82 protein-coding genes, 1 tRNA gene and 2 pseudogenes (1 of these 85 only partly in view) are annotated in these 83,571 nt (G+C 67.4%); 33 read left to right on the top strand and 52 right to left on the bottom strand.

Annotated features, from left to right (window positions below; genetic code table 11):
- Positions 1–124: 124 nt before the first annotated feature.
- From ACLQ3J_RS15950 to ACLQ3J_RS15940, 3 genes and pseudogenes are all read right to left on the bottom strand, one after another.
- A pseudogene (locus ACLQ3J_RS15950) lies at positions 125–899 on the bottom strand (FAD:protein FMN transferase).
- Between the two features lie 72 nt (positions 900–971).
- Positions 972–2,594 carry an acyl-CoA dehydrogenase family protein gene (locus ACLQ3J_RS15945; protein WP_425903848.1) on the bottom strand — a complete coding sequence of 541 codons (1,623 nt, stop codon included), beginning with the start codon at positions 2,592–2,594 and terminating at the stop codon, positions 972–974.
- A complete protein-coding gene (locus tag ACLQ3J_RS15940) occupies positions 2,591–3,187 on the bottom strand; it encodes a TetR/AcrR family transcriptional regulator (protein WP_296550586.1) in 597 nt (198 codons plus the stop codon). The genes ACLQ3J_RS15945 and ACLQ3J_RS15940 overlap by 4 nt, the downstream gene beginning before the upstream one ends.
- Positions 3,188–3,261: 74 nt before the next feature.
- On the opposite strand from ACLQ3J_RS15940, the gene ACLQ3J_RS15935 reads away from it, so the two are divergent.
- Entirely contained in the window at positions 3,262–4,485 is a 1,224-nt protein-coding gene (locus ACLQ3J_RS15935; RefSeq protein WP_425903847.1) for a hypothetical protein, read from the top strand.
- 202 nt (positions 4,486–4,687) lie between these two features.
- A complete protein-coding gene (locus tag ACLQ3J_RS15930) occupies positions 4,688–6,223 on the top strand; it encodes a carboxylesterase/lipase family protein (RefSeq protein WP_296550583.1) in 1,536 nt (511 codons plus the stop codon).
- Here ACLQ3J_RS15930 and ACLQ3J_RS15925 read toward each other — a convergent pair.
- From ACLQ3J_RS15925 to ACLQ3J_RS15915, 3 genes are read right to left on the bottom strand one after another with little or no spacing between them, the layout of a single operon-like run.
- Positions 6,207–6,533 (bottom strand): cupin domain-containing protein, encoded by a 327-nt coding sequence (locus ACLQ3J_RS15925; RefSeq protein WP_169621098.1) that lies wholly within the window; start codon positions 6,531–6,533, stop codon positions 6,207–6,209. The two genes, ACLQ3J_RS15930 and ACLQ3J_RS15925, sit on opposite strands and share 17 nt — an antisense overlap.
- Before the next feature lie 34 nt (positions 6,534–6,567).
- Positions 6,568–7,056 carry a dihydrofolate reductase gene (locus ACLQ3J_RS15920; RefSeq protein WP_296550582.1) on the bottom strand — a complete coding sequence of 163 codons (489 nt, stop codon included), beginning with the start codon at positions 7,054–7,056 and terminating at the stop codon, positions 6,568–6,570.
- On the bottom strand, positions 7,056–7,856 hold the full coding sequence (locus tag ACLQ3J_RS15915; protein WP_169621100.1) for a thymidylate synthase: 801 nt from the start codon (positions 7,854–7,856) through the stop codon (positions 7,056–7,058). Before ACLQ3J_RS15915 ends, ACLQ3J_RS15920 begins: the two co-directional genes overlap by 1 nt.
- Before the next feature lie 81 nt (positions 7,857–7,937).
- Between ACLQ3J_RS15915 and ACLQ3J_RS15910 the strand changes: the two genes are divergently transcribed.
- Positions 7,938–8,804, top strand: coding sequence for an Fpg/Nei family DNA glycosylase (locus ACLQ3J_RS15910; protein ID WP_169621101.1), 867 nt, complete (start codon positions 7,938–7,940; stop codon positions 8,802–8,804).
- Here ACLQ3J_RS15910 and ACLQ3J_RS15905 read toward each other — a convergent pair.
- Positions 8,797–9,411: a TetR/AcrR family transcriptional regulator gene (locus ACLQ3J_RS15905; protein ID WP_422423853.1), complete on the bottom strand. Its 615-nt coding sequence runs from the start codon at positions 9,409–9,411 to the stop codon at positions 8,797–8,799. The two genes, ACLQ3J_RS15910 and ACLQ3J_RS15905, sit on opposite strands and share 8 nt — an antisense overlap.
- A 71-nt stretch (positions 9,412–9,482) precedes the next feature.
- Between ACLQ3J_RS15905 and ACLQ3J_RS15900 the strand changes: the two genes are divergently transcribed.
- From ACLQ3J_RS15900 to ACLQ3J_RS15890, 3 genes are read left to right on the top strand one after another with little or no spacing between them, the layout of a single operon-like run.
- Positions 9,483–9,893 carry a RidA family protein gene (locus ACLQ3J_RS15900; protein ID WP_169621103.1) on the top strand — a complete coding sequence of 137 codons (411 nt, stop codon included), beginning with the start codon at positions 9,483–9,485 and terminating at the stop codon, positions 9,891–9,893.
- A 55-nt stretch (positions 9,894–9,948) separates the two neighbouring features.
- The gene (locus ACLQ3J_RS15895) at positions 9,949–10,611 is read left to right on the top strand and encodes an alpha/beta family hydrolase (RefSeq protein WP_425903845.1); all 663 of its coding nucleotides are present in this window, start codon (positions 9,949–9,951) and stop codon (positions 10,609–10,611) included.
- Positions 10,608–12,263 (top strand): sensor histidine kinase, encoded by a 1,656-nt coding sequence (locus ACLQ3J_RS15890; protein ID WP_169621104.1) that lies wholly within the window; start codon positions 10,608–10,610, stop codon positions 12,261–12,263. The genes ACLQ3J_RS15895 and ACLQ3J_RS15890 overlap by 4 nt, the downstream gene beginning before the upstream one ends.
- Positions 12,264–12,278: 15 nt before the next feature.
- Here ACLQ3J_RS15890 and ACLQ3J_RS15885 read toward each other — a convergent pair whose 3' ends face one another.
- Positions 12,279–12,926: a response regulator gene (locus ACLQ3J_RS15885; protein ID WP_169621105.1), complete on the bottom strand. Its 648-nt coding sequence runs from the start codon at positions 12,924–12,926 to the stop codon at positions 12,279–12,281.
- A gap of 194 nt (positions 12,927–13,120) precedes the next feature.
- On the opposite strand from ACLQ3J_RS15885, the gene ACLQ3J_RS15880 reads away from it, so the two are divergent.
- Together ACLQ3J_RS15880 and ACLQ3J_RS15875 are read left to right on the top strand one after the other, a co-directional pair.
- Entirely contained in the window at positions 13,121–14,044 is a 924-nt protein-coding gene (locus ACLQ3J_RS15880) for a nitroreductase family protein (RefSeq protein ID WP_296550579.1), read from the top strand.
- A 78-nt stretch (positions 14,045–14,122) separates the two neighbouring features.
- Positions 14,123–14,386: a hypothetical protein gene (locus tag ACLQ3J_RS15875; RefSeq protein WP_072701578.1), complete on the top strand. Its 264-nt coding sequence runs from the start codon at positions 14,123–14,125 to the stop codon at positions 14,384–14,386.
- A gap of 37 nt (positions 14,387–14,423) precedes the next feature.
- Here the strand turns inward: ACLQ3J_RS15875 and ACLQ3J_RS15870 are convergent, their stop codons facing one another.
- The 3 genes from ACLQ3J_RS15870 to ACLQ3J_RS15860 form a co-directional block, all read right to left on the bottom strand.
- On the bottom strand, positions 14,424–15,326 hold the full coding sequence (locus ACLQ3J_RS15870; protein ID WP_422423849.1) for a universal stress protein: 903 nt from the start codon (positions 15,324–15,326) through the stop codon (positions 14,424–14,426).
- A gap of 28 nt (positions 15,327–15,354) precedes the next feature.
- The gene (locus ACLQ3J_RS15865) at positions 15,355–16,395 is read right to left on the bottom strand and encodes an LLM class F420-dependent oxidoreductase (protein WP_296550577.1); all 1,041 of its coding nucleotides are present in this window, start codon (positions 16,393–16,395) and stop codon (positions 15,355–15,357) included.
- Positions 16,396–16,465: 70 nt separating this feature from the next.
- Positions 16,466–17,392, bottom strand: coding sequence for a universal stress protein (locus ACLQ3J_RS15860; RefSeq protein WP_425903844.1), 927 nt, complete (start codon positions 17,390–17,392; stop codon positions 16,466–16,468).
- A gap of 145 nt (positions 17,393–17,537) precedes the next feature.
- Between ACLQ3J_RS15860 and ACLQ3J_RS15855 the strand changes: the two genes are divergently transcribed.
- The gene (locus tag ACLQ3J_RS15855; protein WP_425903843.1) at positions 17,538–17,996 is read left to right on the top strand and encodes an RrF2 family transcriptional regulator; all 459 of its coding nucleotides are present in this window, start codon (positions 17,538–17,540) and stop codon (positions 17,994–17,996) included.
- A gap of 11 nt (positions 17,997–18,007) precedes the next feature.
- Positions 18,008–19,231: a globin domain-containing protein gene (locus ACLQ3J_RS15850; protein ID WP_425903841.1), complete on the top strand. Its 1,224-nt coding sequence runs from the start codon at positions 18,008–18,010 to the stop codon at positions 19,229–19,231.
- 19 nt (positions 19,232–19,250) lie between these two features.
- On the opposite strand, the gene mgtA is transcribed toward ACLQ3J_RS15850, so the two are convergent.
- Positions 19,251–21,959 (bottom strand): magnesium-translocating P-type ATPase, encoded by a 2,709-nt coding sequence (mgtA, locus tag ACLQ3J_RS15845; RefSeq protein WP_425903839.1) that lies wholly within the window; start codon positions 21,957–21,959, stop codon positions 19,251–19,253.
- Between the two features lie 275 nt (positions 21,960–22,234).
- On the opposite strand from mgtA, the gene ACLQ3J_RS15840 reads away from it, so the two are divergent.
- Together ACLQ3J_RS15840 and ACLQ3J_RS15835 are read left to right on the top strand one after the other, a co-directional pair.
- On the top strand, positions 22,235–22,813 hold the full coding sequence (locus ACLQ3J_RS15840) for an SLC13 family permease (protein WP_346765108.1): 579 nt from the start codon (positions 22,235–22,237) through the stop codon (positions 22,811–22,813).
- A gap of 142 nt (positions 22,814–22,955) precedes the next feature.
- A complete protein-coding gene (locus ACLQ3J_RS15835; RefSeq protein ID WP_425903837.1) occupies positions 22,956–25,241 on the top strand; it encodes a M28 family peptidase in 2,286 nt (761 codons plus the stop codon).
- A 24-nt stretch (positions 25,242–25,265) separates the two neighbouring features.
- On the opposite strand, the gene ACLQ3J_RS15830 is transcribed toward ACLQ3J_RS15835, so the two are convergent.
- The gene (locus ACLQ3J_RS15830; protein ID WP_425903836.1) at positions 25,266–26,774 is read right to left on the bottom strand and encodes a glutamate-cysteine ligase family protein; all 1,509 of its coding nucleotides are present in this window, start codon (positions 26,772–26,774) and stop codon (positions 25,266–25,268) included.
- Between the two features lie 68 nt (positions 26,775–26,842).
- Entirely contained in the window at positions 26,843–27,652 is an 810-nt protein-coding gene (locus tag ACLQ3J_RS15825; protein WP_425903870.1) for a M23 family metallopeptidase, read from the bottom strand.
- A gap of 246 nt (positions 27,653–27,898) precedes the next feature.
- Here ACLQ3J_RS15825 and ACLQ3J_RS15820 point away from each other — a divergent pair.
- Positions 27,899–27,971 (top strand) — tRNA-Arg (locus ACLQ3J_RS15820).
- 86 nt (positions 27,972–28,057) lie between these two features.
- Here ACLQ3J_RS15820 and ACLQ3J_RS15815 read toward each other — a convergent pair.
- From ACLQ3J_RS15815 to ACLQ3J_RS15805, 3 genes are all read right to left on the bottom strand, one after another.
- A complete protein-coding gene (locus ACLQ3J_RS15815; RefSeq protein ID WP_425903834.1) occupies positions 28,058–28,897 on the bottom strand; it encodes a mycofactocin-coupled SDR family oxidoreductase in 840 nt (279 codons plus the stop codon).
- A gap of 81 nt (positions 28,898–28,978) precedes the next feature.
- Positions 28,979–30,259 carry a cytochrome P450 gene (locus tag ACLQ3J_RS15810; RefSeq protein WP_425903833.1) on the bottom strand — a complete coding sequence of 427 codons (1,281 nt, stop codon included), beginning with the start codon at positions 30,257–30,259 and terminating at the stop codon, positions 28,979–28,981.
- Between the two features lie 4 nt (positions 30,260–30,263).
- Entirely contained in the window at positions 30,264–30,506 is a 243-nt protein-coding gene (locus ACLQ3J_RS15805; RefSeq protein WP_169651863.1) for a ferredoxin, read from the bottom strand.
- Between the two features lie 141 nt (positions 30,507–30,647).
- Here ACLQ3J_RS15805 and ACLQ3J_RS15800 point away from each other — a divergent pair, with 141 nt between their 5' ends.
- Complete coding sequence (locus ACLQ3J_RS15800) at positions 30,648–31,235, top strand: TetR family transcriptional regulator (RefSeq protein ID WP_425903832.1); 588 nt, start codon at positions 30,648–30,650, stop codon at positions 31,233–31,235.
- 22 nt (positions 31,236–31,257) lie between these two features.
- Here ACLQ3J_RS15800 and ACLQ3J_RS15795 read toward each other — a convergent pair whose 3' ends face one another.
- From ACLQ3J_RS15795 to ACLQ3J_RS15755, 9 genes are all read right to left on the bottom strand, one after another.
- Positions 31,258–32,001, bottom strand: a complete 744-nt coding sequence (locus ACLQ3J_RS15795; RefSeq protein ID WP_425903830.1) for an MBL fold metallo-hydrolase — start codon at positions 31,999–32,001, stop codon at positions 31,258–31,260.
- 41 nt (positions 32,002–32,042) lie between these two features.
- Positions 32,043–33,812, bottom strand: coding sequence for a thiamine pyrophosphate-requiring protein (locus ACLQ3J_RS15790; protein ID WP_425903829.1), 1,770 nt, complete (start codon positions 33,810–33,812; stop codon positions 32,043–32,045).
- Positions 33,813–33,922: 110 nt separating this feature from the next.
- Positions 33,923–34,252 carry a YnfA family protein gene (locus tag ACLQ3J_RS15785; RefSeq protein WP_425903828.1) on the bottom strand — a complete coding sequence of 110 codons (330 nt, stop codon included), beginning with the start codon at positions 34,250–34,252 and terminating at the stop codon, positions 33,923–33,925.
- A gap of 66 nt (positions 34,253–34,318) precedes the next feature.
- Positions 34,319–34,579 carry a LuxR C-terminal-related transcriptional regulator gene (locus tag ACLQ3J_RS15780; RefSeq protein ID WP_169621123.1) on the bottom strand — a complete coding sequence of 87 codons (261 nt, stop codon included), beginning with the start codon at positions 34,577–34,579 and terminating at the stop codon, positions 34,319–34,321.
- Between the two features lie 134 nt (positions 34,580–34,713).
- On the bottom strand, positions 34,714–35,781 hold the full coding sequence (locus ACLQ3J_RS15775; protein ID WP_425903826.1) for a hypothetical protein: 1,068 nt from the start codon (positions 35,779–35,781) through the stop codon (positions 34,714–34,716).
- Positions 35,778–36,983 (bottom strand): sensor histidine kinase, encoded by a 1,206-nt coding sequence (locus ACLQ3J_RS15770; protein ID WP_425903825.1) that lies wholly within the window; start codon positions 36,981–36,983, stop codon positions 35,778–35,780. Before ACLQ3J_RS15770 ends, ACLQ3J_RS15775 begins: the two co-directional genes overlap by 4 nt.
- Positions 36,964–37,641: a response regulator transcription factor gene (locus ACLQ3J_RS15765; RefSeq protein ID WP_425903823.1), complete on the bottom strand. Its 678-nt coding sequence runs from the start codon at positions 37,639–37,641 to the stop codon at positions 36,964–36,966. The genes ACLQ3J_RS15770 and ACLQ3J_RS15765 overlap by 20 nt, the downstream gene beginning before the upstream one ends.
- A 45-nt stretch (positions 37,642–37,686) precedes the next feature.
- Complete coding sequence (locus tag ACLQ3J_RS15760; protein ID WP_425903821.1) at positions 37,687–39,966, bottom strand: ATP-dependent DNA ligase; 2,280 nt, start codon at positions 39,964–39,966, stop codon at positions 37,687–37,689.
- Positions 39,967–40,016: 50 nt separating this feature from the next.
- The gene (locus ACLQ3J_RS15755) at positions 40,017–41,372 is read right to left on the bottom strand and encodes a cytochrome P450 (RefSeq protein WP_425903820.1); all 1,356 of its coding nucleotides are present in this window, start codon (positions 41,370–41,372) and stop codon (positions 40,017–40,019) included.
- Between the two features lie 93 nt (positions 41,373–41,465).
- On the opposite strand from ACLQ3J_RS15755, the gene ACLQ3J_RS15750 reads away from it, so the two are divergent.
- Positions 41,466–42,086: a TetR/AcrR family transcriptional regulator gene (locus tag ACLQ3J_RS15750; protein ID WP_425903819.1), complete on the top strand. Its 621-nt coding sequence runs from the start codon at positions 41,466–41,468 to the stop codon at positions 42,084–42,086.
- A 98-nt stretch (positions 42,087–42,184) separates the two neighbouring features.
- Positions 42,185–44,362, top strand: coding sequence for a molybdopterin-dependent oxidoreductase (locus ACLQ3J_RS15745; protein WP_425903817.1), 2,178 nt, complete (start codon positions 42,185–42,187; stop codon positions 44,360–44,362).
- A gap of 27 nt (positions 44,363–44,389) precedes the next feature.
- Here ACLQ3J_RS15745 and ACLQ3J_RS15740 read toward each other — a convergent pair whose 3' ends face one another.
- The 16 genes from ACLQ3J_RS15740 to ACLQ3J_RS15665 all read right to left on the bottom strand — a co-directional run bounded on the left by ACLQ3J_RS15740 (position 44,390) and on the right by ACLQ3J_RS15665 (position 60,415).
- Entirely contained in the window at positions 44,390–45,247 is an 858-nt protein-coding gene (locus ACLQ3J_RS15740; RefSeq protein ID WP_425903816.1) for an aldo/keto reductase, read from the bottom strand.
- A 313-nt stretch (positions 45,248–45,560) separates the two neighbouring features.
- Positions 45,561–45,992, bottom strand: coding sequence for a type II toxin-antitoxin system Rv0910 family toxin (locus ACLQ3J_RS15735; protein WP_425903814.1), 432 nt, complete (start codon positions 45,990–45,992; stop codon positions 45,561–45,563).
- A gap of 103 nt (positions 45,993–46,095) precedes the next feature.
- Positions 46,096–47,730 carry a solute symporter family protein gene (locus ACLQ3J_RS15730; protein ID WP_425903812.1) on the bottom strand — a complete coding sequence of 545 codons (1,635 nt, stop codon included), beginning with the start codon at positions 47,728–47,730 and terminating at the stop codon, positions 46,096–46,098.
- Positions 47,727–48,089: a DUF485 domain-containing protein gene (locus ACLQ3J_RS15725; RefSeq protein ID WP_169621132.1), complete on the bottom strand. Its 363-nt coding sequence runs from the start codon at positions 48,087–48,089 to the stop codon at positions 47,727–47,729. Before ACLQ3J_RS15725 ends, ACLQ3J_RS15730 begins: the two co-directional genes overlap by 4 nt.
- 125 nt (positions 48,090–48,214) lie before the next feature.
- Complete coding sequence (locus ACLQ3J_RS15720; RefSeq protein WP_425903810.1) at positions 48,215–49,987, bottom strand: cation acetate symporter; 1,773 nt, start codon at positions 49,985–49,987, stop codon at positions 48,215–48,217.
- Between the two features lie 6 nt (positions 49,988–49,993).
- Positions 49,994–50,383, bottom strand: coding sequence for a hypothetical protein (locus tag ACLQ3J_RS15715; RefSeq protein WP_425903809.1), 390 nt, complete (start codon positions 50,381–50,383; stop codon positions 49,994–49,996).
- Positions 50,368–51,153, bottom strand: a complete 786-nt coding sequence (locus ACLQ3J_RS15710) for a LytR/AlgR family response regulator transcription factor (RefSeq protein WP_425903808.1) — start codon at positions 51,151–51,153, stop codon at positions 50,368–50,370. Before ACLQ3J_RS15710 ends, ACLQ3J_RS15715 begins: the two co-directional genes overlap by 16 nt.
- A gap of 31 nt (positions 51,154–51,184) precedes the next feature.
- Positions 51,185–52,408, bottom strand: a complete 1,224-nt coding sequence (locus ACLQ3J_RS15705; protein WP_169621136.1) for a sensor histidine kinase — start codon at positions 52,406–52,408, stop codon at positions 51,185–51,187.
- A gap of 90 nt (positions 52,409–52,498) precedes the next feature.
- Positions 52,499–54,154 (bottom strand): Na+/H+ antiporter, encoded by a 1,656-nt coding sequence (locus tag ACLQ3J_RS15700; protein WP_425903807.1) that lies wholly within the window; start codon positions 54,152–54,154, stop codon positions 52,499–52,501.
- 53 nt (positions 54,155–54,207) lie between these two features.
- The gene (locus tag ACLQ3J_RS15695; RefSeq protein WP_169621138.1) at positions 54,208–54,396 is read right to left on the bottom strand and encodes an antitoxin; all 189 of its coding nucleotides are present in this window, start codon (positions 54,394–54,396) and stop codon (positions 54,208–54,210) included.
- Positions 54,397–54,483: 87 nt separating this feature from the next.
- Entirely contained in the window at positions 54,484–54,834 is a 351-nt protein-coding gene (locus ACLQ3J_RS15690; RefSeq protein WP_296549416.1) for an antitoxin, read from the bottom strand.
- 40 nt (positions 54,835–54,874) lie between these two features.
- Entirely contained in the window at positions 54,875–57,358 is a 2,484-nt protein-coding gene (locus ACLQ3J_RS15685; RefSeq protein WP_296549417.1) for an HAD-IC family P-type ATPase, read from the bottom strand.
- Positions 57,359–57,410: 52 nt separating this feature from the next.
- A complete protein-coding gene (locus ACLQ3J_RS15680; protein WP_425903806.1) occupies positions 57,411–58,529 on the bottom strand; it encodes an MBL fold metallo-hydrolase in 1,119 nt (372 codons plus the stop codon).
- Positions 58,526–59,257 carry an enoyl-CoA hydratase gene (locus ACLQ3J_RS15675; RefSeq protein WP_169621142.1) on the bottom strand — a complete coding sequence of 244 codons (732 nt, stop codon included), beginning with the start codon at positions 59,255–59,257 and terminating at the stop codon, positions 58,526–58,528. Before ACLQ3J_RS15675 ends, ACLQ3J_RS15680 begins: the two co-directional genes overlap by 4 nt.
- Positions 59,258–59,289: 32 nt before the next feature.
- Positions 59,290–59,514 carry a hypothetical protein gene (locus ACLQ3J_RS15670; RefSeq protein WP_169621143.1) on the bottom strand — a complete coding sequence of 75 codons (225 nt, stop codon included), beginning with the start codon at positions 59,512–59,514 and terminating at the stop codon, positions 59,290–59,292.
- A gap of 10 nt (positions 59,515–59,524) precedes the next feature.
- Positions 59,525–60,415, bottom strand: a complete 891-nt coding sequence (locus ACLQ3J_RS15665) for an SPFH domain-containing protein (protein WP_169651875.1) — start codon at positions 60,413–60,415, stop codon at positions 59,525–59,527.
- A 134-nt stretch (positions 60,416–60,549) separates the two neighbouring features.
- Between ACLQ3J_RS15665 and ACLQ3J_RS15660 the strand changes: the two genes are divergently transcribed.
- From ACLQ3J_RS15660 to ACLQ3J_RS15650, 3 genes are read left to right on the top strand one after another with little or no spacing between them, the layout of a single operon-like run.
- Positions 60,550–61,659 (top strand): NAD(P)-binding domain-containing protein, encoded by a 1,110-nt coding sequence (locus ACLQ3J_RS15660; protein WP_169652031.1) that lies wholly within the window; start codon positions 60,550–60,552, stop codon positions 61,657–61,659.
- Positions 61,656–62,729 (top strand): S1C family serine protease, encoded by a 1,074-nt coding sequence (locus ACLQ3J_RS15655; protein WP_425903805.1) that lies wholly within the window; start codon positions 61,656–61,658, stop codon positions 62,727–62,729. The genes ACLQ3J_RS15660 and ACLQ3J_RS15655 overlap by 4 nt, the downstream gene beginning before the upstream one ends.
- 52 nt (positions 62,730–62,781) lie before the next feature.
- A complete protein-coding gene (locus ACLQ3J_RS15650; protein WP_425903803.1) occupies positions 62,782–63,426 on the top strand; it encodes an FMN-dependent NADH-azoreductase in 645 nt (214 codons plus the stop codon).
- Between the two features lie 56 nt (positions 63,427–63,482).
- Here ACLQ3J_RS15650 and ACLQ3J_RS15645 read toward each other — a convergent pair whose 3' ends face one another.
- Positions 63,483–64,895, bottom strand: coding sequence for a cytochrome P450 (locus ACLQ3J_RS15645; RefSeq protein WP_425903802.1), 1,413 nt, complete (start codon positions 64,893–64,895; stop codon positions 63,483–63,485).
- Positions 64,896–65,011: 116 nt separating this feature from the next.
- Between ACLQ3J_RS15645 and ACLQ3J_RS15640 the strand changes: the two genes are divergently transcribed.
- The 8 genes from ACLQ3J_RS15640 to ACLQ3J_RS15605 all read left to right on the top strand — a co-directional run bounded on the left by ACLQ3J_RS15640 (position 65,012) and on the right by ACLQ3J_RS15605 (position 72,154).
- Entirely contained in the window at positions 65,012–66,649 is a 1,638-nt protein-coding gene (locus ACLQ3J_RS15640) for an ATP-binding cassette domain-containing protein (RefSeq protein WP_169651878.1), read from the top strand.
- Positions 66,650–67,024 carry an RNA-binding S4 domain-containing protein gene (locus ACLQ3J_RS15635; protein WP_169621148.1) on the top strand — a complete coding sequence of 125 codons (375 nt, stop codon included), beginning with the start codon at positions 66,650–66,652 and terminating at the stop codon, positions 67,022–67,024.
- A 178-nt stretch (positions 67,025–67,202) separates the two neighbouring features.
- The gene (locus tag ACLQ3J_RS15630) at positions 67,203–67,580 is read left to right on the top strand and encodes a VOC family protein (protein ID WP_169651879.1); all 378 of its coding nucleotides are present in this window, start codon (positions 67,203–67,205) and stop codon (positions 67,578–67,580) included.
- A 92-nt stretch (positions 67,581–67,672) separates the two neighbouring features.
- Positions 67,673–67,948 carry a helix-turn-helix transcriptional regulator gene (locus tag ACLQ3J_RS15625; RefSeq protein WP_169651880.1) on the top strand — a complete coding sequence of 92 codons (276 nt, stop codon included), beginning with the start codon at positions 67,673–67,675 and terminating at the stop codon, positions 67,946–67,948.
- A 1-nt stretch (position 67,949) separates the two neighbouring features.
- Entirely contained in the window at positions 67,950–68,486 is a 537-nt protein-coding gene (locus ACLQ3J_RS15620) for a hypothetical protein (protein WP_169621151.1), read from the top strand.
- Positions 68,483–69,373, top strand: a complete 891-nt coding sequence (locus ACLQ3J_RS15615) for an ABC transporter ATP-binding protein (protein ID WP_169621152.1) — start codon at positions 68,483–68,485, stop codon at positions 69,371–69,373. The genes ACLQ3J_RS15620 and ACLQ3J_RS15615 overlap by 4 nt, the downstream gene beginning before the upstream one ends.
- Positions 69,370–70,563 carry an ABC transporter permease gene (locus tag ACLQ3J_RS15610; RefSeq protein ID WP_425903799.1) on the top strand — a complete coding sequence of 398 codons (1,194 nt, stop codon included), beginning with the start codon at positions 69,370–69,372 and terminating at the stop codon, positions 70,561–70,563. Before ACLQ3J_RS15615 ends, ACLQ3J_RS15610 begins: the two co-directional genes overlap by 4 nt.
- Before the next feature lie 82 nt (positions 70,564–70,645).
- Complete coding sequence (locus tag ACLQ3J_RS15605; protein ID WP_425903797.1) at positions 70,646–72,154, top strand: carboxyl transferase domain-containing protein; 1,509 nt, start codon at positions 70,646–70,648, stop codon at positions 72,152–72,154.
- Positions 72,155–72,170: 16 nt separating this feature from the next.
- On the opposite strand, the gene ACLQ3J_RS15600 is transcribed toward ACLQ3J_RS15605, so the two are convergent.
- The 4 genes from ACLQ3J_RS15600 to ACLQ3J_RS15585 form a co-directional block, all read right to left on the bottom strand.
- Complete coding sequence (locus tag ACLQ3J_RS15600) at positions 72,171–73,262, bottom strand: NAD-dependent epimerase/dehydratase family protein (RefSeq protein WP_425903795.1); 1,092 nt, start codon at positions 73,260–73,262, stop codon at positions 72,171–72,173.
- A 180-nt stretch (positions 73,263–73,442) separates the two neighbouring features.
- Positions 73,443–73,628 (bottom strand): hypothetical protein, encoded by a 186-nt coding sequence (locus tag ACLQ3J_RS15595; protein ID WP_240952262.1) that lies wholly within the window; start codon positions 73,626–73,628, stop codon positions 73,443–73,445.
- Between the two features lie 4 nt (positions 73,629–73,632).
- Positions 73,633–74,190, bottom strand: a complete 558-nt coding sequence (locus tag ACLQ3J_RS15590; protein ID WP_240952263.1) for an RES domain-containing protein — start codon at positions 74,188–74,190, stop codon at positions 73,633–73,635.
- Complete coding sequence (locus ACLQ3J_RS15585) at positions 74,187–74,579, bottom strand: hypothetical protein (RefSeq protein ID WP_378528857.1); 393 nt, start codon at positions 74,577–74,579, stop codon at positions 74,187–74,189. The genes ACLQ3J_RS15590 and ACLQ3J_RS15585 overlap by 4 nt, the downstream gene beginning before the upstream one ends.
- Before the next feature lie 856 nt (positions 74,580–75,435).
- Between ACLQ3J_RS15585 and ACLQ3J_RS15580 the strand changes: the two genes are divergently transcribed.
- Positions 75,436–75,795 (top strand): hypothetical protein, encoded by a 360-nt coding sequence (locus ACLQ3J_RS15580; RefSeq protein WP_425903869.1) that lies wholly within the window; start codon positions 75,436–75,438, stop codon positions 75,793–75,795.
- 72 nt (positions 75,796–75,867) lie between these two features.
- On the opposite strand, the gene ACLQ3J_RS15575 is transcribed toward ACLQ3J_RS15580, so the two are convergent.
- Positions 75,868–76,155: a hypothetical protein gene (locus ACLQ3J_RS15575; RefSeq protein ID WP_169621158.1), complete on the bottom strand. Its 288-nt coding sequence runs from the start codon at positions 76,153–76,155 to the stop codon at positions 75,868–75,870.
- 187 nt (positions 76,156–76,342) lie between these two features.
- Here ACLQ3J_RS15575 and ACLQ3J_RS15570 point away from each other — a divergent pair.
- Positions 76,343–78,238, top strand: a pseudogene (locus tag ACLQ3J_RS15570) (propionyl-CoA synthetase); the annotation flags it as partial.
- Positions 78,239–78,250: 12 nt separating this feature from the next.
- Here the strand turns inward: ACLQ3J_RS15570 and ACLQ3J_RS15565 are convergent.
- Genes ACLQ3J_RS15565 through ACLQ3J_RS15555 form a run of 3 tightly spaced genes read right to left on the bottom strand, consistent with a single transcriptional unit; the run spans position 78,251 to position 80,012 of the window.
- Positions 78,251–78,517: a DUF3618 domain-containing protein gene (locus ACLQ3J_RS15565; RefSeq protein ID WP_169621160.1), complete on the bottom strand. Its 267-nt coding sequence runs from the start codon at positions 78,515–78,517 to the stop codon at positions 78,251–78,253.
- Positions 78,514–78,942, bottom strand: a complete 429-nt coding sequence (locus tag ACLQ3J_RS15560) for a phage holin family protein (protein WP_169621161.1) — start codon at positions 78,940–78,942, stop codon at positions 78,514–78,516. Before ACLQ3J_RS15560 ends, ACLQ3J_RS15565 begins: the two co-directional genes overlap by 4 nt.
- Complete coding sequence (locus tag ACLQ3J_RS15555; protein WP_169621162.1) at positions 78,939–80,012, bottom strand: YihY/virulence factor BrkB family protein; 1,074 nt, start codon at positions 80,010–80,012, stop codon at positions 78,939–78,941. Before ACLQ3J_RS15555 ends, ACLQ3J_RS15560 begins: the two co-directional genes overlap by 4 nt.
- Positions 80,013–80,081: 69 nt before the next feature.
- Between ACLQ3J_RS15555 and ACLQ3J_RS15550 the strand changes: the two genes are divergently transcribed.
- The 4 genes from ACLQ3J_RS15550 to ACLQ3J_RS15535 are packed head-to-tail and all read left to right on the top strand — an operon-like array spanning position 80,082 to position 82,477.
- Positions 80,082–80,594, top strand: a complete 513-nt coding sequence (locus ACLQ3J_RS15550; RefSeq protein WP_425903791.1) for a flavin reductase family protein — start codon at positions 80,082–80,084, stop codon at positions 80,592–80,594.
- Positions 80,595–80,632: 38 nt separating this feature from the next.
- Positions 80,633–81,406 (top strand): pyrimidine reductase family protein, encoded by a 774-nt coding sequence (locus ACLQ3J_RS15545; RefSeq protein WP_422425315.1) that lies wholly within the window; start codon positions 80,633–80,635, stop codon positions 81,404–81,406.
- Positions 81,396–81,887: a CinA family protein gene (locus ACLQ3J_RS15540; RefSeq protein WP_425903790.1), complete on the top strand. Its 492-nt coding sequence runs from the start codon at positions 81,396–81,398 to the stop codon at positions 81,885–81,887. Before ACLQ3J_RS15545 ends, ACLQ3J_RS15540 begins: the two co-directional genes overlap by 11 nt.
- Before the next feature lie 20 nt (positions 81,888–81,907).
- Positions 81,908–82,477, top strand: a complete 570-nt coding sequence (locus tag ACLQ3J_RS15535) for a dihydrofolate reductase family protein (RefSeq protein WP_296551079.1) — start codon at positions 81,908–81,910, stop codon at positions 82,475–82,477.
- 49 nt (positions 82,478–82,526) lie between these two features.
- On the opposite strand, the gene ACLQ3J_RS15530 is transcribed toward ACLQ3J_RS15535, so the two are convergent.
- Positions 82,527–83,571, bottom strand: partial view of an acyl-CoA dehydrogenase gene (locus tag ACLQ3J_RS15530; RefSeq protein WP_296551078.1) — the 3' portion only. 755 nt of this gene lie beyond the right edge of the window; only the last 1,045 of its 1,800 coding nucleotides appear in the window; its start codon lies beyond the right edge, outside the window; the stop codon is at positions 82,527–82,529.

The raw sequence follows: 83,571 nt of genomic DNA, 5'->3' as shown, positions 1-83,571 counted from the left end.
TTGGCGCCGGTGTTGGGGGGTGTGGGTGAGCCGGAGTCGGGTGATGCGTCTACGGACAACCTGATCCGCATATACCGCCGAATGCGCGACTCGGACTGACATCTCTCCCCGACGCCCGAAACCGTTACGCAGCGCGAGAATCCGGCCACGCGGCCGTGGTGTGTACCCGCCCCCGGCGGTCGACGAGCCGCGCCGCGAGTTCGTACTGCTCGAGCCACGCGATCGCACCGACCTCGCAGTGCAGAGCCGTCTGCGCCGCAGCGTCGGCCCAGACCGCATCGGGCGCGACCACCGTGACGACGCGCCACCGGTCGTCGGCCCGGTCCCCTGCCCTACGCGAGGCGATCGCGGTGCCTGCGGGCAAGTCGATGTCGTTCCGGCCGGGCAACGCCACCTGCCATCCGCCGTCCGGGCGCGCGCCCGCGGTGGCCGCCGATACGCACCAGCACGCCGCAGTCGAGCCCCTCCGCGGCGAGTGCCGCCCCGTAGTCGGCGGTATCGGCGCGCGCCGTCTCCTCGAGGTCGAGACCCGCGCCCCACGGCGCGTGAACGGTGTCGCCCTCGATCCGGACGTCGAGGTAGCTGGGCACCGGGTGGACCGGGGGAATCGACTCGGTGTCGAGGCGGTTGTCGACCGGCGTGACGGCACCGTCGGTCATCCGGGCAGCCCGCAGGGCAGACTCGAGCAGCGTGGACAGGCGCGGGCTCACCCGCACGGGGACGCCTTGCCCGAGATTGACGGCGTGCAGTTCTGCATCACCGCGCCGGAGATCACACGCTGCCTCGGACACGTCGATCGTCGAGCGCACGATCTCCTCGGCCTGCCCCAGCGCACGGGGTTCGGTCACCGCGAGCACGACGTGCCGCCCGAACCCCCGCCACCGGCTCGTGTCGATCATGGCCGTCTCCCCTCGTGTGCGGGATTCACCGACCCTTTCCAGTATGCCCGGGGCTCTCCGCGGCAGCCCGTCTCAGATGCGGGTCAAGATCGCCTCGGTGTCCACCCCGGTGGGCAACGTACCCATGGCGATCCCCCAGTCGTCGTCGAGCCTGCTCGCGCAGAACGCGTCGGCAACGGCGTGGTGGCCGTGCCGCACGAGCTGGGCGCCCTGCAGAACGAGCGCCATCAGTTCCACGATCCGCCGGGCGCGGTATTCGATGTTCTCCAGGTCTGCGAGTTCCTTGCCCACGCGGGTGATGGCGTGGTCCAACCGCGAATCCGCGCCCTGCGCACGCTGCACCTCGGTGAAGAAGGCCTCGACGGTGTCGGGTTGCTTGACCATGGCGCGCAGCGCATCGAGAGCAGCGACGTTCCCGGAACCCTCCCAGATCGACATCAGCGGTGCTTCGCGGTAGAGCCTCGGCATCCCGGACTCTTCGGCGTAGCCGTTGCCACCGAGGCATTCGAGCGCTTCCGCGGCGTGGGCGGGCGCCCGCTTGCACACCCAGTATTTGGTGACCGCCAGTGCGATCCGCCGCAGCGCCGCTTCCTGCGGGTCGCCCTGCGCGCGGTCGGTCGCGCCGGCGAGCCGCATCATCATGGTGGTCGACGCCTCGGACTCGACGACGAGATCGGCGAGAACGTTGCGCATGAGTGGTTGGTCGACGAGGAGCGCACCGAATGCCGCGCGGTGCCGTGCGTGGTGGACCGCGCGGAGTGTTGCCATCCGCATCCCCGTCGCGGACCCGATCACGCAGTCGAGCCGAGTCATGTTGACCATGTCGATGATCGTGGAGACACCGCGTCCCTCGGGTCCGACGATCCATCCCACGGCGCCCTCGTACTCGATCTCCGACGACGCGTTGGATTTGTTCCCCAGTTTGTCCTTCAGCCGCTGGATCCGGATGGGGTTGCGGGCGCCGTCGGGCAGGACGCGCGGCAGGAGGAAACACGTGGGCCCGGCGCCGGTGTTCGCGAGGGTCAGGAACACGTCGGACATCGGCGCGGACGTGAACCATTTGTGCCCGACGATCGTGTACGTGCCGTCGGCGTTCTGTGTCGCGGTGGTGGTGTTGGCGCGGACGTCGGAGCCGCCCTGCTTCTCGGTCATCGACATCCCGGCGATGAGACCGCGTTTGCTCGCCGGTGTCCGCAGACCGAAGTCGTAGTGCGGCGCCGCCAATAGCGGTTCGTATTCCGCCGCGAGTGCCGGATTGTGGCGGAGCGCCGGAATCGCCGCGTACGTCATCGAAATGGGGCACATGTGGCCGGCGTCGGCCTGACCCCACACGTAGAACTTGGCGGCCCGGGCCACGTGCGCTCCTGGGCGCGGGTCGCGCCACGGCGCACCGTGCAGTCCGTGTTCGACCGCGACCGTCATCAGGTCGTGCCAATGCGGGTGGAACTCGACCTCGTCGATGCGGTTGCCGTACCGGTCGTGGGTGCGCAGGACGGGCGGATATTCGTTGGCGAGCCTGCCCCACTCCTGTGCCCGGGCCCCTCCCGCGAGCGCCCCGAGTTCGTGTACCTCGTCCTCTGCCCAGCTTCCGCCTTCGCGGTGCAGTCCTTCGATCAATGCGCGATCGTCCGCAGCGCTGTAGGGCACGAGGTCGGGCGCCTGGTTGGACACGATGTGCGTCGCGGGAAATGTCATGAGGGCGCTCCTAACGCGCGAAGGGACAATGCCACGAGGGCAGGCACCGTGTCTGCCGAAGCCGCACCGGCCCGCAAGGGTCCGGTGAGTACCTCCCCGACCGCTCCGACGAGAGCGGCGGCAGCGAGATCCGGGTCCTGGTCTGCGAATTCGCCCGTGGTGATGCCGTACCGGATCGCGCCGGCGAATGCGGCGGCGAACGCTCTGCGCAGCACCAGTCGCTCGGCGTCCACAGCCGCGTCGACGGGTTCCGCGAGCAGGGCGTAGGCCAGCACGGGATTGCGCAGCGCCCGGAACGCGAAGGTTTCCACGACGGCCGAGATCCGCTCGGCCGCCGATCCCGTCGCGGCCGCCGACACGACGGCCTCGACTTCTCGGCCGCACAGGTCCCGGAAGATCTGCACCATCAGATCCGACTTGTCGGCAAAATGCCGGTAGACGCTGCCGGTCGCGACTCCGGCGCGTTCGGCGACGGCCGCGATCGACATCTCCCGGTATCCACGTTCGGCGACGAGCGCCACCGCTGCGGCCGCAATCGCGTCGCGCTGGTCGTCGAGACGTTGTTGGACCGCGGGGGTCCGCCGGTACGGCATACCAAGAATTGAACCCCGGTTCAAACCTTTGGTCAACAGGCTTTCCGCCCGCGGTCCGGGCTACGGTCTAACGCATGAGTCGATTGAGCGTGGTGGACGAAATGTTCCTGCACCGACACCGCGGTTCCGGGCTTCCGTCGGTGATGCAGGGACTGTGGCGCACCGACGACACCGTGCACGCTCCCCTCCTCATCTCCCTGCACGACGCGTTGTCGCAAGGCCCCCTCGGCCGCCGGGTTGTTCGGCCCCGCATACCCGGCGCCCGCCCCCGATTCGTCGCGAGCACGCACTCGTACCCGCTGCGCTACCCCGCGGAGAAAGTGGCGGACGACGCGATCCTCGAATGGGCCGATGCCCAGACCGAAGTCGACCTCGATCCCGAACACGGACCCGGGTGGTCACTGGTCGCAGCACATCTCGCCGGCGGCGGCACTCTCGTCTCCCTCGTCTGCTCCCACGTACTGACCGACGCGCGGGGACTGATCGATGCTGTGGCCGAGGCTCTCGCCGGTCACGCCGAGCCACCCGACGAGTCCCACACCTCCGACGTCCGCGACGCGCTGCATGTCGTCCGTACGGTCGCGCGCGGTCTCCGGGGCGTGCGCCGTTCCGGTCCGCGTGAAAAACCGCCGGTCCCGCTGTCGGTGCGGTTGCGTCCCCGTACCGCCCTGATCGACGTGCCGAGCGACGAGTGGGACGCCGCTGCCGGCATCGGAGAGGGCACCGCGAATTCGCTGATGCTGGCGATCGCGACCGGGATCGCCCGCCGCGCAGGCATCCCCTTCCCGCTGAAGATCTCCATTCCTGTGGACGACCGCGGTTCCGGCACCACCTCCAACGGGGTATCGATGACGGGTATCACCGTCGACGCGGACGACACGGTGGCGACGATCAGGGCCAAGGCCACGCACGCGTACCGGCAGCCTCGCGAGGGCGCGCCGCACGGTATCCCCGCAGAGATCGTGCAACTCGTACCCGACCGTGTCGCGGCCCGCCTCGCCAGAGGCGCCGGCGAGCGAGACATGCTGTGCTCCAATATTGGTCGCGTCCCGGCCGTGCTCGATGCGTTCGGTCCGCACCGCACCGCCGGGGTGGCGATGCGCGCCATGCATCCCGGCCTCGGCACGAGGGACGCCACGACCTCGACACGCCTGTCGACCTACCTGTGCAGCCGGGACGATCGATACACGCTCGCGCTCGTCGCCCTCGACGAAGATCGATTCCCCGACACCCGGACGCTGCGCGCGTTCATCGACGCAGAACTCTCCGAGAGAGGTCTGCACGCCACCTACTGGTGACCCGGGTCCCGGTGACCTGGTGGACGCCGCTCCCCATTGACCATCTGAACGAGAGGAAACGCTCGCCGGACGGAGATTTGCGCGGCGAATATCGTGAGCGGATCTCCGTTCGACGCGCGAATCCAGCCCGCTGTGGCGGGACGGACGAAGCCCCTGCGCGCGACTCGCCGATCGTGGTGACTCGTCCCGTACAGTGCCAAGAATGACGTCCGAGACCCTCGTCACATATGCGGACGGCGCTGTTCGCGGTGTCCGAACCGGCGACCTGCTCACATGGCGCGGCATTCCCTATGCGGCACCACCTGTGGGCGCGCTGCGCCTGCGCGCTCCCCAGCCCGTCGAACCCTGGACGGGCGAGCGGGACGCCACGCAGTTCGGCAATGCGGCATCCCAGCACCCGCGAGGGGTCGCCACGGGACGCCGCGGCGTCCGGGTGCGGCCCGCCGAGGACTGTCTCACGCTCAACGTCCTTGCGCCCGCGGGCCGGGTGCACAGTCCGCGGCCGGTGATGGTGTTCATCCACGGCGGCGCATTCACTCTCGGCACCACTGCCCTCTCCCTGTACGGGGGTGAGTCGCTCGTACGGCGCGGCGATGTGGTGTACGTGTCGGTCAACTACCGGCTCGGCGCGCTCGGATATCTCGATTTCCGCGAGTTCTCCGACGGCACCACACAATTCGACTCCAATCTGGGTCTCCGGGACCAGGTCGCGGCCCTCGAGTGGGTGCAGCGCAATATCGCTGCTTTCGGCGGCGATCCGGGCAACGTGACGATCTTCGGTGAATCGGCCGGGGGTACCTCGGTCACGACGCTGCTCGCGACGCCCGCGGCGCGCGGGCTGTTCTCCGGGGCGATCGCGCAGAGTCCCGCCCCGAACCTGGTGAACACCGCCGACAACTCCGCCCGGTGGAGTCGCGTGTTCCTCGAACTGCTCGGCGCCGACTCGGAATCGGCTGTCGCGGCACTCACCGGCGGTTCTCCCGCGGACCTGGGACGCGCGGGTGCGCGTCTGGGCGCCCACACTCTGAGGGACACTCCCGGCCTCCACCCGTTCGGGCCGGTTGTCGACGGCGATGTCGTCCCGATCGCTCCGCTCGATGCCTTCGAGACCGGAGCGGCTCATCCGGTCCCCCTCGTCATCGGCACCAACGACCGGGAAGGCGCGCTGTTCCCGAAGTTCCTCGACGGCCTGCCTACCAGTCCCGACCGCATCGACCGCATGTTCGCTGCGACCGACCCGGACGCGAAGAGCCGGGTGACCGCGGCGTACCCCGGATATCCGGACGAGAAGGCCGCCATCGATCTCGGCGGCGACTTCACGTTCTGGTATCCCGCACTCCAGATCGCACAGGCGCACGCACGCTTCGCACCGACGTACATGTACCGGTTCGACTACGCGCCGCGTCTCCTCAAGTGGACCGGGTTCGACGCGACGCACGCGGTCGATCTGCTGGCAGTGTTCGATCAGGCCGACGAGCCGATCGGCCGGATCCTCACCACCGCGGGCGGACGGCGCGGGCTGCGCACCGTCGCGGCATCGGTACAGCGGCAGTGGACACATTTCGCGAGGCACGGCGAACCACTGCCTTCGTGGCCCGCTTATGACGAAATAGACCGCGCGACCATGATTTTCGATGTTCCCCAGCGAGTGGAGGACGATCCGCGCCGAGAGCGGCGGATCGCGTGGGAGGGCTATCGCGGCTACACGAGCGACGCGCCTGCTACTTCACGACCGTGAGGAGAAACGCGACGTCCTCGATCGCCCGGACGCTGTGCCGCGCCGGCGGAATGACGATCAGATCCCCCGCCGACCCTTTCCACAGGTCGTCGCCTGCGACCAGCTGGAGTTGCCCCTGAAGGATCTGCAGGGTCGCCTCGCCGGGACTGTCGTGCTCACCGAGTTCGTGCCCGGCCAGCAGCGCCACCATGGTCTGCCGCAGATGCTTGGCGTGCCCGCCGAAAACCGTCTGCGAACTACGGCCACTGCTCGACGTCGCCGCCAGTTTCAGCTGCTGCCGGGCCAGCGCGGTCAGGGAGAGCTTGTCCATGTAGCGCAGTATGGCGTACTCACCGACACGACACTCAGCTTCGCGAATACCGGACCCAGCGAAACCTGATCCCCTTCGCCGACGACCGCCACTCTCCGGTCTCGGTCGCCGACCATTCGGGCCCGATCTCCGGAGCCGTCGCGTCCCCGTCGATGTCGAGGTCCACCTCGGTGACCAGCAGACGGGTCGCTCGCGGCATCGCCTGCGCGTAGATCTGGCCGCCACCGATGACCACGACATCGCCGTCGCCCGCGAGCCGGAACGCCTCGTCGAGACCGGATGCGGCGTGAGCACCGTCGGCCGACCATTCCGGGTCGCGGGTGACGACCACGTTGCGGCGGCCCGGGAGCGGCCGGAACTTCGGCGGCAGCGAATCCCACGTGAGACGCCCCATGACCACCGGCTTGCCCATCGTGGCGTCCTTGAAGAACGCCAGGTCTTCCGGGATGTGCCAGGGAATCTTGTTGTCGCGGCCGATGACGCCGTTGCGGGCCTGTGCCCAGATCAGGCTGATCTCACCCATCAGACGGCCACGGGCGCCTTGATCGCCGGATGGTGCCGGTAGCCGACGATCTTCACGTCGTCGAAGGTGTAGTCGAAGAGCGAGTCCCGGCGCTGCAACTGCAAGGTCGGGTACGGGTACGGCGCGCGCGTGAGTTGCTCGGTGACCTGCTCGATGTGATTGGAGTAGATGTGGCAGTCGCCGCCGGTCCAGATGAACTCGCCGGGCTCGAGCCCGACCTGCTGCGCCACCATGTGGGTGAGCAGCGCGTAGCTGGCGATGTTGAACGGCACCCCGAGGAAGAGGTCGGCGCTGCGCTGGTACAGCTGGCAGCTGAGCTTGCCGTCGGCGACGTAGAACTGGAAGAACGCGTGGCACGGCATCAGCGCCATCTTGTCCAGGTCGGCGACGTTCCACGCGGAGACGATCATCCGGCGCGAGTCGGGATTGCTGCGCAGCGTCTCGAGCACCTGCGAGATCTGGTCGATGTGCCGTCCGTCGGGAGTCGGCCACGAACGCCACTGGACCCCGTAGACGGGACCGAGATCGCCGTCCGGCTGCGCCCACTCGTCCCAGATCGTCACGCCGTGGTCGCGGAGCCACTGGACGTTCGAGTCGCCGCGCAGGAACCACAGCAACTCGTAGACGATGGACTTCAGATGCACCTTCTTGGTGGTGACGAGCGGAAAGCCCTCGGAGAGATCGAAGCGCATCTGGTGACCGAACAGGCTCCGCGTGCCCGTCCCGGTACGGTCGTTCTTCTCGGCACCGGTCTCGAGGACGAGTCGCAAGAGATCTTCGTAGGGGGTCGGCACAGTCACGAGGGCAGTCTACGGCGTCGTCCCGACACCGGTTCGTCCGCCGAGCCCCGGTGATCGCGCCCGAGTCGTAGCCTGGGAGCCATGCCCGAGCTGCCCGAGGTGGAAGCACTCGCCGTATTCCTGCGTGAGCATGCTGTCGGATCCGTGGTGGGGCGGATCGACGTGGCCGCGTTGAGCGTGCTGCAGACGGCAGATCCGCCGATCACCGCATTGCAGGGGCGGGACATCACGGGCGCCGCCCGGTACGGCAAGTTCCTCGCCATCGAGTGTTCGGACCTGCAGATGGTCACACACCTCTCCCGCGCGGGGTGGCTGCGGTGGCTCGACGAACCGTCGCAGTCTCCGCCGAAGCTGGGGAAGGGACCGCTGGCTCTGCGGGTCCACCTGTTCGCGCCCGACGCGACGACGCCGGCGTTCGATCTCACGGAAGCGGGCACCAAGAAGCGGCTCGCGGTCTGGGTCGTCGACGACCCGAAGAAGATCCCCGGTGTCGCGCGCCTCGGACCGGACGCCCTCGAGCTCACCGCCGACGAGTTCGCCGCACTGGTCGCCGGGAGTACCTCCCGGCTGAAGACGTTCCTCACCGATCAGTCCGTGCTCGCAGGAATCGGGAATGCCTACTCGGACGAGATCCTCCACGTGGCGCGACTGTCACCGTTCGCCACGGCCGGACGGCTCGACGACGCCTCGGTCTCGGCACTGTACGGCGCGATGCGCTCCGTGCTCGAGGACGCCGTCGCGCGATCCGTCGGGCAGGACGCAGCCCGGCTCAAGGGCGAGAAGCGCTCCGGCATGCGGGTGCACGCCCGCACCGGTCAACCGTGCCCGGTGTGCGGAGACACCGTCCGCGAAGTCTCCTACGCGGAACGTTCCTTCCAGTACTGCCCGACGTGCCAGACGGGCGGGAAGGTGCTCGCCGACCGCCGGCTGTCCAGGCTGCTCAAGTAGCCGTAGGCCGACTCCAGCCGTGTGCCACCGACGCGCGGCACCGCGTGATGTCGTCGCCTGCTCCGACGAACAGCGCCGTGAGCATCGGTACACAGTGTTCGAGCGTGTCCTCGGGCAACGGCCCGTTCGCGACGAGCGACACCAACCCGTGGCCGATCGCCCAACTCTGGATCGCCAGGTCCAGGGGCTCGATTCCGGTGAAGCGGCCTTCGCCCTGGGCCCGGCGCACCGCCCGCACCAGATATTCGAGGGTGGCATCGGCAGCCGAGAGGTCTTCGAGGTCGACGCTCGCGTCGAACATCACCCGGTACAGGTCCGGCTGCTCGAGTGCGTTCCCGAGATACGCCGCGACGAGTGCGGTCAGGTCCCGGACCGGATCGTCCGTGAGCGCCACGGTCGCAAACCTGGCTTCCAGCCTGGTGAAGCCCTCCTGCCGGAGGGCCATCCACAACCCGTCCATGCCGCCGAAGTAGGTGTAGACGGCCATCGTGGAGACGCCGGTGCCCGCCACGAGTGCACGCAGAGTGATCGGTTCACGGGTACGGAGCATGTGGGCCGCCCGTTCGAGAAGCAGTGCGCGCACCGCCGGATCTTTGGACCTCACCATGCCTGAACAATACATAACATTGCGTTGCTATATTAAGCGCCTGCCAGTCCGATCAACCCAGAGGAGTACCGGTGCCCGTCACCTTGATGAACCCCGAAGCGTTGCCCGAGGTCGATCTCTACCGCCAGGTGTCGGTCGCGACCGGCTCGAAGCTCGTGTTCACGGCCGGTCAGGTCTCGGTCGATGCGCAGGGCACCCTGGTGGGCGCGGGCGATATCGCGGCCCAAGCCGAGCAGTGCTATCTCAACGTCGCCACCGCCCTGGCCGAGGCCGGCGCGACATTCGACGATGTCGCGAAATTGACCGTCTACGTCGTCGACTGGTCGCCCGACAAGATGGAACCGTTCGTCGAGGGCGTGGCCCGCGCCGCCGCGCGCCTCGGGATCGACAAGCCGCTCCCGCCCTTCACCGGCATCGGAGTGGCCGCCCTCGCGGGTGAGGGACTTCTTCTCGAAGTCGAGGCCACCGCGGTCGTCGACTGACGCCCCGGGCCGCATCTCCGAGGGCCACCTCGGAGCATGCGGTTACCGTATCGGTGTGACGCCCGCACCCGAAGACGCCGAACACGTGGACACCGAGGCCCTGTCCGGCTATCTGCACTCCGCTTCGGGCTCCCCGCGCGGCGTCGTCGCGCTCACACACGGAGCCGGAGGCAATTGCAACGCGAAGATCCTCCAGCTCATGTGCACCCGTTTCGCCGCGCACGGTTTCGTGGCGCTGCGGTACGACCTCCCGTTCCGCCGGCGCCGCCCCAAAGGGCCGCCGCAGCCGTCGCGTGCCGGCGAGGACCGCGAGGGGGTCGCCGCGGTCGCAGCCGCCACCAGGGAATATTCCGACGGGCCGCTCATTCTCGGCGGAGTGTCGTACGGCGGGCGCCAGGTGACCATGCTCGCCGCCGAACGACCCGGGATCGCGGACGGACTGTTGCTCATGTCGTACCCGCTGCACCCGCCGGGAAAGCCCGACAAGCCGCGGACCGAACATCTGCCTGCCCTCACCGCGCCGTCGGTGTTCGTGCACGGAGACCGGGACCCCTTCGGCACGCTCGACGAACTGCGGCACGCCCTCGCGCTCGTGCCGGCCCCGACGACGCTGGTCCCCGTGGAGGGGGCCGCACACGACCTGGGTCGCGCGAAAGCAGACCCGTCCGAGATCGCGGTCCGCGCGGTTCTGGCACTTGTGGACGGCCAGGCCCGATGAGCGAGCTCACCGACGGTGTCATCGACACGTTGCTGTCCGAAATGCGCGAGCGCCTGGACGAGACGGTCACCCCCGCGACGCTCCGTGGACTGCTCGAGGCCGTGCTCGTCGTAGGGTCCGGCCTCGAACTCGATTCGATGCTGCAGCGCATCGTCTCGGCAGCGACGTCGCTGCTCGGGGCCCGGTACGGCGCTCTCGGTGTGCGTGCCTCGGACGGCGGACTCTCGGAATTCGTCTACGTGGGCATCGACCCCACGCAGCGGGAGGTCATGGGACACCTCCCCGAGGGTCGCGGCCTTCTCGGCCTGCTCGTCAACGACCCCCGGCCGGTGCGTCTCGCCGACCTGTCCCAGCACCCCGGCTCGATCGGCTTCCCTGCCAACCATCCCCCGATGGGAAGTTTCCTCGGGACTCCGATCATGGTGCGCGGCAAGGTGTTCGGCAGCATCTATCTCACCGAGAAAATCGGCGCACCCGAGTTCACCGAGGAAGACGAGATCCTCCTGAAAGTCCTGGCGACCTCGGCCGGCATGGCCGTCGAGAACGCATGGCTGTTCGAGGGTTCCCTCACCCGCGAGCGGTGGCTCACCGCAATGGCATCGATCAACGCCCGGTTGCTCGTCGGCGGCTCGGTCGACGACACCCTCTCGCTGCTCGTCGGCCAGGTTCGGGAACTCGCCGTGTGTTCCGAGGTGTACGTCGTCCTGGCCGACGGCGTACAGGGCTCGGTCCGGGCGGCGGCCCCCGCGGAGCCCTCCTTGACTTCGACGCGGGTCGACCTCACCGGGTCACCGATCATGCGCGCCCTCAGAACCCGGAAGCCGGTACACACCCGTACGACATGGCTTCTCCCGTCGGCGGATTCGAGCGGACCGGGTCACGCGGTGGTACTCCCACTCTCCGCCACCTCCGCGATCACCGGTGCGCTCGTCGCGACACGGGCAGCGGGTAGCGAACCGTGGGGCGACGAAGACGTCCTCCGTCTCGAATCGATGGCGAATCTCGCGGCCGTCGCCCTCGAGTTCGCAGAGCAACAACGCAAGCAGCGACTGCTCGATGTGCTCGCCGACCGCGACCGCATCGCACAGGACCTGCACGACAACGTGATTCAGCGGTTGTTCGCGACCGGGATGAGCTTGCAGAGCACCATGGCCTCGGGCGTCGGCAACGACCGGATGGCGGAGGTGGTGCAGCACGCGGTCGAACAACTCGACCGGACCGTCCGCGAGATCCGCACGACCATCTTCGACCTGCACACCACCGGCGCCGCAGCGTCGACGAGTCTGCGGCGGCGACTGCTCGACGTGGTCGGGGATCTGAGCGTCCACTCGGCCGTGTCGCCGAACATCCAGTTCCGGGGCCCGATCGACACCCTCGTGCCCGCCCGCATCCATCCACAAGCGGAAGCGGTGTTGCGGGAAGGGCTGAGCAACGCACTCCGGCACTCCCAGTCCGAGAACATCTCCGTCTCGGTCTCGGCCCTCGAGGACTTCCGGATCGAGATCGTCGACGACGGAACCGGGTTGCCCGCCACCGTGCGGCGCAGCGGTCTGATCAACCTGGAACGCCGCGCCGAGCAGTGCGGCGGGTCGTTCCGCGTCGAATCCAACGAGAGCAGGGGCACGCGGCTGGTCTGGTGCGCCCCGCTCTGACTCCGCCGGACCCCGTCAGGTGTTGTCGTGCCCGCGTTCCTTGCGGAGTTCGGTGGCGAGCACAGCGGCCTGGGTGCGTCGCTGCATTCCGAGCTTCGACAGCAGCCGCGAGACGTAGTTCTTGACGGTCTTCTCTGCGAGGAACAGCCGCTCGGCGATCTCCCGGTTGGTCATGCCCTCACCGATCAGCTCGAAGACCGCGCGCTCCTGCTCGGACAGTTCGGCGAGCGGGTCTGCGTTGCGCGATGCCCGGATACGTTCCATCAGCGCCGCGGTCGCACGGCTGTCGAGCAGCGAACCGCCCTCTCCCACCGTGCGGATCGCGGAGACCAGGTCGGTGCCGAGGATCTGCTTGAGCACGAATCCGGACGCGCCCGCCATGATGGCGTCGAAGAGCGCTTCGTCGTCGGCGTACGACGTGAGCATCAGCGCCCGGAGTTCGGGCATGCGGTTGCGCAGTTCACGGCACAATTCCACCCCGTTCCCGTCGGGGAGTCGCACGTCGAGCACCACGACGTCGGCGTCGCTGCCGGGTACCCGGGCGAGCGCCTCCCCCACCGATGCGGCCTCTCCGACCACGGTGAAGTCGGCGACGCTGCTCAGCAGGTCGACCAGGCCGCGTCTGACGATCTCGTGGTCGTCGACGAGGAATACGCGGGGCATGTCACGCACCTTTCGTTGGGCATCGGTCCCCATTGTCCCAGCCGTCACCCTCGTGACCCGGCTCCGGGCCGTTCGACGGCAGGTCCGGGACCTTCGCCCCACGCGCGACAGGTGTCTCGTGAGCAACGCTACCTATGCGGGCGTGTGTGCCTACACCGCGTCCGGAAACGGTGACCCTGAGCGAGGAGGCGACCGTGTCAGTCGATTTCGAAACCTGGAACGCCGGGGGCACGGACATCATCGCACGGGCCGTGGTCGCGGCCCCGAGCGTTCACGACACCCAGCCGTGGAACCTGTACCTCCCCGGACAGTCGGCCGAACTCGAGGAACGCACCGAATTCGCCGAGCCCGGCGGCGATCCGCTCCGCCCCGACCGGACGATCTCGTGCGGCACAGCCGTCGCGAACCTGGAACTGGCCGTGCGCGTGCTGGGGTACCGGACCCGGACCGCTCTGTTCCCCGATCCCGATCGCTCTGCGCTGGTCGCACGGGTCGACGCGGTCGAGGCGGCCGCACCGTCGAACTGGGACCTTCGCCTCTACGCCGCAATATCCCACCGGCGCAGCCACCGCGAATCCTTCGCCGGCGTCCCGGTACCTGCCGAGACCATCGCCGACGTGATCTCCGCGGCTGCCGAAGTGCCCGGAATCCACGTCATGCTGCTGGCCCCCGACGAGGCGAGCGCCCTGGCCGGCACCCTCACCTATGCGGCCGAAGCCAAGCGCCGGCACCAGCACTACCAGCGCGAGATGTTCTCGTGGACCTCGCACTGGCAACCCGACGGGAACGCCGAGGTGGTCACGACGTGGAACACCGGTCTCGATGAGCGAGGTGCCGCGGGCGCAGCACTGATCACCACGGGCGTCCCCGACCCGGCTGCGCTCTCCGATTCCATCGCGCGAGAAACCGTTCTGCTGTTCGTGCCCGACTCCTCCGAACCGGAAGACCTGGTGCGTGTGGGAATGGCGGCCCAGCGAGCGTGGCTCGCAGCGGTCGACGCGCGACTGTCGGCATCGGTGCTCACGCATCCGCTGCGTATCGGGGACTCGGCGTCCCGGCTCGCCGAACTACTCGATCTGCCGGCGCCACCCCAGCTCATCATGCGGATCGGCTTTTGATGTGTGCGACAGGCGATTACAGTGCAATCTGTTAGACCGTGATTCCTTCCGGTACCACGACGCAGACAGGAGGAGGCAGTGAGCGCACCCACGGGCGACCCGGTTCAGGCCCCCACGACGGAACTTTTCCACGCGGCGCTGGACATGGCACAGGCAGCGAAGGCGGGGAACGTCTCCGGCTGGCTCGCGTCCCGGTACAGCTGTGGCAGGTTCGACGACGTCGCGTTCCTCATGTCTCAGATGCTCGGCGTCCTCATCGAGAACGGCGCCATCGCCCGCGGCGTCCATCCCGCCGACGCCTGGAACGAACTACGCGAGCAGGGCGTCGACGAATTCGGCTGACACCCTGCTCGCGTAATAGCTGTTCTGCGCCGCGCGCTCAGTCCTCGACTTCGGACCGGACGACCATGACCGGGCAGTCCGCGGTCTGGATCAGCGCGTTGCTCGTGGAACCGAGCAGCAGCCCCTTGAAGCCGCCCCGGCCACGAGTTCCCACCACGAGCAACTGTGCCTGTTCGGCGTACTCGCTGAGCACACGCACCGGCCGGTCGCGTGCGACGACCCGTTCCACCACGACGTCCGGATAGCGTTCCCGATATCCCGCGAGCCGTTCCGCCAGGACGATTTCCTCGCCGGTCTGGATGCGACTCCAGTGCGGGTCTTCGGGCACCGCGCCGAGCGACGGCTGCACGCTCACATCGCTCCACACGTTGACGGCCACGAGGGTCGCGCCACGTGAGGAAGCTTCGGCGAACGCCGCCTCGACTGCGGCCCGGCACGACTCCGATCCGTCGACGCCCACCACGACGGGACCTTCGGCCGGCGGGGCGCCGTCGAGGGTGCGGCCGCGGACCACGACCACCGGGGCCACGGCATGGGACGCCACCGCGGTGGACACCGAACCTGCGAGCAGCCCCTTGACCTCCCCGAGTCCGCGGGAGCCCACCACGAGGCGATCGGCCTTCGCCGACACCGCGACCAGGGTGGACGCCACCTTGCCCTCGAGTTGCTCGGTGGTGACCTCGACCCGTCCGGAGTCGTCGACGATCTGCCGGGCCATCATGGCGGCGCTGTCGAGCCGATCGCGCGCCGTCGCCTTCATCTCCTCGTGGAAGCTCTGCGCGAGGTACGGCTCCGAGTAGTAGAACGCGGGGATGTGGACGACGGTGACGATGTGCAACGGCAGCGCGCGCGCCGCCGCGGATCGTGCCGCCCAGATCATCGCGTGGGTGGATGCCTCGGATCCGTCGACGGCGACGACGATCGGCTTGGGTTCGCTCATCGGTGGCGGGAACCTTTCTCGGGTTGTGTCAGCCGCAGATGTGCCGCAGCTGTTCGATCAATCGCACGCGACCGGCGGTGTCGGGCGCGAACGGTGTGACGTTGAGGGTCGTGACGCCCGACTCGGCGAATGCGGCCACCCGTTCGCGCACGAAGCCCTCCGACCCGATCAGCGACACCGCGCGGATCAGTTCGACGGGTACCGCGGCCGCGGCTTCTTCCTTCTTGCCGGACAGGTACAGATCCTGGATGTTCTCCGCTTCCTTCTCGTACCCGTAGCGGACCGCGAGGTCGTTGTAGAAATTCTTGCCCTTGGCGCCCATGCCGCCGACGTAGAGAGCGACCATCGGCCGGACCCAGTCGAGCATGTGCTCCACGTCGTCGCCGATGGCGAGCGGAACCTGGGCGTAGATCTGCAGATCTCCGAGGGCCGGGTCGCGCTTGGCCTTGCCCTTGGCGATGGAGTCTCCCCACACTCCCGCGGCTTTCTCCGGGAAGTAGAAGAGCGGCTGCCAGCCCTCTGCGATCTCCGCCGTCATCTCGACGTTCTTGGGTCCGAGGGACGCGATGATGATCGGAATCCGTTCGCGCACAGGCTCGTTGATGAGCTTGAGCGGCTTACCGAGACCGGTGCCCTGATCCGCGGGCAGCGGAATCTGGTAGTACTTGCCCTGGTGCTCGACCTTCTCGCGGCGCCACACCTGGCGGCAGATGTCGACGATCTCGCGGGTGCGGCCGAGCGGCGCGTTGTAGGGGACGCCGTGGAAGCCCTCCATCACCTGCGGACCCGACGCGCCGATCCCGAGCACGAACCGGCCGTCGGAGACGTAGTCGAGGCCCGCCGCCGTCATCGCCGTGAGCGTGGGGGTACGGGTGAACAACTGCAGGATGCCGGACGCGAGTTCGACACGGCTGGTCTTGGCCGCCAGGTAACCGATCTGGCTCACCGCATCGAACGAATAGGCCTCGGGTACGAACACGATGTCGAGTCCGGCCTGTTCGAGGTCAGCGACCTCGGCGGCGGTCTCGGCGAATCCACCGCTGTAGTTCAGTCCCATTCCGATGCGCATGCGCCACCCTCACTCCTGCCGCGCACCCGCGCGGACGTGGTCGTCGATAGTGCAACGCACACTACCGCCGTCACGATGCTCCGGGTCGCACGACCATCACGGGGCAGGCCGCCTCCCGCAGGAGCGTGTTGCTCGTCGAGCCCATCAGGAGGCCGGCGAATCCTCCACGACCACGGCTACCGACCACCACGAGCTGGGCCTTCTCACTCCAGGCCGTCAGGTGAACCCGCGGACCGTCGACGTAGATCTTGCGGTGCACCGTGACGTCCGGGAACCGGTCGCCGAAACCGGCGAGACATTCGGACACGAGGGCGTGCTCGCTCTCCTCGAACGCCACCGGATCGAACCAGTGCGGCGACGCTGCGATCTCACCCGGCCGCATGTCGCTCCAGACGTGCACCGCGACCAGATCGACCCGGCGCCACGACGCCTCCTCGAAAGCCGCTTCGACGGCCACTTCGCTCAGTGCGCTGCCGTCGAGCCCGACCACGACCGGCCGGTTGTCCGGAACGGGTGGTGCGGCGCCGCGTGCGACGACGACCGGACATGCCGCGTGACCGACGACCGCGACGGGCGTCGATCCCAGGAGCAGCTCACCGAGCCGGGTACTGCCGGTCGCGCCGAGCACCACCATCGCAGACCGGTGCGAGAGCTCTACCAGCCATTTCGCGCTACCCGTCAGTGCGATCTCGGTCGTGACCCGGACGTCGGGCGCGGTTGCACGTGCGATCTCCTCGGCGTCCGACAGCAGAGCGGTGGCGTCCTCCTCGGCCCATTCGAACACCTGGGAGGGCCGGAAGAACGGAAGCTCCGCCGAGGGCGTCGGCGTGAGCAACGACGCCGGGGCGAAATCGACGGCGTGGACGAGATGGAGCGTGAGGCCGCGCCCCGCCGCAGTCGCGGCCGCCCAGCGAACGGCGCGTTCGGACGGAGGGGAACCGTCGACACCCACCGTCACGCGACGGCGGTCGTGGGGTTCTGCGCTCGGAGTCGTCACAGATCGAGGGTAGCCGCAATCGCATGTCACCGTCGGGGACTTTGGTCCCACCGATTCGAGAAATTAGTCAGGACAATGGATTCCGGCGGCGATGCGCATCACAATTTAATTGTCATTTTGGATACCTATTTATATCGTCCTGCACATGCAACTCACCCGTTTCACCGATCTCGGACTGCGAGTTGTCACGCATCTGGCCGCCGCCCCGGCGGCAGACCTGCCGAACACCGCCACGATCGCCGAACAACTCGGACTGTCGTACGCACACACCGTCAAGGCCGTTGCGCGACTCGGGGAACTCGGCGTCGTCATCACCCGGCGCGGACGCGGAGGTGGCCTCGCCATCACCGAACTCGGCCGAACCGCCACGATCGGGTGGCTCACCCGCCAGCTCGAAGGTGAAGGCGAGGTCGTGGACTGCGACGGACCGAAACCATGTCCCCTCCGCGGCAATTGCACTCTTCGCGTTGCCCTGCGCACAGCTCGGGAAGCTTTCTACTCCGCGCTCGACACACTCACCGTCGCCGATCTGGCGACCCGGGGCAACACTGCCGAGCTGCCTTTCCCCGTACCCCCGCGAATCTCGCCTGCCACCCACCCATGAGGAGAACCCCAATGCCGCTCTCACCCGGATCCAAAGACGTCATCGCAGCGACGCTGCCCGCAGTCGGTGCGGCCATCGGCGACATCACGCCGTTGTTCTACCGCAAGATGTTCGACGCTCACCCCGAACTCGAACGGGATCTGTTCAACCGCGGCAACCAGAAGCAGGGTGAGCAGCAGAAAGCGCTCGCCGGCTCCATCGCGGCGTTCGCAACCCTTCAGCTCGATCCGGACCCGGCGCGCGTCGAGTCGATCCTCTCCCGCATCGCGCACAAGCACGCATCGCTGGGGATCGAGCCCGACGAGTACTGGATCGTCCACAAGCACCTGTTCGAGGCCATCGTGGAAGTTCTCGGCGAGGCCGTCACTCCCGAGGTCGCGGCGGCGTGGGACGAACTGTACTGGCTGATGGCGAACACCCTGATCGCCCTCGAAGCCGACCTCTATGCCGCCGCAGGCGTCGAGACGGGCGACGTGTGGCGCACCGTGCGCGTCGTCGACAGGACGCACCAGTCCGCCGACACCGTGTCCTTCACACTGGCGTCGTCGGAGGGCTCGGTTCTCCCCACTTTCCGCCCGGGACAATACCTTTCGGTCGGGGTTCGACTCCCCGACGGCGCACGCCAGATTCGCCAGTACAGCTTGTCCAACGCTCCGTCGAAGGGCGACTGGCGCATCACCGTCAAGCGCGTCCTCCCGGTCACCGGCGCCGACGGGACGACCCACCCTGCAGGCGAGGTATCGAACTTCTTGTTCGACAACGTCTTCGAAGGCGATAACCTCGACGTCACGACTCCGTTCGGTGATCTGGCGCTCCCCGAGGACGACAAGCCGATCTTCCTCGCCTCGGCGGGGATCGGGTGCACACCGATGATCGGCATGCTCGACCACCTCGCGGAATCCGGTGATGCACGGCGCATTTCGATCCTCCACGCGGACCGCTCTCCCGCGAGCCACGCGCACCGGCGCGAACTCGAAACACTGGTGGAGCGGATCCCGTCGGCCGACGTGTACCGGTGGTACGAGGACCTCGGCGCACGGCAACCGCTGGAGACCATGCGCGTCGGCCGGGCCGACATTTCCGATCTCCCACTCGATCCGACCACGCGGGCATTCCTGTGCGGCCCGTTGCCGTTCATGCTCTCGCTGCGTGAGGCGCTCATCGCCCGGAACGTGCCGGCCGAGAACATCCGTTACGAGGTGTTCGGTCCGGACAGCTGGAGCCCCGCGTCCTGACGACAGGAGTCGTCGTCGCTCATCCTCCACCCTTGCTCGCCGCATGGCCCGACGCGGAATTCGCCACGCGCGCAACGACCACCGGAAGCCTCGCGCCGGTGCCGAAGTGCGCTGCGCGCCGATGCAGTCGACGCCGTCGTCCGCGTCGCGGTGAGGGTGGAGGATGGTGCAGCGGCTCGGCGTAGAACAACCGTTTGGCGAACTCGATCAGAACCAGGTATCCGACGATCAGCACGACGAGCATGGCGAAGAACCCGAGCGGCAGGCTCGTGAAACCGAGGTCGTCGGCGAACGGGGAGTAGGTCACGCCGATACCCACGGCGAGGACCACCGCGACCGTCACGATCAGGGTGCGGCTCGGCCGGCTGCGGATGAAAGGCGTACGGCGCGTGCGGATCGCGAAGACGATCAGAATCTGGGTGGCCAGCGACTCGACGAACCATCCCGTACGGAACAGTTCCGGTCCGGCATGGAACACCCCGAGCATGAGCCCGAACGTCACGAAGTCGAACAATGAACTCAGCGGGCCGAAGAACAGCATGAACCGGCGGATGAACCCGATGTCCCAATGCGACGGCGCACGCAGTTCCTCCGGGTCGACCCGGTCGCCCGGGAGCGCCAGCTGACTCGAGTCGTAGAGCAGGTTGTTGAGCAGGATCTGGCTGGGCAACATCGGCAGGAAGGTGAGCACAGCCGATGCGGCAGCGGCACTGAACATGTTGCCGAAATTGCTCGACGTGCTCATCAAGACGTATTTGATGGTGTTGGCGAAGGTCCGACGGCCCTCGGTGACGCCGTCGGCGAGCACACCGAGATCCTTTTCCAGAAGAACCACGTCCGCGGCGTCTTTCGCCACATCCGTGCCCGAATCGACGGAGATTCCGACGTCGGCGGCATGGAGCGCGAGCGCGTCGTTGACACCGTCCCCGAGAAACCCGACCGCGCGCCCATGCCCGCGTAGCGCCCGCACCAACCGCGCCTTCTGTTCCGGGGACACCCGTGCGAACACAGTTGCACGCTGGGCGATTTCAGCGAACTGATCGTCGTCGAGACGTCCGAGTTCGGCGCCTGTCACGCTGCCAGCCGAGCCGAGACCCAACTCGGCGCAGACCCGCTCCGCCACCTGGGCGTTGTCGCCGGTCGCGACCTTGACGGTGATGCCCAGTCGAGCAAGCCGGTCCAGCGAGTGTCGTGCCGACTCCTTCGGCTCGTCCGAGAACACGAGGAATCCCGTCAAGTGGAGGTCGTGCTCGTCGTCGGCTCCGACCCGGGTCCGCGACCCGTCGAGATTCTTCGTCGCCACCGCGACGACGCGGCGCCCCTCGTCGAACAGCTGTGCCAGCCGCTCGCGCGCGTCGGCACTCGCCTCCACACACCGCGCCAGCACCGATTCGGGTGCGCCCTTGACCACCAGAAATGTCGCGTCGCCGTCCGGACCAGCGGTCAGCGCCGAGGCCATGCGACGACTGTGGTCGAACGGTACGCCGTCGATACGCCGGTACCGGTCGGCCTGCCCGCCGACCTCCCCCGCCGACTCCCACAGTGCCGTGTCCATCGCGTTGGCCGCGATCCGCTGCCCGGGACCGGCGGTTTCCGTCTCGGTCGCGAGCAATCCGTGCAGCACTGTGTGTTCGGCGCTGTTGCCGTCGAGAGGTACGGCTTCGACGAATGCGATCCGCCCGGTGGTGAGGGTGCCGGTCTTGTCCGTGATCAGGAAGTCCACATCGCCGAGGTCTTCGATGCACACGAGTCGCTTGACCAGCACCTTCTGCGCTGCCAAACGGCGGGATCCGGACGCCAGAGCGGTGCTGACCACTGCGGGAAGCAACTGGGGCGTGATACCCACCGCGATCGCGAGCGCGAACAGCAGCGACTCGATGAGCGGGCGGTCGAGCAGCAGATTGATCAGGACGATCAGCGATGTCAGAACCAGTGCTACCTGCAGCAGCAGCACCGAAAAGCTTCGCAGTCCGCGCTGGAAGTCCGTTTCCGGTTCCCTGTCACCGAGTCCGCGAGCGATGCGCCCGAATTCCGCGTTCACTCCTGTCGAGACCACCACGCCCGTGCCGGTCCCCCCGTGGACGATCGTGCCCATGAAAGCGCAATCCGACAGGTCCGCCGTCGCCGCACCCTCCGGGACGGCATCGGTGGTCTTGACAGCGGGTTCGGATTCTCCGGTGAGCACGCTCTCGTCGCATTCGAGATCGACGACGTCCAGCAGTCGGATGTCGGCCGGCACGACGTCCCCGAGCACCAGGCGCACCACGTCGCCGGGTACGAGTTCGGTGACATCGACCCGCGCGGCCGCGCCGTCCCGCAGAACGACGGTCGTGTGCCGCACGTTCGAGTGCAGCGCAGCGGTCGCACGTTCGGCCCGGTACTCGTTGACGAATCCGAGGCCGACACTGGCGACGAGAATGATCCCGATGACGACGGCGTCGCTCCGATTCCCGAGAAAGAACGACGCGATTGCGGTGACGGCCAGCAGGAGCAGCAGTGCGCTCCGCAACTGTCGCGCGAGGACTGCCCACACCCGCACCCCGTAACTCCGGACGGCGTTCGGTCCGACACTCTCGAGTCGCTCCGCGGCCTCCGTGGCGCTCAGCCCGGACGACGAGGATCCGAGGCGTGACAGCACCTCGGCGACCGGGCTCGCGGCGGCGTCGCCGATCGCCAGGCCGGGAGAACCCGCCTTGTGCTGTGTCCGCTGCGCACCTCCGGCGATCATGTCGCCGGACGGATCGTCCCGGCGTCTGCCACCGTCTCGCCCTCGCAGGCGCATTCGGCCGCAATCGCTGTCGTCTTGTTCGGTGAGGTCGGCATTGATCTCGCTCGTCTCGAAGGCGTGACGTCAAGCGGGGTTCTTCCGCGTCGAGCGGGGTATTTCCGCGTCACCCGTGTGGTTTCGGCGGACAGGCGCACCCGTGATCATCGCAGCGTCCGCGCGGGAATGCTGTCGAATGCTCGTTCTCCGGTCCCCCCGTCAGGAGAGATGATGGCGCGGTGATCGTCGTCGTGGTTGCGCTGATCGTGCTGGTGCTCGTCGCCGCCGTCGTGCGACCGCACGGATTGCCCGAGGTGGCGGTGGCCGGACCCGCTGCGATTCTGTTGCCCGTGATCGGGGCGTTGACGCCCGAACAGGCGCTCGATCAGGTGCGGGCACTCCTTCCGACGGTCGGTTTCCTCGCCGCGATCCTGGTTCTGGCGCACGCGACGGACGCTCACGGAGTGTTCCGGTGGATGGCCTCGATGCTGCGGCACAGCGCACGGGGAAGTCCCGTCCGGTTGCTCGTGTGGGTCTTCGCCGCATGTGCCACCACGACCGCGGTACTGAGCGTCGATGCGACGGTAGTTCTGCTCACTCCCGCTGTGCTCGCCGCTGCCTCTCCATGGGCATTTCACGTCGTCCGGCGAGTTATGCGTCTGCGCATCCGGCAAACTCCGCCTCGACCCTCATGCCCGTCGATGCTGCTCGGGGTGAATCTCGGGCCGAACCTCACCTACACCGGCTCGCCGGCGACGATGCTGTGGCGGTGGGTCGTCACCCGCCGCCGACGCGGCACCGCCGGTAGCCGTCCCTGAATCCTTTGCCCCACACAGCACCAACCCTCCAGCCAGGATACGTGAGATCGGTCGTGTGGTCGGGAGTGTCCGGCGCGGCCGCACGGACCAAAGACCGCTGTCCGGCGCACAATGTGCCGTTTGCCCGGCTACGCTCGCGCCCATGGATACGGGCGTCGACCGAGCACCGAGCCTGCCCCGAGGCGGGAGCCTGCTCGCACTGCTGAGCATCCTGCTCATCGGCTTCGCCGTAGCAGTGTTCCCGTCTTTTCCCGAACCGCTCGATGCCGGTGCTCCGCCCGAGGTCTTCAGCGCCGGACGCGCCGCCACCCATATCGACGCGATCGCCACGACGCCCCGTGTTCCGGGCACGCCCGAGCACACCGCAGCGCGCGACTACCTCGTCGCCACCCTCCAGGAACTCGGATGGCGCACCACGGTTCAGTCCGGCGTCGGATGGACGACGAACGACGATCCACCCGAACAACGCGGCGCCCGGGTCGGGAACATCATCGCGATGGTCCCCGGTTCCGATCCCACCGGAACCGTAGTGCTCGCCGCTCATTACGACACGGTGGTCGGATCACCCGGCGCGGGCGACGACGGGATCGGGGTGAGCACCGCACTGGAAACGGCACGGGCCCTCGGTGTCGGTCCCGCGCCGCGCAACGACATCATGGTGCTGCTCACCGACGGTGAGGAGAACGGACTGCTCGGCTCCCAGGTGTTCACCCGGTCGCGTTCACCCGCACTCGGCCCGACGGTCGTCCTCAACCACGAGGCCCGCGGCAATGCGGGAATCCCGATGACTTTCCGGATGACCTTCCCCAACGGCGCTCTGCTCGACGCACTCACCCGATCGCCGTGGGCGGAGGCGGACTCCCTCACCCAGCTGGCATTCGAGGCGCTCCCCAACGACACCGATTTCAGCAACTTCGCCGACACCGGTTTCTCCGGATTCGACACGGCGATCGCGTCGGGTTCCGCGTACTACCACAGCCCGCTCGACACGACGGACCGACTGAGCCAGGAGTCGCTTCAGCAGATGGGCGAGACCTCCCTGGCCACGGCCCGGGCCCTCGCGGACACGGACCTGCTGACGCTCGACGACGCGGGACACGAAGTCGTCTCGCTCGTGCCCTGGGGGCTGATCCACTATCCCCGGTGGGTGGAAATTGCCGGCGCGGTGCTCCTCGCCGTCGGGGCCGCCGTTCTGGTAGTCGTACGGATCCGCCGCCGCGAAGCGACGATTCGTCAGATCCTCGCCACCGGCGCTGCCGCGCCCGTCGCAGGGATCGCGTCGGCGGGGATCGCCTGGCTCCCGTGGTGGCTCGCTCAGCAGGTGGCGCCCGGCATGGCATCACCTGTTACCGAGGAACCGTACCGTCCCGGACCGTTCCAGCTCGCGGCTGTCGTTGCCGCACTGTGTGTTCTCATTCTCGTCATTGCTGCGCTCCGGCGACGGGTGCCCGGTCCCGCCGTCACCTGCGGGATCTTCGTTGCCATCGCTGTCCTAGCCTTGGCGGGCACGCCCTTTCCCGGGGTCGCATCGGCGCTGGTGCTGCCCGTCCTGCCCACAGTGATCGCCGTGCTCGTCACACTGGCTCTGCCCGCCGAGGCGCTCTGGTGGCGTCTTGCCGTGCTGACGGTCGGCGCGCTCCCCGGAGCGGTGCTGGGCGCCGGTGCGGTTCTCGTGTCGTTCGACGCGGGGTTGGTTGCCGGTGCCTCCGCTGCCGGCGCGTTCGTTCTCATCACGTTCGCGGCGACCGCACCGCTCTGGGAACCGGTCCTGCGGCCGACGAAGGTCTGGTTGTCCGCGGTCACCGCGGTGGTCCTCGTCCTGGTGTGCACCGCGACAGCCGGCTTCGTCAACCGGGACGGGGCGACGGATCAGCGTCAGGAATTCCTCTGGTACGCCCTCGACACCGACAACGGCACAGCGACCTGGGCATCCCCGGACGCACCTCGCTCCGAGTGGAGCGAGGGCTTGCTCTCCGCGTCCGCTTCGCCGCTCCCGGACCTGTTCCCGTGGCGTGGCGACCAATCGCTGTCGCAGGGTCCGGCGCCGGTGTCCGATCTGGCACCGCCCGACGTCGAAGTTCTCGAGGACACGAGTTCGGGTGGGGCGCGAGAACTCCGTCTGCGCCTGTCGTCGCCCAGAGGGGCTCACGCCGTGGGTCTGTGGGTCGACAGCACGACGGCAACGGTGCACGGTGCGACCGTCGACGGTCAGCGAGCCGAGCCGTCCTCCGACTTCGGATTCATGTTCTGGGCGCCGGGTCCGGAAGGCATCGAGGTCACGCTCACCCTGGGTGTCCTCACCGACCGACTCGGTGTCCGAGTCAGCGATCTCTCCGGTGACCTGTCGGTGGTCCCCGGATACGAACCGCCGACGGATCGGGTGGTGACGCAACCCGATGTCGTGGTCACCCGCACGCTCGAGATCTGAGCGCCGGACGTTCTGCCTACCGGATCAATCCCACTGGTGAACGGGGTTGCCCTCGAGCATGTTCCCCACGTACTCGCCCATCATCCCTCTGAGCGCGGTACGCCGGTCTTCGCCCGACGCTTCCCGCTTGGCGACGTGCTCGCGCTGCCACGCCGCGCCGGTCCTCCGGTTGCTGCACCGGCCCTCGATGATCCCGAGGTACCGATCGCGGGCTTTCGACGAGAGGCCGAACGCCTCGAGTCCCTTGTCGGCCAAGGGCAACAGACACCGCAGGACGAGTTCGTCGGCACCCACCCAGCCGATCTTCGGCCAGTACAGTCTGGCGTCGAGACCGAACTTCGCACCGAGGACCAGATTCTTCTCGGCCGCATCGAAACTCATCTGACGCCACAGCGGTTCTTCGGCGTCGACGAGCGCGCGAAGGGCGCCGTAGTAGAACGCCGCGTTCGCCATCGTGTCGAGCACCGTCGGCCCGGCGGGCAGCACACGGTTTTCGACGCGGAGGTGCGCTTGCCCGTCGCTGATGTCGTACACCGGACGGTTCCAGCGATAGATCGTGCCGTTGTGCATCTGGAGTTCCCGCAGTTCGGGAATCCGGCCGGCATCGAGTTCGGTCATCGGATCCGAATCGCTCACCTCGGGCAGCAGCGCCGTGAAGTAGCGGGAGTTCTCCTCGAAGAGGTCGAGGGGAGATTCGATCCAGCGCTCACCGAACCACACTCGAGGCCGCACGCCCTGGTTCTTCAACTCGAACGGGCGAGTGTCGGTGGCCTGTGCGAACAACGGGATCCGGCTCTCGTGCCACAGCGACTTGCCTGCGAAGAACGGTGAGTTGGCTCCGAGCGCAACCTGGACCCCGGCGAGACACTGCGCCGCATTCCAGTGCGGTGCGAAGTCCTCGGGTGCGACCCGCAGGTGCAACTGCAACGAGGTGCACGCCGCCTCGGGGACGACCGAATTCATGTCCTCGCGAAGAGATTCCACTTCGTCGGTCCCCGGAAGCGGTACGCCGTCCAGGTCCAGTTCGAGGTCTTCTCCGCGGGCCGCGAAAATCTGCTCGTTGAGAGCCTCGTAGCGCGGATTGGCGGTGATGCGGTCCCGTCCGAGGTGGTCGAGTTCGAGAGTGGGGAGCATCCCGATCATCACGAGTTGGGCATTGTGCCGGTGCATCCGGTCGGCGGCGCGCCGCAACGAAGACCGGAGAGACTCTTCGAGCTCGAGGGTCGCGTCACCGGTCAGCGGACCCGGCTCGACGTTCATCTCGACGTTGAACTGGCCGAGTTCGGTCTGGAAGACGGCGTGATCGTCGATCGCCTGCAGCACCTCGATGTTCGACATCGCGGGAGCCATGTCGTCCTGGACGAGGTTGAACTCGATCTCCATGCCGAGCTGCGGTTCCGGCGACGAATGCACGTCGACGAACATGTCCTCGCGCAGCATCCGCTCGAGCGCGCCGATGCAGTCGCGCACCTTACGGCGAAATGCCCGCCGGTCCGCGCCGGTGAACGAACGTGCCGAAATCTCGGTGCCCATGGAACCCCCGGTAGCGCTGACTTCTGTCTCGAAACAAGCCTAACGCTCGGCCGGACACCCGCAGGTGATCAGACCGCGCGGGAATGGCCCCAGTCGGCGACGACACCGCGGTTGCTGAGCCACGCGTTGGGATCGGTCTTCGTGCCGTCCTGGTCCCAGACCTCGAAGTGGAGGTGCGGGCCGGTGGACCAGCCGAGGTTGCCCACGGTTGCGATCTGCTGCCCGGCAGAGACACGTTCGCCGGCTGCGACCTGGTAGGTGTCGACGTGGCCGTAGACCGCCGTGGTGCCGTCGTCGTTGAGCACGCGGACCCACTGTCCGTATCCGGATGCCGCACCCGCGTCGAGCACGGTGCCGTCGGAGGCGGACATGATCGGGGTGCCGATCGGGGCGGCGATATCGATACCGCCGTGGTGCGCGCCCCAGCGAGCACCGAAATCGGAGGTGAGCGTGCCGGACACAGGCTGCACGGTGCTCGGCTTGATCGGGTTCAGACTGTCCAGCCAGTTGTTTCCACCGGCGAACTGGTCGACGAACTGGGTGACCTCGGCCGGAAGCTGCGGCGCGTCCTGCGTGGTCACACCGGGGATCTCGACACCGGCGGGCAGCAGGCCTTCGGGAAGCTCGAACGGGAGGGTGCCGGTGGTCGGAGCCTCCGTGTGGGCCGGAGCCTCGTGACCGGGATGTGCGGCGGCGGTGCCCGCGGTGAACTGGGCGCCGACGGCAAAGAAGGCACCGGTGGCTGCGGCGACGGTCGCGGCCTTCACCGGCGCGGACGTACCGGTGGGCTCCACGCGGTGACGGCCCTTATTGGACGGGGAAAAGGAAAAATCGATATCGAAAGCATTTTCTTCGCGTGCGAGCTGGTGCCGTCCCACAGTCATTTTCCCGTTCGTCGTCCCGATTTCGAGCTGGGCCTCCGGTGGCCCGTCGTTCCTGGCGACCCAAGGTAACAAAACGGTATAGGGATGCGCCAGCGTGACCTTCTCTTAATCTCAGGGTGCGGGACAACGGCCGATTCGACCGCGCCGAAGAAAGCCCCACAGGCGTTCGCTTCGCCCTCGGTACCTGCCGCCCGCTACACTCACAGCGCGCCATGATCCGGTCCGCCGCCTCACGCGCGCGCCCTCGTAGCTCAGGGGATAGAGCACCGCTCTCCTAAAGCGGGTGTCGCAGGTTCGAATCCTGCCGGGGGCACAGAAGAACGATCCGCCACCGGGCCCGAACTCTGCTTCGCGCAGAATTCCGGCCGGCGACGGATCGCTTTCGTACGGTGTGGCCGCCTACTTGAGCGTGCTACCGGCGTCGACGGTCAACGTCAGGCCCGTGACATACCGGGATTCGTCCGACGCCAGGAACAGCACTGCGTTGCTGATGTCTTCGGGTTCCACCCAGCCGATCGGCAGCACGTGCATGAACTGTGCCGCTACCTTCAGGTCGTCCGGTCCCGGATTCTCGAGGTCGGGCCGGAACATCTTCATGGCGCCCTCGTTCATGAACATCGGGGTGTTCACATTGGTGGGGTGCACCGTATTGACGCGGATGAAGTGTTCACCCAGCTCGACTGCGAACGAGCGCATCAAACCGACGACACCGTGCTTGGCCGCGATGTACGGGCCGGTATTCGGATAGGCCTTCAGCCCGCCCACCGAACTCGTCAGGATGATCGAGCCACCCTGCCCGCCCTCGATGATGTGGGGTACGGCTGCCTTCACCGTCTTCCAGACCCCGGACAGGTTGATGTCCTGCATTTCCTGCCAGTCGAACTCGTCGGTCTGGTGAAGCGGGGTTCCGCCCGTTCCGATCCCGGCGTTGGCGACGATGATGTCGAGCCGCCCCAATTGCGCGACCCCGTCGTCGACGGCGGACTTGACCGCGTCGAAATCGCGGACGTCGGCTTGCACCGTCACGATCCGCCGGTTCAGGCCCTTGACCGCCTCGACGGTCTCGGCCATGTCCTCCGGCGTGGCCGGTTCGATCAGTGCGTTGTCCCTGATCGGGCCGCAGATGTCCAGGGCGATGATGTCCGCGCCCTCTTGCGCCAATCGCACCGCGTGACTACGTCCCTGACCGCGCGCGGCACCGGTGACGAACGCGACCTTGCCTTCAACTCTTCCCGCCATGAACTCCCTCTCTCATTGCGCCCCGGGCGATGACCCGACGCGGTAACCATGGGACTGCCTCAGTCGGATTGTGTTCCGCTATCAGGGATTTCTGGTGTACTCGATGTTCAGCTCGACGAGTCCGCGGAGCAGGAAGGTGGGCTCGTAGAGGAACTTCCGGTCGTCTTCCGGGCCGTGTGCGCGGTCGCTGATGCGGATGTCGCTCATGCGGTCGAGCAACTTGTTGAGCGTGACGTGGCCTTCGATGCGGGCGAGCGGCGCGCCTGCGCACGTGTGCAGGCCCCGCCCGAATGCGATGTGATCGTGCGCGTTCTTGCGGTCGAGCCGGAATTCGTTCGGGTTCTCGAACTTTCGCGGGTCGCGGTTGGCCGCCGCAAGGCTCAGCATGACCACGGTCCCCGCGGGGACCTCGACATCGCCGATGGTGGTGTTCTTCTTCGCCAGGCGGAAGTCGACCTTGGTCGGACTGTCGAAGCGCAGCGACTCTTCCATGAAGGGTTTTACGAGGCTGCGGTCCTCGCGCAAGATCTTCTGGTATTCCGGTCGTTCGCAGAGCACCCGCAGCGCCGAACTGAGTAGCTTCGTCACCGTTTCCTGACCGGCGGCGAACAGGAAGGTCGCCGGCCGGACGAGTTCGAGCAGTTCCGGCGTGCTCCCGTCCGGATACGTTGCCGCCGCCAGACCGCTGAGAATGTCCCCGCGGGGTTCACGTCGCCGCTCGGCGAGGTAACCGGAGAAGCGGTCGTCGAGGTACTCGAGCGGATTGACCGCGACCGTTCTGTGGTCGAGTGCCCCCACCGGGATACCGGATCGCTCGGCGGCACCGAGTGCGAAACGGAACTCCTCGCGGTCCTCCTCCGGAACTCCCAGAAGATCTGTGATCGCCAGAGTGGCAAACGGTTTGGCGTACTGTCCGAGGAACTCGCAGTGCTCGTCATCGAAGAATTCGTCGAGCACCTGGTCCGCGAGCGACCACAGGTACTCCTCGTTTTCCTTCAGCCGCTTCGGTGTGAGGAGCCGGCCCAGCAACGAGCGTGCACGCGTGTGGTCGGGAGGATCCATCACGACCATGTGTTCCGAGATCGGAAAGAGGTGACGGTGCGCCGCGATCTGGTCCGTGATGTCGTCGCCCTCGGGTTCGAACGGCAACGGCGGAAACGGCCCGCCGATGGCGTTGACCGCGGAGAGCGCCTCGGAGTTCTTGAAGCCCTCGACAACCTCCGGATATCCGGTGACCACCATGACGCCGTAGTTCGGTTCGCGGAACACGGGATTCCGGCTTCGGAGGTGGTCGAAATAGTCGAAGGGGCTTTGCGCCAGGTCGCCGTCGGAGAAGTAGTCGGCTGAGGCGAGATCGGTCATCGGTTCACTGACCTTTCGGTGAACGAGTGGAGGTGGTGGAGGAGTCCTCGCGGATACCGATGGCCTGGCGCGGGCATGCACTCACGGCCGAGTGCGCCTTGGGCCACAAAGCTTCCGGTGGTGTCTCGTTGCACGTCGCGATGTCGTCGTCGGCGAGTTCGAAAATCTCGGGGGCGATCTCGACACACAACGCGTGGGCCTCGCACATATCGCGATCGATGTGCAGGCGCTTCGGTGGTCCCGTCATCGGGCGCTCCAAAGGGTGAAGTCGGGCCCGGACGGCGAGAGCACGCATTCGGCGTGAATGCCGTCCGATGTACGGTGAGTAACGGTGTTACCGGCGTCACGGTAACTCTGTTATCCGCCAACGGCAAGGGAATTCGTAGAAATGGAGAACACCGTTTTGCGCGACGGGGAGGACAGACTCCTCGACAGCGTCGTGGAACTGCTCGACGAGGGAGGATTCGAGGCGGTCCAGCTACGCGAGGTGGCCCGCCGCGCACGCATATCGCTGTCGACCGTCTACAAGCACTACGCCACCCGCGACGTCCTCATTCTTGCCGCGATCGAGCGCTGGATGGAGAGCAACCACTCGGCCCTCGTTCCGCAGACCCGTCACGCGGACGAGCCGTTGCACCCGGCCATGATGAGAGTCCTGCGCGCCATCTTCGAGCCGTGGGAAAAGCACCCGCACATGCTTCTCGCCTACTTCCAGGTGAGAGCCTCACCCGGCGGCGAAGGACTGCACATGCGCGGCTTCGATCCCGTCGTCCCTGTCGGCATGGCGGTCCTGTCCGACGTGGACCCCGGCTTCGTCGCCGAACTGAAGTCCATCCTGTCGAGCGTGGTCTACGGTCTGGTCGGACGCTGCCGCGACGGTGACATCGCCATCCACGACATCGTGCCCACCATCGACCGGACGGTCTTCTGGCTCACCACCGGCTACGAAGCGACGCTCAGGGGCAGCGAGTCGTGAGCGCGGCGCGGTCTCTCGAACGTCAGGACGGGCCGGCCAGTAGTGCTTGCTCGACCGCCGAGTCCACTCCGTCGAACCAGGGTTCACCGTGGCCCGGCAGAACGGTGCCGGCAGCGGTCTCCGCGAGAGCCGACAGCGACGCCAGCGCCTGAGCGCTGTCGGTCGTCGCGGCGCCCGCGACCACGTGCGGTCCTGTCTTACAGGTGTACGGGTCGAAGGTGACGAGGGCATCGCCCGAGATCACGGTATTCCGGTCCGGGAGGTGGAGGGCACAATGCCCGAACGTGTGACCGGGCGTGAACACCGCTCGAGGCCCCCCGGGAACACCGAGCCGAGCGCCGGTCTCGAACGGGGTCGTATCCGGGAGCCCCCGAACACCCAATGCCCCCACTGCCGTCATCCGGCCGAGGATCAGGAGCGATTTCGGGTAGCGGAGGGGATAGAGCAGGCGCGCACGCTCAGGCTTGTACCGGTACGGATGTGCGGCGAGATACTGCTCCCGCCGATGTGCCCGCACCGGAACCTGCCACGCGCGGTGCGCACGACGCGCCGAACCGACGTGGTCGAAGTGCGCATGGGTCAGCACGATCGCCCGCACGTCCTGCGGGGCGCGACCGATTTCCCGCAGGGCAGATTCGATGTGGCGCAACGTCGCGGGAAAACCCGTGTCCACCAAGGTGACGCCGTCGTCGTCCTCGACGAGATACACGTTGACGTGAGCGTGCTCGATCCTGTGCACGCCGTCGGCCACATTACGTTCGAACATGGGTCCTCCTCGGTCGGACGGGTGTCGTGCACGTGCGGGCGTCAGCCCTCGGGATTCTCCTGCGCCCGTTGTCCACGCAGTTGCCGCGCGGCGCCGTCGGCACCCTCCTGGTCGAGCGCGCCGAACATCTTGTCCACCTTCGCGCCGGGGGCTCGCGGTGGCAGCAACGGCGTAGACGGATCGGTCACCGCCTGGATCACCACGGGACGATCGGCGGCCAGCGCTGTGCGCCAGACTTCGTCGATATCTTCGGGCCGCTCGATGCGGATGCCTTCGAGGCCGAGCAACCGGGCATAGTCGGCATACGGGAACACCGGGACGTCCTGCGAGGCCGGGATCCGAGCGTCGCCTTCCATTTCTCTTTGCTCCCACGACACCTCGGCAAGGTCTCCGTTGTCGAGTACCAGGACCACGAACCTCGGGTCGGCCCAGTTGCGCCAGTGGTGGGCCACCGTCACGAGTTCGGAGTTGCCGCTCATCTGCATCGCACCGTCGCCCGCGAGCGCGATCACGGGTCGATCCGGCCGGGCGAGCTTGGCAGCGAGCCCGTAGGGAAGCGCGGACCCCATCGACGCCAGTGTGCTGGACAGGTGCGCCGGCACGCCCCGAGGCAGACGCAGCATCCGCGCATACCAGTACACGACCGAACCGACGTCGACCGCGACCTGAGCGTCCGACGGCAGGTGGTCGGACAGCGCGGCGACGACCGCCTGCGGATTGAGCCGATCCGGCTTCTCGGCGCAGCGCGCCGCCGCGATCCGGCGCCAGTCCTGCACCATGTGCGCGACTTCGTCGCGCCACGGCCGCCGGCTCTGCTCGAGTCGCGGAAGCAATGCCCGCAACGTCTCGATCGCATCACCGGGAAGCGCCACCTCGATGGGGTATTTCGCACCGAGATTCCGGGACTCGATATCGATTTGTACGGCCCGTGCCTGCCCGGGCGCGGGGTAGAACTCGGTCCACGGGTCGTTGCTGCCCACGATGAGCAAGGTGTCGCACCCCGCCATCAGGTCGGCGGATGCGGTGGTACCGAGGTGACCCATCACCCCGCAGGCCCACGGCTCGGTTTCGTCCACCACCGGTTTACCGAGCAGCGACGTGGTGACGCCGGCACCGAGTCGCTCTGCCACCTCCGCAATTTCGGCTGCGGCACCGTAAGCGCCCTGACCGACGAGCAACGCCACCTTCTCACCGGCGTTGAGTACGTCCGCGGCCCTGTCGAGATCGGCCTCGGCGGGAATCATGCGTGGCGAAGCGAACGCGGCGGTGCTGGGCACGAACCCGTGCGCGTGTTCGCGTTCCGGTGCGTCCGCCTGCTGGATGTCGTGCGGCACGATGACACAGGTGGGACTGGAGGTGGCCCGGGCGGTGCGGAACGCATTGTCGAGCGCGGGCCCGAGTTGCTCGGCACTGTCGATGCTCTGCACGTACTGGGCGCAGACGTCCTTGAACAAGGTGGGCAGTTCCACCTCCTGCTGGTAGCCGCTCCCCTGTGCGGAGGTGACCACCTGGCCGACGATCGCGACCACCGGTTTGCTGTCGAGCTTCGCGTCGTAGAGACCGGTGAGGAGATGGATGGCACCGGGGCCTTGGGTCGCGAGGCACACCCCCACCTCACCGGTGTATTTGGCGTGGCCGGTGGCCATGAACGCCGCCATCTCCTCATGGCGTGCCGTCACCAACTCGATGTGGTCGGATGCCCGGTCGAGCGCGGCGAGGACGGGATCGATCCCGTCCCCGGTGTACCCGAACACCCGGCGCACTCCCCATTCCTTCAGCCGGTCAACGATTCCGTCGGCCACATTGGGCATACGCGTCTCCTGTTCTGCGGTCGGGCGAGCGGATCGCGGTTCGGGTTCCCGGTGCAACAGCACCGAAACCTCACCACCCGTCCTGTCCGAGAAGGCGGACGCGCCCGCGACTACCGCGGGCTGTACATGATCATCGCAACGCCCACGAGACACACGAGCGCGCCGGATACATCCCACCGGTCCGGCCGGAATCCGTCCACGACCATGCCCCAGGCCAGGGAACCGGTGACGAACACACCGCCGTACGCCGCGAGAATGCGTCCGAAGTTGGCGTCCGGTTGCAGGGTCGCCACGAAACCGTATGCACCCAGTGCGATCACACCCGCGCCGACCCAGATCCATCCCCGGTGCTCACGCACCCCTTGCCACACGAGCCAGGCGCCGCCGATTTCGAACAGCGCGGCGACAGCGAAAAGCAGGAGGGACTTCAGGATCGTCACGGCGACACCCTAATGCTCGCCGGTACCCGGCGAGCCTCCCCCGTGACCGGAATCAGGGTGCGTCGGTCACAGTTCGTCGATGGAGACCACGCCGTCCTGCAGCGCGCGGGCCAGGAGCGAGGTCTTCGTGGGCGCGGCGCGGCCCACGCGTGCGTACTTCTCGCGAATGCGCACGATGTGAGTGCTCACGGTGGCGGCAGTGACGTACAGGCGCGAGGCGGCCTCGGACTTGGATTCACACACCAGCCACTCGCGGAGGATCTCGATTTCACGGGCCGTCAGTGCCGGCTTCCGGTAGGTCGGGGTCTTGTCGAGCATGCTGGTCATGGCGTATCCCTCTGTAGGCAACGATCGACCGAGCACGATCCCCCGACGAATCCTTCTCGGTCGGGAGAACGCTACAGCGAGATGCCGGTCGTCCCCAGCCCCATGTTCTCCTGCCCATGAAACGAGGGGCATCGTCAACTTCGCGTAGTCGATGTTCCTCCGGTGGACACCAGAGCGCCGAGGGACACCGGGCGGCCCTCACGGTCGAGTTCGATCCGGCGTACCTCGGCGTCGTCTCGCAGGAGCACGGTCACCAGCGCAGTACGTCCCGGAGGAAGAACCCGGACGGTCGCCGATCCGGTCCACACGGCGTCCAGGCAATCCACCACGGCACGATGCACCCGATGACGCACCGAGGCGGGCGCGTCGTCCATTCCCTTGTCGTCGAGCATGACCACTTCCACTCCCCGCAGACGCGCCGCCTGTGCGGCTTCCACGATCGCGGGATCCTGCAGCGCGGGTGCCCGCAGCATGTCCCGCAGACGTGCTTCGAGGAGAGCGCACTTCGTTCGGTCCTCGTCCCCGAGCGGCTCACCGGACGCGAGGAGAGCGAGCATCGGCCGGGCCAGAGCATCGAGCCGGTCGAGTTGCGCGTCGCGTTCCTCGAGAAGAGCGGCGGTGGCGGATTCCCGTGCGACCCGGCGTGTGGACTGCTCTCGAAGGACGTAGATGGAGCGCGCCAGCGGCCGGATCGTGTACGCGAACACCGTGCCCATGAGCACCGGTCCGGCATTGATGACAGAAACGCCCAGGGCGTAGGCCGCCCCCGGTCCTTCCGTCGCTCCCCACACCGCCGCGGTGAGCAGCATCAGGATCAACCCGATCCACGCGAGGAGCATGCGTCCTCGTACACACATGAACACCAGGATCGCCGCGGACATCCCGAAGGTCCACAGTTGCACGGGCTGCTCTGTAGGGCCGGGCGGGACCACCGAGAAGAGAGCACCGCACGACACCGCTCCGGTACACATGAGCGCCAGCGCCGGGCGCAGCGGCAACGGATCCCCTTCGACCCTCACGAGCACGAAAGCCGCCGCCACGCACACCAGCACCGCAACGGCCATCGGCCAGACGGACTCGACGCGGTCGACGTTGTACGCGGCGAGCAGGACGCAGGTCACCGCATACAGTCCCGCGAGCGCGCGTGCTGGCGTGCTGTGCATGTGCAGAAGATCCGAGACGGTCGCATTCGCACCGGTCACGTCGTCTGCTCCCGCCACGACAGGGACACCATGGTTCCGGAACCGGGCACCGAGCGCACGTCCGCGGTTCCACCGGAAAGCTGGTTCATCCGCGCACGGATACTGACACTGACCCCGAGGCGGTTCTGCGCCACGACGTCCGGGTCGAACCCGCAGCCGTCATCGACGACACGGACGTCCAGCCTGCCCGGCCCAGCGTCGATCAGCACCGACCGTGTCGCGGCCGGTCCGGCGTGCCGCACGCTGTTGCGGACGGCTTCCCCGAGAGCCGCAGCGATGACGCGGACCGGTTGCGCCGGAAACAGCGCCTTCTCGTCGCCGGGCGAGATGCACGCGGAGACAGCGACCTCCTCGTCCGATTCGACGGCAGCGGTGCGCAGTCGGGATACGGCCACATGCGCGGCCAGCATCTCGTCGTCGTCGCCACGGCGTCGGAGATTGTCGAGTTCGGCCAGCGCGCGTTCCGCCTGCGGAACGACGGATTCGTCGGGTGCACGACGGGCCGCCGCGAGCAGCGTGGACATCACCCGATCGTGGACGAGCGCAGCGAACCTTTCACGTTCACGGTTCCGGGCCTCCAGCGCGGCGGTTGCTGCCACTTCGGCGTGGGTCGCGGCAACGGTCTCGTCGAGCGTGCGCCCGGTGCGGAGGCCCACCACGGCCGCCGCGAGAAAGACGGTGCAGAAAACGAGTCCGAACGCGACGTCCGGGAGCAGGTTCTGGCCGAACGGAGCATCACGGACGGTGTGGTCGGCGCTCTGTGCGAGCAGGATCGCACACACCATGTGCAGGAACGCCCAGGGAGGCCGCCACGCCACCACGGCCGCGAACGAGGCAAGGCCGGGGAAAGAACTGAACCACAGGGTGTGGTCCTGTGGGACGACCGATCCGTTCCAGGCGGGGAACCACAGAGCCAACGCCACGAGGTAGAGGATCGCGTTCGCCGCCGCGAACTGCTTCATCCTATGGGCACCGCTCCACGACGCGGAGAAACCGAACGCTGCGCTCGACCCGAAAATCAACGTCACGGCCAGCGGCGTCCACCACGCGGCGGTCAGATCCGCCTGCCCGATCAGCTCGCCGAAGACCAGCAAGAGGTAGCAGACGTATCCGATTGCGATGAACCGCGCGAACATTCGCAGGAGGCGATCGGCGGCCGCGGTCCCCCCGACGGAGATCCGGTCAGCCACGACGACGGGCATCGTGGCGCTCCGGAATCGGTAGCCACCCGTCCTCGATCGCACGCTTGTACAGGTCGGTCTTGGTGGGAGCGGGCCGGCCGGCTTCGGCGTACTTCGCCCGAATCCGTTGCAGATAGTCGTTGACGGTCTGCGGGGCGAGCCCGGTCATCCGCGCGACACGATCCAGTTTCTCCCCCGATGCGTACAGTTCGAGCACCTCGAGCTGCCGGGGACTGAGGCCGACGTCGCCGAGTTCGGGATCACCGTCGATCGCAGCGGCCCACTCGGTGCTCGCGATCTGCCCGCCCGACGCGGCGACCCGGATCGCCGCGACCACCGCCGCAGCGGGTTCCGACTTGCGGACCACGCCGAGAACTCCCGCGCGCGCCGCGGACCGCAGCAGAAAAGGGTTCTCGGCACCGGTGAAGATGAGCGTTTCGAGTCCTACCGCCCGCAACTGTTCGACATTGTCCTGCGGCGACGACCCGTCGGCCAGCCGCAGGTCCAGCACGACGAGATCGAAGTCGGTGTGTTGTGCGAGCAGTGCGGCCACGGTCGGGGCCGCACAGACGAGGTCGAGATCCGGCTGGTCGGCGAGCATCGCCGCCAATCCCAGAGCCACCGATTCGTGGTCTTCGACAAGCCCGACCCGGCGGACGGGAGCAGAACTTTCGGCCATGACAGCCCTCCCGATTGCCTGATGTCGTATGCAGAACGAACGGTATCAGCCCGCGTCGGTACCTTCTCTGCGCACGGACGCCGGGTCGAGATCGTCGCGCAGCCCCTGCCAACTCGTGTGCCGCAGCCGGCCACCGTCCGTCCACCCCTGAAATCGCACTTCACCCACCAGTTCGGGACGCAGCCAGACCGCGTCTCGACTCTCCGCCCGCGGCACCTCGTCGGAGAACGGGCTCGTCTTCCGCCCCAGCCTCCGCATCGCATTCGTCAGTTCCGTGAGGGTGTGCTCGTCGAATCCGGTGCCGACCTTTCCCACATACACGAGACGGTCGCCGTCGTACACCCCGAGCAGCAAGGATCCGAAAGTCGCGGAGCGATTGCCTTTTCCCGGCCGGTAGCCACCGACGAGGACCGATCGGGTGAGCCAGTTCTTCTCCTTGATCCAGGCGCGCCCCCGCTTTCCCGGCAGATACACCGAGTCGCGACGCTTGGCGATCACACCTTCCCACCGCGCGTCCCGACTGCGACGGAGTGCCTCGGCCCCGTCACCGGGCAACTGGTCGGGGACGGCCAGCCCGTCGGTCGCGGCGGCGAGAGCGCCGAGCACCCGGCGCCGGTCGTCGTACGTCTTGCGCAGCAGTGACACCCCGTCCAGGTAGAGCACGTCGAAAACCCGGTACTCCGCTTTCACCCCTTGCTGCAGGCGCGAAAAGCTGGTCACGCCTTCAGGATCGACGGCCACGATCTCACCGTCGAGCACCGCGTCGTGCCCTTCGAGGATCTTCGCCAACTCGGCGAGCGGAGGGTATTCCCCCGTGATGTCGCGTCCCGATCTGCTGTGAAGGCGCAATGTGCCGTCGCAGACCTCCGCGATCGCACGATAACCGTCCCACTTGCCTTCGAAGGCCCAGTGTTCGGCGTCCAATCCGGCTACCTCGCCGGCAGTCGCCAGCATCGGAGCGATGTCCCGCGGAAACGCGGACGCGCGGGCACCCGACGACTGTTCCTTCATACGGTGTGCCAGCCACTGATCCCTCTCGGTACGGATCAGTGCATACCGTCCGTCTATCCGGCTCCCGTGCAGGTGGACGATCACCTCGTCGTCGCGCCATTTCTCGGTCTCGTAGGTGCCGGTGTCCCAGATGGTCATGGTCCCGCCGCCGTATTCGCCTTTCGGGATCGTGCCGTGGAACGTGAGGTATTCGATCGGGTGGTCCTCGGTGTGGACGGCGAGATGATTGCGACCGGTACTGTCGGGCAGGTTCTTCGGGACCGCCCACGATGCGAGGACCCCGTCGCGCTCGAGGCGCAGATCGAAGTGCAGTCGCCGCGCATGGTGTTCCTGGATGACGAACCGGTCGCCGGAACCGTCCCGCGCGACACCGTGCGGCACGGGTTCGGGAGTGCGCGACGCGTCGCGTTTGCTCCGGTACGCCTCGAGCGCGTCGGAGGAACCCCGGCTATCCAGTGGTGGATCGAGGCCTTCGAGCAGGTCGCCGTATTCGCCGAGGCGGTCGAGCACCTCGTCGAACCGGAGGTGCCGCAGGTCCGGGTCGTCGAGTTCGTCCCACGCGCGCGGCGCCGCGACCCACGGCTCCTCGCGTCCACGCAGCGAATACGGTGCGACGGTGGTCTTCGCCCCGTTGTTCTGACTCCAGTCGACGAACACTTTTCCGGGCCGCACCGACTTCGACATCGTGGCGGTCACCAGGTCGGGGTACGCGGACGCGAGGTTGGTCGCGACCTGCTTGGCGACGGTCGATGCCCCAGAGGTGCTCAGTATCCGATCGAGCGGGACATACAGGTGAATCCCCTTGCTGCCACTCGTGACCGGATACGCCGTCCAGCCCAGTTCGGCCACGGTGTCGCGGACGTACCGGGCCACGACCGCGCATTCGGGTAGGCCCGCGCCGGGCCCCGGGTCGAGGTCGAACACGATCCGGGTGGCGGGACCGGCGTGGTCGCCGTCGAACCGCCATTGCGGAACGTGCAATTCGAGCGCGGCCTGTTGCCCGAGCCAGACGAGGCTCGCGGCCGAATCGAAGAGCGGGTACGTGACCCGGCGTTGCTTGTGGTGCATAGTGCGGCGGTCGATCCATGCCGGGGCGTGCTCGGCCAGGTTCTTCTCGAAGAACGCCGGTTCGTCGACACCGTTGGGCCAGCGTTTCCGGGTACCGGCCCGGCCCACCACGTGCGGGAGCATCGCGTCGGCGACGGCCTCGTAGTAGGCGATGACGTCGCCCTTCGTCGTGCCGGTCCGCGGATACAGCACTTTGTCGGTATTGGTGAGCGTGATGCGGTGCCCGTCGACCGTGCGTGTCGGCATCACCTCATAATGCCGTGCCCGTGCCCGCATCGGCCGGATTGCGGGCGAGTTCAGTCCCGTAAGCGCAGATCCACGGGCTGGCCGTCGGAGGGGAACGGCAGGGACGTGAAGTTCAGCGGCGCGACGTAGCCGGGATCGACGTCCCAGTCGAAGCGCAGCAGCAGATGATGCATGATCGCTTTGATCTCGGCGCCGGCGAAGTGCATTCCCAGGCATTTGTGCACACCTCCGCCGAACGGCTCCCAGGCATAACGATGCACCTTGTCTTCGCGCCGGTGCTCCGCAAAACGTTCGGGGTCGAATCGTTCGGGATCCGGCCAGTACTGCGACATGTGGTGGGTGAAGTGCGGTGCCACTGCGGCGTACGTTCCCGCGGGCACGAAATGCCCCTGCACCTCGGTGTCGCGCACCGCCCGGCGCGCCATGACCGGCACGGGGGCAACGATGCGGAGGCACTCCTTCATGACCAGATCGAGACCGACCAGACCGTCGAGGTCCCCGTAACCGGGTGTCGATGTGCCCAGTGCGAGGGACTCCGCCCGGCACTTCTCCCGCCACTGCGGATGCTGGCCGAGGTACTGCATCATCGTGGAGAGGGTGATCGTGGACGTGTCGTGTGCGGCCATCAGCAGGAAGATCATGTGGTCGACGACCTCGTCGTCGCTGAAGCGTTGTCCTGCTTCGGATTCGATGTGGCAGAGCACGGAGAACAGGTCGTCGGTCTCGTGGGTGCGGCGCGCCGGGAGGTACCGGCGGAAGAACTCTTCGAGGAGACGGCGGCCGTCGAGTCCCCGCTTCCACCGCGTGCCGGGGACGGGATAGCGGATCACCGAGGTCGCCGCTTGGACGCAGTCGACGAAAGCCTTTTTGATTGCGTCGATTTCACGCTCGGTACTGCCTTCCGCCCCGCCCATGAAGATGTCCGTGGCGAGATCGAGCGTGAGTGTCTTGAGCTCGGTGTAGGCACGGAACCCGTCGGTGGGCACCCACGCGTCGAGTGCGGCACCGATGGCCGGGTGGAGGGCGTCGACCGTCTTCTCGAGGCGTGCGCGAGTGAACGCCTGCTGCATGATCCGGCGGTGCCGCAGGTGTTCGTCCGAGTCGAGCAGCATGAGGCCGCCGTGGAAGAAGGGACCGATCAGCGCCGACCAGCCGTCGCTGTTCACAAAGGCACGATCCTTGTTCTGGAGCACTTCCTGGCACGCGTCGGGACCGAGGACGGCAACCCAGCGTCGGCCGATCATCGTGAACCACGAGACCTCGCCGTAGAGGTCCCACCGCTTCTGCATCATCGTCAGCGGATCGCGGATGTACTCGAGCGCGTGCCCGACGAGGGGCGGACCCGCGTGGCCCGGAATCGGGTGCAACTGCGAGTCGGCGGGTGGAGCGGCCAGGATCTTCGTCACGATGAACCCTCATTCCGGAATTGATCTGACAGGGCGCTCTGTCAGATTCTTTGTAGTGTGTGTCACACCGATCCCGTCTGTCAAGATCGGGGTATGACTTCTCCTACGCCCCGCCGGTATGCGGGCCTGACCGGCGAGCAGCGCGCGGCATCACGGCGCGAGAGCCTGCTCGAGGCAGGGTTGGAGGTGTTTGCGGCCGCCGGGCAGAGCGGCGCCACCATGACCGCCATCTGCGCTCAGGCCAAACTGACCGAGCGCTACTTCTACGAAAGCTTCACCAGCAGAGACGAACTGCTACAGCAGGTGCTGGACCGGATCGCCGACGAAATCCGCGATGCCGGCCTGAGCGCACTGCGGACGAGCACCGGAACGCTCGAGCAGCGGGTCCGCAACGCGATCACAGCGTTCGTCACCATCCTCACCGACGATCCGCGCAAGGGACGGGTCGCGATGATCCAGTCCGCTGCGTTCGAGCCTCTGCGCTCGCATCGCCGCGCGGCCCTGCGCGGATTCGCCCAGATGGTCGCGGACGAAGCGACGCTGATGTACGGAGACCGGGCGTGGCCCCCGCATCAGGGTGAGATCAACGGACTGCTGTTCGTCGGCGGCCTGGCCGAGCTGGTGACCGCGTGGCTGAACGACGAAATCACGATTACTCCCGAGGAAATCGTCGACGCGGCGACTCACCAGTTCACGTCCACGGCCCATCGCTGACATAGCCGGGTTCCGGGGGTGGTTACCCTCCGCTGCGATCCTTCACAAGCGACTCGCGACAGTGCTACGTTGCGCACACGACCGCGGAGGGAGCCGCCGTGTCCACACGTACTGTCGCTCGCCAATGCACCCTGTGCGAAGCGCACTGCGGAATCCTCGTCACCGTCGACGACGACAGGGTCACCCGCATCGAGGGGGATCCCGACGACGTGCTCTCACACGGATACATCTGCCCGAAGGCCACCGCGCTCGCAGATCTGCACTACGACCCGGACCGGCTGCGTCGCCCGATACGGCGGGTCGGCGACGGCTTCGAGGAGATCGGCTGGGATGAGGCGTTCACCCTGGCAGGAAACCGGTTGCGCGCTGTCCAGCGGCGGCACGGCCGCGACGCGATCGCGATGTACCTGGGCAACCCCGCGGCACACAGCTCCTCTGTCCTCTACGGGATCGCCCTGCGTATCGCCCTCCTCACCAGGAAGTTCTACTCGGCGTCCTCGATCGACCAATTCCCGCAGGAGTTCGCAGCGTGGAAGATGTTCGGCTCGAACGTATTGATGCCGATCGCAGACGTCGATCGCACCGACCGCCTCCTGATCCTGGGAGCCAACCCCGCAGTGTCCAACGGCTCGGTCACCACCATGCCCGACGCCCGCGGACGTATCGCCGCGATTCGTCGCCGCGGCGGCTCCGTGGTTGTCGTCGACCCACGGCGTACCGAGACGGCGCGGCTCGCAGACGAACACGTCGCGGTCGCCCCGGGCGGGGATCCGTACCTGCTGCTCGGAATGCTGCACACGATCTTCGCCGACGGTATCCGCCGGGCTCCCGGCACCGTGCCCCTGGCCGGCACGGAGGAATTGGCCCAGCTCGCCGCGGCCTGCTCACCCGAGAAGATGGCGCCGCGCGCCGGGGTGGAGGCGGATACGATCCGACGACTCGCCCGCGACCACGCTTCGGCACGGTCCGCGGTCGCATACGCCCGCATCGGTGTCTGCCATCAGGTCACCGGCACCCTCACCCACTGGCTGGTGAACACCCTCAACGCCGTAACCGGAAATCTCGACCGGCCGGGCGGCCAGATGTTTTCCTCACCTCCGATCGACGCGACGCGTCTTCTGCGGCGACTCGGTTCCGGATACGGCATGTGGAGCAACCGCACCGGCGAGCACAAGTCGTTCCGCACGGAACTGCCGGTGGTGGGCTTGGCGGACGAGATTCTCGGTGACGCAAAGGATTCCGCCGGGCCGGTCCGCGCTCTGGTCACCTACGCCGGAAACCCGGTGCTGTCCACCCCGCACGGCGGCCGTCTCGACGAGGCCCTCGACAGCCTCGACTTCTTCGTCGCGGTCGACATGTATCTCACCGAGACATCCAGGCACGCCGACCTGATCCTTCCGCCGGTATCCCACCTCGAACGGGACGAGTTCGATTTCCTGTTCCCGGTCTTTTCCGTCCGGAACAACGCACGGTTCAGCGCACGGGTGTTCGAGCCTGCGGCCGACGCGCTCGAGGACTGGCAGATCATGTCGCGCCTGACTCTCGAGGTACTTCCGCTTCCCTTCCGGAGGTGGTCGGCTGGTCCTTTCCGCGCTCTGCTCGGCAGACTCAGCCCGCTACGGCTGAGCGCGGTCGGCGTCCTGTCCGGACCGCACGGAGTCCTGCGTCGCGGGCGTCGAGGATTGACACTCGGGCGGATCCGGCGCGCCCGCGGCGGAATCGACCTCGGGCCGCTGCAACCACGGCTCCGGTCCCTGGTGGCTACGCGGGATCGCCGCGTGCACGTGGCGCCGCCGGAGTTCGTAGAGGAGACACGTCGCCTGCTCGCCGAAGCCGAGAACGACTCCCGGGGAGAGGAATTCGATCTCCGGCTGATCGGGCGACGCCACCTGCGATCGAACAACTCGTGGCTGCACAACATTCCGACCATGGTGAAGGGCCGAGACCGGTGCACGGTCCTGATGCATCCCGACGACGCGGCGTCCCGGTCGCTCGTGCACGGTCAGCCGGTGACAGTGCGCTCCCGAATCGGGAGCATCGTGGTGCCCGTCGAGGTCAGCGACGACATCCGGGCCGGCACAGTCGCCATCCCGCACGGGTGGGGTCACGCCGAGAAGGGCGTCGGCTGGTTCACCGCCGCCGCGCATCCCGGTGCCAACGTCAACCTGCTGCACGATCCGGCGGTCACCGATACGTTCACCGGCAATGCCGCGGTGAACGCGACGATGGTGAACGTCGCCGCGACGGCTTCTCCTGCGACGTCGAGAGCCTTGTAGTACGTCGTGACGGCTGGTACGTCGTTCCTAGTTTCCGCCGTATACCGGGAACACGCTCGACGCGCCGTAGTCACGGGCGCGAAGTTCGCGGAGCGCAGTCATGTCCGGTTCTTCGATCACGAAGTCGACGTCGGCGTTGGAGCGCATGTGGTCGGGGTTCTCGGTCTTCGGCAGTGACACTGCGCCCAGCTGCAGCGTGTACCGGATACACAGCTGCGGCACAGAAACGCCGTACTTGCCGGCCATCGCCTGTACATCCGGATTGCGCAGGATCTCGCCGTGTGCGATCGGCGAGTACGCCTCGACGAGGATGTTCCTGTTGCCGCAATACGCGATCAACTCGCTCGGCGTGTTGCCCGCGTGCACCAGCACCTGGTTCGCGTGCGGGACCGAAGCACTACCCGCCAGGAGCTTTTCCAGGTCTTCCTCCAGGAAGTTCGAGACGCCGATCGCCCGGAGCTTGCCTGCCCGATGGGCGTCCTCCAGCGCGCGCCACGCTTGGCGGTTGCCGTCGGTGTAGTCGCCGCCGCGGAAGTCTTTCCAGGGTTGCGGGCTGTGGATCAGCATCAGGTCGATGCGTTCGAGACCGAGCGCATCCAGCGAGCCGTCGATCGCGGCCGCGGCAGCGTCGTAGTCCTTGATCTCTGCCGCCAGTTTGGTCGAGACGAACAGTTCCTCGCGTCCGATTCCGGAGGTGCGGACACCCTCGCCGACTCCGCGCTCGTTCCCGTAAGCCTGCGCGGTGTCGATGTTGCGGTAGCCGATCTCGATTGCGGCTCGCACCGCGTCGGCGGCCTTGTCGTTGTCGATGAACCAGGTTCCCAGTCCCAGCTTGGGGACGGTGACGCCGTTCGAAAGCGTGTAGGTCTCGTTCAGGATGCTCATGAGTTTCTCGCTCCGTTCCTCGACAGCTCGCCGCACGCATCGTCGGTGACGGTCGGAGCCATCAACTGACGTTCTCGCCGCCTGCAGAAAGCGACGTGCGGGAACCACGAATCCGCGTGGGCGCCGTGCCGGTACTCCCGCACTGTCAAGCTTCCCCGCACGGAGGCCGTGGTGTGCATGATTGGCAAAACAACGGAGCTGCAGACGGAGCGATCACGACCCGGCGACGAGGCGCCACCACGGCGGGGGCGTCGAAAGAAGGCAGGTGCGGCGCAAGAAATCCGGCGCAGAAGAATAGCGGGAGCGTGCGCGGTCAGCCGGAGAGTCGCGCGAATGTGTCGAGCGACGCCTGCAGGTCGCCCTGAAGCGCGCGAGCGACTCCCGACCCGATGGGTCCGAACAGCGGCGCTCCCCCGAGGTCGATCTTCATCGTCAGACGAGACCCTTCGCCGGCGGCGGTGACGGCGAGTCGCATCGAGAACTTCGTCCCGGCCTTGCCGGTTCCGCGGAGCACCACGTGGTGCGGTGCGTCGAGTTCCACGACCGTCCACGTGACGCGGTTGCGCAGCCCCTTGACCGACACCACCGACTGCAGGGTCGTGCCCGCGGTGAGGGTGTCCGGGAGTTCGCTGCGCCAGCCGTCGTGGATGGTCAGCCACTCGTCGAAGCTCTGCAGCCGGGATGCCTTCTCCCACGCGCGGTGCGGGTCCATGGGGAGTTCGGTCGACACCTCGAGTTTTGCCATGAGCGGCAGCCTAGACGACCGGCACCGTGGCGGGCCGTACGCGACCGAAGGCCCGTCCCCTTTCGGAGCGGGCCTTCGGATCGTCAGGGCGTGCCGGGCAGAGTCAGTGGGAGACAACCTTCTCCACGCCGACGCCGGTCAGCGAGCGAACTTCCATCTCGGCCTGCTTGTAGGGATCTTCCGGCTTGCCGCGGCCCAGGTACGTGCCGACGATGCCGAGCAGGAAGGCGAGCGGGATGGACACGATGCCGGGGTTCGACAGCGGGAACCAGGAGAAGTCGGCGTCGGGGAACATCGCGGACGGGCTGCCGGACACGGCGGGCGAGAACACGATCAGCACGAGGCAGCTGATCAGACCGCCGTAGATGCTGAACAGCGCACCCGTGGTGTTGAACTTCTTCCAGAACAGCGAGTACAGCAGCGTCGGCAGGTTCGCCGAAGCGGCAACCGCGAAGGCGAGTGCGACCAGGAAGGCGATGTTCTGTCCCATCGCGAGAATGCCGAGAACGATCGAGACCAGGCCGATCACCACAACGGTGATCCGCGAGACGCGCACCTGCTCGTCCTCGGTGGCGTTGCCGCGCTTGATGACACTGGCATAGATGTCGTGGGCGAACGACGCCGACGCGGTGATGGCCAGCCCCGCGACCACGGCGAGGATCGTGGCGAATGCGACCGCCGAGATCACTGCCAGGAACACCGTGCCACCGAGTTCGAACGCGAGCAGCGGGGCCGCGGCGTTCTCCTTGCCCGGTGCGTTGAGGATGACGTCCGGACCGACCAGGGCGGCAGCACCGTAACCGAGAACCAGCGTGAACAGGTAGAAGCCACCGATGAGCGCGATTGCCCACGTCACGGAGCGACGAGCTTCCTTCGCGGTGGGCACCGTGTAGAAGCGCATCAGCACGTGCGGCAGGCCGGCGGTACCGAGCACCAGAGCGAGGCCGAGCGAGATGAAGTCGATCCGCGACATGTCGCTGATGCCGTACTTCGCGCCCGGGGCCAGGACGTCACGCTGGGCGACAGCCTCGTTCGCGGAACCCGACACCATGGCCTGTGCGTCGGCGAGGAGCTGAGAGAAGTTGCCCCGCACCGCGACCAGCACGAGCACGAACATCACACCTGCACCGGCGATGAGGAGCACCGCCTTGACCATCTGCACGTAGGTCGTGCCCTTCATGCCGCCGATCAGCACGTACACGATCATGAGCACACCGACGACGGCGACGACGACCGCCTGCCCCGTCTTGCCTTCGATGTCGAGCAGGAGCGCAACGAGACCACCCGCACCGGCCATCTGGGCCAGCAGGTAGAACAGCGACACCGCGAGGGTGGACAGCGCCGCGGCCATACGCACTGGCCGTTGATTGAGCCGGAAGCTCAGCACGTCGGCCATCGTGAAACGGCCGGTGTTGCGCAGGAGTTCGGCGACGAGCAGCAACGCGACGAGCCACGCGACCAGGAAGCCGATCGAGTAGAGGAAGCCGTCGTAGCCGTAGACAGCGATGGCACCCGCGATACCCAGGAAGGACGCTGCCGACAGGTAGTCACCTGCGATGGCGAACCCGTTCTGCGGGCCGGAGAACTGCCCGCCACCGGTGTAGAAGTCGGACGCCGTCTTCGTGGTCCGGCTGGCACGGATGACCAGGCCCATGGTGACGACGACGAACGCGAGGAAGATCGCGATATTGAGGAGCGGGTTACCGATGTCGGTGGTGCCCTGTGCGAGAACGCTCACTGCTGCGGTCCTTCCAGCTCGGTACGGATCGCAGCGGCACGGCCGTCGAGCTGACGACCGGCGAACTTCACGTACACCCCGGTGATGATGAAGGTGGTCAGGAACTGGGCGAGTCCCAGCAGGAGCCCGATGTTGACGTTACCGATGACCTTGGTGGCCATGAAGTCGGTCGCGTAGGTCGCGAGCAGAACGTACAAGGCGTACCAGGCCAGGAAGAACGCCGTCACGGGAAACACGAACCGGCGCAGGCGACTGCGCAGTTCCTGGAACTCCGGGCTTTCCTGCATGTCGACGAACTCTTGCGGCGTCGGAACACGCCGCTGGGGTACGTCGCTCTCGCTGGGAGGTGCTGTGGTCACTGCCGACTCCTTGGTCGTACGTGTGAGGTGTAGTGCTCACACACGCTAATGAGACGGCGATCACACAAATAGAGGGGTGAGCCGACTGCACGCCGAACTGTCGAGCGATGCGACGAACGGTCAGCTCACTGCGACGAACGGCGGTCGTCGAACGCTCCGAGTTCCCGATCCCGGCCCATGCCCAGGCGTTCGGGCACGTGCATCCGCGAGAACGTACGGCCCACATCGGCCGGAATCCTCGTCCGCGTAGCAAGACTCACGGTGATCATGGTCAGGAACGCGAGCGGCACACTCGCCGCAGCCGGGTATTCCGACAGCACCGCCGGCCACCCCTCCGCGGTCGCCGGATCGAACCGCACCACGATCGACATCAGGGCGGCACCGCCCGCGACGGCGCCGCCCACCACCATGCCCGCGGCGGCACCGATTGCCGTCAGCCCGCGCCACCAGATCCCCAGTACGAGCAACGGACACAACGTGGACGCGGCGATCGCGAAGACCTGGCCCACCGACCGCGACAGGTCCAGGGACGTCACCGACAACGCGAGCACGAGCGGCACGACACCGGCGAGCACCGCCGCGAGCCGGAAGTCACGGACCCGCCCGCGCAACACGTCGGTGGACAGCACCCCCGCCACGCTCACCAGCAGACCCGACGACGTGGACAGGAACGCCGCGATCGCACCCGAGGCCACGAGCGCCGCGACCAGTTGCCCGCCCCACCCGGACAGCACCGACCCGGGCAGCAGCAGTACCGCGGCGTCGGAGCGGCCGGTGATGAGCAGTTGCGGGACGTACAGCCGGGCGAAGACCCCGAGAACGGTGGGGAACAGATAGAACAGCCCGAGGAGCCCGATCACCGCGAGCGAGGTCATGCGGGCGGCACGTCCGTCGGGGTTGGTGTAGAAGCGGACGAGTACGTGCGGCAACCCCATGGTGCCGAGGAACGTCGCGAGCATCAGTGAGTACACCTGGAACAACGGGTGCGCGCCGCCCGCGCCGATCCCGGCGCCGGGTGCGGCCCAGGCGTCGTTGTCCGACGGAGCGCCCGCCACCACGGGGACCGGCGACCCCGCCTCGAGCACCAGCTGGGTTCCGGCCCCGAATTCGTGTTCTCCCGGTGCAAGCTCGATCACGCCGGAGACGGGCACACCGTCCACGTCGCCCCGGGCCGTCACCTCCAGCGGGTCGGCGACCTGCACGATGACGTCGACGGTGATGTCGACGGTCGTGGTTTCGGTGACGGTCGGGGGAACAGGACCGTCCACCGCGCGATCATCACCGACGAAATGCAGGATCAGGACGAGGGCGGGGATGGCGACCGCGGTGAGCTTGAGCCAGTACTGGAACGCCTGTACGAACGTGATCGACCGCATCCCGCCACCGACCACGTTCGCGACGACGATGATGCCGACGACTGCGACCCCCACCCAGTCCGGGACGCCGAGAAGGATATTGAGCGTGAGTCCCGCGCCCTGGAACTGCGGCACGAGATAGAGCACGCAGATGATCGCGACCACCATCATCGACAGGGTGCGCAGCCATCGTTCGCCGAGACGGAACTCCGCGAAATCCGGCACCGTGTAGGCACCGGATCGCCTCAGCGGTGCCGCGACGAACAACAGGAGCCCGAGATACCCGGCGGTGAACCCGACCGGATACCAGAGGGCGTCGGCCCCGAACTTCGCGACCAGCCCGGCGACGCCGAGGAAGGACGCGGCGGACAGGTACTCCCCGGAAATGGCGGCGGCGTTCCACCGCGGCCCCACGCTGCGGGACGCGACGAGGAAATCGGAGGTCGTGCGGGCCATACGGACGCCGTAGACACCGATCGCGACGGTGGCGACAGCCGCCGCGACGAGGCCGACGACGGTCGCGACGGGAATCGACTCGGTCATGACGCGTCAGTCGTCGGTCAGGTCGGTGAAGTCCTGCTCGTTTCGTTCGGCGAGGCGCACATAGACCCACGCGATCCCGAGCAGGACCGGATAGCCGACGATGCCGAGCAGAATCCACGGGAGCCGGACCCCCATCATCGTCACTTCCGACAGTCGCGGCACGAAATGCAACAGCACGGGAATTGCCCCGAGCAGGCACACCGTTGCCAGCGCGACCCGGATGGCGAGGCCGAGTTGGGCGCGCACCAGGCCGCGCACCATCGCATCCCCGACCTCGGTCTGTTGCTGCACCTCGACCCGCGTGCGGACGATACGCGCACCCCGCCGCTCCGCGAGAACCACCCGCTGCCGCGGCGGGGGTGACCCGCCCGCCTGGGTGCTCACCGCGACGTCCACGTCTGCATCGGGCCGCGGATGAGGCGATCCTTGAGTTCACGGGTGTGGCGACGACTGACCGGCAATTCGACCGGTGGCGCGTCGCCGTTCCCTTTCACACACACCACGAGGCCGGAGCCGACACTGCGAATACCGGTGACCAGGGGCAGCGCGACGAGGAACGACCGATGCACGCGCAGGAAGCCGGCGTCGGCCCATCGGCCCTCGAGCGTCGAGATCGGGATGCGCACGAGATGCGAACCGGTCGCGGTGTGCAACCGGGCATAGTCACCGTCGGCCTCCACCCACTGCACCGACGACCGGGGAACGAGAGTGGTCACCCCACCCAGTTCGACGGGGATCACTTCGTCGCCCGACTGTGGTTCCGGCGCCCGCCCCGCCCCGGACCGGCGCCGCTCGACGATCCGTTGCACCGCCTGAGCGAGGCGCTCCTCCCGAAGGGGCTTGAGCACATAGTCCACGGCACCGAGGTCGAACGCCGACACCGCGCGGTCGTCGTGTGCGGTCACGAACACCACAGCCGGTGGGGTCGCGAAGTTGCGAAGGATGCCGGCGATCTCCAGACCGTCCAGTCCGGGCATGTTGATGTCGAGGAACACCGCATCGACCCCACCGTCGCGCAACAACCGCAGCGCCGTCGTCGCGTCGCTCGCGGTATGGACCTGGGCGATCTCGTCCTGAGCGCGCAACAGGTACGCAAGCTCGTCGAGAGCGGGCGGTTCGTCGTCGACGGCCAGTACGGTGAGTGTCTTCTCTGCTTTGTCGTTCACGGCGGACCTATCGTGCCACGTCGGGCACCCGTCAAGGCCGGATACCCGCACGGAACTTGGGTACCCGCATGCTCACTTTCGTACCGGCCCCCGGGGCGGTCTCCACCACCAGCCCGTAGTCGTTGCCGAAAGCGGCCCGGAGCCGGTCGTCGACGTTGGCGAGACCGACGTGCGCGGACTCCTTGACCCCGCTGCCGTGCTCACTCTCGGCGATCGAGTCCAGCGTTCCGGAACGCAGCAGTTCCGGGTCCATTCCCACCCCGTCGTCCTCCACACTGATGACGCAGTCGGTGCCCTCGTCGGCTGCGGTGATCGTGATGGTGCCGGTGCGGGTGGATGTCCCGGCGATACCGTGCCGGACCGCGTTCTCGACGAGTGGCTGCAACGCGAGGAACGGAAGCGTCACGTTGAGAACCTCGGGTGCGACCTGCAACCGCACCTCGAGCGCATTGCCGAAACGGGCTCGCTCGAGCGTGAGGTAGCGATCGATGTTCCGCAGTTCGTCGGCGAGCAGCGTGTACTCCCCCGTCGCGCGGAACGAGTAACGCGTGAAATCTGCGAAATCGAGCAGCAGTTCTCGTGCCCGGTCCGGGTCGGTGCGCACGAACGAGGCGACGGTGTTGAGCGCGTTGTAGATGAAATGCGGGCTGATCTGCGCGCGCAGAGCCCGCAGCTCGGCCCGGTCGAGCCGGGCCCTGGAGGCGTCGAGTTCGGCCAGTTCGAGCTGGCTGCACGCATACCGCGCCACCTCCGTGATCGCGCCGAGCAATGCGGGCCCGGGAGTCGTCGTCGTCACCACGCCCAGCACACCTGCCACTCCCACGCCTTCGATCACGAGGGGCTGGGCGATCAGTGCGCGCGCGGCGAGGTCCCGGGGGCCCGGGGCCAGGTCGCGGTGTCCGACCAGTACCCGCCGCTCCTCCGCGACGGCGCGCGCGGCGGCGTCGTGCATGCGGTCCGCGAGGCTCTCGAACGGGCCGTCCCACGCGAGCAGCGTTCCGTCCGCGTCCACGAGGGCGACGGCCTGCGCTTCTGCGAGCAGCATCCGCAGGTGCACGGCCGCTTCCGTCGCGGACGAGGCGTCGAGCCCCCGTCGCAGGGGACGCGCGGCGAGGGACGCCGTGTGCAGCGTGGAATGCACGGCCCGTTCGGCGGGGGTGGTGACGACCCGGCGGGTCCGCGCCCACACCACGGCCAGTACGGCGACGACCAGAATCGTGACGGCCGCGAACGCGAGGAGAACGGTTCCGGTCACGTTTCGGCGATCCTCGGCGCTGCGGCCACGGGGTCGGGCGGTTCGATCATGGTCATACGCTACGACGAGCACCGGCGACGGGCGCGTCGATCACGGCGGGGGCGTCCCGTTTCCCGTTCTGCCGCGACGTTCGACCCGTTCCTCCGCGGCGGCTTCCTCGATGTCCAGACTCTCGAGTTCGGCCCGCAGACTCTCGTCGTCCAGCGTGCCGTCGTCTCGTGCCGCGATGAGCGCGGTGCGCTGGGCGCGGAGCACGGCGCGTCGGAACTCGTCGAACAGTGCGCCGGCGTCGACACCGGCCTCGGTGTCGTCCTCGGACTCGACCTGTCGCGCGTCGACGCGGGCCTTGACGGATCGTCGCACGCGTTCGAGGATCCGGCGCACCGCGTCCGGGTCGAACCCGCCCGGCGGATCCTTCTCCAAGCTTGCAATCTGCTCTTTCGCAGCGTTCGCCGTGATGGTGCGGGCCAGTTCGCGTTGCTCGGTGGCGCGAAGGCGTTCGTACGGATCGACGACGTCGAGCCGCCGGATCAGCATCGGCATGGTGGCGCCCTGAATGAGCAGCGTGCCCACCGCCACGACCAGCGCGGCCAGGTGGATGAGCTCCCGTCCCGGGAACGGCTCCCCAGACCCGAGGACCGCCGGCACACCGCCGGCTGCGGCAAGGGTGACGACGCCGCGCATCCCCGCCCACGACACCACGATGTGCTCGCGGTACGTCAGCGGGTCGCGGCCGAGGCGGGTGAACCCGGCCGTGCGCACCGCCCGGCGGCGACCCCAGTTCAGAAAGCCCCAGATCGGGCGGACGAGTATGACCACCGCCAGCACCGCAACGGAATAGAGCAACACCGGCACCACGTCGAGGCCGGTGTCGGCCACTTCGTCCAGGACGAATTTCAGTTGCAGGCCCATGTAAGCGAAGACGAACATTTCGAGCAGGATGTCGACGCTCTCCCACACGAAGCGTTCCTGTAACCGCGTGGTGACCGCGGTGTCGGTGGCCCGGTGCCCGATGTACAGGCCCGCCGCGACCACTGCGAGCACCCCGGACGCGTGGATCTCCTCGGCGACGAGATAGGCAGCGAACGGAAGGACCAGCCCGAGAGCAGTTTCCAGCGGCGAGTCGAACATGCGGCCGCGGACCCAGTGCACCACTGCCGCGAGGACCAGACCCACCGCGACGCCGCCGACGACTCCGTATGCGAAGAACAGCACCGGTGAATCGGCGAACACCGGGGTTCCCGCAACCATGGCGATCGCCACCGCGAACAGCGTCAGTGCGGTCGCATCGTTGACGAGTCCTTCACCGGTGAGGATGGAGATGACGCGTTTGGGCAGTCCGAGTTTCTGCCCCACCGCGACCGCGCTGACCGCGTCGGTGGGCGCAACCACCGCCCCCAGGACCAGCGCGGCACCGAACGTGAGGTCCGGAACCAGCCAGTTCGCGAAGAATGCCACCGCGAACGCCGTCGCCAGCACCGTGACGATCCCGAGTCTGAGGATCGGTGTGAGATAACGCCGGAACGTGGGAACGGAGAACTTCAGCGCCGCCGAGTACAGCAACGGGGGCAGCACGACCCCGAGCAGTACGTCCGGTTCCAGCTCGAGCCGCGGCAGGCCGGGCAGGAACGACGCGATCGCGCCGATGATGACGAGAACCAGTGGACCCTGCAGGTTTCCCCTGTTCGCCAGTCCTGTGACGGCGATGGCCGCGATGACGACGAGCAGAATCATGGTCCCGTTCACGGGACCGATTCTCCCCCTACGCCGCCCGTGGGGCGCGCCCTCCGGTCACGTCGTCACTTGGTGCCGAGGGCCTTCTTCACTGCACTCTGCGCGGAATCGACCTGCCCGGCGAACTTGCCGCCGGTCTTGCTGTCCGCGACGTCACCGACCTTGTCGATGGCGCTGTTCACCTTGTCGGGATTCTCGGCCGCGAACTGCTTGCCCTTGTCCACGATGCCCTTGACGCTGTCCATGAATCCCATGCGGGAACCCCTTTGTTCGATGATCGAGCGAACAAAGCGTGACACAGCGAGAGCCGGGGTGATGAACCGGTCACCGCCCCGGCCGGGTCAGGGTGCGGTGCCCGGCGGGGTAGCCGGGCCCGGACCGCCCCCCGGGCGAGGATCGGCCGGCGGATCGGGCTGTGGACCGGCGGGCGGTGACCCGGGCCGCGGATCCGATGCCGAAGCGTCTGTGGCGGGGTTTTCGGCAGCCGGGTTTCCGGCAGCGGGGTTTTCGCTGCCGAGGTGCTTGCGCGCCGCGTCCTGCGCCTTGCCGATGTGCTGCGAGTATTTTCCGCGGGTCTTGGAGTCGGCGATGTGGCCTGCCTTCTCGATGTACCCGTCGACCTTGTCGGAGTTCTGTGCGGCGTAACCCTTGCCCTTGCCGAGCAGTCCCTTGACGGTGTCCATGAGTCCCATGGCGTGTCCTTCCGTTGGACTACGACCAGCGTCCCACAGGTCACGGCGCTCCGGGCAGGTCCTCCCGAGATGCGAACAGACGCCGGCGCTCACCGTGGATGCGACCCGTTACCCACCAGCAGGCCTCGACGAGAAGCACACCGATCGCACCGCAGGTGAACGCGATGGTGGAGTACGCGACGTTCGACGGGTCGAGCGCGAAGAACTCCCGGCAGAACGGCACCGAGAACAGCACGACGTAGCCGAGCACGGCTCCCGCGATCAGTGCGATCTTCCACCATTGGTACGGCCGTGCCACCACGGCCAGCACCCACAGGGCGATCATGATCAGGGTGATGAGCGCGGACGTCCCGGCCTGCACCTTCTGTGCCTCGGTCTGGTCCGGTCCCGCGTAGACGAGGAGGTAGCAGACGAAGGTCGCGACACCGACGATCACGCCCGACGGGATGGCCAGGCGCATCACCCGCGACACGAAACCCGGTCGTGCCCGCTCGTTGTTGGGAGCGAGCGACAGCAGGAACGCCGGGATACCGATGGTGAACCACGCGGCGATCGTCACGTGCCGCGGCAGGAACGGGTACGGCAGCGGATCGAAGTCGAAGATCGGGGCCAGCACCCCCGACGCACCGATGAAGAATGCGAGCAGCACCGAGTACACGGTTTTGGTGAGGAACAGATTCGAGACGCGTTCGATGTTGCCGATGACGCGGCGGCCCTCACCGACGACGTAGGGCAACGTCGCGAACTTGTTGTCGAGCAAGACGATCTGCGCGACGGACCGCGCTGCGGGGCTGCCCGAGCCCATGGCGACTCCGATGTCCGCGTCCTTGAGCGCGAGGACGTCGTTGACCCCGTCTCCGGTCATCGCGACGGTGTGGCCGCGCGACTGCAGCGCACCGACCATGGCGCGTTTCTGGTCGGGCCGCACGCGCCCGAAGGTCGTCGATGCTTCGGCGATGTCGGCGAGTTGCTCGCGATCGTCGGGCAGTGTGCGCGCGTCGATCGGGCTGTCGCCGTGCGGCAGGCCGAGCGACGACGCGACCGCTCCCACAGACACGGCGTTGTCGCCGGAGATGACCTTGACGTCGACGTGCTGTTCCGCGAAGTACTCGAGCGTGGCCTTCGCATCGGTCCGCACCCGCTGTTCGAGCACGACCAGGGCGACGGGCGCGACGGTTCCGGGTGCGAGTGCGTCGTCGACGGGCCGGTCGCTGCGGGCGAGCAGCAGCACGCGCAGCCCCTGGGCTCCGAGTTCTTCCGCGCGCCGCGCCGTCGGTGTTCCCGAATCGAGGAGCACGTCGCACGCGCCGAGCAGCCAGTTGCCGTGTGCCCCGTACGACTGGCCGCTCCACTTCTTCGCCGAGGAGAACGGTGCGATCGCGGTGGGCTTGCCCCAATCGGGGCCGTCGGGAAACGCCTCGGCGATCGCGAGCACGCTCGCGTTCGGGCGGGGGTCGTCGCAGGCCAGGGCAGCCAGCGCGGTCCGGGCAGCGTCGAGGTCGGTTCCGCCGGGGCTCTCGACGAGTTCGACGTCGGCGAGCCGCATGCCGTTCTCGGTGAGAGTTCCGGTCTTATCCGCACACACGATGTCGACGCGTGCCAGTCCCTCGATCGCGGGAAGCTCCTGCACGAGGCACTGGCGGCGGCCCAGCCGGACGACGCCGACCGCGAACGCGATGGAGGTCATGAGGACCAGGCCTTCCGGCACCATCGGCACCAGCGCCGCGACCATGCCGCTCAGCGAGGGTCCGAGGGCTTCACCGCTCGAGAACAGCTGGTTGAAGATGATGAGCAGGCCCGCGGGAATCATCAGGTAGGTGATGAGCTTGAGGATCTTGTTGATGCCCGCGTTCAGCTCCGAGTGGACCAGCGTGAACTTGCTGGCCTCCTCCGCGAGCCGCGCCGCGTACGCGTCCCGTCCGACCTTCGTCGCCCGGTAGGCGCCGGTCCCCGAGGACACGAAGCTGCCCGACATCACCGATGTCCCCGGGTCCTTGTGCACGGGGTCGGATTCACCGGTGAGCAAGGACTCGTCGAGTTCGAGCCCGGCCGACTCCACGACGGTGCCGTCGACGACGAGCTGATCGCCGGGACCGAGTTCGATGATGTCGTCGAGCACGACCTCGCGCGGGGGCAGCTCGCCGCTGCTGCCGTTGCGGCGCACTACCGGCCTGGTCTGGCTGACGATCGCGAGTTTGTCCAGGGTCCGCTTGGCGCGGACTTCCTGGATGATGCCGATGGAACTGTTCGCCACGATGAGCAGGCCGAACATGCCGTCGACGATCGAGCCGGTCGCGAGCACGATCAGCAGCAGGACGCCCAGAATCGCGTTGATCCGGGTGAAGACGTTGGCACGGACGATGTCCTTGACCGAACGGGACGCGCGGTCGGGGACGTCGTTGGTCTGCCCGCGGGCGACTCGTTCGGCGACCTGTTCGGTGGCCAGCCCGTGCTCGAGATATGCGGGGTCGTCGGTGAGCGTGTCACTCGTCTCGACTACCGCGGTGGGCTCTTCTCCTGCCATAACCAATGAGCGTATTCCACCGGGCGGCGCCCCCGTTCCCCCGGAGGCGGCCTCAGCCGAGTGGGATCCACCACGGGTCGCGCGCGACGGGGCGGAGAGCGTCGATCCGCTGGCCGGGCATCGGCACGGCAGTCGCGACGCCCACCTCCTGCGCAGCCGGGAGCAGGCGCGCGATCGGCTCGGACCACGAGTGCAGGGCGAGGTTGAACGTCCCCCAGTGCACGGGGACGAGCAGGCTGTCGCGACGCTCGGTGCCGCCGAGGTCGAGGTGCGTACGCACGGCCTCTTCGGGGTCCATGTGGACGTCGGGCCAGCGCCGGTCGTACGCGCCGACGGGCAGCAATGTCAGGTCGAACGGCCCGTACTTTTCGCCGAGGTCCGCGAAGCGCCGCGTGTAACCGGTGTCGCCGCCGAAGAACGCGCGGCGGGTCGGGCCCGCGATCACCCAGGACGACCACAGAGTGATGTCGCGCTGCAGACCGCGGCCGGAGAAGTGCCGGGCCTCGGTGCACGTGATGCGCAGACCGTCGATCTCGACGTGCTGATCCCAGTCGAGTTCGACGATCCGGTTCTCAGCGACCTTCCACCGTCGCAGGTGGGCACCGATCCCCAGGGGCACGACGAACCGGGCCTCGGGCTGCAGGGCGGCGAGGGCTTCGACCGTGACCCGATCGAGGTGGTCGTAGTGGTCGTGCGAGATGACGATCGCGTCGGCGGCGGGCAGCGCCTGGAGTTCGACGGGCACGGGATGCATCCGCTTCGGGCCGACGGTCGGCGACGGGGAGACCCGGTCGCTCCATACCGGATCGCAGAGCACCCGGTAGCCGTCGATCTCGAGGAGGGCACTGGAATGCCCGAACCAGGTGACGGCGAGTTCGGCGGCGTCGACCGGCGCGAGCGACGGTGCGACGGGCACGTCGCTGCGCGGGGTTCCACGGGAACCGCGGGTGAGCATGTCCTTCAGGAGTCCGCCGCTGTCGTCGGGATCGAGCACGGACGCGGGATCGGTGTTGTGGAACCGCCCGTTGCGATAGTGCGGCGATCCTGCGGCGTAAGGCCGGATGTCGGAGACGGAAGCCCCGATCGAACTCGGCAGGCCCCGTGCAGCACGAGCGAACCAGAGCGCACCTGCGCCGGCGAGCGCGGACGACGCGGCCTGCCGGGCCCTCATCGGCCGCGGAAGATCGGGTCGCGGCCGCCCGCGCGGGCAAGCCTGGCTTCCTGGGCGTCCTCGCTGAGCCACGCAGCGGCCAGCGCTGCCGTCTGCTCGGGTGTGCTGTCGTCGCGGGTGCCGTCGTCGTTGAGGAACAGCTTCTGTGCTTGCAGCGACAGCGGCGCGAGCTTCGCGATCTCCTGCGCCCACGCCTGCGCGGCCGCGAGGTCGCCGATCCTGTTGGCGAGGCCGCGAGCCAGCGCTTCCTCGGCGTCGATGGGTTCGGCAGCGAGCAGGACGGTCCGGGCCGGGCCACCGCCGACGAGTGACGCCAGCCGTCGCACCGTCCATCGGTCCACCGAGATCCCGAGACGCGCTGCGGGCACCGCGAACCTCGCGCCCGGGGCCACCACTCGCAGGTCCGAGGCCAGCGCGAGCTGGGTGCCCGCTCCGATGGCGGGTCCGTTGATCGCCGCGATCACGGGAACCGGTGCGCTTTCGATCGTCTGCAGCATGTCGCCGAGGTTGTCGAGGAACCCGGCGGCATAGACGTCGCCGGACAGGTCGGCGCCGGCGCAGAAGCTCGTTCCGCGGCCCGTGATCACGACAACCCGGGCATCGTCGCCGACTGCCTGTTCGACCGCATCGCGGATCTCGATGCACAACTGCGAATTGAGCGCGTTCCGGCGTTCTTCGCGCTGCAATTCCAGCGTGACGACGTCACCGTCGCGGTTGATCCCGATCATGTATCTGGCACCCTTCCGTCACTGCCCAACGATCATTCCATTGTGTCGCCCGTACCGCGCGACTCCTGAGCGCGGGGTCGTCCGGGACCACGCATCCTGCCCGCGTCGCGCGGTGCCCGCCCGGCCTCGGCCAGCGCGCGGCGCAGGAGGAATTCGATCTGGGCGTTGGTGCTGCGCAACTCGTCGGCGGCCCAGCGCGCGAGCGCGTCGTGGACCGCCGGGTCGAGCCGCAACAAGACCTTCTTGCGTTCGGGCATGCCGAATTCCCTACTGGTACAGCGATCCCGTGTTGAGAACGGGCTGGGCACTCTGATCGCCGCACAGTACGACGAGCAGGTTGGAGACCATCGCGGCCTTGCGGTCCTCGTCGAGCATGACGGTGTGCTCGGCCTCGAGGCGCTCGAGGGCGGTGCCGACCATGGAGACGGCGCCGTGCACGATCTGCTCCCGGGCGGCGATCACGGCACCGGCCTGCTGACGGCGCAGCATCGCCTGTGCGATCTCCGGGGCGTAGGCGAGTTGGTTGATGCGGGTCTCGATCACGCGCACGCCGGCCGACCGGACGCGAGCATGCACCTCGGACGACAGCTTCGTGGTGATCTCGTCGGCGTTCTGCCGCAGCGACATCGCCTCGGGCGCACCGTCATACGGGTAACTCCCGGCGATGTGACGCACCGCGGCCTCGGTCTGGACGGCGACGAACTCCTCGAAGTCGTCCACGTCGAAGACCGCCCGCGCGGTGTCCTCGACCTGCCACACGATCACCGCCGAGATGTCGATGGGGTTGCCGTCCGCATCGTTGACCTTCGCCCTTGCCGTCTCGTGGTTTCGGATGCGCGTGGAGATCTTGCGACGGGAGTTGAGCGGATTCATCCACCGCAGGCCCGGTTCGCGGAGAGTGCCTGCGTACGAGCCCCCGAGCAATTGGAGCACGCGGGCTTCGTTGGGCTCGACGAGAATCAGGCCGGCGAGCGCGACGAGAGCGATGACCGCGATGACGGATCCCACCACGATCAGCGGAACGTTGATCTCGACCGCGGCCCACACGATCAGTGCGGACGCCAGTGCGGCGGCGACGAGTGCGGCGGCAAGTACGGGCCAGCCGTTGGACGAGCGTCCCGGGCGTTCCGACGAGGTGGTGGACTCTGCTGTTTCCATGGGGATCCTTCCGGGCACGAATGCGATGTCAAAGTGATATCACATTTTTGGATCATCGCCGGTGCCGGGTTCACAGGGCACGCCTCCCGATGTCACGGCATGATGGAGGGCAACCATCTGCGGAGAGGCCGGTGATGACGTCCGAAGGCAACACGGAGAACACGACGCCCGTCGACGTCGTCGTGATCGGTGCCGGGCAGGCAGGCCTGTCGGCCGCGTATTACCTGCGGCGGTTCGGGCTCGAACCCGAAACGGGGTTCGTGGTGTTCGACCGGTCGTTCGGCCCCGGCGGCGCGTGGCAGCACCGGTGGCCTTCCCTCACGTTGAACACCGTCAACGGCCTGCACGACCTGCCCGGGTCCGCGTTCTCCGACGCGGTCGACACCGGCTCCGGTGAAGTGCCCGCGTCGTCGGCGGTGCCCGCGTACTACGGCGCCTACGAGAAGGAGTTCGACCTTCCCGTACACCGCCCCGTTCAGGTCACGGTGGTGTGCAACCGGGGCGAACGCCTGCGGGTGGAGACCGATACCGGCGTGTACTCGGCGCGGGGACTCATCAACGCGACCGGCACCTGGGAACACCCGTTCGTCCCGTGGTATCCGGGTGCGGCGCGGTTCCGGGGGCAGCAACTCCACACGAAGGACTACCGCGACGCCGAGCAGTTCCGTGGACGGCACGTGCTCGTCGTGGGCGGGGGAATCTCCGCGGTGCAGTTGCTCGACGAGATCTCGTTCGTCACCACCACCACGTGGGTGACTCGACGCGAACCCGTCTGGCGCGACGAGGAATTCACGCCCGAATTCGGACGGACGGTAATCGCGGCCGTGGAGGACCGGGTGCGCCACGGATTACCTCCCGGTTCGGTCGTCTCCGTGACCGGGCTTCCCGTCACACCCATGATCCGGGCGGCACGCGAACGCGGAGTGCTCGACCGGTTGCCGATGTTCGCCGAAATTACCGAGACCGGTGTCCGCTGGCCCGACGGAACAACCCTCGATGTCGACGTAATCCTGTGGTGCACCGGTTTTCGAAGCTCACTCGACCATCTGGCGCCGCTCGGCCTGCGCAATCCCGGCGGGGGAATCACGATGACGGGACGGCTCGCGACGCAGGTCGCCGCCGACCCCCGAATCCACCTCGTCGGCTACGGCCCGTCCGCGTCCACCATCGGCGCCAACCGCGCCGGGCGGGCCGCGGCACGTGAACTCGTCGACCATCTGACCACCGGAGCTGCGGCGTTGTGAGACGGCGCGGGGGGTCGGTCCTGGTGGTCGCGTTCGCAGCCGCGACCAGCCTTCTCGCCTCCGCGCCCGAAGCCGTCGAGATCGCGCTCCCTCCCCCGCCGCCACCGATCCCGGCGCCGCCGCCCACGCCACTGGCGCCCGACGAACTCGCCGCCCGTACCGTGCCGGTCGTCGTGACCATCGACGCGAGCCGCGGATGGACGGGAACGTCCGGAACGGGAATCGTTCTCACATCCGACGGCACGGTGCTGACCAATCATCACGTGGTCAGCGGAGCGACCGACATCACCGCGGTGAGCGCGGCGACGGGACTGATCTACGACGTCGACGTCATCGGGTACGACAGTGCACGCGACATCGCCGTACTCCAGCTCGGCACCGCGAACGGTCTCCCCGCGGCACCGGTCGCCGACGCTCTGCCACCCGCGGGGACTCCCGTGACCGCATTCGGGAACGCGGACGGCGGCGGCGTCGTGATCGCAGCGCCGGGCACCGTCATCGCGGCCGACCGCAGCGTGATGGTCCGCGACTCCACCGAGGGCTCCCGCAAGCGACTCACCGGAATGCTGCAGACCGACACCCCGATCCGCCCCGGAGACTCGGGCGGTCCGCTCGTCGACCATTACGGCGCGGTGGTCGGAGTCAACACCGCCGGCGCGATCGAACGTGAGCAGCAAGAACCGTCCGAGTCCGCACCGGAGGCGTATGCCGTCCCGATAGCGGAGGCTCTCGCCGTCGTCGAGCAGGTCCGGACCGGGGTCGGCACCGACACCGTGCACGTCGGCCCCACACCACGACTCGGTCTCGGCGTCACCACCGCCCGAGCGGACGGCGCCGACCGCGGGGCCGAAGTGCTGTGGGTGTCGTTCGATACCCCCGCGTATCGCGCCGGCCTCGAAGCCGGCGACGTGGTCGTCTCTTTCGGAGGCGCCACGGTGTCGTCGACGACCGACCTCGAGCAACGGCTACGAACCCGGAAACCGGGCGACACCGTCCGGATCGAATGGCTCGACGGGGACGGCCGTTCTCGTACGGCCGACGTGGTTCTCGAAGACGGCCCCGCCCGCTGATCCGCAGAACGCCGTAGCGTGGGGCGACACCGCACCGGAACCCGGAGGGCACATGCCTCGACTTCTGCACCTCGATTCGTCCGCCGACCTCGATGCCTCGGTCTCGCGCGAACTGACACGGTTGTTCGTCGATACCTGGCGCGCAACCGGTTCCGACCACACGGTGATCGAGCGGGATCTGCACCGATCGCCGCTCCCCCACCTTCCGGACGCCGCGCTGCACTACGCGGCGCGGCTGCGCACCGGTACGGAGTGGCCCGACCCGGCGGCCGAGGGTCTGCAAGCCGAATTGATCGCTGAGCTGACGGGCGCGGACGCGGTGGTGATCGGTGCGCCGATGTACAACTGGTCGATGCCGTCCTCGCTCAAAGCCTGGATCGACTACATCCACGTACTCGGCACCACAGTGCCGTTCGATACTTCGGACGCACCCCTGGCGGGCAAGCCGGCGGTGATCGTGTCGAGCCGAGGAAACACGTACGCTCCCGGAAGCCCCGGCGAGGGAACCGATTTCGTCATACCTCCCCTCGTGCAGGTCCTCGGCACCTCGCTCGGCATGTCGGTATCGGTGGTGACGGCGGAACTCACACTCGCCGATCGCCTGACACCGCTGGCCCCGTTCGCCGACCTCGCCGCGGAAAGCTTGGCCGCAGCTCGGGACGCCGTGCGAAATCTCGCGACGAGCCTGGCCCGGTGAGGACGAGCAGAACGCGCGGCCCGCACCGATGAGGTTCCTCGCAATGAAATGGCACGTCAAGGCTTCGAGAGCTTGACCTTCAACCCCCGCGGCTTCAGCGTGACGGCCTCGTGAACATCGAGTTCGTAACCGGGCTCGGGAACGAAATCGTACCGGCGGATCAGCGACGCGAGTGTGAGCACAGCTTCGTGGAGCGCGAACTGCCGGCCGATGCACGCGCGGATCCCGGTGCCCCACGGCTTGAAGATGTGCGCCGGCCGTCGCCGCACCGCGTCGGGTGCGAACCGGTCCGGGTCGAACCGCTCCGGGTCGTCGCCCCACAGTGGATCGCGGTGCAACTGCGGCAGCAGCACGAACACCCACGATCCCGGAGGAAGGGTGCGGCCACCGAGAGTCGTCTCGCCTCGCACCTTGCGGAAGTAGCCCGGCGCTGCCGGCCACAGCCGCAACGTTTCGTCCACCACCCGCCGCACGTATCGCAGCTTCGCGACCTGCTCGTAACCGATCTGCCCGTCGGCTCCGACCACCTCGGCGATCTCGGCGCGTGCCTTCGCCACCACCTCGGGGTGCCGGCTCAGGAAGTGAACCGCGAAGCCCAGGGTGGCGGCGGTCGTCTCGTTGCCCGCGACCAGGAATGTCAGGACCTGGTTACGGATCGATTCACGATCCAGTTGCTCACCGGTGTCCGGGTCGGCAGTGTGCATCATCAGCTCGAGCAGATCGGCCTGCGTGTCCTGCGAGCGCATCCGTTCGTCGACGATGCGATCGACCGTGTCCTGCATCAATGCGATGTCGCGGGCGTGTTGCTCACGGGCCGCCCGACCGAACACGGCGCGCAGGATCGGGATGTCGTTCGAGGAGCGGTTGATGTACTCGAGGGCGCGACTCATCGCCTCGACGAACGGATCGGGCTCGGCGCGGCCGAAGGAATCGAAGTCATAGCCGAACCCGCATCGCCCGATGACATCGAAGGTCAGCGACGTCATGCTCTGCGGCACGTCGACGTACTCGCCGCTGTCTGCTGCGACGTCCCAGCTGTGCAGCAGTCGGTCGATCACCGCGAGCATCGAGTCGTGGTAGCCGCGCATCGCGGCCTGGCTGAACCCCGGCCCGAGGATGTTGTGGGCCTTGCGCCAGTTCGGCTCGGAATTGAACGCCGTGAACAACCCGTCTCCGGCGATGACGCGGAGCTTACGCAGCGGCTCTCCGAGGAACTTTGCCCATTTCTCCTCGTCGTTGACCTCGCGCACCAGGTCCGCCCCCGACACCACGATCAGTCGGTGCCGGAAGATCTTCCGTTCGAAGATCCCGCCGAGTTCCTGTGCCATCCGCATCTCGCGCTGCACAGGCTTGGCCACGTCGATGCTGAGCAGATCCCCCAGAATCGGCAGCCTCCACCGAGGTTGAGGGATCGTCCGCGAATCGGTGCCGGTCGCAGGGCTGCTCGTCGAAAGCTGCGGTGACGCCATTCCAGAGAGTGTGCACCACTCACCATGGTGGTGTGTGCACGCTCGGCCGTGACCACATCCGGGCCGGTACAGACCCGTGGCGGAAGACGGAATCGTCGCAGCGGGATACTCGACACGTGAGCGCAACACTACGTATCAGCGGCCTGTCCACCTCGAGAGGCGAACGCACGCTGTTCGAAGGCCTCGACCTCACCGTCGCACCGGGTGACGTGATCGGGCTGGTGGGCGCGAACGGCGCCGGCAAATCGACGCTGCTCACGACACTGGCCGGGCTGGGGAACGCGGACGTCACCGGATCGATCGTGCTCAGTCCGCCCGACGCGACCGTCGGATACCTCGCCCAGGAACCCGAGCGCGTCCCCGGTGAGACGATCCTGGATTTCCTCGGCCGTCGCACGGGCGTGACGGACGCCGAGAACATCATGAACGCGGCTGCCGAGGCGCTCGGCGAGTCGGATGTCGACGATTACACCCCGGCACTCGAGCGGTGGCTCGCGCTCGGCGGTGCCGATCTCGCAGAGCGCGCCGAGAAGGTCGTGTCGGATCTGGGGCTCGGGGTCGGGCTCGACGCGCCGATGACCGGACTGTCCGGCGGGCAGGCGGCGCGCGTCGGACTCGCGGCGCTGCTTCTGTCGCGCTACGACGTGCTGCTTCTCGACGAACCCACCAACGATCTCGACCTCGCGGGGCTGGAGCAACTCGAGCGTTTCGTCGCGGAGACACGCACCGCTCTCGTGGTGGTGAGCCACGACCGCGAATTCCTCGCGCGGACCGTGACGGGCATCGTCGAACTCGATCCCGTCCAGCAGCAGATCTCGGTGTACGACGGCGGTTACGAGGCGTACCTCGTCGAGCGCGAGGTGGCACGGCGGCACGCCCGCGAAGAGTACGAGGAATTCGCCGACACCAAGTCGCAACTCGAGGACCGCGCGCAGATGCAGCGCAACTGGCTCGAACACGGAACACGGAATGCTCGGCGGAAGTCGAAGGACAACGACAAGATCGGGAAGAAATTCCGCGCGGAGGCCACCGAGAAGCAGGCCGCAAAAGCGCGTCAGACGCAGCGGCGCATCGAACGCCTCGACGTCGTCGAGGAACCCCGCAAGGAATGGGAACTGCGGATGGAGATCGCGGCGGCACCGCGCAGCGGCACGGTCGTCGCAACGCTCGACGACGCGACGGTGCGACGCGGTGATTTCACCTTCGGTCCGGTGACCACCCAGGTGCAGTGGGGGGACCGGATCATCGTCACGGGCCCGAACGGGGCGGGGAAAACCACACTGCTGCGATTGCTGCTCGGCACCCTCACCCCGGATTCCGGGCGCGCGAGCCTCGGTTCCGGAGTCCAGGTCGGCGAGATCGATCAGGCGCGCGGACTGTTCGAAGGCGACGAGCCTCTGGTCGAAGCTTTCGGCCGGCAGGTCCCGGAGTGGCCGGACGCCGACGTACGTACCCTGCTCGCCAAGTTCGGACTCAAGGGGCACCATGTCCTGCGACCTGCGGCGTCGTTGTCGCCGGGCGAGCGGACACGGGCGGGGTTGGCGCTGCTGCAGGCGCGCGGTGTGAACCTGCTCGTGCTCGACGAGCCGACCAACCACCTCGATCTCCCGGCGATCGAGCAACTCGAGCAGGCGGTCGAGAGCTTCGACGGCACTCTCCTGCTGGTGACGCACGATCGCAGAATGCTGGACACGACGCGCAGCACGCGGCGGTGGCGGCTCGAGGACGGACGGCTGAGCGAGGAGTTGCTGTAGATGAGCGGAAGCGTTCGGGTGGACAGCTGGACGTGGTCGGTGCGGCTGTTCAAGACGCGGTCGGCGGCGGCATCGGCGTGCCGCGCCGGGCACGTGAAGGTCGACGGCGTGACAGCGAAGCCGTCGACACCGGTGACGATCGGCACCGAGGTCCGCGTGCGGGCGCACGGGGTCGAAAAGATCGTCGAGGTCACGCAACTCGTCAACAAGCGGGTGGGTGCGCCGATCGCCGCCACCGCCTACATCGATCACAGCCCACCACCGCCGCCGAAGGAGATCCTCGCGGCAATCCCGATCCGTGATCGCGGCGCGGGCCGGCCCACGAAGAAGGATCGCCGCGAACTCGACCGGATCCGCGGTTTCCAGGACGACTGACGGGATCGCCTCGAATGGGGCCGTGGGCTCCGTGCCGGTCATCGGACGGTACTCGACTCCCCTGAAAACCCGGTCCCGTCGTACTCGGGTCGCTACGATCACGGGCAATTCGGCTGCCGGGGGCAGGCGAATCTCGGGTGGCCTCCCCGACAGCCCACGAGGGGGAGGCGGTTTCATCATGGCGTGTCGAATCAGCGAGTTGGTGCTCGACTGCAGGGAACCCGAGGTGCTGGCGCGGTTCTGGTGCGAGGTCCTGGACTTCGTCGTGCTCGATCGTGACGAAGACGGACTGGAGATCGGACCACGCGAAGGATTCGGCGGCGCACAACCGACCATCATCCTGAGTCGGACGGATAAACCCGAGCCCGCAAAACCGCGCCTGCACATCGATGTCAACGCCACCGACCGTGATCAGGACGCAGAACTCGAACGACTGCTCAGCCTCGGTGCACGCCCGGCCGACATCGGACAGACGGGCGACGAGTCGTGGCACGTGCTCGCCGATCCCGAGGGCAACGAGTTCTGCCTTCTGAAGACTCGCCTCGAGCCCCTCTGATGCACGTGCTGACGCCACGACCGCCGGGGCCGTGGCGGGAGGGCGAGTTCCCGGTATTGACAAATCGTTGGGTTTTTACAACACTTTGTTCCATGAGTCCGGTACGCCGTGGGGAAACGCTCCCCATCTTCAACCGCATCCGCGTTCTCCGTGCGGAACGCGGCATGAGCCGAGCCCAACTTGCCGAGCTCATCGACGTGAACCCCCAAACGGTGGGCGCGCTCGAGCGCGGAGACCACTATCCGAGCCTGGATCTCGCTTTCCGGATCTGCGACGTCTTCGGCCTCCCGGTCGAAGCGGTCTTCTCGCGCACCGAGTTCACCCCCTTGTCGACCGAGCTCTACAGAGCCCACACCAAGGAGGCCTGACATGTCCACCGCGTCGCTCATCGACCGGTACGAGGACTACCGCACCCGCCGGTTCCTCACGCACGAGGCCACATTCGCGAAATGGCTGCCGGCATGGCGCACCCGGCACCGTCGCCGCATCCTCGCCGGTGCCGTCGTCGCCCTGATCTCGGCGATGTTCGTCATCTCCGTGGCAACCTACTTCTTCCCTGTCGTCGCCATCGTGTGGCTGGCCGTCGTGTTGGTATTCCTGCCCACGTGGACATGCCTGCAGATCGTCTCGGGGCGGCAATCCGACGCACCACGGCATGCCCTCGACGAGCGTGAGATCGCCGAACGCAACAGCGCCCGCTCGATCGGCCTCTCGGTGGCGCAGAGCCTGCTCCTGATACCGATCTTCGCGCTCCTGTGGAGCCCGCCGTTCGACTTCATCGACCACAAAGCACTGTGCTACTCGGCGGGTGGATTCGCTCTCGCTGCAATACTTTTCAGTGGATGCCTCCCGGCAGTGCTGCTGGCGTGGACCCGACCCGACGACGACCCGGAGGACCAACTATGACCCTCACCATCGACAATCTCTCGAAACGTTACGGCTCCACGGTCGCCCTCGACGGGGTGAGCTTCGAGGTGCAGCCCGGTGAACTGTTCGGGTTCGTCGGCAGCAACGGTGCCGGCAAGACCACCACCATGCGCATCGCGCTGGGAGTGCTCGCCGCAGACGGCGGAGAAGTCCGGCTTTCGGGCAAGCCCGTCGATCTCGACGTCCGCCGCACAATCGGGTACATGCCCGAGGAACGCGGGCTCTATCCGAAGATGAAGGTCGGTAACCAACTGATCTATCTTGCTCGGTTGCACGGGCTTTCGAAGCGCGATGCCACGGCGGCGATGCAGCGCTGGACCGAAAGGCTGGGCATCGCCGAGCGGATCGGTGACACGGTCGATTCACTGTCTCTCGGCAATCAGCAGCGCGTTCAGCTCGCCGCAGCGCTCATACACGATCCCGCCGTCCTCGTTCTCGACGAACCGTTCTCGGGTCTCGATCCGGTCGCCGTCGATGTCATGAGCGAGGTTCTCGTCGAGAAGGCGAACACCGGTGTCCCGGTGATCTTCTCGAGCCACCAACTCGATCTGGTACAGCGACTGTGCGAGCGCGTCGGCATCATCGTCCATGGACGCATGCGCGTCGTCGGTGCCGTCGACGACTTGCGCGCCGAGGGTGCTTCCCGTCTGGTCGTGCACGCTCCCGACGCCCCCGCCGGCTGGGCCGACGGCCTGCCGGGTGTCTCCGGCTCGGAATACACAGAGGGTCGCACCGTGCTCACCATCGAGCCGGGCACCGACGACCAGCAGATCCTCAAAACTGCGCTGTCCACCGGACCGGTACACGAGTTCTCCTTGCAGCAACCGTCCCTGACCGACCTGTTCCGAGAGGTGGTAGCCGCATGAGCGCCCCACTGAGCAACTCGCACGCGATCGGCCTGGTGGCGCGCCGCGAATTCGTCACCCAGGTACAGAAGAAGAGCTTCGTCATCAGCAACGCGATCGTGCTCGCCGCGATCGTCGTCGGCATCGTCGCGATGTCGATCTTTTCCGGCGGCGAGGACGACCGCCCCACCGTGGGTGTCGTCTCCGGCTACACCCTCGGCACGACGCTCGGTTCCATCGGCGACGCCGTGGGCACGCCGATCGAAGTCTCCACCGTGCCCGACGCCGACGCCGCTCGCGAGCAGGTAGGTGCGGGCAGCCTCGACGTCGCCCTCGTGCCCAGCGGTGACGGTACCGTCACCGCGATCACCGAGTCCGATATCGACGCCGATCTCAAAGCACTCATCGATACCGCGGTCGTGCAGGAAGCCCAATCCGCGGCGCTGTCCACCCGCGGAGTCGACCCCGCGGAGATCGCTGCGGCCGCTGCTCGCGCAACCGTGGTCGTCGAGGCCATCGAACCTCCCGACCCCGAACAGGGCCAGCGGATCATCCTGGCGACCGTTTCGGTACTCCTGCTGTACTTGCAGATCCTGCTGTTCGGAACGTATGTCGCGATGGGCGTGGTCGAGGAGAAGTCCTCGCGTGTCGTCGAACTTCTGCTCTCCACCCTCCGACCGCTGCAGCTGCTGTGGGGCAAGATTCTCGGCATCGGTGCCGTCGGCCTCCTCCAGCTCACCGCGTACGGCGTCGTGGGCGTCGGCGCGTCTGTCGCTACCGGGACGCTCACCATCACCGGCACCGCGATCGGTGTGCTGGCCGGCACGCTCGGCTGGTTCATCCTCGGCTTCGCGTTCTTCGCCGTGCTCTACGCCGCGGCAGGGTCGATGGTGTCGCGGCAGGAAGACGTGAACTCCACGTCCGGCCCGTTGATGATCGTCATCATCGCGATGTTCTTCGCGGCGTTCTCTTCGATCGACGACCCGGAAGCCTCGTGGAGCACGACCCTGAGCTGGATCCCGCCGTTCTCGGCAATCCTCATGCCGCTCCGCATCGCGGCAGGTGTCGCGACTCCGGTACAGATCGTCGGCACCGTACTGCTCATGGTCGCCGCAACGGCACTGCTCAGCCTCGTAGCGGCGAAGATTTACCAGCGTTCGATCCTGCGTATCGGCCGCACGGTGACGTGGAAGGAAGCACTCGGCCGCTGAGCGCACGGCGGTACACCGAAGCTGGACGAGCGCCCGCCTCGTATAGGTTTGTTCCACAGCATGATCGACAGGTGGAGGCGACGTGGCGGGCACCAAGATCTCGGCGCAGGATTTCATCGACAACGTGGTCGACCCGGGAAGTTTCACCTCGTGGGATACCACCCCGGTAAAGGTCCACGCCGACGAGAAGTATCAGGCGGACCTCCGTCGCGCCGCCGAGAAGTCCGGTACCGACGAATCGGTTCTCACCGGAACAGGCACAGTGCACGGTCGCCGCGTGGCGCTGATCGCATGCGAGTTCTCCTTCCTTGCAGGGTCGATCGGCGTCGCGGCGGCCGAGCGGATCGTGACCGCGATCGAACGCGCCACCGCCGAGCGTCTCCCCCTGCTCGCCTCCCCCACCTCGGGAGGCACCCGAATGCAGGAGGGGACGCTCGCGTTCGTGCAGATGGTGAAGATCGCCGCTGCAGTCGCAGAGCACAAGGCTTCACATCTGGGTTACCTCGTGTACCTGCGTAATCCGACCACCGGCGGTGTGTTCGCGTCGTGGGGATCGCTCGGACACGTCACTGTCGCCGAACCCGGCGCACTCGTCGGGTTTCTCGGCCCCCGCGTCTACCAGGCGCTCTACAACGAACCTTTCCCGGAGGGCGTGCAGACGGCGGAGAACCTCTACCGCAAGGGCGTGATCGACGGAGTCGTCCCGCTCGAAAAAGTCCGGCGACTCGTCCACCGACTGCTCCGTGTGCTCGTGGAACCGGATCGGCCCGACACCAGCACTTCTCGCGCCGTCACCACCGTCGACGACGTGCCCGGCATCCCGGCCTGGCAGTCGGTCATGCTCAGCCGCAGGCCCGAACGCCCGGGGATCCGTGAATTGCTCCGGCACGCCGCGTCGGCTCAGGTACGACTGTCCGGTACCGGGGAAGGCGAGTCCGATAAGACGGTGTTGTTGTCGCTGGCGCGTTTTCGTGGCGTGTCGTGTGTGATGTTCGGGCAGGACCGCACCGGCCAGTCCGCGTCGAGCACGATGGGACCCGGCGCGCTGCGGGAAGCACGTCGCGCAATGCGGCTCGCCGAAGAACTCCGACTCCCCCTCGTTCTCGTCATCGACACCCTCGGCGCGTCGTTGTCGAAGGAGGCCGAGGAACGCGGACTCGCGCCCGAAATCGCCCGCTGCATATCCGATCTCGTGACCTTGTCGACGCCGACCGTGTCGGTGCTGCTCGGCCAGGGCACAGGCGGGGGTGCGCTCGCGTTGCTGCCCGCCGACCGTGTGCTGTGCGCGCAACACGGGTGGCTCGCTCCGCTGCCACCCGAGGGAGCCAGCGCCATCGTGCACCGCGACACCACCCATGCCCCGCGCATGGCAGAAGCACAGGGAATCCGCGCGCGGGACCTGCTGCGTGACGGGATCGTGGACGGGGTGATTCCCGAACGACCCGACGCGAGCGAGGAACCGGTGGAATTCGTGAAGCGAGTCGGTGCCGCCGTCGCACGCGAACTCACCGAACTGGCCGGGGAACCCGCCGACCAGCGGTACAGCCGCCGCATCGACCGGTATCGCCGGTTGGGTCTTCCGGCGGAGTGAGCTTCACCGGGGCGGATCAGGGACGCACGCCCACCCCGGTCGCGACTTCCTCGACACGGCCACGCAGGCTGTCGGCCACCAGCGGCGGGGTCGGCGCTCCGGCACCCTCCCGCAGTCCCGAGACGAATTCTGCGAGCACATCCAGCGGCTCGGCGGACGGCGACCAGCCGAGTTCGGTCCGAGCGCGCGTGCAATCCATCAGTGGTAGCCGAAGGACGGTATCGAGAAGCCCCGGATCGGCCGGCGCGAGATGGGTATGCCAGGCCGCGGCGACGGCAGAGCGAATGATCCCGCGCTTGACCGGCACCACCCGCGCGCCCAGCACTTCCGCGAACGAGTGGGCGTCGACCGGCGGATCCGCCGCGATGTTGAACGCACCCCGCACGGGCCGCAGGACGGCACGCACGTAGGCATCCGCCGCGTCGTCGGAATGCAGGATCTGCATCCGCAGCCCCGGCATGTCCGGAACGACCGGAATCGCAGGCAGCAGCGAGCCCGGTACGAACGGCCCCGCAAAGATCCGTCGCTGCGCTGTGGCAGAGCGTCGCTGGAAGATTAACCCGGGCCGCATCCGGACGAGACGGATCTCCGGATGCTCGAGTTCGAAGGCGTCGTACCACCGCTCGAGATAGGCCTTCTCCCTCGGATACGCCGCGCCCGGCCATCCGTGGGTGGGCCACGTTTCGTCGACGCGCGGTTCCTCGACTCCGGGCTCCGAAGTCGGGCCGGGTGAATAGGCCCCGACCGACGATGCCACCACGATCACGGGCACCTGCGCCTCCGCTGCGGCGGTCAGTGTCCGGATCGTGCCCAGCACGTTGTTCTCCCACGTCGCCTCCGGTTTGTGCGTGGGTTGGAACAGCCAGGCGAGGTGGACGAGCGCGTCGGCGCCGCGCAGCGTCTCCGCGAGATCGTCCGACGCGACATCGACAGGCGCGAAGGTCGATTTGGGGACCGTCCAGTCGGTCGGGCGACGGGCAATGCCCAGGACCGATTCCACGGCGGGTTCCGCCCCGAGGGCGCGAACCACTGCGGTGCCGACGTTGCCGGTCGCGCCGGTGACCACCACGTGCATGCCGGAAGAGCTAGCTTTCGAGTGTTCGGTCATGCTTCCGAGTACCCGGCGGGTGCGACGTAAACCTGCGGCTACCACGCACCGGTGTCACGATTCCGGAACACCGAGCCGCGCCGAGGTGCCGATAAGGCACGCACTCTTATATCACCGCCCGAGCTGCGATTCCCCCACGCGGGGTGGTTGTCTGCGCTGCGCAACTGTGCCGCCGGGGATTCAGTCGTCCTCCCAGATCAGGTTGTGCAGGCGCATCGCTTCGATCAGGTCGGGGTCGTGTTCCTCGACGGGGCCGTAGTCCAGGACCGTGATGTTCTTGCTGACCGGTCCGTCACCGGGACGTTCGTACAGCGCCCAGAGCACCAGCCCGTCGCCGTGCCGGGAGTCGAATTGGATGCCGGCCACCGGCTCACCGTCGGGATCGGAGAGGGTGTTGACCCACTGGGAGATCGCCTGGGTGAGGGCGCGCGGGCGGCCGTCGCGGATCGCCGCGGTGTCGAGGTCGAGGGAGGCCGTGCCGGATCGCGTGGGGCCGGAAGAGGGTTCGCAGGGTGGCCACCGACTCGGTGTCGCCGGGCACGACGAACCATCCGCTGATCGCTCCGCTGCCGGTGACCCTGCTCGACATCCACGACCGCGGGATACGACCCGGTTCGATGGTGGGGAACTCATCTGGCTCGTCGTCGACGATCTCCTCGAGCGCGGCGCTGAGCTCCTCGCTCCTGCGCGCGTAGGCGAGGACCTCGAGGTAACACGACAGGCGGGTCGCGCCGACGTACAGGGTTCGCCACATCCCCGCAGGATCGTCCCAGCGGCCGGTGAAGCGCCCGTCGGTGGCGAACTCCCACGGTGTCCACTCCCACGAGGTCGGCGGGTAGCCAACGCGGTAGGCGACCACGCCATCGACGTGGAAGCAGCGGACATCGCCGCGCGGGGTCGAGATCAACGATCGATCCGGTGCGTTCATCCGACCGCCGCGAACTGCCGGGCAGCGGCAAGGACCTTCGGGCCGACATCGGACAGATCGCCCTCGCGCAGCAGCAGCGCCGGCGGACGGTCGTCCAGGATCGGGTTCAGACCCTGGAACCAGGTCTGGGCCACGGCGGGGGTATCGCGCTCGACGATCAGCCGGGCGACACGGTAGGCGATACGGAGGCGTTCGACGTCGGTGTCGTTGTTGATGGTGCGGGTGCCTTCTGCCCACTGGCGCACAGCGCGGGTTTCTTTCACCTTCCCCAGGTACGCGACCAGCTTGGCGCCGAGCAGCTCACGCAGCGCCGTGACCAGCTCCGATTGGGTCATTCGGGCGGCGTCGTTGTAGGCGGCGAGGTCGGGTCGTGGGTGTGCGGTTGTCATGGCATCCACCTCCTGATTACAGGATAAATCACATGGTCAGTACCGTCCATGTTCCCACCCGACGACACAGGGAAGCCCCCTCACAGTCCGTCGGGACAAAGCGCTCGCTGGGCAGCAAGAAGGCCTAGGCCTTCCCGATGTCACCGGCAGCGTCAGCGCCGACTCTGCCTCGGCTCGCCGGACAGAGGAATCATCGGATCTGCCCTGGATAGGAAGGTGGCCGCCCTCTCCATCCAGGCCTGCGGCGCACTGACGATCGGCGTGGCAGCACTCGCTTCCGCCGCCTCCTGGACGGCCAAGCTGCCGGTCCTATTGAGCTCGACGATCCTGCTGGCGATGTGCGCGTACGCGTACGGCCGCGTCCGGCCGAGCATCCAGGACCCCGACCAACCCATCACCAAGGCACCAGGAACAGCGCATTCCCAACGTCGGAAGCCTCGCCGCCCGGTTCGAGGAGTTCCTCGTCTACCGCAGCACCGGCAAGCCATCGGAGGCCACCCTCAAGGCCTACCGGCGGGACTTCACCGCGATCGCCGATCTTCTCGCAGTCCACACCGGTGTTCCGGCCGACGGTCTGGCCTGCAATGTGGTCGGCAAGGACCGAATACGCGCGGCCTACGCCGACACGCACTCCCCAGCCTCGATCCTGCGCTGCTGGTCGACCTGGAACGCCCTGGGCAGCTACCTGTTCACCTCGGATCTGATCGTTGCCGACCCGATGGATGCGGTCCTGCGCCCCAAGGTCGCCAAGACCGTACCGAAGGCCTTCGATCAGGACGCGGTCGAGAAACTGATCACCGCGCTGACCACAGACGAGGACGACAACGCACACGCCTGACGAGAGCGCGACCTCGCAATCGTCCTCACCGCACTGCTCACCGGATGCCGCCTGTCCGAACTGGTCACCCTCAATATCGGGGAATTCCGCAACCTCGACGACACGGGTCGACTCAAGTCGATTACCCTGCACGGCAAGGGAAACAAGCAACGCGTCCTCGCCGCCGAGCCCGCACTCGTCGACGCGCTCACGTCCTACCTCGACTCGCGCCTGCAGCGATTCCCCGGCAGCGGCAAGGCCCGCACCTCCCCCCACCGCCTCACCCTGGCGCCGCCAACGGGCCACCGACCCCCCTTCCTCGGTGCCGGCAGACCTGGTCCTTCGCTTGGGCGCAGCGAGCGCGGCGACTTTGCGTGCGGTGTCCGGCATGCGGTGTGACCGGAGCGTGCGTGGTAGTTCTCGTTCGTAGGTGCGTTGGATCGAGGCGACCACCCACACAGCGACCAGCCGTCACGGCCGCGGATCGGTGCGGGTCCACCGGCGCCGATCACTGAGCGTGGCCCCGCTACAGCGACGGCACGGGAAGACTCCGTGTTCCCCGAGTTCGGCCAGGTACAGGGCGTCGGTCCACGGCACGTGCGGGAAGCGGGCGAGTCGGGCACGGGAGAGCGGGACTCCGCACAGGGTCTGGTTGGTGCCGGGCGTCCACGCGTGCGTATCGCCACGCGGGTATCTGATCCCGTCGGTGTCGGTCCACCGACTCGACGCCGCGACTGCGGGTGTGGTTCGTTGAGCCATGGGATCCGGATTCCCCGAACGGGCGAGATCACGCCCACCTCCTCCACTGCCCTTCCGTCCACTGCCCTTCCGTCGGCACCCCGCTCGTCGCCCAACCACTGCCGCCCGTCGCACATCGCGTTCGGGGCCGAGGCCGGTCGCATAGGGTGACGCGGTCACCACTGTCAGTGCGAGGGAAGGACACCAGGCGATGAGCTCGTACGAGGAGGCGTTCCGCCAGAGCGTCGAGGACCCCGAGGCCTTCTGGCTCGAGGCCGCGAAGGCCGTCGACTGGGATACGGCGCCCACCCGCGCACTGGACGACACGCACGCACCCTCGTACCGGTGGTTCCCGGACGGCACTCTCAACACCAGTGTCAACGCGCTCGACCGGCATGTCGCAGCAGGTGCAGGTGACCGGACCGCGCTGATCTGGGATTCGGCGATGGTTCCGGCGAAGAAGACCTACACGTACGCAGAACTGCTCGACGAGGTCGCCACATTCGCGGGAGTGCTGCGCGACCAGGGCGTCGTGGCCGGCGACCGCGTCATCATCTACATGCCGATGATTCCGGAGGCCGCGATCGCGATGCTCGCGTGCGCCCGCATCGGTGCCGTGCACTCGGTGGTCTTCGGCGGGTTCGCGGCGAAGGAACTCGCGACCCGCATCGACGATGCCCGTCCGGTCGTGCTCGTCACCGCGTCGGGTGGGCTCGAGCCCGGCCGCACCGTCGAGTATCTCCCGATGGTCGAGACGGCTCTCGGGCTGTCGAAGACTCCCCCGCACACCGTGATCGTGAAGGATCGGGAACAGATTCCCGGTTCTGCTGCCGATTACAAGACGTCGTCCGCCGCGTGGTTCGACTGGGACGAACTCGTCGCCGACTCGTCGCCGGCCGAACCGGTCTCGGTCGCCGCCACCGACCCGCTCTACATCCTCTACACCTCCGGAACCACCGGAAAGCCCAAGGGCGTCGTCCGCGACAACGGCGGACACGCGGTCGCGCTGACGTGGTCCATGCGCAACATCTACGACATCGGTACGGGCGACGTGTGGTGGACCGCGTCCGACGTCGGATGGGTGGTCGGGCACTCGTACATCGTCTACGGCCCACTGCTCGCCGGCGCCACCACGGTGCTGTACGAGGGCAAGCCGGTAGGTACCCCCGACGCGGGCGCGTTCTGGCGCATCATCGCGGAGAACAACGTCAAAGCGCTGTTCACGGCACCGACCGCGATCCGCGCGGTCCGCAAGGCGGATCCCGACGCCGAGGAACTCGCGAAGTATTCGATCGACTCGCTGGAAACGCTGTTCGCCGCCGGGGAACGCCTCGACCCCGACACCTACGCCTGGGCGACCCGCGTACTCGACCGCCCGGTCGTCGACCACTGGTGGCAGACCGAGACGGGCTGGGCGATCGCCGCGAACCTGCGCGGCCTGGACCCGATGCCGCTCAAGCCCGGCTCTCCGACGGTTCCGGTTCCGGGATACCGCGTCGAAATCGTCGATGCGCACGGTGAACTCGTGCAGCCGAACACGGAAGGCAACATCGTGGTGCGGCTTCCTCTTCCGCCGGGAACATTGACGGGTTTGTGGCAGGACGAGGACCGGTACCGCAGGTCGTACCTGGACACGTTCCCGGGGTACTACCTCACCGGCGATTCGGGTTTCGTGGACGAGGACGGATACGTGTTCGTGCTCGGACGCTCCGACGACGTGATCAACGTTGCCGGACACCGCCTTTCGACGGGCACGATGGAAGCGGTCGTGGCGTCGCATCCGGCGGTCGCCGAGTGCGCCGTGGTGGGCATCCACGACGAGATCAAGGGTCAGCGCCCGTCGGGATACGTGGTGCTCAAGGCCGGGGTGGAGATCGATCCCGAGACCCTGCGACAAGAACTCGTCGCAATGGTGCGCGACCAGATCGGTGCGGTGGCGACGTTCCGGGACGTGACCGTCGTGCAGGCACTGCCGAAGACTCGATCCGGCAAGATTCTCCGAAAGACCATGCGCCAGATCGCCGACCACGAGCAGTACACCGTGCCGTCCACGATCGAAGACCCGGCAGTGCTCGAGGCGCTTCGGGCGCAACTGGGCGGCTGACCCCGCGAGGGTCTAGCGGCGGCGACGCCAGACGACCACCAGCACGACGGCGACGAGAACTGCCCCGGCTGCGGCAAGCAGGTCGGGGCGGTTCCGTACCGCTTCGACGCGCTCGTCGGCCGCGTGCTTGACGCGGGTGGGCACGTCCAGCCGGTCGGTCAGTTCGCCTACCGTCGCAGCGAGTTCGGCGCGCTGCTGTTCGATATCGGGCTCGGGTCCGCCCGACCCGTTGGGGGTCGACTCGGTGGGCCCGGTGTTGGAAGAGTCGGGTCGGCTCATTGCATTGCTCCCTTCGCGGCGGCCACGTCGGCCCGAACGCTGTCGACCGCGTGTGCCGGCATCGGCGGCGCGGCATTCTTGGCCTTCGAGGCGCCGACGGCCGCGAGGATGCCCCCGATCACGAGAACCACAACGGCGACGATCAGTGCCGCCAGCCAGGGTTCCACGGCGGTCGCGAGCCCCAGCACACCCGCCGCGATGAGGGTGGCGAGCCCGAGGTAGAGCAGAAGCGCACCGGCCCCGGAGATTCCGGCACCGATACCGATCCTGGTGCCCTTGGACTTCACTTCGTCGAGGGCATGGGTGACCTCGGTGCGCACGAGGGTGGAGACCTGCGCGGTCAGCCGTTCGGTGAGTTCGACAGTGGACAGTTCGGAGGGCTGGGCCGCCACGTGACGCGCACCCCCTCCGGTCGGTTCCGTCATGTTCGTTCCCCTTCCTGGTTGTCGCCGACTTCTCCACGCAGGCGACGCCCGCGTTCGATCAGTTCTTGATGCTTCGCCTGGTTCTTCTCACTCGCACGGGTGTCGCGCGGGGGCAGTTGGAGGGTCTTCTCCGCTTCGATTCCACCTTGCAACTGCCGACCACGTTCGAGTTCCGCATCGAATTCGGCCCCGAACAGCAGTGCCAGGTTGGTGATCCACAACCACAACAGGAAGATCACCGCACCGGCGAGCGAACCGTAGGTCTTGTTGTAACTCCCGAAGTTGCTGACGTACACCGCGAACAGCACCGACGCGACGATCCAGACCACAATCGCGATCACAGAACCGACGCTCACCCACCGGAACTTGGGCTGCTTGACGTTGGGTGTGGCGTAGTAGAGCACCGCCACAAGGACGATGACGAGTATCAGCATCACGGGCCACTTCGCGATATTCCAGACCGTCACCGCTGTCTCGCCCAGGCCGACGACGTCACCGATGGTGCGGGCGATCGGTCCGCTCACCACGAGCATCAGGCCCGTTGCACCCGCGAAGACCAGGACGAGCGCCGTCACCAGCAGCATCTGCGGGCGCAGCTTCCAGATCGGGCGTCCCTCTTCGATCTCGTAGATGCGATTCATGGCGCGGCCGAAGGCGCCCACGTAGCCGGAAGCCGACCAGAGGGCACCGAGAACACCGATGACGAGGGCGAGGCCGGCGGTGGGTGCCTGCACCAACTGTTCGATGGGTCCGCGCAGGGTGTCGACCGCGGAGGCGGGTCCCAGTTCCTCGACCATCTGCAGCACCGCATCCACGGTGGCCTGGCCCTGCCCGAAGACGCCGAGCAACGAGACCACGACCAGCAACGCAGGAAACAGCGACAGGATGGCGTAATAGGTCAGCGACGCCGCCAGATCGGTGCACTGATCTCGGCTGAACTCCCGCACGGTCCTCTTGACCACGTATTTCCACGACGGCTTCTCGATGTCCGTCGGAGAATCGGGCTTGCGCGCATCGTCGGGTGCCACGGTTGCGCCGGCCGCACCGTCCCCGCCGTGTTGGTCCGTCATGGCACTCGGGTACCGCGCCGTCGCCCGCACCAAACCGTATCGGCACTACGTAAAACGTACGATCGGAGCATGTCCGACACCGATGCAGTCCGCGGCTCCTCCGAGGGGTTCGCCGACATCATGTCCCAACTCGACTACCCGATGTACATCGTCACGACACGCGGCGGAGAAGAACGCAGCGGGTGCCTCGTCGGGTTCACGACTCAGACGGGCATCGATCCGGCACGCTTCCTCGTCGCCATCTCGAACAAGAACCACACCTTCCGTGTCGCCCAGGACGCCGAGTACCTGGCCGTGCACGTCCTCTCCCCCGAGAACCGCTCGATATCGGAGCTTTTCGGGGAGCAGACGGGCGACGAGATCGACAAGTTCGCGCAGTGCTCGTGGAGCGAGGGCCCGCACGGCCTGCCGATCCTCGACGGCGCAGCCGGATGGTTCGTCGGGCGCGTGCTGGACAGATTCGATCTCGGCGACCACAGTGGGTTCCTGCTCGATCCCGAGGAGGGTGAACTCCGCGAGAACCTGGACACGCTGCTGACCTTCCGCGACGTGAGCGACATGGAGGCCGGCCACGGCGCGTGACATAGCGGGGAACGAACCGGCGTGATCTGATCGGGTGCATGCACCAACTCGACGATCCCGCTTCCCCTACCGACGTCGGCGACGATCGGCTCCGGCAGTTGTACGCGTATCCGGAAGGGCTCGAGCGCCCGTGGATGCGCGTGAACTTCGTGTCCTCCCTCGACGGCGCGGTCGCGGTGGAAGGCCGGTCGGGGGCGCTCGGCACCCCGTCGGACAAGAAGGTCTTCGGGCTGCTCAGGGAACTCGCGGACGTGATCCTCGTCGGCGCGGGCACCGTGCGCACCGAGAACTACGGGGGCGCGCGCACCAGCGAGACGCTTCGTGCGCGTCGTGAAGCGGACGGGCTCGACGCCGTACCTCCCATCGCGGTCGTGACGACGTCCTGCTACTTCCCGTCGGATCTGAGGCTGTTCACCGATACGACGGTGCCTCCGATCGTGTTCACCAGTGCGAGCGCCCCTGTCGCCAACCGCCGCAGGGCGGAGGACGCCGGTGCCGACGTCCGGGTGATCGCCGACGACACCATCGACGGTGCAGCCCTGCTCGCCGCCGTCACGAAGGCCGGCTGGACGCGCGTACTGTGCGAAGGAGGTCCGCAATTGTTCGGCAGCATGATCGAAGCCGACATCGTGGACGACCTGTGCCTGACGTTCGCCCCCGTTCTCGCGGCGGGCTCGGCGGGGCGCATCGCCTCGACGCCGACTCCCGTCGTCACCCCCATGCGACGGACCCACCTGGTCGCCGACGACGACGGCACCCTGCTCACCCGATGGATTCGAGACGACAGAGAAGGAGCTTCCCGTGGCCGATGACGACATTGTCGAAGGAACCGATCGTTCCGACGACTTGATCGAACGACTCGCCGACCTCGCGTCCGAGCGCAGTCTGACGGTGGGGTGCGCAGAGTCCCTCACCGCGGGAACGCTGGCGGCGCGCCTCGGCGCCGCGAAAGGTAGTTCGGAGTGGTTTCGCGGCGGCATCGTCGCGTACTCACGCGAGGTGAAACACGGACTGCTCCGCGTTCCCGAAGGACCGGTGGTCAGCGAGGCAGCGGTCCGGGCCATGGCCGAGTCCACCTCGCGCCTGCTCGAAGCGGAGATCGTGGTCGCCGTGAGCGGGGCGGGCGGACCCGATCCGCAGGACGGGCGCCCGCCGGGCACGGTGTGGTTCGCCACGACCGGGCCGGAGGGAACCCGCTGCGAGGAAAAGCAATTCGAGGGTGACCCCCAAAAAGTGCTCGCCCGGACGGTGCGTCATGCCCTAACGTTGCTCGTCGATCGGGCACAGGCCTGACTGCCGAGACGGGAGCATTCTTGCGCACACTGACCTACTACGTGGCCACCACGCTCGACGGGTTCATCGCCGACCCGTCGGGCGGGTTCGATTTCTTTCCGGTACCCGACGAACTGGTGTCGGTACTCGTCGAGGAGTTCCCGGAAACGATCCCCACCCAGGCGCGTGCGCATCTCGGGATCGACCCGCCGAACAAGAACTTCGACGCGGTGGTCATGGGCAGACGCACGTGGGAGCCGTCCCTCGATGACGGGGTCACGAGTTCGTATCAGCATCTGAAGCAGTACGTCTTCTCCACCACGATGAGCGAAGCACCGGACGACACCGTCACACTCGTCGACAGCGATCCGCTCGCGTACGTGCGAGAACTGAAGCAGCAGGACGGCGGAGGAATCTGGTTGTGCGGGGGCGGCTCTCTCGCGGGCGCGCTGTTACCCGAGATCGACGAACTCGTCCTGAAGGTCAGTCCGATCGTGGCGGGCAACGGAATACCGTTGTTCCGCGCGGACTTCGCACCGCATCACTTCGATCCCGTCGAGAGTCGCTCGGTCGCGGGCGTCACGATCACTCGTCTCGCTGCCCGTCGCTGACCGTGCCGCCGCCGTGACAGCGAGGGCTGTCTGTCACGGCGGCACCGGATCAGAGGACGGAGGGGTCGACGTCCAGGGTGGTGCGGTCGAGGCTCGCGAGCAGATCGAACTGCGGCCCCGTCTTCGGAAGTTCGAATCGGAAGAAGTACCGGGCCGCCGCGCGCTTGCCGTCGTAGAACGCGCCGTCCCGCTCGCCCACGGCGAGGAGTTGTTCGAGCCAGATCCACGCGACCACCACATGCCCGACCGCTTCGAGGTAGACGGTCGAATTCGCGAGCGCGACAGCCGGATCGCCGGTCGACCACAGGGCGGTGGTCGTCTCCCCCACCCGCACGACGGCACGCTGCAACTGCTGCGCGTACTCCGCGGCGTCGCCACCGGCGTCCAGCGCCTTCGTCACGGTCTCGCCGATGGTCTCTCCCAGCACCGCGAGCGCGGCGCCACCTTGCATGATCACCTTGCGGCCGAGGAGGTCCATCCCTTGAATGCCGTGGGTGCCTTCGTGAATCGGGTTGAGGCGATTGTCGCGGTAGTACTGTTCGACATCGAATTCCCGGGTGTACCCGTAACCGCCGAGCACCTGGATCGCAAGACTGTTGGCTTCGAGGCACCACTGCGACGGCCACGACTTGGCAATCGGGGTGAGCAGGTCCAGCAGAAGCCCCGCACGCGACCGCGCCGCCTCGTCAGGTGCGGTCCGCTGTTCGTCGACGAGGGTGGAACAGTACAGGCCGAGCGCCAGCGCACCTTCCACGTAGGACTTCTGCGCCAACAGCATCCGGCGTACGTCGGGGTGTTCGACGAGGGCCACCTGAGGGGAAGCCGGGTCTTTCGCGCCGAGTGGGCGGCCCTGTGTCCGGGTGCGTGCGTAGTCGAGCGACTGGAGGTATCCGGCGTAGCCGAGCGAGGTCGCGAGGAATCCGACCCCGATCCGTGCCTCGTTCATCATGTGGAACATGTAGGACAGGCCCTTGTTCGGCTCCCCGAGAAGATAGCCGACCGCTCCCGCCTCTCCGCCCGGTGTGTACGTGCCTTCGCCGAGGTTCAGCAGTGTGTTCGTGGTGCCGCGATTGCCCATCTTGTGGTTGAGGCCC

This window comes from Rhodococcus sp. DT1 (assembly GCF_049844875.1).
Classification (GTDB): domain Bacteria; phylum Actinomycetota; class Actinomycetes; order Mycobacteriales; family Mycobacteriaceae; genus Rhodococcus.
The sequence above is the reverse complement of the archived record's forward strand: the minus strand, read 5'-3'. Positions and strand labels throughout refer to the sequence as shown.

Excerpts from the sequence above, each read along its gene's own strand:
- ACLQ3J_RS15590 (WP_240952263.1), bottom strand. The coding sequence starts at position 74,190 with ATGAACGCACCGGATCGATCGTTGATCTCGACCCCGCGCGGCGATGTC.
- ACLQ3J_RS15545 (WP_422425315.1), top strand. The coding sequence starts at position 80,633 with ATGCACCAACTCGACGATCCCGCTTCCCCTACCGACGTCGGCGACGAT.
- ACLQ3J_RS15905 (WP_422423853.1), bottom strand. The coding sequence starts at position 9,411 with ATGGTGAGGTCCAAAGATCCGGCGGTGCGCGCACTGCTTCTCGAACGG.
- ACLQ3J_RS15660 (WP_169652031.1), top strand. The coding sequence starts at position 60,550 with ATGACGTCCGAAGGCAACACGGAGAACACGACGCCCGTCGACGTCGTC.
- ACLQ3J_RS15550 (WP_425903791.1), top strand. The coding sequence starts at position 80,082 with ATGTCCGACACCGATGCAGTCCGCGGCTCCTCCGAGGGGTTCGCCGAC.
- ACLQ3J_RS15870 (WP_422423849.1), bottom strand. The coding sequence starts at position 15,326 with ATGAGCGAACCCAAGCCGATCGTCGTCGCCGTCGACGGATCCGAGGCA.
- ACLQ3J_RS15575 (WP_169621158.1), bottom strand. The coding sequence starts at position 76,155 with ATGGCTCAACGAACCACACCCGCAGTCGCGGCGTCGAGTCGGTGGACC.
- ACLQ3J_RS15770 (WP_425903825.1), bottom strand. The coding sequence starts at position 36,983 with ATGCCCGTCGTCGTGGCTGACCGGATCTCCGTCGGGGGGACCGCGGCC.
- ACLQ3J_RS15680 (WP_425903806.1), bottom strand. The coding sequence starts at position 58,529 with ATGAGGGCCCGGCAGGCCGCGTCGTCCGCGCTCGCCGGCGCAGGTGCG.
- ACLQ3J_RS15920 (WP_296550582.1), bottom strand. The coding sequence starts at position 7,056 with ATGGGTGAGATCAGCCTGATCTGGGCACAGGCCCGCAACGGCGTCATC.
- ACLQ3J_RS15620 (WP_169621151.1), top strand. The coding sequence starts at position 67,950 with ATGTCCACCGCGTCGCTCATCGACCGGTACGAGGACTACCGCACCCGC.
- ACLQ3J_RS15810 (WP_425903833.1), bottom strand. The coding sequence starts at position 30,259 with ATGACCGATCTCGCCTCAGCCGACTACTTCTCCGACGGCGACCTGGCG.
- ACLQ3J_RS15945 (WP_425903848.1), bottom strand. The coding sequence starts at position 2,594 with ATGACATTTCCCGCGACGCACATCGTGTCCAACCAGGCGCCCGACCTC.
- ACLQ3J_RS15935 (WP_425903847.1), top strand. The coding sequence starts at position 3,262 with ATGAGTCGATTGAGCGTGGTGGACGAAATGTTCCTGCACCGACACCGC.
- ACLQ3J_RS15625 (WP_169651880.1), top strand. The coding sequence starts at position 67,673 with ATGAGTCCGGTACGCCGTGGGGAAACGCTCCCCATCTTCAACCGCATC.
- ACLQ3J_RS15565 (WP_169621160.1), bottom strand. The coding sequence starts at position 78,517 with ATGAGCCGACCCGACTCTTCCAACACCGGGCCCACCGAGTCGACCCCC.
- ACLQ3J_RS15665 (WP_169651875.1), bottom strand. The coding sequence starts at position 60,415 with ATGGAAACAGCAGAGTCCACCACCTCGTCGGAACGCCCGGGACGCTCG.
- ACLQ3J_RS15555 (WP_169621162.1), bottom strand. The coding sequence starts at position 80,012 with ATGACGGACCAACACGGCGGGGACGGTGCGGCCGGCGCAACCGTGGCA.
- ACLQ3J_RS15795 (WP_425903830.1), bottom strand. The coding sequence starts at position 32,001 with ATGTTCGAACGTAATGTGGCCGACGGCGTGCACAGGATCGAGCACGCT.
- ACLQ3J_RS15645 (WP_425903802.1), bottom strand. The coding sequence starts at position 64,895 with ATGGCGTCACCGCAGCTTTCGACGAGCAGCCCTGCGACCGGCACCGAT.
- ACLQ3J_RS15670 (WP_169621143.1), bottom strand. The coding sequence starts at position 59,514 with ATGCCCGAACGCAAGAAGGTCTTGTTGCGGCTCGACCCGGCGGTCCAC.
- ACLQ3J_RS15850 (WP_425903841.1), top strand. The coding sequence starts at position 18,008 with ATGCCGCTCTCACCCGGATCCAAAGACGTCATCGCAGCGACGCTGCCC.
- mgtA (WP_425903839.1), bottom strand. The coding sequence starts at position 21,959 with ATGATCGCCGGAGGTGCGCAGCGGACACAGCACAAGGCGGGTTCTCCC.
- ACLQ3J_RS15910 (WP_169621101.1), top strand. The coding sequence starts at position 7,938 with ATGCCCGAGCTGCCCGAGGTGGAAGCACTCGCCGTATTCCTGCGTGAG.
- ACLQ3J_RS15885 (WP_169621105.1), bottom strand. The coding sequence starts at position 12,926 with ATGCCCCGCGTATTCCTCGTCGACGACCACGAGATCGTCAGACGCGGC.
- ACLQ3J_RS15800 (WP_425903832.1), top strand. The coding sequence starts at position 30,648 with ATGGAGAACACCGTTTTGCGCGACGGGGAGGACAGACTCCTCGACAGC.
- ACLQ3J_RS15865 (WP_296550577.1), bottom strand. The coding sequence starts at position 16,395 with ATGCGCATCGGAATGGGACTGAACTACAGCGGTGGATTCGCCGAGACC.
- ACLQ3J_RS15790 (WP_425903829.1), bottom strand. The coding sequence starts at position 33,812 with ATGCCCAATGTGGCCGACGGAATCGTTGACCGGCTGAAGGAATGGGGA.
- ACLQ3J_RS15830 (WP_425903836.1), bottom strand. The coding sequence starts at position 26,774 with ATGGGCACCGAGATTTCGGCACGTTCGTTCACCGGCGCGGACCGGCGG.
- ACLQ3J_RS15630 (WP_169651879.1), top strand. The coding sequence starts at position 67,203 with ATGGCGTGTCGAATCAGCGAGTTGGTGCTCGACTGCAGGGAACCCGAG.
- ACLQ3J_RS15560 (WP_169621161.1), bottom strand. The coding sequence starts at position 78,942 with ATGACGGAACCGACCGGAGGGGGTGCGCGTCACGTGGCGGCCCAGCCC.
- ACLQ3J_RS15675 (WP_169621142.1), bottom strand. The coding sequence starts at position 59,257 with ATGATCGGGATCAACCGCGACGGTGACGTCGTCACGCTGGAATTGCAG.
- ACLQ3J_RS15735 (WP_425903814.1), bottom strand. The coding sequence starts at position 45,992 with ATGGCAAAACTCGAGGTGTCGACCGAACTCCCCATGGACCCGCACCGC.
- ACLQ3J_RS15780 (WP_169621123.1), bottom strand. The coding sequence starts at position 34,579 with ATGACCAGCATGCTCGACAAGACCCCGACCTACCGGAAGCCGGCACTG.
- ACLQ3J_RS15600 (WP_425903795.1), bottom strand. The coding sequence starts at position 73,262 with ATGACCGAACACTCGAAAGCTAGCTCTTCCGGCATGCACGTGGTGGTC.
- ACLQ3J_RS15930 (WP_296550583.1), top strand. The coding sequence starts at position 4,688 with ATGACGTCCGAGACCCTCGTCACATATGCGGACGGCGCTGTTCGCGGT.
- ACLQ3J_RS15690 (WP_296549416.1), bottom strand. The coding sequence starts at position 54,834 with ATGGGACTCATGGACACCGTCAAGGGACTGCTCGGCAAGGGCAAGGGT.
- ACLQ3J_RS15615 (WP_169621152.1), top strand. The coding sequence starts at position 68,483 with ATGACCCTCACCATCGACAATCTCTCGAAACGTTACGGCTCCACGGTC.
- ACLQ3J_RS15815 (WP_425903834.1), bottom strand. The coding sequence starts at position 28,897 with ATGGCGGGAAGAGTTGAAGGCAAGGTCGCGTTCGTCACCGGTGCCGCG.
- ACLQ3J_RS15750 (WP_425903819.1), top strand. The coding sequence starts at position 41,466 with ATGACTTCTCCTACGCCCCGCCGGTATGCGGGCCTGACCGGCGAGCAG.
- ACLQ3J_RS15610 (WP_425903799.1), top strand. The coding sequence starts at position 69,370 with ATGAGCGCCCCACTGAGCAACTCGCACGCGATCGGCCTGGTGGCGCGC.
- ACLQ3J_RS15835 (WP_425903837.1), top strand. The coding sequence starts at position 22,956 with ATGGATACGGGCGTCGACCGAGCACCGAGCCTGCCCCGAGGCGGGAGC.
- ACLQ3J_RS15685 (WP_296549417.1), bottom strand. The coding sequence starts at position 57,358 with ATGGCAGGAGAAGAGCCCACCGCGGTAGTCGAGACGAGTGACACGCTC.
- ACLQ3J_RS15740 (WP_425903816.1), bottom strand. The coding sequence starts at position 45,247 with ATGAGCATCCTGAACGAGACCTACACGCTTTCGAACGGCGTCACCGTC.
- ACLQ3J_RS15765 (WP_425903823.1), bottom strand. The coding sequence starts at position 37,641 with ATGGCCGAAAGTTCTGCTCCCGTCCGCCGGGTCGGGCTTGTCGAAGAC.
- ACLQ3J_RS15760 (WP_425903821.1), bottom strand. The coding sequence starts at position 39,966 with ATGCCGACACGCACGGTCGACGGGCACCGCATCACGCTCACCAATACC.
- ACLQ3J_RS15890 (WP_169621104.1), top strand. The coding sequence starts at position 10,608 with ATGAGCGAGCTCACCGACGGTGTCATCGACACGTTGCTGTCCGAAATG.
- ACLQ3J_RS15940 (WP_296550586.1), bottom strand. The coding sequence starts at position 3,187 with ATGCCGTACCGGCGGACCCCCGCGGTCCAACAACGTCTCGACGACCAG.
- ACLQ3J_RS15635 (WP_169621148.1), top strand. The coding sequence starts at position 66,650 with ATGAGCGGAAGCGTTCGGGTGGACAGCTGGACGTGGTCGGTGCGGCTG.
- ACLQ3J_RS15925 (WP_169621098.1), bottom strand. The coding sequence starts at position 6,533 with ATGGACAAGCTCTCCCTGACCGCGCTGGCCCGGCAGCAGCTGAAACTG.
- ACLQ3J_RS15585 (WP_378528857.1), bottom strand. The coding sequence starts at position 74,579 with ATGACAACCGCACACCCACGACCCGACCTCGCCGCCTACAACGACGCC.
- ACLQ3J_RS15855 (WP_425903843.1), top strand. The coding sequence starts at position 17,538 with ATGCAACTCACCCGTTTCACCGATCTCGGACTGCGAGTTGTCACGCAT.
- ACLQ3J_RS15805 (WP_169651863.1), bottom strand. The coding sequence starts at position 30,506 with ATGACGGGACCACCGAAGCGCCTGCACATCGATCGCGATATGTGCGAG.
- ACLQ3J_RS15720 (WP_425903810.1), bottom strand. The coding sequence starts at position 49,987 with ATGACCGAGTCGATTCCCGTCGCGACCGTCGTCGGCCTCGTCGCGGCG.
- ACLQ3J_RS15695 (WP_169621138.1), bottom strand. The coding sequence starts at position 54,396 with ATGGGATTCATGGACAGCGTCAAGGGCATCGTGGACAAGGGCAAGCAG.
- ACLQ3J_RS15650 (WP_425903803.1), top strand. The coding sequence starts at position 62,782 with ATGCCTCGACTTCTGCACCTCGATTCGTCCGCCGACCTCGATGCCTCG.